Origin of the sequence: Cohnella sp. SGD-V74 (assembly GCF_003001675.1) — a bacterium.
Classification (GTDB): domain Bacteria; phylum Bacillota; class Bacilli; order Paenibacillales; family Paenibacillaceae; genus Cohnella.
The window spans coordinates 1-115343 of record NZ_PVYW01000014.1; the positions used below are offsets into that span (position 1 = coordinate 1).

General features: G+C 59.5%; 97 protein-coding genes (1 of these 97 running past the window's edge). 26 read left to right on the forward strand and 71 right to left on the reverse strand.

The features are described from left to right. Positions 1-261: 261 nt before the first annotated feature. Genes B0G52_RS20535 through B0G52_RS20545 form a run of 3 tightly spaced genes read right to left on the reverse strand, consistent with a single transcriptional unit; the run spans position 262 to position 4044 of the window. The gene (locus B0G52_RS20535; protein ID WP_094047262.1) at positions 262-1854 is read right to left on the reverse strand and encodes a UDP-glucose--hexose-1-phosphate uridylyltransferase; all 1593 of its coding nucleotides are present in this window, start codon (positions 1852-1854) and stop codon (positions 262-264) included. Between the two features lie 18 nt (positions 1855-1872). Beyond that, positions 1873-2859, reverse strand: a complete 987-nt coding sequence (galE, locus tag B0G52_RS20540) for a UDP-glucose 4-epimerase GalE (protein WP_094047263.1) — start codon at positions 2857-2859, stop codon at positions 1873-1875. 3 nt (positions 2860-2862) lie between these two features. Then, entirely contained in the window at positions 2863-4044 is a 1182-nt protein-coding gene (locus B0G52_RS20545) for a galactokinase (protein ID WP_094047264.1), read from the reverse strand. A 268-nt stretch (positions 4045-4312) separates the two neighbouring features. Here B0G52_RS20545 and B0G52_RS20550 point away from each other — a divergent pair, with 268 nt between their 5' ends. Continuing rightward, positions 4313-5182 carry an AraC family transcriptional regulator gene (locus tag B0G52_RS20550; protein ID WP_094047265.1) on the forward strand — a complete coding sequence of 290 codons (870 nt, stop codon included), beginning with the start codon at positions 4313-4315 and terminating at the stop codon, positions 5180-5182. Between the two features lie 78 nt (positions 5183-5260). Here the strand turns inward: B0G52_RS20550 and B0G52_RS20555 are convergent, their stop codons facing one another. From B0G52_RS20555 to B0G52_RS20565, 3 genes are all read right to left on the reverse strand, one after another. Further along, positions 5261-6280 (reverse strand): asparaginase, encoded by a 1020-nt coding sequence (locus B0G52_RS20555; protein ID WP_094047266.1) that lies wholly within the window; start codon positions 6278-6280, stop codon positions 5261-5263. A 120-nt stretch (positions 6281-6400) separates the two neighbouring features. Next, positions 6401-7387: a glycosyltransferase family 2 protein gene (locus B0G52_RS20560; protein ID WP_094047267.1), complete on the reverse strand. Its 987-nt coding sequence runs from the start codon at positions 7385-7387 to the stop codon at positions 6401-6403. Between the two features lie 39 nt (positions 7388-7426). Continuing rightward, positions 7427-9223: a phospholipid carrier-dependent glycosyltransferase gene (locus B0G52_RS20565; RefSeq protein ID WP_094047268.1), complete on the reverse strand. Its 1797-nt coding sequence runs from the start codon at positions 9221-9223 to the stop codon at positions 7427-7429. 150 nt (positions 9224-9373) lie between these two features. On the opposite strand from B0G52_RS20565, the gene B0G52_RS20570 reads away from it, so the two are divergent. After that, a complete protein-coding gene (locus B0G52_RS20570) occupies positions 9374-9796 on the forward strand; it encodes a YtxH domain-containing protein (RefSeq protein ID WP_094047269.1) in 423 nt (140 codons plus the stop codon). 155 nt (positions 9797-9951) lie between these two features. On the opposite strand, the gene B0G52_RS20575 is transcribed toward B0G52_RS20570, so the two are convergent. The 4 genes from B0G52_RS20575 to B0G52_RS20590 all read right to left on the reverse strand — a co-directional run bounded on the left by B0G52_RS20575 (position 9952) and on the right by B0G52_RS20590 (position 11958). Next, a complete protein-coding gene (locus tag B0G52_RS20575) occupies positions 9952-10293 on the reverse strand; it encodes a hypothetical protein (RefSeq protein WP_094047270.1) in 342 nt (113 codons plus the stop codon). 104 nt (positions 10294-10397) lie between these two features. After that, positions 10398-11162 carry a sigma-70 family RNA polymerase sigma factor gene (locus tag B0G52_RS20580; RefSeq protein ID WP_094047271.1) on the reverse strand — a complete coding sequence of 255 codons (765 nt, stop codon included), beginning with the start codon at positions 11160-11162 and terminating at the stop codon, positions 10398-10400. Continuing rightward, positions 11159-11599, reverse strand: a complete 441-nt coding sequence (rsbW, locus tag B0G52_RS20585) for an anti-sigma B factor RsbW (RefSeq protein ID WP_094047272.1) — start codon at positions 11597-11599, stop codon at positions 11159-11161. The genes B0G52_RS20580 and rsbW overlap by 4 nt, the downstream gene beginning before the upstream one ends. A gap of 29 nt (positions 11600-11628) precedes the next feature. After that, positions 11629-11958, reverse strand: a complete 330-nt coding sequence (locus B0G52_RS20590) for an STAS domain-containing protein (protein WP_094047273.1) — start codon at positions 11956-11958, stop codon at positions 11629-11631. 131 nt (positions 11959-12089) lie between these two features. On the opposite strand from B0G52_RS20590, the gene B0G52_RS20595 reads away from it, so the two are divergent. Then, a complete protein-coding gene (locus B0G52_RS20595) occupies positions 12090-13310 on the forward strand; it encodes an NAD(P)/FAD-dependent oxidoreductase (protein WP_094047274.1) in 1221 nt (406 codons plus the stop codon). Positions 13311-13482: 172 nt separating this feature from the next. Here the strand turns inward: B0G52_RS20595 and B0G52_RS20600 are convergent, their stop codons facing one another. The 7 genes from B0G52_RS20600 to B0G52_RS20630 form a co-directional block, all read right to left on the reverse strand. Further along, a complete protein-coding gene (locus B0G52_RS20600) occupies positions 13483-13959 on the reverse strand; it encodes a hypothetical protein (protein WP_094047275.1) in 477 nt (158 codons plus the stop codon). Positions 13960-14038: 79 nt separating this feature from the next. Further along, positions 14039-14896 carry a CheR family methyltransferase gene (locus B0G52_RS20605; RefSeq protein ID WP_094047276.1) on the reverse strand — a complete coding sequence of 286 codons (858 nt, stop codon included), beginning with the start codon at positions 14894-14896 and terminating at the stop codon, positions 14039-14041. Beyond that, complete coding sequence (locus B0G52_RS20610; RefSeq protein WP_094047277.1) at positions 14893-18579, reverse strand: response regulator; 3687 nt, start codon at positions 18577-18579, stop codon at positions 14893-14895. The genes B0G52_RS20605 and B0G52_RS20610 overlap by 4 nt, the downstream gene beginning before the upstream one ends. Next, positions 18576-19769 (reverse strand): PP2C family protein-serine/threonine phosphatase, encoded by a 1194-nt coding sequence (locus B0G52_RS20615; RefSeq protein ID WP_233162878.1) that lies wholly within the window; start codon positions 19767-19769, stop codon positions 18576-18578. The genes B0G52_RS20610 and B0G52_RS20615 overlap by 4 nt, the downstream gene beginning before the upstream one ends. A gap of 90 nt (positions 19770-19859) precedes the next feature. Next, a complete protein-coding gene (locus tag B0G52_RS20620) occupies positions 19860-20183 on the reverse strand; it encodes a YflT domain-containing protein (protein ID WP_094047278.1) in 324 nt (107 codons plus the stop codon). Between the two features lie 89 nt (positions 20184-20272). After that, the gene (locus B0G52_RS20625) at positions 20273-20749 is read right to left on the reverse strand and encodes a hypothetical protein (RefSeq protein ID WP_094047279.1); all 477 of its coding nucleotides are present in this window, start codon (positions 20747-20749) and stop codon (positions 20273-20275) included. Beyond that, a complete protein-coding gene (locus B0G52_RS20630; RefSeq protein ID WP_158223802.1) occupies positions 20749-21231 on the reverse strand; it encodes a DUF948 domain-containing protein in 483 nt (160 codons plus the stop codon). The genes B0G52_RS20625 and B0G52_RS20630 overlap by 1 nt, the downstream gene beginning before the upstream one ends. A 177-nt stretch (positions 21232-21408) precedes the next feature. On the opposite strand from B0G52_RS20630, the gene B0G52_RS20635 reads away from it, so the two are divergent. The 4 genes from B0G52_RS20635 (at position 21409) to B0G52_RS20650 (ending at position 25381) form a co-directional block, all read left to right on the forward strand. After that, entirely contained in the window at positions 21409-21573 is a 165-nt protein-coding gene (locus B0G52_RS20635; protein WP_094047281.1) for a DUF1328 domain-containing protein, read from the forward strand. Between the two features lie 337 nt (positions 21574-21910). Further along, entirely contained in the window at positions 21911-22954 is a 1044-nt protein-coding gene (locus B0G52_RS20640) for a nucleotidyltransferase family protein (protein ID WP_094047282.1), read from the forward strand. After that, positions 22951-24132, forward strand: coding sequence for a glycosyltransferase family 4 protein (locus tag B0G52_RS20645; RefSeq protein ID WP_094047283.1), 1182 nt, complete (start codon positions 22951-22953; stop codon positions 24130-24132). The genes B0G52_RS20640 and B0G52_RS20645 overlap by 4 nt, the downstream gene beginning before the upstream one ends. Beyond that, complete coding sequence (locus B0G52_RS20650) at positions 24122-25381, forward strand: hypothetical protein (RefSeq protein ID WP_094047284.1); 1260 nt, start codon at positions 24122-24124, stop codon at positions 25379-25381. Before B0G52_RS20645 ends, B0G52_RS20650 begins: the two co-directional genes overlap by 11 nt. 604 nt (positions 25382-25985) lie before the next feature. Here the strand turns inward: B0G52_RS20650 and B0G52_RS36250 are convergent. Beyond that, positions 25986-27386 carry an RluA family pseudouridine synthase gene (locus B0G52_RS36250; RefSeq protein ID WP_233162880.1) on the reverse strand — a complete coding sequence of 467 codons (1401 nt, stop codon included), beginning with the start codon at positions 27384-27386 and terminating at the stop codon, positions 25986-25988. 260 nt (positions 27387-27646) lie between these two features. Here B0G52_RS36250 and B0G52_RS20660 point away from each other — a divergent pair, with 260 nt between their 5' ends. Both B0G52_RS20660 and B0G52_RS20665 read left to right on the forward strand, forming a co-directional pair. Continuing rightward, positions 27647-28114, forward strand: a complete 468-nt coding sequence (locus B0G52_RS20660) for a hypothetical protein (protein WP_094047285.1) — start codon at positions 27647-27649, stop codon at positions 28112-28114. Beyond that, a complete protein-coding gene (locus B0G52_RS20665; RefSeq protein WP_094047286.1) occupies positions 28111-28413 on the forward strand; it encodes a hypothetical protein in 303 nt (100 codons plus the stop codon). The genes B0G52_RS20660 and B0G52_RS20665 overlap by 4 nt, the downstream gene beginning before the upstream one ends. A gap of 69 nt (positions 28414-28482) precedes the next feature. Here the strand turns inward: B0G52_RS20665 and B0G52_RS20670 are convergent, their stop codons facing one another. From B0G52_RS20670 to B0G52_RS20680, 3 genes are read right to left on the reverse strand one after another with little or no spacing between them, the layout of a single operon-like run. Beyond that, entirely contained in the window at positions 28483-31533 is a 3051-nt protein-coding gene (locus B0G52_RS20670; RefSeq protein WP_094047287.1) for a cyclic nucleotide-binding domain-containing protein, read from the reverse strand. A 16-nt stretch (positions 31534-31549) separates the two neighbouring features. Next, on the reverse strand, positions 31550-32047 hold the full coding sequence (locus tag B0G52_RS20675; RefSeq protein ID WP_094047288.1) for a GNAT family N-acetyltransferase: 498 nt from the start codon (positions 32045-32047) through the stop codon (positions 31550-31552). Positions 32048-32068: 21 nt separating this feature from the next. Next, the gene (locus tag B0G52_RS20680; protein ID WP_094047289.1) at positions 32069-34816 is read right to left on the reverse strand and encodes an adenylate/guanylate cyclase domain-containing protein; all 2748 of its coding nucleotides are present in this window, start codon (positions 34814-34816) and stop codon (positions 32069-32071) included. Between the two features lie 196 nt (positions 34817-35012). Between B0G52_RS20680 and B0G52_RS20685 the strand changes: the two genes are divergently transcribed. From B0G52_RS20685 to B0G52_RS20695, 3 genes are all read left to right on the forward strand, one after another. Then, positions 35013-35399, forward strand: a complete 387-nt coding sequence (locus tag B0G52_RS20685) for a DUF4280 domain-containing protein (RefSeq protein ID WP_094047290.1) — start codon at positions 35013-35015, stop codon at positions 35397-35399. A 1-nt stretch (position 35400) separates the two neighbouring features. Next, positions 35401-37506, forward strand: coding sequence for an MORN repeat-containing protein (locus tag B0G52_RS20690; protein WP_094047291.1), 2106 nt, complete (start codon positions 35401-35403; stop codon positions 37504-37506). A gap of 599 nt (positions 37507-38105) precedes the next feature. Beyond that, complete coding sequence (locus B0G52_RS20695) at positions 38106-38468, forward strand: hypothetical protein (protein ID WP_094047292.1); 363 nt, start codon at positions 38106-38108, stop codon at positions 38466-38468. A gap of 94 nt (positions 38469-38562) precedes the next feature. Here B0G52_RS20695 and B0G52_RS20700 read toward each other — a convergent pair whose 3' ends face one another. The 28 genes from B0G52_RS20700 to B0G52_RS20845 form a co-directional block, all read right to left on the reverse strand. Next, entirely contained in the window at positions 38563-39234 is a 672-nt protein-coding gene (locus B0G52_RS20700) for a tetratricopeptide repeat protein (RefSeq protein WP_094047293.1), read from the reverse strand. Positions 39235-39302: 68 nt separating this feature from the next. Continuing rightward, positions 39303-40961 carry a hypothetical protein gene (locus B0G52_RS20705; protein WP_094047294.1) on the reverse strand — a complete coding sequence of 553 codons (1659 nt, stop codon included), beginning with the start codon at positions 40959-40961 and terminating at the stop codon, positions 39303-39305. Between the two features lie 25 nt (positions 40962-40986). Continuing rightward, positions 40987-43098, reverse strand: coding sequence for a phage tail protein (locus tag B0G52_RS20710; RefSeq protein WP_094047295.1), 2112 nt, complete (start codon positions 43096-43098; stop codon positions 40987-40989). A 28-nt stretch (positions 43099-43126) separates the two neighbouring features. Continuing rightward, entirely contained in the window at positions 43127-45337 is a 2211-nt protein-coding gene (locus tag B0G52_RS20715; RefSeq protein ID WP_094047296.1) for a putative baseplate assembly protein, read from the reverse strand. 292 nt (positions 45338-45629) lie between these two features. Beyond that, complete coding sequence (locus tag B0G52_RS20720) at positions 45630-48728, reverse strand: baseplate J/gp47 family protein (RefSeq protein WP_094047297.1); 3099 nt, start codon at positions 48726-48728, stop codon at positions 45630-45632. A gap of 18 nt (positions 48729-48746) precedes the next feature. Then, positions 48747-49148, reverse strand: coding sequence for a GPW/gp25 family protein (locus tag B0G52_RS20725; protein WP_094047298.1), 402 nt, complete (start codon positions 49146-49148; stop codon positions 48747-48749). A 28-nt stretch (positions 49149-49176) separates the two neighbouring features. Further along, positions 49177-49911, reverse strand: a complete 735-nt coding sequence (locus tag B0G52_RS20730) for a phage baseplate assembly protein V (protein ID WP_233162882.1) — start codon at positions 49909-49911, stop codon at positions 49177-49179. Further along, entirely contained in the window at positions 49911-51011 is a 1101-nt protein-coding gene (locus tag B0G52_RS20735; protein WP_094047299.1) for a phage late control D family protein, read from the reverse strand. Before B0G52_RS20735 ends, B0G52_RS20730 begins: the two co-directional genes overlap by 1 nt. Positions 51012-51018: 7 nt before the next feature. Further along, entirely contained in the window at positions 51019-51645 is a 627-nt protein-coding gene (locus tag B0G52_RS20740) for a CIS tube protein (protein ID WP_094047300.1), read from the reverse strand. Between the two features lie 100 nt (positions 51646-51745). Beyond that, positions 51746-55303 carry a hypothetical protein gene (locus tag B0G52_RS35330; RefSeq protein WP_143762604.1) on the reverse strand — a complete coding sequence of 1186 codons (3558 nt, stop codon included), beginning with the start codon at positions 55301-55303 and terminating at the stop codon, positions 51746-51748. A 35-nt stretch (positions 55304-55338) separates the two neighbouring features. Continuing rightward, positions 55339-55785 carry a phage tail protein gene (locus B0G52_RS20760; protein ID WP_233162884.1) on the reverse strand — a complete coding sequence of 149 codons (447 nt, stop codon included), beginning with the start codon at positions 55783-55785 and terminating at the stop codon, positions 55339-55341. A gap of 9 nt (positions 55786-55794) precedes the next feature. Further along, entirely contained in the window at positions 55795-56055 is a 261-nt protein-coding gene (locus tag B0G52_RS36670) for a DUF6760 family protein (protein WP_369827106.1), read from the reverse strand. After that, positions 55986-56366 carry a hypothetical protein gene (locus tag B0G52_RS20770; protein ID WP_094047305.1) on the reverse strand — a complete coding sequence of 127 codons (381 nt, stop codon included), beginning with the start codon at positions 56364-56366 and terminating at the stop codon, positions 55986-55988. The genes B0G52_RS36670 and B0G52_RS20770 overlap by 70 nt, the downstream gene beginning before the upstream one ends. A 251-nt stretch (positions 56367-56617) precedes the next feature. Continuing rightward, positions 56618-57052 (reverse strand): phage tail protein, encoded by a 435-nt coding sequence (locus tag B0G52_RS20775; RefSeq protein ID WP_094047306.1) that lies wholly within the window; start codon positions 57050-57052, stop codon positions 56618-56620. Positions 57053-57127: 75 nt separating this feature from the next. Continuing rightward, positions 57128-58840, reverse strand: coding sequence for a phage tail sheath family protein (locus B0G52_RS20780; protein ID WP_094047307.1), 1713 nt, complete (start codon positions 58838-58840; stop codon positions 57128-57130). 156 nt (positions 58841-58996) lie between these two features. Continuing rightward, positions 58997-59803 carry a hypothetical protein gene (locus B0G52_RS20785; protein ID WP_094047308.1) on the reverse strand — a complete coding sequence of 269 codons (807 nt, stop codon included), beginning with the start codon at positions 59801-59803 and terminating at the stop codon, positions 58997-58999. A 5-nt stretch (positions 59804-59808) separates the two neighbouring features. After that, positions 59809-60408, reverse strand: a complete 600-nt coding sequence (locus B0G52_RS20790; RefSeq protein ID WP_233162886.1) for a Pvc16 family protein — start codon at positions 60406-60408, stop codon at positions 59809-59811. Positions 60409-60473: 65 nt separating this feature from the next. Next, on the reverse strand, positions 60474-62699 hold the full coding sequence (locus B0G52_RS20795; protein ID WP_094047309.1) for an ATP-binding protein: 2226 nt from the start codon (positions 62697-62699) through the stop codon (positions 60474-60476). A 148-nt stretch (positions 62700-62847) separates the two neighbouring features. After that, the gene (locus tag B0G52_RS20800) at positions 62848-64209 is read right to left on the reverse strand and encodes a PP2C family protein-serine/threonine phosphatase (protein WP_094047310.1); all 1362 of its coding nucleotides are present in this window, start codon (positions 64207-64209) and stop codon (positions 62848-62850) included. A 40-nt stretch (positions 64210-64249) separates the two neighbouring features. Beyond that, complete coding sequence (locus tag B0G52_RS20805; RefSeq protein WP_094047311.1) at positions 64250-64588, reverse strand: STAS domain-containing protein; 339 nt, start codon at positions 64586-64588, stop codon at positions 64250-64252. 65 nt (positions 64589-64653) lie between these two features. Then, positions 64654-65088 (reverse strand): ATP-binding protein, encoded by a 435-nt coding sequence (locus B0G52_RS20810; RefSeq protein WP_158223803.1) that lies wholly within the window; start codon positions 65086-65088, stop codon positions 64654-64656. A gap of 236 nt (positions 65089-65324) precedes the next feature. Continuing rightward, positions 65325-67829 (reverse strand): ATP-dependent helicase HrpB, encoded by a 2505-nt coding sequence (hrpB, locus tag B0G52_RS20815; RefSeq protein WP_094047443.1) that lies wholly within the window; start codon positions 67827-67829, stop codon positions 65325-65327. 312 nt (positions 67830-68141) lie between these two features. Beyond that, the gene (locus B0G52_RS20820) at positions 68142-68525 is read right to left on the reverse strand and encodes a DUF4183 domain-containing protein (RefSeq protein ID WP_094047313.1); all 384 of its coding nucleotides are present in this window, start codon (positions 68523-68525) and stop codon (positions 68142-68144) included. Positions 68526-68646: 121 nt separating this feature from the next. After that, positions 68647-69120, reverse strand: coding sequence for a DUF4183 domain-containing protein (locus B0G52_RS20825; RefSeq protein ID WP_158223804.1), 474 nt, complete (start codon positions 69118-69120; stop codon positions 68647-68649). A gap of 188 nt (positions 69121-69308) precedes the next feature. Next, positions 69309-70232 carry an ABC transporter ATP-binding protein gene (locus B0G52_RS20830; protein ID WP_094047315.1) on the reverse strand — a complete coding sequence of 308 codons (924 nt, stop codon included), beginning with the start codon at positions 70230-70232 and terminating at the stop codon, positions 69309-69311. A gap of 3 nt (positions 70233-70235) precedes the next feature. Next, positions 70236-73109, reverse strand: coding sequence for an ABC transporter permease (locus B0G52_RS20835; protein WP_094047316.1), 2874 nt, complete (start codon positions 73107-73109; stop codon positions 70236-70238). A gap of 36 nt (positions 73110-73145) precedes the next feature. Then, complete coding sequence (locus B0G52_RS20840) at positions 73146-74168, reverse strand: efflux RND transporter periplasmic adaptor subunit (protein WP_158223805.1); 1023 nt, start codon at positions 74166-74168, stop codon at positions 73146-73148. Continuing rightward, complete coding sequence (locus tag B0G52_RS20845) at positions 74152-74853, reverse strand: ABC transporter ATP-binding protein (RefSeq protein WP_094047318.1); 702 nt, start codon at positions 74851-74853, stop codon at positions 74152-74154. Before B0G52_RS20845 ends, B0G52_RS20840 begins: the two co-directional genes overlap by 17 nt. 403 nt (positions 74854-75256) lie before the next feature. Between B0G52_RS20845 and B0G52_RS20850 the strand changes: the two genes are divergently transcribed. From B0G52_RS20850 to B0G52_RS20875, 6 genes are all read left to right on the forward strand, one after another. Beyond that, positions 75257-76126: a MurR/RpiR family transcriptional regulator gene (locus B0G52_RS20850; RefSeq protein WP_094047319.1), complete on the forward strand. Its 870-nt coding sequence runs from the start codon at positions 75257-75259 to the stop codon at positions 76124-76126. After that, a complete protein-coding gene (gene nagB, locus B0G52_RS20855) occupies positions 76123-76851 on the forward strand; it encodes a glucosamine-6-phosphate deaminase (protein ID WP_094047320.1) in 729 nt (242 codons plus the stop codon). The genes B0G52_RS20850 and nagB overlap by 4 nt, the downstream gene beginning before the upstream one ends. After that, the gene (gene nagA / locus B0G52_RS20860; RefSeq protein WP_094047321.1) at positions 76848-78026 is read left to right on the forward strand and encodes an N-acetylglucosamine-6-phosphate deacetylase; all 1179 of its coding nucleotides are present in this window, start codon (positions 76848-76850) and stop codon (positions 78024-78026) included. The genes nagB and nagA overlap by 4 nt, the downstream gene beginning before the upstream one ends. A 630-nt stretch (positions 78027-78656) precedes the next feature. Next, complete coding sequence (locus B0G52_RS20865; protein ID WP_094047322.1) at positions 78657-80273, forward strand: extracellular solute-binding protein; 1617 nt, start codon at positions 78657-78659, stop codon at positions 80271-80273. A gap of 151 nt (positions 80274-80424) precedes the next feature. Continuing rightward, complete coding sequence (locus B0G52_RS20870) at positions 80425-81384, forward strand: ABC transporter permease (protein WP_094047323.1); 960 nt, start codon at positions 80425-80427, stop codon at positions 81382-81384. Between the two features lie 21 nt (positions 81385-81405). Then, entirely contained in the window at positions 81406-82278 is an 873-nt protein-coding gene (locus tag B0G52_RS20875; RefSeq protein WP_094047324.1) for a carbohydrate ABC transporter permease, read from the forward strand. A 5-nt stretch (positions 82279-82283) separates the two neighbouring features. Here the strand turns inward: B0G52_RS20875 and B0G52_RS20880 are convergent, their stop codons facing one another. Then, positions 82284-83153 carry a MurR/RpiR family transcriptional regulator gene (locus tag B0G52_RS20880; RefSeq protein ID WP_094047325.1) on the reverse strand — a complete coding sequence of 290 codons (870 nt, stop codon included), beginning with the start codon at positions 83151-83153 and terminating at the stop codon, positions 82284-82286. A 112-nt stretch (positions 83154-83265) separates the two neighbouring features. Between B0G52_RS20880 and murQ the strand changes: the two genes are divergently transcribed. The 3 genes from murQ to B0G52_RS20895 are packed head-to-tail and all read left to right on the forward strand — an operon-like array spanning position 83266 to position 86266. Further along, positions 83266-84183: an N-acetylmuramic acid 6-phosphate etherase gene (gene murQ, locus B0G52_RS20885; RefSeq protein ID WP_094047326.1), complete on the forward strand. Its 918-nt coding sequence runs from the start codon at positions 83266-83268 to the stop codon at positions 84181-84183. Between the two features lie 15 nt (positions 84184-84198). Beyond that, the gene (nagZ, locus tag B0G52_RS20890; RefSeq protein WP_094047327.1) at positions 84199-85761 is read left to right on the forward strand and encodes a beta-N-acetylhexosaminidase; all 1563 of its coding nucleotides are present in this window, start codon (positions 84199-84201) and stop codon (positions 85759-85761) included. 19 nt (positions 85762-85780) lie between these two features. Continuing rightward, positions 85781-86266: a GNAT family N-acetyltransferase gene (locus B0G52_RS20895; RefSeq protein ID WP_094047328.1), complete on the forward strand. Its 486-nt coding sequence runs from the start codon at positions 85781-85783 to the stop codon at positions 86264-86266. Positions 86267-86346: 80 nt separating this feature from the next. Here the strand turns inward: B0G52_RS20895 and B0G52_RS20900 are convergent, their stop codons facing one another. Then, positions 86347-87441: a ParM/StbA family protein gene (locus B0G52_RS20900; protein ID WP_094047329.1), complete on the reverse strand. Its 1095-nt coding sequence runs from the start codon at positions 87439-87441 to the stop codon at positions 86347-86349. Positions 87442-87639: 198 nt separating this feature from the next. Between B0G52_RS20900 and B0G52_RS20905 the strand changes: the two genes are divergently transcribed. From B0G52_RS20905 to B0G52_RS20915, 3 genes are all read left to right on the forward strand, one after another. Continuing rightward, the gene (locus B0G52_RS20905; protein ID WP_094047330.1) at positions 87640-88644 is read left to right on the forward strand and encodes a M23 family metallopeptidase; all 1005 of its coding nucleotides are present in this window, start codon (positions 87640-87642) and stop codon (positions 88642-88644) included. 2 nt (positions 88645-88646) lie between these two features. Continuing rightward, positions 88647-89111 carry a bactofilin family protein gene (locus tag B0G52_RS20910; RefSeq protein ID WP_094047331.1) on the forward strand — a complete coding sequence of 155 codons (465 nt, stop codon included), beginning with the start codon at positions 88647-88649 and terminating at the stop codon, positions 89109-89111. Positions 89112-89179: 68 nt separating this feature from the next. After that, on the forward strand, positions 89180-90040 hold the full coding sequence (locus tag B0G52_RS20915; RefSeq protein WP_094047332.1) for a hypothetical protein: 861 nt from the start codon (positions 89180-89182) through the stop codon (positions 90038-90040). A 96-nt stretch (positions 90041-90136) separates the two neighbouring features. Here B0G52_RS20915 and B0G52_RS20920 read toward each other — a convergent pair whose 3' ends face one another. The 7 genes from B0G52_RS20920 to B0G52_RS20950 form a co-directional block, all read right to left on the reverse strand. Then, on the reverse strand, positions 90137-90397 hold the full coding sequence (locus B0G52_RS20920; protein ID WP_094047333.1) for a DUF1294 domain-containing protein: 261 nt from the start codon (positions 90395-90397) through the stop codon (positions 90137-90139). A 118-nt stretch (positions 90398-90515) separates the two neighbouring features. Then, entirely contained in the window at positions 90516-92606 is a 2091-nt protein-coding gene (locus B0G52_RS20925; RefSeq protein ID WP_094047334.1) for an Ig-like domain-containing protein, read from the reverse strand. Between the two features lie 1069 nt (positions 92607-93675). Beyond that, positions 93676-94617 carry a metallophosphoesterase family protein gene (locus B0G52_RS20930; protein WP_094047335.1) on the reverse strand — a complete coding sequence of 314 codons (942 nt, stop codon included), beginning with the start codon at positions 94615-94617 and terminating at the stop codon, positions 93676-93678. A 22-nt stretch (positions 94618-94639) separates the two neighbouring features. Next, on the reverse strand, positions 94640-95128 hold the full coding sequence (locus B0G52_RS20935) for a DUF1904 family protein (protein WP_094047336.1): 489 nt from the start codon (positions 95126-95128) through the stop codon (positions 94640-94642). Positions 95129-95172: 44 nt separating this feature from the next. Continuing rightward, positions 95173-96489, reverse strand: coding sequence for a D-arabinono-1,4-lactone oxidase (locus B0G52_RS20940; RefSeq protein ID WP_369827107.1), 1317 nt, complete (start codon positions 96487-96489; stop codon positions 95173-95175). Beyond that, entirely contained in the window at positions 96486-97634 is a 1149-nt protein-coding gene (locus B0G52_RS20945; RefSeq protein ID WP_094047337.1) for an amino acid deaminase/aldolase, read from the reverse strand. Before B0G52_RS20945 ends, B0G52_RS20940 begins: the two co-directional genes overlap by 4 nt. A gap of 69 nt (positions 97635-97703) precedes the next feature. After that, positions 97704-99080 carry an aldehyde dehydrogenase gene (locus tag B0G52_RS20950; protein ID WP_094047445.1) on the reverse strand — a complete coding sequence of 459 codons (1377 nt, stop codon included), beginning with the start codon at positions 99078-99080 and terminating at the stop codon, positions 97704-97706. A gap of 390 nt (positions 99081-99470) precedes the next feature. Here B0G52_RS20950 and B0G52_RS20955 point away from each other — a divergent pair, with 390 nt between their 5' ends. Then, positions 99471-99710 carry a hypothetical protein gene (locus tag B0G52_RS20955; protein ID WP_094047338.1) on the forward strand — a complete coding sequence of 80 codons (240 nt, stop codon included), beginning with the start codon at positions 99471-99473 and terminating at the stop codon, positions 99708-99710. Positions 99711-99738: 28 nt separating this feature from the next. Here B0G52_RS20955 and B0G52_RS20960 read toward each other — a convergent pair whose 3' ends face one another. The 13 genes from B0G52_RS20960 to B0G52_RS21020 all read right to left on the reverse strand — a co-directional run bounded on the left by B0G52_RS20960 (position 99739) and on the right by B0G52_RS21020 (position 113435). Continuing rightward, a complete protein-coding gene (locus B0G52_RS20960) occupies positions 99739-100539 on the reverse strand; it encodes an ABC transporter permease (RefSeq protein ID WP_094047339.1) in 801 nt (266 codons plus the stop codon). After that, positions 100520-101299 (reverse strand): ABC transporter ATP-binding protein, encoded by a 780-nt coding sequence (locus B0G52_RS20965; RefSeq protein WP_094047340.1) that lies wholly within the window; start codon positions 101297-101299, stop codon positions 100520-100522. Before B0G52_RS20965 ends, B0G52_RS20960 begins: the two co-directional genes overlap by 20 nt. Positions 101300-101306: 7 nt before the next feature. After that, on the reverse strand, positions 101307-102323 hold the full coding sequence (locus B0G52_RS20970; RefSeq protein WP_094047341.1) for an ABC transporter substrate-binding protein: 1017 nt from the start codon (positions 102321-102323) through the stop codon (positions 101307-101309). 79 nt (positions 102324-102402) lie between these two features. Beyond that, positions 102403-103068 (reverse strand): pentapeptide repeat-containing protein, encoded by a 666-nt coding sequence (locus B0G52_RS20975; RefSeq protein ID WP_094047342.1) that lies wholly within the window; start codon positions 103066-103068, stop codon positions 102403-102405. 195 nt (positions 103069-103263) lie between these two features. Continuing rightward, the gene (locus tag B0G52_RS20980) at positions 103264-103812 is read right to left on the reverse strand and encodes an RNA polymerase sigma factor (RefSeq protein ID WP_158223806.1); all 549 of its coding nucleotides are present in this window, start codon (positions 103810-103812) and stop codon (positions 103264-103266) included. Further along, a complete protein-coding gene (locus B0G52_RS20985) occupies positions 103793-104731 on the reverse strand; it encodes an ABC transporter ATP-binding protein (protein ID WP_094047344.1) in 939 nt (312 codons plus the stop codon). Before B0G52_RS20985 ends, B0G52_RS20980 begins: the two co-directional genes overlap by 20 nt. Before the next feature lie 32 nt (positions 104732-104763). Beyond that, positions 104764-107550: an FtsX-like permease family protein gene (locus B0G52_RS20990; protein WP_094047345.1), complete on the reverse strand. Its 2787-nt coding sequence runs from the start codon at positions 107548-107550 to the stop codon at positions 104764-104766. After that, a complete protein-coding gene (locus B0G52_RS20995; RefSeq protein ID WP_094047346.1) occupies positions 107550-108608 on the reverse strand; it encodes an efflux RND transporter periplasmic adaptor subunit in 1059 nt (352 codons plus the stop codon). Before B0G52_RS20995 ends, B0G52_RS20990 begins: the two co-directional genes overlap by 1 nt. After that, entirely contained in the window at positions 108565-109272 is a 708-nt protein-coding gene (locus B0G52_RS21000; RefSeq protein ID WP_233162889.1) for an ABC transporter ATP-binding protein, read from the reverse strand. The genes B0G52_RS20995 and B0G52_RS21000 overlap by 44 nt, the downstream gene beginning before the upstream one ends. A gap of 19 nt (positions 109273-109291) precedes the next feature. Next, a complete protein-coding gene (locus tag B0G52_RS21005; RefSeq protein WP_094047348.1) occupies positions 109292-110755 on the reverse strand; it encodes an ABC transporter substrate-binding protein in 1464 nt (487 codons plus the stop codon). Between the two features lie 227 nt (positions 110756-110982). Then, a complete protein-coding gene (locus B0G52_RS36460) occupies positions 110983-111105 on the reverse strand; it encodes a hypothetical protein (protein WP_255407502.1) in 123 nt (40 codons plus the stop codon). A 363-nt stretch (positions 111106-111468) separates the two neighbouring features. Then, positions 111469-112758 (reverse strand): sensor histidine kinase, encoded by a 1290-nt coding sequence (locus B0G52_RS21015; RefSeq protein WP_158223807.1) that lies wholly within the window; start codon positions 112756-112758, stop codon positions 111469-111471. Then, positions 112758-113435 carry a response regulator transcription factor gene (locus tag B0G52_RS21020; RefSeq protein ID WP_094047351.1) on the reverse strand — a complete coding sequence of 226 codons (678 nt, stop codon included), beginning with the start codon at positions 113433-113435 and terminating at the stop codon, positions 112758-112760. The genes B0G52_RS21015 and B0G52_RS21020 overlap by 1 nt, the downstream gene beginning before the upstream one ends. Before the next feature lie 186 nt (positions 113436-113621). On the opposite strand from B0G52_RS21020, the gene B0G52_RS21025 reads away from it, so the two are divergent. Continuing rightward, positions 113622-115343, forward strand: the 5' portion of a protein-coding gene (locus B0G52_RS21025; protein ID WP_094047352.1) for a winged helix-turn-helix domain-containing protein. The gene runs 885 nt beyond the window's last position; 1722 of the gene's 2607 nt are visible here — the first part of the coding sequence; it begins with the start codon at positions 113622-113624; its stop codon lies beyond the right edge, outside the window.

The window sequence follows — 115343 nt, forward strand, 5'->3', positions numbered from 1 at the left end:
TATTACGAGTACCGGTTCCGAAGCAACTACTCTCATCATTTTATCGAGACGCTTTCCAGCCTGATGCTTGCCTCCTGCACGACGATTTACACGTTAAACGAATACGGCATGCTTCGCGAGCGTAAGGTCCGGGCAGCAGCGGCATAAACAAAAACGGCCGGACCGGGATTTCCCCCAGTCCAACCGTTGTAAGTTTTGTTTTTTTCAATCTCGCTATCTTTGTTTGGCATCTCGCAGCGGCTTATTCAGAATTAGCGTGAATTACGCCTTTACGAATCTTGCCAGGAATCTTTCGAAGGCGGCCCGGCCCTCTTCGTCCGACTTGTACACGCCCGCGTCTTGAAGCACCGAGTAAAATATGTCACCGACGTCGGCTTGAAGGAGAAGGCTCACTGCTTGTTCGGAGCCGTCCGTTCCGTACCGGTCGACCAGCGTCGAAATCCAATCGGCATGTTTGTTCAAAGGGTGGTCGGCATCGGCAATCGCAGCCTCGTCGTAAGGCATTTTTCCCGTCAAAATATCAGAGATTCGGCTCAATTCGTCTTGCAAGCGGCCCGGAAGCACTGCCAACCCCATGACCTCGATGAGGCCGATGTTTTCTTTTTTAATGTGATGCAGCTCTTTATGCGGATGGAAAATGCCGTCCGGATGTTCGTCGCTTGTACGGTTGTTGCGAAGCACGAGGTCGAGCTCGTACGCGCCGTTGTCCTTAAACCGCGCGATCGGAGTGATCGTGTTATGCTCGACGCGCGCGCCGTCTTTCTCGCTGAAAGAGAATATATCCGCGGCGGGGTCGCTGTAACCGCGCCAATCCGCGAGAATTGCGGATGCGGCGTCCAACATCGCCTGGCGATTGCTGGACCGCAAGCGGAGAACGGACATCGGCCATTGCACGATTCCGAGAGAAACTTCGGGATGCTTGCCATATTCGCGCCATTCCGTCACAGGAGCCGTCTCCATAGGGAAGACGTGACGGCCTGCCTGGAAATGGTCGTGATTCAAAATCGAGCCGCCTACGATCGGCAAGTCGGCATTGGAGCCGATAAAGTAGTGCGGGAACTGCTCGACGAAATCCAGCAAACGGCTGAAAGTCGCCGGCGAGATTTTCATCGGGATGTGCTCGCCGCAGAAGACGATGCTGTGTTCGTTGTAGTACACGTATGGCGAGTACTGGAAGAACCAATCTTCACCCTGCAGCGTTAATGGCAGAATGCGCAAATTTTGTCTGGCCGGATGGTCCGGCCGTCCCGCGTAACCGACGTTCTCTTTGCACAGCAAACATTTCGGATAGTGGGATTGCGGCAGAGACTTGAGCAACGCAATTTCCCGCGGATCCTTCTCGGGCTTCGAGAGGTTTACCGTAATTTCGAGCTCGCCGTCCGGAGTGCGATGCTTCCAATATCCGTTCTTCTTGATCCGGTCCATGCGAATGTAGTTGGAATCGATGTTCAGCTTGTAGAACCAGTCCGTCGCGCGGGCGACGCCGCCCTCCGCCGTCAGCTCGCGGAAACGACGATTCGTTTCCGAAGGCCGCGGCATGAACAGCCCCATAATGCGGGCGTCGAATAGATCTCTATAGGTCAGCGTATCGTCGGGTACGAGTCCTTGTGCGGCAGCTGCATCAAGAAGCGGCTCGAGCAGAGGAACCGGGCTGTCCGGCAGCTCTTCCGCAGATGGCAGTTCTCCTTCCGCCGGCTCCTTCACGCCGTACAAATCGAGCAGACGATTGCGAGCGTCGTCCACGTCGAGCGAGTCGATCAGTCCTTGATGAAGAGCGAACGCCGTCAGCTTCTGAATCGCTCCCGCCAATTCACGCTCTTCCGCCGGTTCAGGGGTCGTTGTCGATCCGTTCATGCGATAATCCTCCCCTTGTTACTTTTTGTAGCCGTTCGGGTTCACGCGGTGCCACTCCCAAGCGCTCTTGACGATGGCTTCGAGCTTGTCGCGTTTCGGCGACCAGCCCAGCTCTTGACGCGCGCGATTCGAAGACGCGATCAGCACCGCCGGGTCTCCGGCTCTGCGAGCTTCGATCTTCGCCGGAATCGGATGGCCCGTCACTTCGCGCGATACGTCGATGACTTGCTTAACCGAGTAGCCGTTGCCGCTGCCCAAGTTGTAGATCGCGCTCTCTCCGCCTTGCCGAAGCCGTTCCAGCGCTAAAATATGAGCGTCCGCAAGGTCGCTGACGTGGATATAGTCGCGAATGCAGGTGCCGTCTTCGGTCGCATAGTCGTCGCCGAACACCGAGATGAACTCGCGCTGTCCCAGCGCGACTTGGAGCACGAGCGGCACGAGATGCGATTCCGGATTGTGGTCTTCGCCGATTTTGCCCGACTCGTGCGCACCCGCCGCGTTGAAGTAGCGCAGCGATACGAACTTGATGCCGTGGGCAACGTCGAACCAGCGGATCATTTTCTCCATCGACAGCTTGGTCTCCCCGTATGCGTTCGTCGGCACGGTCCGGTCGTACTCGTCGATCGGCACGCGTTCCGGCTCTCCGTAAGTGGCCGCAGTAGAAGAGAACACGATGCGGGATACGCCCGCTTTCTGCATCTGCTCGAGCAGGCACAGCGTTCCGTACACGTTGTTGTGATAGTACTTGCCCGGGTCCTTCATGCTCTCGCCGACGAGGGAATTCGCCGCGAAATGGATAACGCCGTCAATGTCGTTCTCTTGAAACACCTTCGCCAGGAATTCGCTGTCGCGCAGGTCCCCTTCATAGAACTTGCCGCCCAGCACCGCGTCCCTATGGCCTTGATACAGATTGTCGACGACGACGACCTGTTCTCCCTTTTCCAACAATGCCGCAACCGCATGCGAGCCGATGTAGCCCGCGCCTCCCGTAACCAATACCGCCATCGCTTACGCCTCCCCTTTCAGTTCTCCGACTCCGTCACCGATATCGCACACGTAGAACGCCGGCTTAAGACCGGTAGCGGCTTCGTATTTCTCGCCCACTTCGGAAATAAAGCGTTCCACGGAATCCTGGTGTACGAGCGATACTGTGCATCCGCCGAACCCGGCTCCCGTCATGCGCGAACCGAGCACGCCGGGCACCGAACGGGCCGCATCGACCATCGCGTCGAGTTCCTCTCCCGTCACTTCGTACAGATCGCGCAGCGAATCGTGCGAAGCGTTCATCAATTGGCCGAAAGCGGCCAAGTCATCCTTGTTCAGCACTTCGATGGAACGACCGACGCGGTCGATCTCTTCCACGACGTGGCGCGCCCGACGGCGAACCGTTTCGTCCGCGATCAGATGAGCGTTGTCCTCGAATTGCTGCAGAGTCAGCTGACCGAGCAGCGTCAGCTCCGGGAAAGCGGCGCGAAGATCCACAACCGCTTGCTCGCACTGCGAGCGACGCTCGTTGTACTTGGAATCGACCAGCCCGCGGCGTTTGTTCGTATTGCCGATGACCAGCTTATAATCGCCGGAGCGGAAGGGCACCAGTTCGTATTTAAGCGTGTCGCAATCGAGATGAATGGCATGGTCCTTGCGGCCGTTGGCCACCGCGAATTGATCCATGATGCCGCATTTGACGCCGATAAATTCGTTCTCCGCATGCTGCGACCAGAGCGCGATCTGCACCGTGTCCGTCGGCTTGCCTTCGAGAATCAGCAGGGCGTACGCCGTTACGACTTCGATGGAAGCGGAGGAGGATAGTCCCGATCCGTTCGGAATTTCGCCGTGATACAGAAAATTATATCCGCGGCTCAGTTCGATACCGCGCTGCTTCAGCTCCCACACGATGCCCTTCGGATAATTCGCCCAATCGTCTTCCTCGTTAAACGCGACTTCATCCAGAGAAACTTCCTTTTCCGCCGGGAAATTCGTCGACGCGAAACCAAGCCTGCGATCCTCGCGCGGAGCGATCAGCAGCGTCGTGCCGAACGTGAGCGCCGCCGGAAAAACGGCTCCTCCGTTGTAGTCGGTATGCTCGCCGATCAGATTAACCCGTCCAGGCGCCTGAAACGCCGTTATGATTGAAGCATCCCCGCCGAATTGCTCTACGAACCGCTTTTTCAACTCCGTAAGCTGTGCCATAAGGAATCCATCTCTCCTCCGATTAGTTCTTCGTTTGATCTTATTATAGCGATAATCCGGAGAAATCCGAAATGGCATGAAATGCTCATCATATGGAGAAATGTGACTTTCGGGAAAGGAAGATTAAAATTGTCATGGTATAATCAGATAAGATTGGGAAGAGTTACGGGGAAGTCACGAGGGGTTCGAGGCCTGAGGAAGAGAAGCCACAGGGAAATCACGAGGAGTTCGAGGCAAGAGAAGTCACGGGAAGAAAGGAAGCGTTACGATGGCCAAGCAAGCGACCTACCGCGTCGCGTCCAATCCCTTCGGATTTCGGAAGGGGGAGTTGACCGTTCTATTCGCCGGAGACAGCCAGACGAACACGCAGCACCGTATCGGGCCCAAGGTGGTCGATTATTATTTGCTTCATCACGTGCTGTCCGGTCGGGGGGTGTTTCGCATGGGAGACGTCGAGCTCGCGCTTGGGCCGGGGGACAGCTTCCTCATCTACCCGGGCAAATTGTTTCATTATGTATCGGATGAGATGAACCCGTGGAGGTATCGCTGGGTTGCTTTCTCCGGTTCGGGAGCGGAGGCGCTCGTAAGAGATGCGGGCTTCGATCCGGAACGGCCTTGGACGCATACGGGAGAAAATAAAACTCCGGGAGAGAGGTGCCGCGCGATCTTCGAAGCGTTCAGGGAACGAAGCGGTTCCGCGTCTCTCGCCGCATCGGGCCATCTGCATCTGCTGCTGGCCAGTCTTCGCGAAGCTTCCGGGGATTCCGCGCCGGCCCTTCCTCGCCCAGGCACGCATAGCGAAGAATTAGCCCGCCAAGTCATCGGCTACTTGTCCACGCAATACGCGGAACCGATCACCATCGAAGGGATGGCCGAGGCGCTGGGCTACAATCGCGCGTATTTGTCCCGCATGTTCAAGCAGCACGCCGGCGTTTCTCCGGCGACTTTCCTGACGAAGCTGCGCGTTGATCAGGGGAGGAGGCTGCTTCGCGAGCGACCGGAGCTCACGGTGGAGCAAATCGCTTCGTCGGTCGGCTTTCAGGATGCTCTGTACTTCTCCAAGCAATTCCGACGCTGGTACGCGCAATCGCCGACGGAGTACAGATCTGCCGTCGGCGATGCGTTGAAGAAGAAATAAAGCGAGCGAAGGGCGGTACAGATAAGTCGGCATGGGACAAGTGAGTCCGCGAGGGGACCGAGTCAATGAGCCGGGAAGTTACCAGGCGAATACAGGCTCCCATCTTCCCGCGACTTCCTTCGCATCGTTGAGGAACTCGTCGGGGAACGTCCGATCCAGCTTAAGCAACGTTTCGTCCGAAGCGCCGCCAATCCGCTTGAGCACAGCTTTGACGATGTGCGGCCAGGCCACCTCCGTACCGTCGGTTACCGCCAAGGCTACACCGATCCGCTCGCGCCGAAGCCCAAACGCGAATACGCCGTGCGCACCGCTCTTAGCGACGATGTTCGGATCTTCTAGCAGCAGGCTGGCCAGCCGGTAACGACCTTCGACGAGCTCGGGATAAGCGTTCATCGCCGCAGCCATCCGTCCCGCCGCTTCGGCCGCGCCGCGATTCGCGGCAAGCTCGGGAGAAGCGAGCCGTCCGTAAGCCAGGGCAAGCGAGCGCAGCGGCAGCGCGGCGACGGGAAAGCCGCAGCCGTCTTTGCCGATCGTCTCCTGCTCGCTTTCCACTTCCGCCCATAGCTTGATGCGGCGAATGATTTCCTGTTGCGCCGGATGACCCGGGCGGATGTAGCCTTCAAGCGGCCACCCCTTCAGCTTGCTCCAAGCCAACACGCCCAGATGCTTGCCTGCGCACGTATGAAACAGCTTGCGGGGTTTGCCTCCGGCAGCGACATATTCGTCTCTCGACCGCCGCCCTACCGGCAACGTAGGCTGGATGGCAAGCAATTCCTCGTCCAGCCCCGTTCGCGCAACGATCTCCTCCAGCACTTCCATCTGCTCGCGGCTTCCCCGGTGCGATGCCGCGAGCAGCGCCAAATGGCGCTCCTCGAAGCCGTAGGTTTGGGCCGTTCCGTCAAGCAGCGACGCGATCGCCTGAATCGGCTTGGCTGTCGAACGAACATAGACGGACTCTTCCGCGTCTCCGCACGCTTGCAGCATCTTACCGTCCTTCGCCGATACGACTGCTATCCTTCCTCTATGAACGTTTTCCGGCTTGCCGCCTCTATTCATAATCAACAGCGCAACGTCCGCCGGTATCAAATTCGTACTCATGACGACTGTTCATCCTTTCGATGTCTATGCCTGGCGCAGACAAAAAACCAGACGTCGCCGTCTGGATTTCGGTCGTCCCTATTTATAAGTATGCCCTCTCCGGTCGAATTTGGCGCTCGCTTAACGAATCGTTCCAGCGGCCTCCCTCTCCCGAGAAATTTCCGTTTCTTCCCCGAAATTCACCGCCTCGGCTACCAGATACAGCGGACGCCCTTTCGATTCCTCGTAGGTCCGGCCGATATATTCTCCCAGCACGCCAAGCAGCGATAGCGTAATGCCGTGAAACAGAAGGCTGATCGCGATCATCGAAGTCCAGCCCTGCGTCGTCGTGTCGGTGAACAAGCGCTGGTACAGCACGACGAACAGATAAACGAAACCTACGGCCGACAGCACGAAGCCGAGCACGCTGGCGATCTTGAGCGGCCTCGTGGAGAACGAGGTCATCGCGTCCAGCGACAGCCGGATCATTTTGCGCAGCGGATACTTCGTCTCTCCCGCGAACCGCTCGTCCCGTACGTAGTCTACCGAAGTCTGCTTAAATCCCGCCCAGCTGACAAGACCGCGAATGAAGCGGCTGCGCTCGCGCATCGAAGTCAACGCATCGCTTACCTTGCGGTCCATCAGGCGGAAGTCGCCCGTGTCCACGGGAATGTTCACGGAAGTCATCGAACGCAGCAGCCTATAGAAAGCCGCCGCCGTCAATTTCTTGAACCACGACTCCCCTTTCCTCTCAATCCGCTTGCCGTAGACGACATCGTAGCCTTCGCGCCACTTGGCGACCATGTCGGCGATCAGCTCGGGAGGGTCCTGCAAGTCGGCGTCGATCAGCACGACCGTTCTGCCGGACGCATGATCCATCCCGGCCGTCACTGCGATCTGATGGCCGAAGTTGCGCGAGAATTCCACCAGCTTGACGCGGCGGTCTTCGGCGCACAAGGAGCGTACGATGTCCGCCGTCCGATCGCGGCTTCCGTCGTTCACGAACACGATCTCGTACGTCTCCCCCAGTTTGTCCAGCACCGTCTTCAGACGGCGGTACGTAACCTCGATCACTTCTTCCTCGTTGTACATCGGAACGACAACGGAAAGAAAACAGCCTTTCTGCACGATTTAATCTCCCTTCAATCTTCGTGATCAAAAGCGGATTTAGAAGCCCCAGCTTGGAAGCCAGCGGATCATCACGTTCATCCATTCCCGGCTGATCGTTATTCCGGTATAGACCGGGTAGAACCAGACGAACAGCCCCGCCGCCGCGATTCCGAACGCAAGCGTCACTCTGCGCCCGTTGTAGCTGCGTTCCTCGAACCAACGGAGCATCCAGACGATGGACAAAATCAACAGCGGCACCATCGGGAAGTAATGATACAGGAACGTAATGCTTCGAGGCGCGATCATCCACGGGACGTAAAAGCTTAAGTAAGCGACCGTCAGCGTCAGCACGATACGATCTCTTCGCCTGAAGCCGAGCCACCATGACGCAAGCAGCGCCGCCAGTCCCCCCCACCAGATGAGCGGATTGCCAATCGCCGCGATGCTCTGGGCCTCGCCTTTGTCGAGATCCTTGCCGCCGTAGTACCAGACCGGTCGGAGCATGAGCGGCCAAGTATACCATTTCGAAGCGTAAGGATGATCTTCCTTGACGCCTTTGTGATAGTCGTACATATTTTTCTGGAACTGCCACAAGTCCTTGTAGCTGTCGTCCGCCTTCGTCGCCTTGATGAACGGCGCGTACGTCGCCGAATAGACTCCAACCGGAACCGCCACGTAGAAAATGACGCAAGCCATCAGCGTCAGCACGATGCGCCGCGCGGTATCGAAGTCGCCGGCCATCCGTCCTTCCCGCCAGCGGCGGACGAGCGCGAACGCCAGCAAAATCGCCAGTCCCGCTCCCCCGTACAGATAGTTCCACTTGACCGCCGCGGCCGCGCCGAAGAACAACCCGCTAAGCGCGAGATAGCCGAGCGCCCGCTTAAAGCCGCCGTTCTGCCACTTCGTCTCTCCGAACCGGTGCATGCCGTAAAACATCAGAATCGTAAACGTCACGCCCGAAATGTCCACGTTGGCCGAACGGGAATGCACGAGATGGAAACCTTCGAGCACAAGCAGCAGAGCCGCCAGCGCCGCGTATCTCGTCCGTCCGAACATTCCTTTGGCAACGGCGTAGAAGAGCGGCACCATCAGCGTGCCGACGATGCCGGCCATGAAACGCCAGCCGTAAGGAGTCATATCGAACATGCGAACGCCGACTTCGAGAATGATTTTGCCCAGCGGCGGGTGCGTGTTCTCGTACGGCTCCATCACCTCGATGAATTCGTAAGCCGTGCGACCGTGGTAAATTTCGTCGAAATACATGCTGTTGCGATAATCGTACCGATAAGGCGCCCATTGCTGCTCGTCGAACACCTCTTGGCCGCCGCCTTCCGAGCCCGCCGAATTGCCGCTTCCGGACTCGATGTTCATGACCGGAATCGGAATGGATTCGACGCCCTTCGTGAAGAATGCCGCTTCGTACAGACGATAGCCGGTACGAACGGTCGTAAACTTCATATAACGCGCCTCGACCGACTTGTCTTCCGACTTCCACGTAAATACGCGATTCGTCTTATGCTCGACTTTCGCATAGGATTCCCATTTTTGCCCGTCCAACGACCATTCGATATTCGTCTCGCCTTTGGCCCCGGGTCCCTCGTACAGGTTAAGCCTGTCGACCTTCCTAGCTTCGCCGAAATCGACGGTGAAATAATCCCCCGCCTTGCCCGGCATCCAGAACGTCTGGGGCGCGGTGCGGTTACCCAGATCGGTAAAAGTCATAATCGCTGAAATCGCGGTAAGAAGCACGACCAATATAAGGTCTAACGGCGTCCACCGCCGATCCTCGCGGTGATGGGAGGATGCCCTGCCCCATTGCACCGGAGCGGATCGGGCAGTCTCATGATAGTCCATTTCCGTCCTCGCTTTCGATTTTTACGACAGTTTTTTCCTGTCCCTATTGTAGACGAACCGTCGCTCTCTGGAAAGAGCGCGATTCATTTTGTCCAAATCGGGTAATTCAAATCAGGCACCGTATCATCCCTAATCAAGGAGGAATACGCTATGGCGGAAACGAAACAAGCGATTAAAGGAGTCGTGATCGGGGGCATGATCGGGGCGGCGGCCGCGCTGCTGCTCGCTCCCAAATCCGGCAAGGAGCTGCGCAAGGATATCCGGGACCGTTACTCGTCCGTGCAGGACCGAACGAAGCAGTTTGTCGCCGACGCCGGCGGCAAAACGCTGGAGCTGGCCCAGCAGGTCGGACGGAAAACGGCCGATATCGCGGACAAAACCCGTTCCATCTTGACCGAGGTCAAGGAAGAGATTCAAGAACAGGGCGCCAAAACGGTCGACAGCGTCCGCAACGGATCCATGGTCCAGGACTTCAAGGACATGCAGAAAATGGGCAAGGAAATGAAGCAAATGAAAACCGAAAGCGAGCTCGAAGAGGACGGACTCGTGAACGACCCTATCCAGAACCGATAAAATGAAGGAATGGCGGCGTAAGGGAAACGAATCCCTTCGCCGTCATTTTTCGTTGCCAAGCCACTTTTGAGATTGAAAATAAAAGAGCTGCCCCATACTGGATGGGACAACTCCTGCAGATTGCTTTGATTGCTCATGCGATGAAATCAAGAACGTCAGCCGCTTGCCTCATGCGGGACTTTGTCGGCCTCGAGCGCGGCCCGCAACGTATCGACGGTCGTATCGTCCTCCAGCAGCGCCGGGACGAACAACGGTTCGCAGTCTTCCTTCAAAAAGCTGGAGCCTTTCAAGTGATAGCCGTATTGCCGGGTCAGCTCGTACAGCTTGCAGAACTTCTCCGCCGCGTCCACGGCCTCCCCGAACTTGGAGTATACCGCCAGCTGATTGCCGAAGCCGAGCGGATTCACGCGGGAACAGATCGTCAGGTGGAACTCTCCGCCCTTCTCCAGTACGAACACGTCGCTCTCGGAAAATGCGATTTGATATTTGACAGTCATGTTCACCCTCTCCTTCTACGGAAGGATTAAAGCTTCCGTTACGGCTAATTACACCGTTCGGGAGAGGATGAAACGGGCCCCGCAGCTCCTTTTTCGCCCCTGCTTTACTCCAGCTTCCGGACGAACGGCTTCAGCTTGTCGATGGCCCGCTTCTGAATTCGGGAGATGCTCATCTGCGATACGCCGAGCTTGTCCGCGATCGTTCGCTGGGACAGTCCGGCTTCGAATACGAGGTCCAGCACCGTCCGCTCCTCCGGCTGAAGATGCTCCATCGCCTCCCGGAGATCGAGCTTCCGCTCCAGCGCTTCATAGTCGTCGGAGGGGGACCCGATCAGATCCCCAAGGACGGCCGCGTTGTCGTCGTCCGTCGTCGGCGTGTCGAGCGATACGTAATGGTATAAGTCCCTCCCGGCCAAAATCTCCAGCGTCTCTTCGACTCCGATGCCGAGCCGCTCCGCGATCTCCTCTACGTTCGGAGACCGCTCCAGCTCGGTCGTCATCTCGTCGATCGTATTTTGAACGACCAAGCTCATCTCCTTGATCCTTCTCGGCACTTGGATGTACCAGGATTTGTCCCGCAGGTAGTTTTTCATATGGCCGATCATGCTCTTCATCGCGTAAGGCTCGAACGGCATGCCGAGGTTCGGATCGAACTGCTTCAGCAGCCGGAACAGGGACATCTGGCCGACCTGAAACAGATCGTCGAACAGATCCGGCCGATTCCGCGACATCTTGTTCGCCGCCACTTTGACCATCGGCTCGTAATGCCTGATCAGCTTCTCGGCCAATTCGGCGCATAACGTTCGCTGATACTCCAGCAGTATCGCAATCGCGTCGTCGGGCAGACGCTCGGAATGGGATACGCTCATGCAGTCTCTTCGGAGGCCAGCCTTTTCTTAGATAACGTAACCGCGGTTCCGCCGTCCTGCTTGACTTCCACGCGGTCCATCAGCGCCTGCATCAGATATAGCCCCAATCCGCCCGACTGGATCTCGTCGATTTCTTTGCCGTGCATTACAGGCGCTTCCTTGCTCTCGTCGACGACGAAGCTTTTGCCGAAGTCCTTGACCGTAATGACCAACTCTTCGCCTAACGTCTGGAACGTCACTTCGATGTTCCCGCTCAGGTCCCCGTATGCATGCAGAACCGCATTGTTGCACGCCTCGGATACCGCAACCTTCATGTCTTCGATTTCCTCGAACGTGAACTTGAGCTTGGTCGCGATTCCGTACAGGGTCAGACGAACCAGGTCCACGTACTCGGGCAGCGCGGGAATGCTTAACGTAACGACTCTTTCGTTTACCATGGAATCTATCCTCATTCCTCTCTTCGTACTCATATCGACGATTCCGGCTTCATCAGAAATGGAGTTATTCCCGTCATATCGAACAGCTTGCGGATATGGGAAGGAATATGTACGACGTCGAACGATACGTTGCGCGCGTGAAGCGCCTTGGCCAGGGAAATCAAAATCCCGATGCCGGTGCTGTCGATGTATTTCAACTGTTGGATATCCAGGGTAATCCTTCTGTCCGCTTGCTCGATCAACGAGTTCAGAGCCGCGCGCATGCGGCTTGCGGCCTCCAGGTCGAATTCGCCCCCGATGTGTACGATCGTCCGGTCTTCCGTATGCTCCGTTCGGAGCGAAAGTTTCTCCATTGGCATGTACAATTTCCCCTCGCTTCTCGTAAAAATAACTCTCCAATCCTGTTATAACCCGTATTCGCCAAGATTGAAACAGGCCGAATAACGGTTAACGGATGCGGAAACCTAATCTGGATCGGAGGAGAATCGTTATGTCCTTGTATTTCGGGTCTTTGTACTGGCCGAATTCGTTGGCCCAACCTGTCAGCTATCCCGAATTGCGCGGCGACATCAACGCAAGGGTCGTCGTCATCGGCGGCGGAATGTCCGGGGTGCTCTGCGGTTACGTCCTGGCCGCCGGCGGCATCGAGACGGCGCTGATCGAGCAGCAGCGCATCGCTTCCGGAAGCACGTCCGCCAATACCGGCCTGCTTCAGTATTCCAACGATACGATGCTGAGCGAGTTTGCGCGGACGCTGGGAGAAGCGGACGCCGTGCGGTTCTATCGGGCCTGCAAGCATGCCGCGGAGAAAATCGCCGATATCGCGGAGAAGCTGCCCCGAGACGTCGGGTTCAAACGGCGCAGCAGTCTCTATTATGCGTCCAAGGACGGCGATGCGGACGCCCTTCGCGAGGAATACGAGACGTTGTCCCGGAATGGCTTCGATGCCGAGTGGTGGGACGAAGAGCGGATCGCGGCGCACTTTCCGTTCCGTAAAGCGGCAGCGATCGTCACTCGCGGCGACGCGGAGCTTAATCCGTACCTCTTCGTGCACGCGCTGGCCGAAGAAGCGGTCAAACAAGGCTTGCGGCCGTATGAGCATACGAAAATGCTCGATGTTCGGCCGGCGGAGCGCGGCTATGTCGTGCGGACCGACAACGGCTCGATCGAAGCGGAGCATGTTGTGTACGCCGTCGGGTATGCGCCGGAAACGGCCGGCGGACGCTGGGTGAAAGCCAGGCTCAAACGCTCTTACGCGATCGTGACGAACCCGCTTCCGTCTCTGGCGGAATGGAACGAGCGGATGTTGATCTGGGAGACGGACAGACCTTATTTGTATGCCAGAACGACGGGGGACAACCGGATCATTATCGGAGGATTGGACGAAAACGTTCGCCAGCCCCTGCTCTCGGAGCAAGAGCTGCGCGCGCACTCGATGCGATTGCTGTCCGAGCTTCGTCAGTTGTTTCCCGGCTATTCTCCGGAAATTCGCTGGGAGTGGAATGCGACGTTCGGGGAATCGGCGGACGGACTGCCCTGGCTCGGCGAAGATCCCGAACGCCCCGGTCAGCATTATTGCCTGGGATACGGAGGAAACGGGACGATCTACAGCTGCATGGGAGCGGAAATCATACGCGACCGTATTCTCGGCTTGCCGAACCCGATCGGGCGCATCGTCCGTCCGGATCGCGCCGTCGCCGCCTCCGTGTGATCCGGCTCTTCGCCAAGCAGCCCCTTGGCGCTCCGCGTATCGCGGTAAATCGCCAAGGGGCTGCCAGGCCGTCTATGTCTGTTCGTGATCCGAGTCTATTCGTCGTCCAGTCCGTCCGTGTATCGTCAACGCTTGTGCGCAAGTCTCTCGTCGCTATCTACGCGACGACCCGTCAGTCCGGCGTTGTCGCGCCCGCCTGATCGAGAATGCGGCGCGCACCGATCTCTCGCGAATCGTCAACGACGAGCAAATATCCGCCGCTGTCGATCGCTTCGGCGCATGATCCGCAATAACGCTCCGGAATTCCGATTGCCGCCAGCACGTCCTCGGTTCCGTCGTTGCCGCCGACGTCGCTCGCCGCTACCACGACTCCGGGGGCCGCGTTTCCTACCGTCAAGTTGCCCGCGGGATAGGCGGATAGCGGAGCGACGCCGGCCACCCACTCTTCGTCGTAATCGCGGCGCCGGGTCGCCTGGATTTCGTACAGTTCCTCCAGGTTCACGTCGGGACTGGACGCAAGCAGCGGGGCGTTCTCCCGGTTGCCGACGACGACGCGGACGTCCGCCGGCTCGGCTCCGGCCTCCCGAAGCATCCGAATCCCTTCCAGCACCCGATCCTCCTGACCGAATATTCCTACGTTAACCGTCATAAGTATCCCTCCGTTCAAGTCGGATTTTGACTTCATCATTGGTATACCCTGAGCGGCGCGCTTTGAACCGGCGAACGGCTCACAGCAGCTTGCGGTAGATCCGATGCGTATCGTTCCACGTCTCGTAACGTTCCGCCATCGGCGTAAACGCGAGCGACTCCTTGCCTCCCAGCACGAGAAATCCTCCGGGGGCCAAGCTCTCGTAAAACAATCCATGCACCTGATTCGTCAGCTGCGGATTGAAGTAAATCATGACGTTGCGGCAGAAGACGACATGAAACTCGTTAAAGGAGCTGTCCGTCACCAGATTGTGGCGGGCGAATACGATTTTCTCCCGTAGAAAAGGCTTGAGCATTACGATGCCGTGATTGGAGGCGTAATAAGCGGAAAAATCCCGCTTCCCTCCGGCCGCTTGGTAATTTCTCGTATACTGCTTCATCCGGTCGATCGGAATCATGCCGTCCCGCGCTCTCTGCAAAGCGTCCTCGTTAATGTCCGTCGCGTAGATTCGCGTCTTGTCGAGCAGCCCTTCCTCGTGCAGCAAGACGGCCAAAGAGTATACTTCTTCTCCGGTCGAGCAGCCCGCATGCCAGATACGGACGAACGGAAGCCGCCGCAGCACCGGGGCGACGTCTCTGCGAAAGGCCAGAAACATCTCCGGATCCCGGAACAGCTCCGTCACGGGAATGACAAGATCGCTCAGCAGCCGACGGAAGGCGTCCGGGTCGCGCAGAACGCTGCCAAGCAGCGAGGAGATGTCGGGCAGCCCTTCCAGCTTGAGCCGATGCCGGATGCGACGGTAGATGGACGGATGCGCATAATTGCGAAAATCGTAGCCGTACCTCTGATAGATGCCTTCCAGCAGCAGGGCGGTCTCTATTCTCTCCAGCTCGTCGTCCTGGCCGTTCCGGTCGTTCCGATTATCCCGTTCCGTCATCGGTGCAGCCACACTCTCATCAAGGATAGCAACTGGTCCGTGTTCACCGGCTTCGTGATGTAGTCGGACGCTCCCGCTTCGATGCATTTGTTGCGGTCGTCCTTCATCGCCTTGGCCGTGAGCGCGATGACGGGCAGATTGCTCCACTCCGGATTTTGGCGGATGCGTCTCATCGTCTCGTACCCGTCCATCTCGGGCATCATAATGTCCGTGAGCACCAGGTCGATGGCCGGCTCCGTCTCCAGCTTGCCCAGTGCTTCGATTCCATTCTCCGCGGTCAGCACCTTCATGCCGCGATGCTCCAGCACCCCGGACAGGGCGAACACGTTGCGCACGTCGTCGTCGACCAGCAAAATCGTCTTGCCCTCGAACGCATCCTCGCCCCGGTTCAGCTTGCCGAGCAGCTTGCGCTTGTCCTCCGGCAAGTCGGCTTCGACCCGATGCAGGAACAGCGCCGTCTCCTCCAGCAGACGCTCCGGAGATCTGACGTTCTTCAGCACGATCGAATCGGCGAAATACCTCATTTTCCTCAGTGTCCGTTCATCGTCTTCACTGTCCGAATGAACGATCACCGGAATTTTCAGCAGCTCGGCGGATTGCTGCATCTTCCTCAGCAGCTCGACGCCCGTTCCGTCTGGAAGACCGGAATCCATCACGATGCAGTCGAACGTCTCTTCCTGGAGCCTCTCCCAAGCGTCATCCGCATCGCCTACGGCGGTAACGGCTACGTCGTCGTGAACGATGAGCTCGGTCAGGCTACGTCGCGTCTCCTCGTCCCGCTCGATCAGCAGCAGGCGCTTGGGCATCCGGTCGAGCACCTCGCGGATGCTCACGAACACTTTCTCCAACTGCTCCCTCGTAGCGGGCTTCCGGAGATGGTCGATCGCGCCCATGCGCAATCCGTGCGTGGACTGCTCGGTCACGGAGATGACGTGCACCGGAATGTGGCGCGTCGCCGGATCGTTCTTCAGCGCGCTCAGGACGGACCAGCCGTCCGTCACCGGAAGCTGGATGTCGAGCAGAATCGCGTCGGGCTTGATCGCCTTCGCCGCTTCCAGCCCTTCGTCCCCCTGCAGCTCGACGATCGCCTTGAAGCCTCGCGAGCGTGCCATCTCAAGCAGCACCTTGGCGAAGTTGACGTCATCCTCGACGATCAGCAGCACTTTGTCTTCCGGCTCCAGGGACCCCCGGTCGTCCTCGGGCCTGCCCGCCGGTTCGGGGCCGTCCGGCTGCTCCGCCGCGACCGCCGTTAATTCGGCCGCGGCGTCAGCCGGATGCGAAGCGGCGTATTCAGCGCCGCCGTTCGCCGATTGGGCTGCGCCCGTCGGCCCCGAATAGGTTTCGGGAACGACGAGCGTGAACGAGCTGCCCTTGCCGGGTTCGCTCTCCAGATGAATCCAGCCTCCGAGCAGATGGGCGAGCTCCCGGCTGATCGTCAGTCCCAGTCCCGTGCCTCCGTATTTGCGGCTCGTCGTCCCGTCCGCTTGGCGGAACGCCTCGAAGATCAACTCGCTCTTGTCCTCCGCTATTCCGATGCCCGTGTCCGCTACCGACAGCGCAACGTATGCCGCCCCCTCGTCCATTCTGGCCGGGTCCAGCTCGCGCGGATGAGGTCTGCGCAGCGTTAGCGACACCGACCCCGCTTCCGTGAATTTGATCGCATTGGACAGCAGGTTGCGCATAATCTGCTTCAGCCTGTAGCCGTCCGTCCGGATCGACTCCGGAACTTCGCCCTCGCGGGCAAAACCGAACGACAGCCGCTTGGCGTCGGCGAGCGGCCGGTGCTGGTGCTCCAGGAATGCCCACAGATCGTCCAGAACCATCCATTCCGGCTGAACCTCCATCTTGCCCGCGTCCATCTTCGACAAGTCCAAAATTTCGTCGATCATCTTCAGTAGGTCGGTGCCCGACAGATGAATCGTCTTCATGTACTCCTGCTGCTTCTCCGTCAAGTTGCCTTCACGGTTTTCCGTCAGGAACTCCGACAGAATGAGCAGGCTGTTCAGCGGGGTTCTCAGCTCGTGCGACATGTTCGCCAGAAACTCCGACCTGTATTTCGTCGTCAGCGCAAGCTGCAGAGCTTGGCGTTCCAGCTCGGCGTTCGCCTGCGCGATCTGCTTGTTCTGCAGCTCCATGCGCTCTACATGCTGCTCCAGCGCAACCGTCTTGAGCGTCAGCTCCCGGTTGGCGTGCTCCAGCTCTTCCTGCTGCTGCTGCAGCCGCTGCTCCGATTTCTTCAAGTCGCTCTGGCGCTTCTCCAGCTTGTCGTTCGTCTCCCGCAATTCCTCCTGCTGGCATACCAGCTCCTCGGATTGAACCTGCAGCTCTTCGGTCATCGCCTGCGATTCCCTCAGCAGTTCCTCCACGCGGCGACGGGAACGGATATTGTTCAGAATCGTGCCCAGCTTCTCGCACAGCGCTTCCAGAAGCTCACGGCTCTCGGGAGTGAAGGACGTGAAGGATGCCAGCTCGACGACTCCGATGACCGCATCGTCGTATACGACCGGATACACGATCAGGCTTCCCGGCTCGATCTCCCCGAGTCCGGAACCGATCTTGAAATAACCGCTCGGCACCTGATCGACCGCGATCGGCCTGGCGTCCCGGAAGCATTGCCCGGCCAGCCCTTCTCCGGAGCGTATCGCCGTCGGAACGGCGGCGCCTTCCCCGCCGTCTCCCGTCGCCGTCGCGTAAGTTCCCGCCAGCTCCAGACGAGAGTCGTCCGCGGAAGACTCGGACAAGTAGATCAAGCCGTGGGAGGCGCCGAGCACAGGGGCGAATTCGGCGACGAAGGACTGGGCGACGCTCTTCGCATCGGAGCCCTCCTGCAGCAGCTCCGTCACCCGGGCCAGTTGGGCGTTGATTCTGGCCTGCCTCTTCTGAACTTCCGCCAACCGGGCCTCGCGCTCGTTCTTCTCCTGCAAATCCAAGGCGATTCGCTTGAACAGAAAAGCCAGCTCGCCCAGCTCGTCCTTGCTCTGGACTTCGATGCGGGCGAAGCTGCGCAGCCGCCCTCTGGAGAACCGATCCGCCATTCGTCCGAGCAGGTTCAGTCCCCGGTTAATGCTCGGAAACACCCACATTACGATAGCCAGTCCCAGCAGCAGTCCGATCGCCGTCAACGCGGCGACCATCCGTACCGACCAATCGTACGTCGTCTTGGAATCCGCCATTTCCTCCCGCAAGGAAATTTCCTGAACGGACACGAGCTCGTCCATCAGATCGATGACGTCGCGCTGTTCGCCGCGCAGCTTGTCGGCATACAGCTGCTTCGCTTCTTCGATCCTGCCCTCGTTGACGTAGGCGATAAACTGCCTGACCGAGACCCCGTACTGTTCGGTGAGCTGCTCGATCTTGCCGATCAAGTCGAGTTCTCCCGCTCCGAGCTGCATGTTTTCCAGGATGCGGTATTGCCGCTCGGCGTCCCCGAGCCTTCTGGCGATGTCCGCCACCCCTTGGGACGGGTCCTGGTCGCCGATCATCATATCGTTCATAATGCGGCCGGAGGCGTTCACTTCGCCGCGCACCGCCAGCGCGATTTTGACTTTCTCGAATCGGTTGTCGTAAAAAAGCTCCAGCGAGCTGTTCATCCGGGTAAGCTGCGAATACCCGAATAAGGTGATTCCGGCAAACAACAGCAGAAGCAATGTGTAACCGATGCCTAATTTCGTTTTGATTTTCATGAATGGACTCTCCTCGGACTCAGTTCAATCTTGACGAGGCAGCGATCGTCGGACCTCTCGTCGAGCGATTCGCGCCGAACGAGCCGCTCAAGCTCCGCCTCGCCTTCGAAGCGGCGCAGGAAAGCGGCCAACTGTCCGAGCCGATCCTCGTCCTCTCCTTCGAACGAACCGAGGATGCCGTCGGTGAACAAATACACGGCGTCTCCGGGTGACAGCGCCAGCGTTCTGGGCGTCAGATCCAGCTTGTCGAACAGGCCCAGCGGGGGACAGCTTACGGGAAGCTTGTCCGGATGCCCGCCTCCGGAACGATACACGAACCCGGGCGGATGCCCCGCGTTGATGTAATTCAGCTTGCCGACTTCCAGATCGATCGTCGCGTAGATGCCTGTGCAATAGTAATGGACGAGTTCGTTCTCCCACTGCAGACCCATCAGCCGCCGGTTAAGCTCCTTGAATACGCGCTCCGGCGACCATAACGTCCTCATCGACTCCTTCAAAATCGAAGCGATGAACATGCTGACCAGCGAAGAGGAAATGCCGTGCCCCATCGCGTCGATGACCGCGACTCCCCAGCGGCTGTCGTCGATCCGATGCCAGGCGTACAGATCCCCGGCAAGCTCCTCTGAAGCCTGATAATAGGCCCGGATACGGATACGGGAATCTTCCACCTCGTCCGGCAGCACAGACTCCTGCACTTGGCGGGCGAGCTGCAGCTCCTGCCGAAGCCGGTAGTCGCGCTCCTTGTGCCAGTCCAATTCCCGCTTCAGCTTCAGCGCCGAGCGAATTCTGGCGAACAGCTCGATCTTGTTGATCGGCTTCGTAACGAAATCGCTCGCGCCGGCGTCGAGCGCCTCCGCCAGCTTCACGGAGTCGCCGACTGCCGTCACCATAATAACCGGGATGTCCTTGTACCGGGCGTCCGCCTGCAAGCGGCGGCAAGCCTCGATCCCGTCCATCTCCGGCATCATCAGATCGAGCAGAATCAGGTCAACTTGCGGCATTCCCGGCAAGCTTCCGTCCTCTTCTCCCGCGAGCAAGCGGAACATCTCCGCCGCCGAGTGGGCGGTGCGAAGCCGCTTGTACCCTTCCCGTTTGAGCATTTCCTCGATGACGAGCACGTTCATGGCATTGTCGTCTACGATTAACACGGTCATTTTCCCCGTCATCTTCTCCGCTCCTTGGTAACCCATTCGATTTGGAACCTTCCCCAAACAACAAACGCGAATAAGGAATGAGCGGCGGAATTCCGCCCTCATTCCTTATTCCCGCTTGCTCCCGGGTTATTGGCGAGCCATTACCAGCACCTTGCCTTTATCCAATTCGGATTCGTACATGCTCGCTTCGAACGAGTTGAATCCCATCGATTCGATCTTGCTGCGAAGGGCATCGCCTCGGTTGCGAAATAAATTCGCCATCGTATCGAACATTCCTTCTTCCGCGATGCCGACCGTATTGGCGGAGGCCGCGTCGGCCAGACGATTCGTGCGGCCGCTGTCGTGGGTGAGCACGTAGATGTCCTCTTCCTCGTATCCTTGACGATGCAGATCGTTCACCACTTCGAACGCTTCCAGCCCGTTGTTTACAAGTTTAGCATAGGCTTTCATTTTGCTCTCCTCCTTTTTTCTTCCACCGTGGTCTACTCTTGATATAAACCGCTGTCTATCTATTGAAACAAACAGTTTGTTAACGATTGTCAGCATTCCGCGCCGAACAGATCCAGCGATACGAGCTCGCCCCGGTCGTCGACGAACACTTTGATCGCCTCGTCGCCGTTCAAGACTCCCCAGCCGTCCTCCGCTTCGAACTCGGGTTGGCCCAGAGCTTGGCGCAGATCGGCGTCTTCCAGAAGCAGCTCCCGCCCGTTCAAGTTCGCGCGTCCGGCGTTCGCGGTCACCTGAACGAACGACACCGCGCCCTCGCACAGCCCGACATTCCTGCCGTCGTCGTAGCTCCAGATCGCGCACTCCCGATGCCATTCGTCTTCCCCGATCGCTCCCGGCCGGCCCCACGCGGCCGCGACCTTCCATTCGTCATCTCCCAGCGCGACGCCGTCCAGCTCCCACCGGGGGACGACGGGCTGAGGATGAACGACCGCCGCGGGGGCCGCGGAGGAGGGCGCCGGCCCTCCATTCAGAAGAGAAGACAGCAGCAACAGCCATGAGATCCACATCAGAGCCCCTCCTTCGCTTGCGAATAAGGCCTTTTGACGCCGAACTCCTTGTCCTTCCTTAGACGGGTGACGATTCGGGAGCCGATGGCCGCCCACCGCAGCCAATTCGGAACCGTCCCCGCCTCATCTTCGGACGTCGCGGCTTGTTTGCGGACGGCGTTCGACAGGCTTCGAGTCGCCTCGCGAGCCGTCCCGGTCAGCTCGCCCAGCATCGCCCCGACGTCCTGGACCGCCCGGAAGAGAGGATCGGTCGACCGCAGCTTGAGCTTGACGTCCGAAGCCACGTCGTTGACGCTGACCGCCAGCCTGCTCACCTCGTCTTGCAACTCCTCCACCGTTTCCTTCACTTCCTTAAAAGCCGACTGGGCGGTAATGAGAGACTCCCTCGCCGTTCTGAGCAGCGAGATCAGAAAGCCGCACAGAACGATGAACGCCAGCGCCGCGAGCGCCGCGCTCCACGCCAATATATCGTTGCTGTCCATATCCGATTCCTCCTTCATCTGCAGCAGGTGCTACCGTTCGTTAACCCGCTCGCCGGCTATCCGAAACAACAAGCCCCGGATTCAGCCCCGTCCCGGCGGGGTAACCAAGCATTAACGCCAAGCGCGGAGCGGCGTCTCCAGCAAGCTGCAGCCGCGCGAACAAAGGAGGAATTCCCTATGCTGTATTGGACATTTGTTTTCTTGATGGTCGCGATCGTGGCCGCCGTTTTCGGTTTCGGAGGAATCGTCAGCGCGGCGGCGGGAATCGCCAAAATCCTGTTTTTTATCTTCCTGATCCTGTTCATCGTCTCCTTGTTCACCGGCCGGCGCGGAAGAATCTAGACGCGTTCGGCGCCGCCTCGGTCGGACAAGCAATCTGGATAATAGTTGCAGGAAGTGCCTTTTTCAGGTAAAGTAGGCTGTAGCACTAGGTCAACTCCCTTCATTCCATCCGTCCGGCCGACGGGGTGAATCTTTCTTTCTAATGCGGCAACTTTACTTTCTCTAATCACGATAATCGTCTTTCCAACGGATATGGACGCCTCCCTGCGCTTGATGCGAATCGGGGGCGTCTTTCTATTTTCTCAGGGAGGTGATTGAGGACGCGGCGATTGCGTTAATAGGTTGACAGTTGACCCTGCGGGGGGAACTCATCAATTCAACGGAGGTTGATCCTATCATGAAAGCTTTACTTCTCGCCGGAGGTTTGGGAACCAGGCTTCGCCCCTTGACGGAACATCTTCCGAAGCCTATGGCACTTGTCGGAAACCGGCCATGGCTCGAGCATCTTCTCCTGCACTACAAAGAGCAGGGCGTGAATGAATTCGTAATCGCCGTAAAGCATTACCGGGAGCTCATCGAGAGCTATTTGGGAGACGGCTCCAAATACGGGGTCCGCATCGATTATTCGGTGGAAAAAGAGCTGTTGGGAACGGCCGGTGCGATTAAAAACGCGGAGCGTCTGCTGAGCGACCGTTTTGTCGTCGTTAACGCGGACATTATTCATCAGGTCAATCTGACGGCGGCTTTACGCTACCATGAGGAGCACGGAGGAGCGGTGACGATCTGTCTGACCGAGGTGGAGGATCCTTCCCACTACGGCGTCGTCGAACAGACGGACGGCGGGCGGATCGTCCGGTTTACCGAAAAACCGAAAAAAGAAGAAGCACCGTCAAATCGGATTAATGCCGGCATATACATTATGGAGCGGAGAGCGCTCGACTTCGTGCCCGCGGGCAAAGTCGTATCGATAGAGAAAGAAACGTTCCCCCTGTTGATCGACAACGGCAGCGGGGTATACGGCCATCCCATCGGAGGGTACTGGATGGACATGGGTACCAAGGAGCGCTATCGCCAGCTCCATTGGGACCTGCTCGACCGCCGCTTCCCGCTGCGCATCGACGGCAAAGAAATGGAGGATAAGAGCATCTGGCTCGGAGACAATGTCCGCGTCGGCCAAGGCGTCCTGTTCATCCCCCCCGTCATGATCGGGGACGACGTCACGATCGGCGACCGGGCGATTATCGGGCCATACGCGGTCGTAGGCAAGGGAAGCCGTATCGGCAAACAAGTCCGGCTGGCCAATTCCATCCTGTGGGATCGCTGCAAAATCCGCGCCGGCGCCCAGCTCAACGAATGCATTTTCGGGACGGCCATGCAGGCCGGTCCGCACATTTTGCACGAAGCGGTATGCAATCGCAATTTGGAGGTGCAACGCCGATGAACCCACGTCCGCCCCAGATCGCCTACGTCAGCACTTACGTTCCCAAAAAATGCGGCCTGGCCACTTACACCCACCATCTGAGAGAAGCCATTTTCCATGCCAAAGGTTCCCGTTCACCGGACCCCGTCCTCACGATGTGCAATCCGGACGAACAGGACGATTACCGCGAAACGTGGATGCTTCCGATCATCAAGCAGGAGGTCGACGATTACGTCAGGGCCGCGGAGTTGATCAATCAAAGCTCCGTGGACATCGTCTCCTTGCAGCACGAGTTCGGCATTTTCGGAGGGGAGGCCGGCTCCCATCTGCTGGAGTTTCTGCGCCGGCTGAAGAAGCCTGTCGTCACGACTTTCCATACCGTATTCGAGCAGCCCGTCGAGCCCTATGCTCCAGTGCAACGGGAGATCGCCCGCTGGAGCGATCATCTGCTCGTCATGAACCGCAAAGGACTCGGCTATCTGCAGGACAACTTCGGCATTCCTCTCGACAAAATGACGTTCATCCCGCACGGAACCCCGGTTCCGAACAATGCCGACCGCGCGAAGGTGCGCAGGGAAGCCGGCTGGGATAATCGCAAGGTGCTGTTTACGTTCGGCCTGCTCGGCCGCGGCAAAGGCATCGAACTGATTCTCCGCTCCATGGCGACAGCCGTGCAAGCCGTTCCCGAGCTGCTCTACGTAATCGCCGGGCAGACGCATCCGGAGGTGCGCAAACACGAGGGGGAGGCTTACCGCGAAGAGCTGAAGACGCTGATCCGGCATCTCGGATTGGAGCATCACGTCCAATGGATCGACCGCTACTTGCCGGAAGACGAACTTGTGTCGCTCATCTCCGCTTGCGATCTGTACGTTACGCCCTATCCCGGCATGAGCCAGATTACGAGCGGCACGCTCGCTTACGCGGCCGGGCTGGGCCGGCCGATCCTGTCGACGCCTTACGTCTACGCCCGCGATCTGGTGCAGGGCCGGGAGGAGATGCTGCTTCCTTTCGGGGACGCGGACGCTTGGAGCGCCAAGCTGATCGAAGTATTTACTTATCCGGGCATGCTGGCGAACTGGGAGCGCCAGATCTCGGAAATCGGGCGAAGCATGCATTGGCCGCATGTGGGGGCGCAGCATTTGCGGCTATTCCAGCGCATCATGACGGAGCAGAGGGACAAAATCGCCGATGTCGTCTAGTTCGACGAGCCAAAGGGCGTTCGCGTTCCGCCAGGCGCCGCTTCCTTCCTTCGCCCACCTGCGCCGCCTGACGGACGACACCGGACTGCTCGAACACGCCCTGGGCCGCGTTCCCCGGAGGCGGGAAGGCTACACGACCGACGACAACGCGAGAGCGCTGTGGACGGCGACGGAATGGCTGTCGTTCGGGGAAAAGACGATCGGGGAGGAAAACGCGCGGGAATTGGAACGGCTGGCCGACGTCTATCTGGCGTTCATGCTGTGGGCGCAAGAGGACAACGGCTGGTTCCTGAACAACTTCGCCTATGACCGGACGCTGGAGCCGGAGGAAACTTCCCACGATTGCCAGGGACGCTCGATCTGGGCTTGCGCCGACGCCTGGATCCGGCTGTCCGGCCCCCGCCGGGAGACGGCCCGGACGATCTTCGAGCGCACGCTGCCCACGTTCGGCGGGATCGACTCCCTGCGCGGGCAGGCGTTCGCGATGGCGTCGTGCGCCCATGTGCTCCAGGCGTCGCAGGAAGGCGCGATCGACCTGCCGCTCGACGTCAAGAGCGAGCTCCAGCACCATCTGACGCGGCTGGAGGCGGTGCTGTGCCGGGCGTACCGCGACTTCTCCGTCGCCTCCTGGCGCTGGTTCGAGCCGGCGATGACCTACAGCAACGGCGTGCTGCCGTGGGCGATGCTCCGCACGTACCGGTTCACGCGGCGGCCGGAGACGTACCGGGTCGGCACGGAAAGCCTCCTGTTTCTCGTCGAGGCGATGACCGCCGAGGAAGGCTGGCTGCGGCCGATCGGCAACGAGGGCTGGTGCACCAACGATTCGGACGCGGTCAGCCGCTGGGACCAGCAGCCGCTCGAGATGTTCAAGCTGGCGCTGGCGCTGCGGGAAGCGACGGTGGCGGATCGCCTGGCCGAGCATGAGAACAGCCGGCTCGTCGGCAGCGCGCGCGGCCACGGAGCCGGCGATTCGCCAGCGGACCGCGGCGGGATCCGGCCCGCGGTGTTGGGCCGTTCCGCGCTGGAGGAGGGCTTCGCTCTCGGAGGGCGACAGCGCTGCAGCTACGCCGCGCTGCGCGACCTGTGCCGGGACTGGTTCTACGGCGCCAACGACCTGCGCGTTCCCGTCGCCGATCCCGAGGACGGAAGCTGCTGCGACGGCCTTACCCCGTACGGCCCGAACATCAATTGCGGCGCGGAAGCCGCTCTGTCGTATTTGATGACGGAGGCTCTCTGCCTCCGGAAGTAAAAAAACAAGCATCGCGATTCGCCGTTTCCGGCGGGTTGCGATGCTTGTTTCTTTGCAGCTGGCCGGTTGGCCGGGCAGCATTGGGATGACGTTGCTCGATTTTTTCGAACATTGCCCCCCGTTTGAGCGCCATTTGGGAGTCGTTACTCGATTTTTTCGAACATTGCCCCCCGTTTGAGCGCCATTTGGGAGTCGTTACTCGATTTTTTCGAACATTGCCCTCCGTTTGAGCGCCATTTGGGAGTCGTTACTCGATTTTTTCGAACATTGCCCTCCGTTTGAGCACCATTTGGGAGTCGTTACTCGATTTTTTCGAGCATTGCCCTCCGTTTCGCCGCCATTGGGGAGACGTTACTCGATTTTTTCGAGCATTGCCCTCCGTTTTGGCGCTATTGGGGAGGAGTTAGTCGATTCTTTCGAACAATGCCATCCATTTGGGTGCCGTTGGAGAGTCGTTACTCGATTTTTTCGAACATTGCCCCCCGTTTAGGCGCCGTCGGGGAGTCGTTACTCGATTTTTTCGAACAACCGGTTCCTGTGAAAATCCTCACCGGACTTATGTTCATCTACGTAAATGGGTTATCCGCATCTTTTTGAGAGAGGCTTATCGTTTCGCGCCTCGGAGCTTGTCCAACGCTTCCCGGAAGTCGTCCGGAAGCGGAGCGCTCACCTGCTGCTTATCACCCGTCCACGGATGCTGCCAGATGAGCCGCTCGCCGTGCAGCGCCTGTCGGGAAATAACGGTCCGCTTGCCGCCGTACAGTCCGTCACCGGCCAGCGGATGGTTGATCGACGACAGATGGACGCGAATCTGATGCGTGCGCCCCGTCTCCAGATGCAGACGCACGAGCGTATGATCCACGAATCGCTCGACGACCTCGTAGTGGGTCACCGCAGGATCGCCCGTCTCGCTGACACGACGGCGCGTGGAGTGGTGGCGGTCCTGGCCGATCGGCTTGTCGATCTTGCCTTTGTTCCCTTCCACTCCTCCTTCGGCTAGCGCCACATAGACGCGCCCGATCGTTTTCTCGCGCATCCCTTTATCATACTGATACTGGGCGAATTCGTTTTTGGCGTACAGCACCGGCCCCGTCGTATCCTTGTCGATGCGGTGCACGTGGCGTACGCGCAAATCCTGCCCCGTCATCTCGTAATACGCGGCGACCGCATGGGCGAGCGTCTTACGCTGCCCTTTCTCGCTCGGATGTACCTCGAGGCCCGCCGGCTTGTTGACGACAAGTGTGAACTCGTCCTCGTACAGGATGTTGAGCTCCATCCAATCCGACGGATAATCCCGCTGTTCACGCGGAAACAGATGCAGCCGCAGGTTGGTTCCCTGCAGCAGACAGCCCCGGTTCTGCACCAGCTTGGAGAACAACTTGGGCGGCAGCGGCAAATGCTTCGCGACGACCGCGAGCGGCGCGCCCGCCAAAGCGTCCGGCAGCCGAATGTCCATCCACTCGCCTTTGATACGTCCCATGCCGAGCAAAGCCTGCTGCCCACCGCCGCGCACGGCGGCTCCCGGTGCGGCAGCCGCTCCTGTGCGCCTTGCGCCGGAATTGCGCTCAGCCGTACGTGCTGCCCGATCGCCAACTCCGATGCCCGCCCCCGTCTCCGCCCTCAGGTTGCGGCCGGACCTGCTCCCCTGACTTACGGCCTTCGACACACGCTCATCACGCCCTGGACTTGCCGCTCTGGCCGCGCGATCCCCGCGACCATAGCCTTCGCCCCTCGCTGCTGGCTCGCCTCGTCCGTAGCTCCCGGCCTGCGGCGCCCGTTCGCCTCTGCGTCCTTCACCGTCCGTCCGCTTTGACACTCCACCGCCTCGGCCTCCAACGTCCGTCCGCTTGAGCGGCGCTCCGCCGCTTCGGCCGACCGTCCCCGCTCGCCCCGCCCCGCTGCCCCGTCCGGCTCCCGAAGCTCCGCGCTCCCGCCGTCCGTGTTTTTCCTGGCCGCCGGCCGGCTTCTGCCCGCCGCGCGTCCGATTTCTTCCCGCTCCGCTCATCCTGTCTTTCCTCCGATTTCTCATACGCGCCCGCTAAGCGTTGCCGGGCTTTGCCGACCAATATACGGGAACGGCCAGGCGATGTCAACCCGGCCTCTATTCCGGCAGCTGTATCTAAATTGAAATAGAAATGTCACTCGTAGAGTAGCTTTCACGATCGTCAATTTAGGATTTTCAGTGTAAAATGGTGTTGTCTGTAAGTAATGGATACTATCCCAATGCCTGGTGGTTACAATGGGGGAAGGAGTCTGACATAAAAGATGAGCAAATTTGTTAGGAATTCAAATGGAACATGGGTTAGAATAGATGGACAACCCATCGCTGATATTGATATTCCAGAGCTTATCGAACTTGGCTTGAAGGCTGCTTTACAACGCGAAAAACAAAGTACAAACCCCAAGTACCATAGAACACCCGTCGAGCAAAAGTTGGCATTTGAATTTTCACAAATGTTTAAAGAGCAGGTCAGCGATTATAACAATGCAATCTATGACGAAGTGAACCTTGTTCGACAACTCGTTTCGTCAGAAGATAAAATACTACAATGTCGCAAAGCTATCAATATCTATAAAGAAGCACAAACCTTTTGTTACAGTAAGGGTCAAGGCGGACAAATTTATTTTGATGACATGTGGGAGCATTGTCACAACTCTAAAAATGATTGTTTTAGCTTCATCCAGAAGACTCGAGACCTTTTAACCAAACTTGAGAAGGGGAAATCCAAATGACCGATCGCGAACTGCTGGAATCAATTCTGTTGAAACTCAATCATGTAGAATCCCAAATTGAAAATGCTCGTCAAGATGCCAGTCGCGTTGAAAGCAAATTAGACTCTTTTCGTGAAGAACAGGACTTGAATAACAAGCTGCTGATCGGAGATACATCTGGAATTAAACATCACATTCGTGACCTATCAAAGGATTCCCGCGAATTCCGTCGGGAAGTCCGCGAATGGCAGCATTCCACCAATCGGCGCATTGATAATTTGGAAGAGAAGCTGTCCGACATGCGCGAAGCATTGAAGTAATATTATAACGGTCTCGATAAGAGAAGTCGCTTGGAACAAGCACAATCCATGCATGCTCGTCGGACAGGCTCAAGAATCAATCTTCATCATCATCTCTTCCAGCAGCCGGATTCTCGCCAGCGAAGCCCGCAGCAGCCCGATTCCGATCTCCGGATACAGGCGAACAAGCCGCGTCACATCCTCACGCTGAAGCACCAGCACGCGAACATCGCCGAAAAACGCCTGCCCCGTCACCGACGAAGGCGACTCGTCAAGAGCCGACGTCGCGCCGCATACCTCTCCGGCCCCGAGCACGCCGAGCGTGCCTTCCCAGCCTGCGGCGGATACGCTCGTCAACTCGACGTTGCCTTCGATGACGACGTACATCGCCGAGTTCTTTTCTCCCCTATGCAGCAAATAACTGCCGTCCGCGAACGTCATCTCCGTCGCCGCGCCCGCGATCAGGCCCAGTTCCTCCAGCGACAGGTCGGCGAAGAACGGGACCTTCTTCAGGAATACGACCTTGTTTAATCTGCCAAGCGCGCCCTGCTCTTCCTTCATCGCCGTTCCTTCCTCCCCTCGCCGCCATTCTCCGGCCATCTCCCGCCACCAGTCGTCGGACGACTCCGCCGACAGCTCGACCGCCGCAGCTGCCGCTTCCGCGGTCATACTGGCCGAACGTTCCGCGTCTGCCTGCCAGCTCGCCGCCAACCTCTGCGACAGCTTGCGCACGCCGCCGATTCCTTCGGCGAGCACCTCCAAGCCTCCGCTGCGAATTTCCTCATCCTCGTCCGCCAAAGCCTTCTTCACGGCGGCGACAACCTGCTCATCCGTCAGCCGCTCCAGAATGGCCCAGACGCCTTCGTGAATCGTCCGCTCCAAATCTCGCTGCCTGAGCGCAGCCAGCTCCGCCAAATCCGCTCGTCCCAGCACGGCGTATGCCTCGGACAACAGCGCCGACTGCGCATGGTCGGCCAACTTGTCCGCGCCCTGCTCGGCCAGCCAGCCGCGAACCTCCTCGTCCGGCAGCAGCTTTGCCAGAGCCGTGATGCAGGCGCTCCAACTTTTCGGCGCGGCGTCCGGCAGCGCTCCCTTCAGCGTATCGACAATGCCGTCGCCCATCTCGATCAACGCCTGCACCGTAACGCGGTACAGCTCCTGATCCGCAGCCGGCAGCTTCGTGAGCAGGCCGTCAACGACCTCCGTCCGTTTCAAAACGCCAAGGCAAGCCACAGCCGCCACCCTGACCGCGGGATGCGGATCCTCCAGCAGCTCCTTTACTTCCTCTGCGAAGCGGTCCAGACGCAGCTCCGCCACAACCCGGCAGACATGGATCGAAGACTCCCCGCCTTCCTTCAGGATTCGCTCGATCACTTCGTAGCAGGCTTCGTAGCTTTGCGCGCTCTCTAACAAGTACATCGCCTTGACCGCTTCGGCCACGACCATCGGCGACCGATCAAGCAGCTTCATCCGCAAGAAGAAAAATGCCTGAGAAGGCATATGCTTCATCAGCGCCAGCTTGCGCACGACTTCCAGACGGACGTCCGGTTCCGGGTCCTCCAGCAGCGAAGCAACCTTGGCCATCTCTTCCAAGCCCGCACCGGACAGGTCGAGCGCCTTCAGCGCGGCGATTTTCACCCGCGGGCTCTCGTCATCGATTCGGGCGAGAATTTCCGGCATGTACCGGGAATCCTTGCTCCGCCCGAGCAGGTTCAGCGCGACCTCTCTCGCTTCTTCGCCGCCGTTCCCGAGCATCGCCAGCACGGCGCCCATCGTGCGCGAGTTGCGGAAAAACTCCTTGTAGCTCTCCGCCAGCTCCTTGTCCTCCGAGAAGCTCGCCGTCTGCAAGCTGCGGACCAGTTCCTTCATATAGAGCTGTCGAACGATCCAGGCCAGGACGAACATCGCTCCGGCCCCGGCCAAGCCGAGCGCCGCCAGCTCCGCGAACCCCCAGCCGAAGCCCGTATGCAGAAACTGCAGCCCCGCTCCGAGCAAAATGCCAGCGAACGTAGCGACGCCCTGCGCCACGTAGCGGAAGCCGTCACGCTGCTGCAAAGGCAGCATTTTGTAGAACAGCTGATAGGAAGGCTCGGCCGAATAGTAGATCAGCAAATACGTCAGCATGTAGCCCCCGGACACCGCGAGCATCGCCGCGGGAGAGCCGATCAGACTCCAGGCGGCCGCGAACGCCAGCACGTAGACGGCCGAAATGCCCGCCAGCATGCCGCTCGCTCCGAGCCACGCCATCAACCGTCCCGACACGAGCTGCAGCAGAAACGCCAGCGCGAACAGCACTGTCGTGACGACGCCGAACATTTTGCCGAAGTCGGCCTCGTTCGGATAGGCGGCGTGGGCCGTATTCAGAAACACGAACTCCATCAGAAAATACAGCGCCGGCATAATCGTCATCATGCCGAGAACGCTGAGCAGAAACGGAGACTTCAACGTTCGCTTGAAGTAGTCCATCGACGACAGCGTCATCTGCTGGCTGTCAAGACCTCCCGCCGATCGGAGCGCCAGCGGCACGAGATAATCCGCGATCGCTTTGCGATAGTTGTACAAAGCGGCCAACAGGAACAGCGGCCCCAGCACATAGACGATGTCCGGACCGAGCAGCGGGCTCGCCACCTGCGTGATCACCCCGGCGACGACGCCGCCCAGCGTAGCCGCCGCCACGAAGAACGGCATCAGCCGTTTCGCCTGCTGAGTCGGGCACAAATCGACGGCAAGACTCCACAGCAAGATCGTCTGCTGCCGAACGACGAAGTTGGACGTCAGAAACAGAAACGGGTAGTAAAACCGGAAATCGATGCCGGCCGCTCTCAGTCCCAGCAGCACGATCGCGTTAAACGCCACGATGCCGATCATCAGCGAGAACATCGTCCGCATCAATCCCGGCTTCGTCATTCTGCCGGCAAGCCAGGTCATGAACCACGCTTCGAGCGGCAGAACGACCGCTTCCGCGACATAGATATAAGGAAGATACACGCTGCCGAAGCGTTGATTGAACAGCGTCATGAACCCGTTGTAGTTCAGCATCTCGGCAATGCCGCACAGCAGGAAGACCGGCACCATCAGCGCGAGCTTGTGCCGGTCCTCCGTCATAATCCCCAATCGGCGAATCCATTGTTGTGCAATCATACGATACTCAACTCTCTTATGTAATCCGAAGCCAGTAGATGAGCCGGTCTTCCCCGTCGAAGTAGTAGTCCGGACACTGGCCGATCAACGTAAACCCGTTCCTCTCGAACAGTCTGCGAATCGTCTTGTACTCCGGAAGGCTGCACGTATATGTCATCAAATAACGGGCTGACGCCCGGCGCAAAAATTCGAGCATTCGTTCCAGCAGCGCTCCCGCGATTCCCCATCCGCGGTATTCGCGGTGCACGACGACGTAATCCCAGCTGTAGCCGCCCGTCTTCTGATCGTTCTCGGCCACGCAGCTGACGCCGATAATTTCGTCCCGTTCATTGGTCGCATACCAGACGACAGCCTGCCCGGCAAGCGCCCGGTAAGGCAAAGTTTTGAGCTGCTCCTCCTCGCCGGGCGTGTATCTCGTATCGTCGAACGAAAACTCGGAGAAAAAGAACTCCACGACGCTTCGGGCCCGCGCCGCCGAATCCAGCAGATGTATTTCGTATGTCCGTGTAATCATTCCCGCCGCCCCCTCTCCGCGCTAGACTGCCAGCGTTCCGTTCCAGCCGGAAGAAGTGCCCTTCTGGAAGTACTCGTCGCAGAGATAGAAATACAGCTTGGCCGCCTTGTCCATCCGGTTCTGCTTGATGACCTCGACGAACGTCTCACGGGCATCGTAGAATCGGCCTTCCTGGCACAGCATGAGCCCGCGCTCGAACAGCGCCTTCGTACGTTCCTTCGCCAATCTGACCGGCTCCGAATCTCCCTCGAACACGTCGATCAGCTCGATCGCCTGGTCCTGTCCTTCAGGCGTAATGCGTCCAAGCGAGCGATGGCGGAACCGTTCCGGCTCGCGCAGCTGCTCGAACAAATCCCGGGTCACGAGCACGGAAGCGCCCAGTTCCTCGGACATTTTCTCCAGCGTGGCGGTCAAATGCACGTCGTCCGAGATGACGTTGCCTTCCCAGCGTCTCTCTTCGCCGATAATGCCCATCATGAGCGGCCCGCGATGAATCGCGATGCCGATGTCGATCGGCGCGTAGCCGGATTGGCGCCTGCTGGCGTTGTAATCGTCCAGCTCCTGGCGAATCGCGATCGCCGCTCTGAGCGCCTCCTCCGCGTAGCCCGGGAACAGCGCCATGAAGCCCGCTCCGAGATATTTGCTGACAAGCCCGTCCTCCCGCCGCACGAGCGGCCCGAAGCGGCGCAGGAACGCGTTCATGAAGTTGAAGTTTTCCTTCGGCGTCAGCGTCTGCGACAGCTTGCGGAAATCGCGAAGGTTGGCGACCATCACCGACATTTCCTGCTGCACCTGATCGCCCAGGCGAATATCGAGAATGCCTTTCTTGCCGAGCGACTTGAAAATCTGCTGCGGAACGAACCGGTAGGACACTTCGGAGAAGCTCGTAATGTCCGAAATATACTGCCGGATGTATCTGGCCATGCGGTTGAACTGCTCGCCGAGATCGCCGACCTCGTCGCGGCTCTTGACGTTCACTTCGACGTCCCAGTTGCCGTCGGCCATCGCCATGACGCTTTTGCGCAGCTTGCGCACCGTCGACAGCATGAAGAACGTTCCCGCCAAAATGATGACCAGCAGCACGCCGGTAATAATCGCGATATTTTGCAAAATGTTTTGATAGATTTTCTGATTGGCTTGATAGAGAACGCTCAGATCGCGTCCGGTCTCGTAGATGCCGACGACCTCCTGATTGCTGTTGTACACGGGACCGATCGCGTACAGCCACTTGCCGTTCGCGTCTTCCCACTGCCCGGTGCGGATGATGCCTTCGAGGCGGACGGATTCATTCTCTTCGTTCATCTCGAACGGCTTGAACATGTTCACTCCGTCGTCGTCGTCCATGATGATGTACAGCTGGCCTTCGTCGTACTTGTACAGCGTGCTGTACAGCCCCTGCCGCTCGATGTCCTGCTCGCCCGCGAAGAGGAAGTCCATTTTCTCCCGGATGAATTCGTATTCGCCGTTGCGGTAATCCGCCGGGGAGCGCAGCTTCTCCAGACGGTCGCCGTCGATCAACTGCTGCCCGTTGCGGGCGAGAAGCGACAGCTCGCGCTGCATCTCCTCTTCCATTCGGGAAGAGAAGCCGTTATAGATGGAATTCGACAGCAGCACCATGCCGACAACGATAATCGGAACGATAACGACCCCTTGCTTGAGAAAAAGGGATACCCGGCGATTCATCAGATGGACATAGACGAGCCACAGCGAGAGAATCAGCAGCGCGATGCCGGCCGCCGCAGCTCCCCACCGTATCCATCCCGAGGCGAGCACCCCGCCGGAGTAGCCGGCTTTCGTCAACACTTCCGCCAGCCGATTCTGCTTGTCGTACAGCAAAATGCGATCGTTGAGCACGACGGCGTACCCGCCGTCGGTTTTCGGAACGACGTCCATGATCTCGTGGCTTTCCGCATCAGGAACCGACTGCACGATCGACGGCCCGTCGAGCAGCACCTTCAAATCGGCTCCGCCCGAAGGCATGACCGTCACGGCGTTCAGCAGGCGGTCGACGAACATCAGACTGCCGTCCGGCGCGATCGACAGCCTTTCGGGGAAATTTTTGCGGGTGCGATCCATGCTTGCGAGCGGATACAGAATGTTGCTCGACCCGTCCGCCGCCACGCGGAAGATGCTGCCGCGCTTCGTCGTATAGTAAATTCGACCCGGTTCCGTTCCTTCGATCTCGGACAAGAACCTGTCTTTGGGCAGAGTAAACGAAAATCGTTCCTGAGGCTGTCCTCCCCCTAACGGGAGCTGCATCAGAGACACCTTCTCCGGTGCGGACAGGAAGAAATACAGGCTGTCTCCCTTCACCTGCAAGCCTTGAATTTGGCCGACGCGCTTGCTCGTGCCGTTGCCCTTCCATTCATAGAGCGTTTCCGGGGAATTGCCCTTCGCGTCGTAACGGACGATTCGCTCGCTCTGAACGATGAGCCCGTAGGAATCCAGCACCGTATCGAGCACGATCGGCCGGCCCTCTCCGTCGACCGTCGCCTCCGTAAAGTCCTGACGGGAATCTCTGCCGATGCCCTCGTGCTTCGCGGACGTCTCCAGCTTGCCTTCCGGGGACAGACGCACGATCTCCTGCTTCGACTGTCCGATGACGACGAGCGAATCCCCGGTCGCCTCCGCGGCCCTCGATAGATTTTCCAGCGGATATTGCCGAGACCAAGGTCCCTTCTGCAGTCCGCCTTCCTGCTGAATCCGATAGACGGACAGTCCCGTCAACGTCAATGCGACGACAAGCGACAATAACGCAAGTTTTCTCATATCGTTATACCGTCTCTTTCCTTGGTTGGCATGCGCTCGATGCCTTGTCCCGTCACCTAGCCTATTATTTCCATCGTACTATAAACAACGACAATTTACATCCTTTTTCCTATATAAAATGACATTTTTCAAGTAATATTGTAGTATGGAAATTGATAGAAAAGATTGGCGTTAACCGCCGATGGAGGATGGTTCAATGGGTCAGCTCGTATGCGGGGGGGCCGTTCTGCAATGTTCGTTCGGTCTGGCGCCGGGCATGCTGAACGTGCTTCCGGTCAACCGAACGACGACGGCGATGCCGATCGCCAACATTATGGACAATAAGCCTTTCGTCAACATAGCGCCTTTCGGCATGTGCAACTCGATGGCCAATCCCGCCGTCGCGTCCGCAACGGCCGCGGCTCTGGGCGTTCTGACACCCATGCCGTGCACGCCCGCCGTCGCCGCTCCCTGGGCCCCCGGCTCCCCTACGGTGCTCGTCGCCAACATGCCCGCCTTGAACAATTCCTCCAAATGCATGTGCAACTTCGGCGGAGTCATTCAGATCGTCAATCCCGGACAAGTAACGATACAGGTGCCTTAATATGATAGAGATGATATTAAAGCCGTTCATCCAGCCGATCAAACGCAAGATCATCATGCCGCTCAAGCGCGCAGGCAGGCTCCCCAAGCTGATCGTCCGCTGGCTCGTCAAGTGGATGCGGAGCATTATGGGCGGCAAGCTCCGTTCGCTGGAGAACTATTGGAAAGTCGGAACTTTCTACATAGCCAAGAAGCTGTTCGTCATTATCATCCTGCTCTCTTTGGTCATCGTCTATTTCGGCTTCATCAAGCCGCCGAAGTTTGTCGACAAGTGGTTCGCCAGAACGCCGAAGATCGAAGCGTCGTCCGCGATGGCGCAAGGCTTTACCGGTCTTGCCAAAATCGTCGACGAGAACGGCAACCTGGTGTACCAGGGCCCTCTCGACAACGGACAATTTTCGGGCGCGGGCAAGCTGTTCGCTCCGGACGGAACGCTGCTTTATATCGGAGACTTCAGCCAAGGGCTGAAGTCAGGCAAAGGGGAGCTGTACGACGCAAGCGGCGCGCTCCTCTACCGCGGCCAATTCGCGGCCGATCTGTACGAAGGCAAGGGAACGCTGTTCAAGACGGACGGCTCGATCCTGTACGACGGCGGCTTCGCGGCGGGCAAATACGAAGGCAAAGGAACGCTGTACTCCGCGCCGGACCAGCCGCTGTATGCAGGCGCTTTCGCGGGCGGCGAGTACCAGGGCGCCGGCAAACTCTACGACGAGAGCGGCAAGCTCGTCTACGAAGGCGCGTTTAACGCCGGCAAGTACGAGGGCGCGGGCAAGCTGTATCGCCCCGACGGCTCCTTGCACTACGAGGGACAATTCCTCGCGGGCGTCCTGTCCGGCGCCGGCAAGGAGTATTTCCCTTCCGGCGTTGCCAAGTACGAGGGCGCGTTCCTGCTCGGCAAGTACCACGGCACGGGCAAGCTGATGAACGAGCAGGGCATCGTCCTGTACGACGGCGGCTTCGTCGGCGGCCTGCGCGACGGGGACGGCAAAGCGTTCGGACCGGACGGCATCGCGCAGTACGCCGGCAAGTTCAAGGGCGACCAGTACGAGGGCGTCGGCACACTGCTCGACGCGGACGGAGCGGCCGTCTACACCGGCTACTTCAAGGGCGGGGAGATTCACGTCCAAGGCTTCCTCGGCCTCTCGCTTCCGAAGCTTCAGGAGTTGTTGGGTGCGCCCGACGCTCCTGCTGCGGGCGAGATTGTGCCCGAGGAGCTCGAGCCGTTCGTTGAGGAGGAGCCTCCGATCGACTCCCCTGCGGAGGAGAGCGATGGCGGTGGCGACAATGGCGGCGGATCGACCGGGGATGGCTCGGGTACAGGCGACGCGGGCGGATCGGGCGCGGGTGAAGCCCCTGCCGCTAGCGGCGGAGCAGGCTCGGATGCCGCCGCGGGCGGTTCGACGACGGGCTCTGACGGCTCAAGCTCCGCGGGAGGGACGACGACAGGCTCCGATGGTGGAAGCACCTCTGGAGAGGGCAGCAATGGCAATAGCGGAGGCGATACGAGCAGCGGAGACGGCGCGGGTTCGAATGCTAACGGCGGTGGAGATGCGAACGGTGACAGTGGTGCTGGTTCGAATTCGAACGGCAGCGACTCAAGCGGTGGCGGTGCGGATTCGAACGCCGGTGGAAACACTGGCGCCGGCACGGGTTCGAACGCTAAGGGCGGCAATTCAGTCGCGAATGTCTCCAGTTCGATCGCCGGAGGAACAAGCAACCGTTCCTCGTCCCCTATCGTCTTGGCAGCGGCAAAGACGAGAATCGTTAAAGTGCTGCCTCCGTCCCCGGCTGAATCGGAAGCGGAGATTCTGCCGGACCTTCCTCCGGAGCCGCTTGATTTCAGTTACGCCGCCCACCAGTTCTCATTTAAGCTGAAGGCGGACGAAGACAATCCGGAAGCCTACGCCGTCACCGAAATCAACACTTGGAACAAGACGGTGCTGGAGCGGCTTGCAAAAGTGATGGAAGACGAGAAGCTTAAAGGCATCAAGCAGTCGCTCGGCGGCAGCAAGTACGAAATGACCTACCTCTGGAACGACGCTCTTTATATCTTCACGTATAATAAAGACGTTCCGGTGCGGCTCAGCGTGCATCAGTTGCAGCAGTGATCCTAGACAATTTGTCTATGTTAGGAAGGGGTCTGTCCCATAAGTAAGGACGTACAAAATTATCGATGAAAAAAGTGGGTATCTATCTCCTGGAGACTGCCTCATACGGTCCTGAAATCACCTCTTAACGGGTTTACCGTTCCCATTTCAGGATCGTATAGCAGCGGAAGGAGATAGATGCCCATAAACAACCATTCATCGGTAATTGTTCGGTACGTCTCTTTTTACTTATGGGACAACCCCCTTTCATTTAACGGACCACCAGAACGCCAATCCCCGCCATCCACCCGACCTAGGTCTCATGATTTATATCAATCTGATTTTTTCCATCGTCATAAGAGGGTTAACGTCGTTATTTTGCGAAGCCGGAGAAATTCGTCATGAAAGGCGCGATTTTAAACGCACCTATCCGCCACGTTTCCCATTCGACTTCCATAGGAACATCTGACGTTATTCGGCGGATCGGCTCGACTGCTCCCGCTTTCGAGGAATCCGGTCATTAACCAACAAAATAACACCGTTGCCACTTTTTTACTTTCGATATAACGTGGATTGTAGGGGATTGTCCCCCACATTACGGAGTCCGGGAGGTAGTATCGATGGATGCAGAAGAAGTAGTAGCGGTAGAAGGACAGGAAGCGGAAGTTGAAGCGGTTGCAGAGGAAGTCGCCGAAGAGGCGGTTGCCGAAGAAGCCGTAGCCGAGGCTGTCGAGGAAGCGGAAGCAAGCGCCGAGCAGGAAGAAGCGGTTGCCGAAGCGTCTGAGGAAGCGGCCGAAGAAGCATCCGAGGAAGTTTCCGCGGAAGCGGAAGAAGAAGCGGTAGTCGCCGAAGCGGAAGAAGCGGTCGCGGAGGAAGCTTCCGAAGACCAAGCCGTTGCGGAAGCCGAAGCGGACGAGCCCGCGCTGGCCCAAGTCGCCGCGCACGAGAGCGAAGCTTCCGAATCGGAAGCGGAAGCCGAGTAATCATCCATTCCTGATCGGACAACGATCTAAGGGGCTTATCTGCGCGGGGATTCGATCCGCTTGCGCCGGCAAGCCCCTTGTCATGTTCTGAGCGTCACGAACGGCTGCGCAAAGAGGCGCGAAGAGCCCACTTGCGTTCGTGCCGCTTCATATACTTGGGCAGGGTTCGGTACAGTTGGCGGCACTCCTTGAACGCTTCGGCGGCTTCTGCCGACTTGCCCAGGCCGTCGTAAATCGTTCCCAGCCGGTAATAAGCCTCGCACGAAGAAGAATTGACGTCCTTGAATTGCTGCAAATAAGCGATCGCCCGATCGGGATCGGACTTGGCCAGCGCCTCAGCCAGCCTCAGATACGGCTGTCCGTACTTGACCTTCGGGCTGATGGCCAGCGCCCGCTTCATCGCCTGCTCGCCTTCCTCCACTCGCCCCAGCGCAAGCTCGCAAGTTCCGAGATCGCTCCAATACTCGGCCGAATGCTCCATCTGCTCCCCGATGCCCTGCAGAATGTCCCTGGCCTGCGCGTGTTTCCCGCTCTCGATCAGCAATCTGGCCAGCTCGGATTTGGCCGACACGTCGTGCGGACTCATCTCCAGCTGCCTTCTCCATTTGGAGATCGAGCCGCGCCTGCGCAGCGGCTTGACCAGGCTGGGAGACAAGCCGATAAACCGCCTCTCCAACACATAGATGACGATCAACAGCACGATAATCGCAACGAACGGATTGCCGAACAGCCAAGTCAAACCAAGGAAAAGCAAAATTTTGCTCATAATCAAGCCTCCTATCCCACTCGCCCTTACGGTCCAATCGCGATGGCGGCTGACTTGATGCGAATTCTTTAGACGCTGTCGATTCCCGCAGCCGCTTCATCGACCGCCTTGCGCAGATCGGCGGCCGGATATCCCGAGCCTTCCGGCAGCTTCTTGAACGCCCACCAACGGATACGCAGCGATGTGCCAGTGGCGGCGCCGGCCAGCTTCATGCCGATCCGGAAACTGCCTTTGTCCGGGTAAATCAGCGTGCCGAAGCTGATGTTCGGAAGTTCCGCTTCGTACTCCGTATCTTTAAATACGTCCGTCGCGCCGAAATAGACCTTCGAACCTCCCGATCCGACCGGAGCCTGCGAATCCGGAATTTCCTCAAGCCCGACGACGACCGTCACTTGGCCTTCTCCCAGACCGTGCACGATTTCGTCGGTCACGTAATTCCGCTTGCCGCGCGAGAAAAATCTCGGTCCCTGCCTAGCTTGCGAATCGAGAGGCACCTCCACGAGTCCGGTAGCCATTTCGTCCTGGATCGTCTGAGGCTGAGGGATACCCAGTTTGAAATCGAACGCGTTCCGCTCGGGATGGTACACGACGTCCAGCTCCGGCTTGCTGCCGTATTCCAGATCGTATGCGCGCGCCTCTGCGTAGAAGCGATGCAGAGTCGAAGCTCTTCCGCTGCGGGAAAGCCGATTGGCAAGAGATGCGTTAGGAATATATTCGCCGAAGGGTACCCGTTCCACCTGCTCGATCATATAAGTCGGCCCAAGCTGCAGCAGCCCGATCTTGGCCAGGCACACATCTTGGTCGGCGTAGCCCTCCACCGCTTGATCCAGGGAACGTTCGTACCATACTTTCAAAATGCGCTCTTCGACGGGTTGGTCGATGATGTCGACCGAATGACGGACGGTATGATCGATAGGCACGCGATTGTCTCCGAGCAGCAGTTCGACGGAACCTGCGTTCAGCGTCAGGCTGCCGGTCGTTCCCGCGCGATCCTGGACCTTCACGCTGTAGTTTAGACGATATTCCGTATCCTGCTTGTCGCCCGGCTCAAGAAACTTGACGATGTTGCCGTCTTTGCCGAGAGCGTCGAAGCCGTCCGCTTCGTAGGCCAAGGAGAGGGAGACGCGCGGGGCTTGCAGCGTTTTTTCCACGACGAGAGTAACGTCGACGACTTCGCCCGGATTGGCGAACTTCGGCATTCTCTGGGTTACGCGGACGTCCTTGTCCTGATAGATCGTCACGATGTCTTCCAGCAGGCCGTCATGCTCGAAAGAATGAGGCGACGGCGCTTCTTCCTTCACGTACAGCCGATAGCTTTCCAGGAACCGGTTGTACTCGCTCATCTCCTCGCCGCGAACCGAGGAGTTGCCGACCGAGTGGACGGGCTCCCGGCCTTTTTCGTCGTAAGCGACGTAGAGATAGACATTCTTCTTGTACTCGTTGTTGGTGAAGCCGTCGATCATCGACAGCTTCAGAGTCACGGGGGCGGATACGACGATCTCGCGGCCAAGGTAGTCGAGCGCGACGCCCATCTCCACGGTAATCGTCTTGTCGTCCACCGGAACGACCTGCATGCCGGCCACGACGCCGCTGCCGAAGAGAAGCCGGTTAAGCAATCTTCTCTTGTCGTTGAAGTATTTCTGCTCCGATTCGAAATCCCGCACGGTCAGCAGCTTTCCGTAAAAATACCGGTTCCTCTCAAATGGAAACATCCTCGCCTTTTTCACCGGAACTCCCCCTTAAAATGAGTCGTCATTCCAACTCCGAATCCATTCCCAGCCTCGTGTGCGCGTCCATCCTGCCGTCCATATGCTGATCTACGATAAGCGTATCGTTCGGCATGCTTCTGTCCGGTCCGAGCGTGAACAGCGAAGGCTCGGCCAGTACCGTATTCACGCCGAGATACGTATGCAGATCGAGATACATCCAGGGCTCCAGCCAGACCATCCGCACTTCCGTGTAAGCCGGCTTATGCTCCTCGATGAGGCCGCGGAGCAGCACGCGCTCCTTCTCCGACGGGGCTTGCGCCTGATCCAGCAGCACCGTGAACGTGTACGGATTGTCCCCGTAAAGCCCGTCCAGCAGCCGCCTCAGATCGGCGTTATCCCTCATCGCCTTGTATTGGAACGGCTCGACGATGACTGGCGGACGGCCGGTGAACGTCTCGACGAGCTTCGCGGTGCCCCGCCTCGTCCCTCTGTAGCGATACAACTCCGGCGCGGCGCGAATGAGCGCGCGCACTTTGTCGTCGCGCCAATGCTCGTCGCTGTCCAGCCCGAGCCAGGATGCGAGCCAGCGAAGCTGCCCTCCCTGCGCCCGTTCGCTGTCGAAGTAGGCGGCCATGCCGTCGATCTTCTCCTCCACGCTGTCGTACAGCGTGCCAAGCAGCGACAGGTACCGCTCCAGGAAGTCCCGGCTGCTCTCCTCTTCCTGATACACCGCAGGCAAGTAGGACAGCAGCGTCTCCCGAGGAAAATATACGCGAAGGCGGCGCAGCAGCGGCGTCTGCCGATCGCTCCCGATCCACTCGATCTTCAGCCACAGGTATCTGCCCTGGGCGCCGAAGAACAGAGCGTCGGACGGGTTGACGATCGGAGCGGACCAGTGAGGGGCCATTCCCGCAAGCTTGTCGCGGAACGAATGCTCCTCGTCGGCGATCCAATCGTCCACCTTCCAGACGGTGCCCTGAATCGGCAGAAACTCCGAATCCGAGCTGTAGTACGATACCCGGATTTGCGTGCCGTCGGGAATGTCGGCGTCGATCGCGAACTTGTGCCACACCGTCTCCGCTTCGGCGCTGTCGAACGCCTTGGACAGCCACATCGCTTCCGGAATCGAACTGCCTTCCCAGCCCATCGTCTGCGGCTGCAGCTCGAGCACCGTTACCGTGCTCTCTTCCCCGTTCCATACGTACATCCGGTCGCGGCCGTCGATGACGATGGCTCCGGCTTTGCCCCGGAATCCGGAGATTCGGTCCTGATGCTCCCCGTTGCCGCTGAAGCGCACGATAAAACGGTCGTCCTCCCCGTCTTCCCCGATCTCACGCGAATCCCCGATGTAGATCATGTTGCGGGAATCGACGCTCAGTCCGGCAAAATATTGCGGAGGCATCAGGAAGCGCTCCAGCCTGCGTTCTCCCCCCGAGCTCGAGAGAATATACAGAGCGCAGGTCAACGTCTCCAGAACGAAGGCGTCCCCTTGCGGCGTCACGGAAATAAACTGCGTTCCGCGCCAGCGATCCGTCTCCGCCGGGAGTCTCGCCGTAAACTTCTCGTTCGCGTAGACGTCCGTCACCACACCCGACATCGTCATCCTGATCAGCGCGAGCTGCCTGAACCCGAGCGCGTCGGTCGCATTCGGATCGTCGACGGGCAGACGCGTCGTCAGGACGTACAAACCATGCTCGTCCGAGGCCAGCGCCAGCGGGTGGAACGGAATGCCGTCCAGCTCGCGCCCCGATCTGCGGAAGCGAAGCTGGCCGTTGGCCATGTCGAACGCCGAGATCGACGGCTCGCCCGCCGCATCTGCGACGAACAGCGTGTCTCCCGTAATCGCCAAGTTGGCCGATGCCGTAAACAGATGATGCCCGGGCACGAACAGGCGCTCATGATGCCGGCTGCCCCTGTCGTACGTCCATAAGTCTCCCTCGGCGTTCAGGAACACCAATCGGCCCTGGGAGTGAACGGCGAAGGCGGTCACGTCGCCGACGCCTTCAAGCTGAGACAGATGCACTGTCTCGAGAACCCCGTATTTCTCCCCTCGCTTGATAGCGACCTCTTCGTCCAGCTCCAGATTGCGTCCGACTCCGCGGCGGGCCCAATGCTCCGGCCGATTCAGCGAGAAGTACGTCGTCCCGCCCTGCATGTCCGTCCCTCCTTCGTCTTCCCGATTGTCATAGCTGCGAGCTGCTGATCAGTTCGATGCGGTGCTCTCCCGAGTACGCGATCGCGGTTTCCGGCAGCTCCAGATCTCCGCCCGCGCTTTTCCGAACGGCTTTCCCTTCCGCGTCCAGCCACAGGTCCTGCACGTACGCGACGCCCTTGACCCGGCTGATCGCGCCGTAGATGTCGCCCTTGTGCACCGTCCTGCCGAACGGCCAGCCCTGAACGCCGCCCGGTTTGTCGTGCGGCGCCAGCAACCGGTTAAGGGCGGCGACGATCCGGTGACCCTCTTCCATAAAATGAGGCTCCACGACGACGACCGCATGCACCGTCACCTTCACATAATCCGGAGCCACGACGTGGACTTCCGTCGTGATCAGCCTTCTGTCGTCCAGATGCTTCGCCACCGTCGCCAGGAAACCCGCGCTCGGCATCGGGGTATCGCCGATCCCCTGAGGCACGACGACTACGGTGACCGCTCCGTCGGCCTGTTGGCCCCTTCCGGGTGCGTAGTTGGGAATGACGTGCACCCTCGACAGCTTCAGTCCCGGCGTGCTCATCGCGATCATCGTGTAATCCTCGCTCGTTACGGCGCAATAAGGAACTTGCCATTGCGCTCTGGCGCGCTCCACGCACTCCTCCAGCGTCTCGGCCTCCGCTCCGCCGAAGCCGTAGCCAAGATTGTCCGCCGTCAGCAGCAGCTCGTCCTGCTCCTCCAGCAGCCAGCGGTTCAGCAGCCCCGGCTTGATGTTGCCGCGCTCTCCGCCGCCAAATTCGCATACCGTAACGCACAGGTTTGGATCGGCTGCATAGGCCGGAATCGCCCCGTGCTCGTCGTTGCCGAACGCCAGCTCTCCCGTAGACGGATCGAACGTATAGTGCCGGTCGAGCGGACCTGAGCGATCGAAGCTGTCCACCGGCTCCCAATCTTCCCAGACGAGCCGTCCGTCCTTGCCCTCCGGCACGCCGACCTGGATGCGAAGTCCGTCCTGGCGCTTCACGGGCAAGTCGTACAGCCGTAGCTTCTGATGCGGCAGGCCGTTGCTCCGCCCGATCCAGCGCAGCTCGGCGAAATCTTCCGAGCAGTGAATGCGACGGATGTTGCCGACGCCCTGGCCGGGAATCGCTCCGCGCTCCCCGTCTCCGAATCGGACCATCGAACCTCCTCCGGCCGTTCGCTCGACGACGTACACTTCGCTCTCTGCGCCGGCCTCTTCGAAGTTCGGCACCTCCCGCCATTCCTTCCAGCGGCCGTCGGTCTGCCGCACCTGCACTCTCAGCTTGCCGTACCGCGCGAGCAGACTGTCCGCTTCGATCGCCTGATTCGGGAGCCCTCTGCCGTCGAACGCCATCTGCTCGCTCTTCGTATCCCGCTGTCGCAGCCGGGCCGTATTCAGCAGCACTTGGTCGATTCGCGGCGGCAGCTCGTAGCCGTCCTCCTCCAGTACGCAACAAATCCAGTAGCGCGGACGGTCCGCAGCCGGGTGGACGATGACAGGCCGCATCGGCGAGGCGACGCGGAAGGCAATCCGCCCGCTGCTCGTCAGATGAAGCGTGCCGTCCTCCACCAGCTCCAGCGGCAGCCAGGAATTGCCGTGCTCCTCGCTCCAGCCGTACGACTTCCAGGCGACGCGGGCGGACGGGACGATTCCGTCCGCCTTCGTCTCCTCGCCGTCCGCCAGCTTGACGTACAGCGAGAGCGACTCTCCCGCTTCAAGCTCGCGGTCGAACGCGATGTACAGCCGGCTCCCCGCCTCGGCTTCGCGGCCGAACGCGTAGAAGGCGACGTTGCCTCTCTCGTTGGAGGCGGATCTGTCGCTCGCTTCCTTCTCCGTGCGGGTGACGATGCGCTCGATGGATAGAGGCAGCAGCTTGACGGGTTCCATCGTCTCGAAAACCTGATCCTCGGCCTGCAGCTTCGTGCCGACGGGAAGCACGACCGGCTCGCGCACGTTGCCGAACGTAACGTCCGCTTGCGCTTGCTCGGCCTCCCTCGGAGCGACGCCGAGCAAGTCCAGAAACTTGCGGACGTTGCGCTCCGGCACGCGGCTCAAGTAGTACTGCTGCATTTCGCTGAGCCATGCGAACAGCTCCAGGAACGTGATGCCGGGATCGTGCGCGTTCTCGTCCGTCCACTCCGGCAGCCGCCGCGGAATGCTGCGGCGGGCTTCCTGCACGATGTTCTCGAATGCGCGGTCGTCGAGCGGGATTCTTGGAAGCATCGGCTTCCCTCCTTTCGGCTGTTAGAGGTCGTTCAAAAAGTCCGATTTTGATCACGAAGTATCCCATTGAAGCATACTCGACGTCGAATCTTGAATTCAGCCGGACCTTCCGGTACTCATGTAGGTTCTCCTACACTCCGTTCCTCACTTCCTAAGCTTCTTTCAACCTTCTTGGTGCTGAAAACCGAACTTTTTGAACTTTCATTTTAACCGGTCGTTCAAAAAGTCCGATTTTGATCACGAAGTATCCCATTGAAGCATACTCGACGTCGAATCTTGAACTCAGCCGGTTCTACTTCACAGTCATGATAAGCCGGTGGCCGCCGCCGCAGGAGATAATGCCATGCGGCACGCGGCGAATGTCGTCCGGCAGCATTTCCGTCGATTTGCCGTTCTCCGTGCGCACGACGCCGAGGTAGAGCTGCTCCACCCTCTGCACGCCTTTGACCGATTGCAGCAAGCCGTAGAAAGCGGAGGCGTGAATCGGCTCGCCGATGTCCCAGCCCTTCCCGTCCGCCTGTCCGGTCAACGGATCGAGGAACCGGTTCAGCGCCTCCAGACAGGCCGTCTCGACCGGCACGAGAATGTCCGGCGCGTCGGCAACGATCGTCGCGAACACCGAAATCTCAATGAAAGCCGGAGCGATAACGGTTAGTTTGCCGGCTTCCCCGACCAGATTCGCGGTTCTCCGGCGCAGCTCCGTCTCCAGCTTGCGCTTCGTCTCGGCAAAATTGTCCCTGCCGACCGCTCCACCGGAAGGAAGAGCGACGACGACGAACGAACCCGGGCTGTTCTCCAGTCTCGCGTTGCGGTTCGGCAAGCACTTCACCTTCGTGATGCCGGGCTCGATCTCTCTGACGAGCCATTCCGCATCGGAAGGGGAGATCGCCCGTCCGCGGTGCTTGAGCTGCTGCGGTCCTCTGCACAGCGCGCCCTCGAGCGGCTCCGCGTCTCCTCCGCCGGTTGCGGGCTGAGGATTGGACACGCCTTGCACGAAAGCGATCGACTGCATCAGCCCCGTCACTTGCGCCGGCCCGACATTGCCGCGCGCCCCGCTCGTTACCCGATACGTAACGCGAATCTTGTCCCCGCCTCTCAGCGGAGGCTCCATGCCGCGCGTTCCGTCGCCGAAGCGAAGCACGCCGGTCGCCGACTGAATCGTATAATGCCGATCGTGCGGAGCAGAACCGTTAAGCGAGCGAACCTCGTCCCAGCGCACCCACAGCCTCTGCACGCTGCCTTCGCTGTCGCGAAACACCTCGTACTTGTCCGGATCGGCTTCGCTCAACCGCGCCAGCTCATGCTCTCCGATCGTGCCCGTCTCGTCGACCCATACTTCCTGGCCGACGACCGGAGTCTGCGACAGCACGAAGCCTCCCTTGCCGGGCTCGGGATATTCTCCTGCGATCGTGCGCAGCTGCACCGCTTTCGCGGAGTTGCGATGGATCGCTTTGACGCTCGGCAGATCAGCCTCATCCTCGCCGTATTTGCCGTCGCGGTTCACCGCCCTCAGCCAAGCCCTCGTCTTGCCGAACATCGAAGCCGGAGCAAGCGACGCCGGCCCGACGAACTGCAGCAAGCCCGATTGCGTGAAGCTCTGCGTATCGTCCACCGTTTTCAGCGCTTCCCAACCCCATTCCCCGCCTTTGCGAACGTAAGCTTCCCATTCGATCCAAGGAAGCCGCTCGTCCGCCTCGGGCTTGCTGCCCAGCGCGAATTGCATGCGGATCGGTCCCCGCACGGGGGGAACGTCAAAGCCGAAATAGACGGCGGGCGCCGGGCACGGAATCGGCAGGAACGCCTTGAAGACGTCGCCTCCCTGTCTCGTCGTGGCCGTAACATCCGTCAGCACGGCGTTGTTCAGCGTGTAAGCCCAATCCGGGCTTAGCTCGGCAGTGGAAGGATAGGCGTAGGAGAAAGCCAGCGCCTCCAGACGAGGGCTCATATACTCGACGATCGGAGCGGTCGGCGTATCGGTCGCCGCCACCCTCGCGCGAATCCAGAGGTCCTCCCGTCCGTTGACGAGCGTCTCGGCCATGTCCTCCGGACATGGGAACTCGAGCGTGAAATCCTTCTGCTCTTCCTCCGGCAGACTGGCGAACATCTCCTCGAACGGACCGCTTTCCGGCAGCCTCATCCAGTTGTCGCCGTTCCAATACTCCCACAGCACTCTGCGAATATAGAGACGCGGAGGAGGCTTCGTCTCGAAATCCGCCGTTCTCATCACCATCTTCCAGCGAATTTCCGGGTCCGGGCCGACGCGGAGCTCGTTCGGAACGTTGCGCGCGCGGAACGTCATCCGCAGCTTGCTGCCCCTTTTGCTGAACGCCTCCCCGCAGGAGGCATAAAACACCGAATACGGAATCGAATGCTCCCCGAACGGATAGAAGCCGGCTTTATCCAATTCCACGTCGTTAAAATACAGCTCCCCTGCCGGAATCGCCTCGGGGTCCTCCGTCAGATCGTGCGACGCCCTCAGCGTCAGCCTGTCCATATCCGGCAGAACGCGCAATATCGGCGGCCCGTCGGAACCGTCCGCAAGCGGCTTGATGCGACAGCGAATCCAGCGTCCCGTCACTCCGCCGATTTCCGCTTCAATCACGGGGCCTCTCGTTTTTTTCCGCAGCGTCACTTCTCTGCCTTCCGCCGACGCCTCCTCGAACGGAATCCATTCTTCGCCGCTCGAATAGCTCCATTCCAGCCAATCCGTCCTCGCGAACAGGGACGCCAGCTCCTCCTCGACATATCTGCGCTCGGCGTTATGCCACTTGAGCGTGAGCCTGGCGGGATGATCGAGCCGCAGCAGCTCGTCGTGCCGAACGTAGAAAACGTGGTCCTGAAGATTGTCTCCCGAGGTCGAAAACAGAGAAAATTCCGCGGCCGTACCCGCTTCCGTCCGGTCGCTGTAATCGTCCCCCGCCAGCACGATGCGATCCCGCCCCGGATGAACGTTGTACAGTTCCATCAGCTTGGCCGGGCTGACCAGCAGCGCGCTCTCGGTCTCGAACGGAAGCTCTTCCCCTTCATCTTCCGCAGCCGCCGTCAGCAGCGTTCCGCCCGGAACGTAAACCGACTCCCTGACTCCCTCGTTCAGCGAAAATACGACGTTCGCGCGCGCGGGCCGAGCCGGCTGGAGCTGCACCTGCAGCAAGTCCAGAAAAGCGATGAAGTTGTTCAGCGGAACGCGATTCAGCCGTTTGATATTCTCTCCCAGCATCTCCGCGGCCAGATAGAACAGCGCAGTACCCGCATCGGGATCTTCCGGCGAGAAGCGCCATTCCGGCGTATAATGGGGAACCATCGCCTTCATTCGCTCGACGAGAGCGTTCAAATCCCTTCCGTCGATCGCAGGGGCGCGGGCTTGCCCGTTTTGCCACAGCTCTGATTTCATCCGATTCGTCGCTCCCGTTTATTTCGTGCCTTCTTCGAGATAGAAGGGATATACCTGGTTAAAAAGATTGTTCGTGGATCGAACGACGTACGAGATGCCGATCGACAGCTTGCCGGGATGGGACGGATCGAGCTTGGCCGTCACTTCCACGTCCGTCACCCGCGGCTCCCATACCGTAATCGCCTGCGTAATGTCGGTCTCCAGCAGCCGCAGCGTCGTCTCGTCGGTCGTGCCGAACGCGAAGTCGCGAAGCCCGCAGCCGAAGTCGGGACGCATGACGCGCTCTCCCCTGGAGGTCATCAGGATGATGCGAATCGCCTCCGCGATATCGTCCTCCCCTTCCGCCAGCAGAAACCGTCCCGTCGTGGCGTCCACCTCGATCGGGAACTTCCAGCCTCTCCCGAGAAAAGATGCGCTCATCGCTTGTCCCCCTTCGCATTCGTCCGAATCAGTTGATTTTCACCATCGCGCCTTTGATCGTGACGATCCCGTCGGACATCAGGTCGAGCTTGCCTCCCGCCTTTATCGTCATCGCGGCGGTTGCCTGCAGGTTGATCTGCGTGCTCTTGACCGTGATCTCCTTGGTCGACTCGACTTTGATGTCTCCCTTGTTGTCGATGGTGATTTTGTTCGTGCCGTTTTTCACCGTTATCGTACCGGCGGAGCTGCCTTCGAGGATGACGGTCTGGGCGGCGTTCTTCGTCGCAAGCGTCACCTTGTCGGCGCCTTCATCGATTTCGAGCTTCAGCCCCTGCTTCGTCTTGAGCGTAATCTTCCCCTTCGACTCCGTATCGTCGAAAATGAGCTCGTGCCCGTCTCTCGAATGGATTTTGCGCAGATTGTTTTTCTCGTCCTTGGCCGGCGGCTTATTCGACGTATTCCACAGCGATCCGATGACGAACGGCTGGTTCAGATTGCCGAGATGGAAGGCGACGAGCACCTCATCCCCAACCTCGGGAACGAACAGCGTTCCTTTACCGCTCCCCGACATCAGCGAGGCGAGAGGGGCCCAATCGGTCTCGTGGGAATTTTCCCGCAGCGGGAACTTCAGCTTGACGCGGTTGAGGCCGTCCGGGTCCTGGTTGTTCGTCACGGTAGCGACCATGACCCCGTGAACGAAGTTGGCGCTTCCGCCTCCGTCCGCATCGGACCGGCCAGAAAAAAAATCGTCCATGGGAGCCATCAAAATGCATTCCCTTCCGTTCTGAATTGGGTCATGTAGCCCCGGTTGCTGATAACGTGGGTGACAGACGAGAGCAGCAGCGTCTGGTTGAATTTGGGACCTAGCCCTTCCAGCTTGATGTTGCGGCCCGCGCGCATTTCCGGAAGGCCGATGCACTCTCCTTCGCCGTTCACGAGATGCATCGCCCTTTCGTTCAGCAGCGCGTTGGCCAATGTCTGCGCCTCCGCCTGGGCGGTCGCGTCGCTGTAGACGATTTCCACGGACTGGCTCGACAGAGCGGACATGATGTCCTTGCCGGTTCTTCCGTTCGTGCCGTATTTGTTCACCGATTGGGACGTCGCCTGGAAAGGCTCGCGCGTCTTCGGATCGGAACCTCGCACGATGAACTGGCCGACCTGATCGGAGATGTCCACGTTGGCGGAATAGCTTCTCAGGTTTTTGCCGTACATCAGCGTAACGACGGGGCTCGCGGAGGGCGAAGGCTTCTTGAAGTAAAGCTTCTGTTCGATAACGAAGAAAAAGTGGTTGATCTCGGAGGCCAACTTTTTCAGAAAATGAAAATCGCTCGTCTTGAACTGCTCGATCGTCGGCTTCGGAGTCATCGTATCGTCCACTTGAAGCTGGAAGCTGTATTTTCCGCCGATCTCCTTGACAACGTCGCTGATTTTTTTGTTCAGCCACAGATTGGACTTGGCGCTGCGCATCATGAAGAAGGAACGGTCCATGCCCTGAACGACGATGGAGGGCTGTCCCTCCGAGGGGTAATCTACCGATATCCCCGTAATGATGCCGTCGAACACCGTCTCCAGCTTGTCGGTGTAGCCCATCTCGATCGTAATCGTCTTGCCCACGTCGATGAGCGAACCGATCCACTTGAACTGGCGTGCCACGGCATCATAGGCGTTCTCGATGCGGAACTGGAAGCTGTCCGACTTGGCGGCGATCGACGTCTCCACCTTCAGCATGGATACGGCGATCTGCTTCAGCGTGAAGCTCTGCCCGTCCACCTGAATATCGAATGCGGGAGCGAAAAAATTGCGATATTTTCGTTCCAGATCGGCCAACTCGTAGGTCGTGCTGTCGAATTTGATTTTCGCCACGGCGCTTTCACTCCAGCCTAGGTATAATCAGCTTCCGTCCGTACGGCAGCCTGCGCGGATTGTCAATGCCGTTCGCCTCCGCGATCGCCCGCCAATGGCTCGGGTCCTCGTACTCTTCGGCCGCCAGCATCCAGAGCTGCTCGTCCTGCTTCAGCATTTTCTGCTTCGTGCGGTCCGCGCTCTGACGGGGAACGTTCTGGTACTGCTCGGTCATCGACTGCACGGCGCGGAACGTCACGTTCAGCGTCGCCCGCACCGGAACGCCCGAGTCGAGAAACATCGTAAACCGCTGCTGCACCTTCTCCGCCACGCCCTTGAAATCTAGCGAGCCCCAGACGAACCGGCAATGCGGCGGCGCGTGCAGGTCGCGGTCGACGTTCAGGAGGCCGGAGATTTTGGCCGTGTGCGTACGGACGTCGACACCCTTCTCATACGTGTCGAAGAACAGATCCATCGTCAACGTCGTCGCTTCCCCGCTGACGAACTGGGCAATCGGGGACTGCAGCCCCGGAATCGTCTGCCACGCGAACTGGTTGCCCGACTGCAGCACATACTCGTTCGGGTTAAACAACACGTCGACCGACTCCTGGCCGTTGCTCTTGATGATAATGATCTTCGCCTTGCTGAGCGCCATCTTGTGATCGGCTCCCTTCTACGTCTTCGTCTCTTGCTCGGCACTGGGCCGCGGCTTGCGGCCGGGCCGGTAAGCCCGCCGGGCGCGCTTATTCGCGGGGCTAAAATCCGTGAAGACGCTGCTCCATTTTCATCCGCTTCATCAGCGATTTGTACACCTGATCCGCAAGCTGATCCGGATGAAGCTGCGGCAATGCGCTGATCGCCTTCTGCAGCGCTTCCTCGCTAATCTCCGCGGCCGGTTCGGGCGCGGCATTCCGAGCCTGGTTCGCCGCCGCGGTTACCGTCGCATTGCGGCGAAATTCCAAAGGTGTGTCCGGTTCGTGCGTATGGACGGAGGAATCTGCAGCGTTGCCCGGGACAGCCGCATCGCGTCTTTCCCTGGCCCCCGGCAGCGCGGCGTGCGCTAACGACAGACGAGGAGCGTCGCTCCGATCTAGCTGCGCGGACGAATCTTGTTGGTTCGGCAGCAACGGTTCCCGAAGCGATTGTCGCATCGGATGCGTCGCCGGCGTTTTCGGCAACGTCGCCCGGGCCATCCTGCCGGTCGACATCACGGTACTGAGCGGGACCCGCCTTCCTCTTTGAACCATCGGCGAGCGGTCTCTCTGCCATCCGGCAGAAACCTCTCCGTTAGCGCCCTGCGATCGGATACTCTCCGAAATGGGCCGCATAGCGTCTGCCCCCATCTCCCCCCTCCGAACCGCTGGCAATCGCGGATTCGCAAACACATTCGGACCGTTCTCTGGCGGGGGACCGCGTCTCAACTGAATGGAGGTTCTTGCCTCTATTTGCGATTCGGCTTGCGCTGCCGGAGACAACGGCCTGCCGGACTGCCGATTCACGGCAAGTCTGTCGGGGCCGTCTGTCGGAATCAGGAGATTGCGCTGCTGTCCCGGCATGCCGCTTGATTCAAGCGTACCGGAACGATTCAATGCGGATCTCCGGCCTTCCGCGCCTCCTTCTTTCATCCTGTCTCTGCGAGCAAGTAAAACGAGTTTTCCTTGGTCGCTCCTGCCTCGCGCTCCCGACAGTCCCGCATTAACGAGACCTGGATTTCTCAAGCCGGCTTTATCGCTTATACGACTCGATACTCTCGTTCCGCGGATGTTAGCATGAACCGGAGTCGCTCGAAGGCCGGCTTGGTACCCGCCCTCGTTAGATCGGACTCCATCACCGGAGCCTTGTCCCCTGTCGCCCGCTCGATCAGCAGTTCCCGAAACCTGAGCATTCGCGTGAACAGTAGGCGCTCTAGTCCCGTCTCCGGAGCCTTGTCCCCTATCGCCCACTCGATCAGACGCTCCCGAAACCTGAGCTTTCGCGTGAACAGTAGGCGCTCTAGCCCCGTCTCCAGAGCCTTGTCCCCTATCGCCCACTCGATCAGACGCCCCGGAAACCCGAGCTTTCGCGTGAATCTTAGGCGTTCGGGCTCCATCGCCGGCGCCTTGTCCCCTGTCGTCAGCTCGATCAGACGTTCCCGAAACACGAGCATTCGCATGGACCGTAGGCGTTCGGGTTCCATCACCGGAGACGCGTCCACCCTCTCCAGCCAAGCCGGTCTCTCCCGAAACACGAGCATTCGCGTGGATCGTCGGAGTTTGGAAGTTGCCTGCGGAATCGCGCCCCGGTTTGCCTGTAAGGTCACCCGAGACTTGCGGTCCGCGATCGGCAGCGAGACTCGCCCCCGTTGTACCGGCGCCATTCGCTCTGGACAAGCCCTGTTGCCCCACCTCGCCCGACGCGGATGAAGCGTTCCGACCGGCTGCGCCGCCGGTCGAACTCCGGGTTAATCGATGCGCCAGCTTCAGAGAACCTGTCGCCAGTCCCAGCTTGGTCTCCGCCTGCGGCAGCCGGCGACTTTCTCGAACCGATTCGCTTGCCGCTGAACCTGCGCTTGCCGCTTGAGTTGCTGCGGTTTTCATGCCCAAGCCGATCGTTCTCTTCGCCGCAATCGGCCGTTCCCGTTCGGTCATACTCCGATAAACGAGAGGCAGCGGAGAATCTGCCCCCGGTCTGCGCAGCGACCACGATCGCACGCCAAGCGCAACTTTCGGCTGAGCCAATCTCTCTCCCAGCTCAGCTTGCGAATCGTCCATTCGCCCTAGCGAGCTTGCCTCCTTGGCAACACCCGACGATGAAGATTCCTCAAAGCGAGTTGTGCCCGGCCTCAGCGCGTGAGAAAGACGTAACGCACGACGGCTCCAAGATCTCGCATGCTCCTGCTCCTCATCGGAAACAACGCCGCCGTCAGCGCTGGTCGAACTCCCTTCAACCGATAGGCTGGAAGGAGTATCGTCGACTTGCGAAGTCTGCTCCTGCCGAGCTTGCCGCCGAGCAGCTTTATCCGACCGTCGCTTCCCAGCGTCACGAGAAGCGCCAACCGCATCCTCGCCTACTCTCTCACCGCTCTCCAACCGCCCCCCGGCATCCCGGGTTTCGGTCAAACGCGGCACATCCGCCGACAGCTCCCGACGAGAAGACGCCGAGCCGCCGAATCGTTCGCTCTCCCGCTGCGCTTCGGTCTGACGCGCCGAACTCGGCTCCGCATTCCCGTGCGCCGCCGCGCTGCCGCTTGGACGTTCCGTCTGCGGCGCCGCTTCTCCCGGCGACGGCGTCTCCCTCCGGCTCGCGCGAACGTCCGCTCCAGAAGGATTCGCTCCTCCATCGCCAGAACGTTTCCCGCCGTCGACACGCAGCTTGGGATTCAAGAACAGAAGCTGAGCATATACCGCTTGAGGCTTCTTTACTTGCGAACTCCCGGCCGACTCCTTCGCCTTCCCACGATCGGCAGCTTTCTTCCGTTTGCCCGGGGCGCTGGATGCTTTCGCCCGAAGCGGAATTTTAGCCGCAGGCGCCTGGTCGCGATCCCTTCGAAAGGCCGCGTTCGCCTTCGCGCTCATAGGCCATGAAGTGCGCTGCGCCAGCGTCTCGGCCAAGGAAGTTCTCGCTGCGGGGGACGCCTCGCGCCGGGGAGCTTCGGACAACTCATTCCCGAAGCTGCCTCCGTCTTCATCGTCGATCCCGAGAGTACGAGCTTCTTCTTCGGCAGAAGCAGCTTGCTTGTTCTCGGGCATACGCTTGTTACTCTTGCGAGACTTATTCGCGCCCCTGACCGAAGCGCTCGACTCCCGCACAGCCTCGGCCGCCTCCTCCGAACGTCCGTTCAAGTCCGTCGAAAGGGCCGTTTCCCTGATCCGCCGCTGCTCCACGACGACGCGTACCGCTTCCCGAACGACGACCGTGCTGCGCTCCACGATTTTCTCGCGTTCCACCACTTTTTCGCGTTCGACCAGCTTCTGCCGCTCGACCACCTTTTCCCGCTCGATGACGCGATCTTTCCCTGCCGGACCGGGCCGGTCCCGAACGATGTCGCGGTACCGAATCTCCGGCTTTTCCCTTGCGGGAGTTACCGGCCCGGCAACGCTGGAGCGCTCGGGAGGGCGGAACGGCGTCCGCTCCCGGCCCTTGCCTGCAGATTTGCCCTTCTCCTGCGAAGAGACCCGAAAAACGAGAGGTTGTCCGCTTCGGACGCCGGGGCGAATCGGACCGTACTTGCCCGCGATCTCGCCGGCGAACCGTGCGTGCGCGGGCCCGGCTCCTGCCAGCGCTGCCTTTGCAGGCACCGTTCCCGCATTTCGCCGACTTGCGCCGATCCTCATGCTGCCCCCTCCTCTCTACGCGTCTCCCGCAGCCTTTATGCTCTGAATATCGCTTTTACTCCGTTATGTACCAGTTCGATCGTCTCGATCGCCACCTCGCTGGAGGAAGCAATCAGACCGGGACCGCTCCATTTGACCGGATACGCGTCGAAAAAATTCCACCGGCAAAGCTCGGCCCCGTCCTGCTTGTATAAAATGATAGAGCCGCTTTTGCGGGTTACCGTCCCTTGCGACGCCTGCGCGTACCAATTCCACAGCTCCTGCGAGGAAGACAATCCCCGCTTGAGCATAATCGTCGAATTCCGCACGCCCTTGGGCAGCCGGTGAACGTACCCGTTAACGCCGCCCTCTCGGATTTCCTCATATTCAATTTGCGATTCCAAGCCGTGCGCTTCGGAAAAACCGGCGACGAGCATTCCGTCCAACTCGACGGCGAAGCGAAACGCCCCGTTCACCTTATGATGCATTGCAGCCGCGGACACGTTCCGTCGTCACCTCTTTCCGAATACGTCGAACACGTTTTGCTTATCGGTCTCGTCGTTGAGCTTGCGGTTGATTTTCGAGATTTCGTCGCACCATCTGCGGCGTTCCCTATGCTCCATGTTCATGATCTCATCGTGGGGCCAGTGAAAATAATAGGCGATGAAGCCGACTTCCTCGTAGATTCTTTCAGGAGAATAAGCTACGAGAGGCCCTCCGTTACGGATAAAAAATCGACTTCCACCTCGTACTCGTGATCGCATTTCGGGCATGCGGTGTGCAGCTTCGGCGATTCCAAATCGTTGATCTGCCTGTACAGGTTTTGCAGGTAGGCCAGATCGGCGGTAAACAGCTTCTCTATCGTTTTCGTATCGACGTGCTTCACGTCCCCGAGCCGGGTAATGACGCGAGCCAGCAAAATAATCGTCAGGTAGCTCTGGTTCTGCTGCACGCGAGGATCTCTCATCGGCAAAATTTCGTCCGCCGCGGTCGCAAGCCGCATGACTCCCCGCTTGTGCAAGGTGCCGCTGTCGTCCACATAGCCGCGCGGGAGCTCGAACTCGTATTCCGTCTGAAACGCCATCGTCGCTTTCACTCCTTGCTTCGTCTATCGGTCCCTTAAAAAAGCAAAACAAGAGAGAGGGCCTCCCTTGTCGGTAAACGCTATTCCGTTCGTTATTGCCGCAACGGGGTTCCCGACCGGACTGCCCGTCCGCGCGGCGGCCCGATCCGGGACCGCCGCGCGCCGCGGGACTCTCATTTTACGAAACGTTCCGCTCCCGGCTCTCCTCCCATGCGAAGGAAAGCCGCCTCTCTCGCCTTATTTCCACACTATTAAGCGGTACGAGTCATACCCTCGTGAGCGAGCTCGAGCAGCTCGATCGCCACTTCCGCGCCCGATCCGTTAAAGGAAGGAGCCGTGTAGCGAACCGGCCAAGCTTCGATGACCTGCCACGTGGCGACGTCGCCGCCTTCTTCGTCGATGGCGATAATCGTCACCGTCTTGCGCTCCACCGTGCCGTTGATGCACTCCTGAATCCATTCGTAGAGCTCCATCGACTCGGTAGCGCCCCATCTCAGCGAAATGTTGCCGTAGCGGGCAAGGCCCGGCAGCTTGCGGGGCGTAATGACCTCGTTCCCCTCGCGGTATTGCACGACGTCGAAAGAAGCGTCGAACCCGGCGACTTCGCTGAAACCGGCTTGCTCCAATCCTTCGATCTCCACACGGAATCTAAAATTGCGGTACGGATCATTGCGTTCTCCTGGCATGGATATCCTCTATCCCCTTCCGTTCATATTGGGTGATTCCTCAATTTATCGTTCTTTCCGGACTAGGCCGGCGGCTTACTCGGAGCCGGTTTTCTGCGTAATGCGGAAGACGACGAACTCGGCAGGCTTCACCGGAGCGACGCCGATCACGCAGATCAGCCGTCCGTTGTCGATGTCGTCCTGCGTCATCGTGCTGCGGCCGATATCGATGTAGAACGCTTCGGAAGCGCTGCTGCCCATCAATGCGCCGTCGCGCCAGATCCGCGTCAGGAACGCGTCGATCGTCCGCTGAACGCGAGCCCACAGCTGCTCGTTGTTCGGCTCGAACACGACCCAGTTGGTGCCGCCCTTGATCGATTCCTCGAGGAAAATGAACAGACGACGAACGTTGACGTATTTCCACAGCGTATTGGAGGATGCCGTGCGGGCGCCCCATACGCGGATGCCTTGGCCCGTAAAGGAACGGATCAGGTTCACGCCGGCAGGGTTGAGGATATCCTGCTCGCCTTTGTTGTATTGCACGTCCAGGCCGACTACGCCGCGCAGCACTTCGTTCGCCGGAGCCTTCTGCACACCGCGCGTCGTGTCGGAACGGGAGTAGATGCCCGCGATCGTGCCGGACGGAGGAACGAAGATGTTCCGTTTGTCGAGCGGATCGAATACCGACAGCCACGGATTGTAAAGCGCGCAGTAGCTGGAGTCGAACAGGTTGCGGTGCGTCATGACGTCCGCTACCTTCGTTTTCTCGCGCGGAATGTCGAGAATCGCGAAGCGGCTGCCCAGGTTTTCGCAGTGTGCGACGAGGGACAGCTGCACGTTGGCGTCGGTTACGCCCGGAATCGCCATGATGCTGACGACGTCGTTGTCGATGAACGCTTGGATGCCCGTACGGCGTCCAGGACCGCGGTCTTCTCCGATGAAGTCGGCGGCGGAGATGCCGTCAACCGAGCCGTCGCTTCCGCCGGCCAGCACGAATTCGACCTTGCCCGTCGCGCCCGCGCCGGATACCGTCTCGAACGGAGGCGTCGCGTCGGTCGACAGAGCCAATGCCCGTACGTTTACGAGATTCGAACGTCCGGCAACTTTCTCGACGAACGTCGGAGCTTCCGGATTGAGGCTGACTTTCTCGAAACTTTCCACTTCGTCGTTATAGATGACGTGCAGCGAAAACTCGCAAGTCGATAAAATTTTCGTAGGCAGCAAAGCGTCGTCCACAACGTCGCCGGACAGCTCGTCGGCCAATTCGATCACGTTGCCTTGCACGCTTACGACGCGGTTGTACTGCGTCTCGCCGCCTGCATTGTAGGCGACGACGTCGCCTGCGTAAAATCCGCCGGCGTTCTTGACGCGGTAGCGCCGATCCGTCACTTCATAGATTTGCGTCTTCGCTTTGCTGGCGTCCGTAATGACGACTTTCACCAGGTTGCCCCAGGCTCCCGGGTTTTTCGTCGTGATGCTCAGCTTCTCCGAGACGGAACCTGTGTTCGTCGCAACCTGAGCGTCAGAAGGCGCTACGCGCATAACGTAACAACGGGAACCTCCGTTGGTGAAAAACTGATCTACCGCATAAGCCAAATAGCGATAGCTTCCGAATGCGCTTTCGGACAAGTAAGAACCGAAATTGCGCTGAAAATCGGCCGGACTCGCAATGAGCAGCGGCAATCCTTCGACCGCTCCCCGCTGCGCGAGGCCAATGAAACCGGCGGTGCTCGTGCTTACGCCGTCGAGCGGCTTGGAGCCGCTCTCGAATTCCTCCACGTATACCCCAGGCGACAAATACTCTGCCATGATCCCCGGTTTCTCCCCGCTACGTATGTATGTAAGTCTGAAATCTAGCTGCTCGTAAGGGGAAAACCAGTTCCTCCTCTCTCAAAATGGGTTTATCTTATCGTCAACCGGAAACGTCTTGCCTGGCGGCACTTCGTCCAATCAACGCCACGCCCTTCAATTAGAGCCGACGGTAAACGCGGGCAGGCGCGATACTTTGCCGCCTTCCGCTTGCCATACCGTCTGCCATCTCTTGCCGTCCGCCGCGATCTCGGCATGAATCCGGCATGCGGCCGGCAGCAGCCCCCGAAACGGGAGAATCGCCGTACCGGCGTCGTCGCTCGTTGCGCGAACGGCCGGCAACAGCCGGGTTCCCCGACTCCACGCGCCCCTTATGGGCCGCTCCAACAGGATGACGGCGGGGTGGTCCGTCCAATCGACCATCCGGTTCCATTCCAGCTCCGAACCGTCCCTGTCCCTCAGCACGAACGCGTCCCCGGGCGCCAACCGCCCGTGTCCGGGCGCGATTTTCAGCCGAAGTCCGTCGCCTCCGCTCCGTTCTTCCGCCAAGCGGCCGCGAACGGCCGTTTCGTCGTCTATGTAGGCCAAAATCTCTGCGCCCGCAATCGGCTGGCCGTTCGCGTCGCGAAGTTCCGCGATCGCTCCGGTGCCGGCGGCGGGAGGCACATAAGCGCGCCCGGGATGAAGGCTCACCGTTACAATCGGAGGAGTTCCTCCGTTCGCCGGCAAGACGACCTCTTCCCGCACTTCCCGGTAAGCGGCCGACGCGATCCGCAGCGTGCAGCGCTCGCCCGGCACGTCCAGAAATACGTAACTTCCGTCCGAACTCCGAATCGGCTTGCGGTCGATCCCTTCCAGCGATACGATCAGCGAGGAAGGAGACGGCGTCGTTCCGGTCCAAATATCGAACGGCTTCACCGCCAGCGAGCAGCGGGTAACGAACGTTCTCTCGGCTCTGTCCAACTGCGTCAGCCTCCCTTGTCGCGCAGCGTGATGCGGCGCTCCAGAACGCGGGAGCCCGGCTTGACGCGGTTCGATTCGAGCAGCACGGGTCCGACGCGGTACGCGAGCGAGAGCTTGTACGGATTGTCCCCGAACTGCCAGAGCTGCGTCAGTTGATCCGTGCTCAAGTTTTCGGGCGTGATCCGCAGCTCTTCCCCGTTCTCCAGCAGCGTCCCTTCCAGATACGGGCTGCGCAGCACCGAATTGTCGTACAGCACCTGCATCGCTTTGCCGAGTATCCGATGCTCGTCCAGAATCCGCGTATGCAGATCGGCGGCGGAATGGGCCGTCAGCATGTAGTGCAAGTCGACCGCAAGCGGGGGATAACGAAGCACGCCTCCTTGCGGCAGCATCTCGTTGCGCCTGGCTTCTCCGTTCTCCCTGATGCTGCACAGGTAGAGCGTCAACGCCAAGTCTCCCTTATCGACGGGGGAAGCCATTCCGATCAGGTCGGGCCGAGGGACAGGGTCCGGAGACAATTGTTCGCGCAGCAGCTTGAGCAAGCTTAAGCCGACGTCGGCGACAACAGTATAACCTCCGATACAGGCTCCTCCTTCCCCGCACAAAATCTGAAAAATTTCTAAAAAATTCTACATTTCGACTTTATTATAGCGGTAAAACGACGGGGTGACTATCCAAATGTTACGTTTTCTTCGTCTAAATACGGGGAGAAACTTTCTTTCACGAGAATTTTCCCCATTTTCTGCAGTTCCTGCCTCGCCGCGCGGATGAAATGCTCCATTCCGATCGGCTTTCCGGAGCCCGCCGCAAGGAATGCGGCAGCCAGCGCGATGTTCTTGATATAGCCCCCGGACACCTCCAGCCGCGCGGCCAGAAACGCCAGATCGACATCGGGCGACACCGGGGCCGCGGACGGAAGATGAACGCGGAAAATGCGCTCCCGCTCGGCTGCGTCGGGAAAAGGAAACTTCACGACGAAGCTCATCCTCCGGATCAGCGCCTCGTCCATGTTCTGAAGCAGGTTGGTCGCCAGAATCGACACTCCGTCGTACGCTTCGATCCGCTGCAGCAAATAGGCCGCTTCCAGGTTGGCGTATTTGTCGTGCGCGTCCTTGACCTCCGTCCGTTTGCCGAACAGGGCGTCCCCCTCGTCGAAGAACAAAATCGCTCCGCTGTTCTCCGCCTCCGCGAACAGCTCGCTGAGCCGCTGCTCCGTCTCGCCGATATATTTGCTGACGATTCTCGACAGGTCGATCCGGTACAGCTCCAGGCCCAGCTCTCCGGCGATGATTTCGGCGGCCATCGTCTTTCCGGTGCCGGGCGGGCCGGCGAACAGCAGGCTGAGTCCTTTGCCGTACGGCAGCTTGCGCCCGAATCCCCACCGCTCGTACACGGTCTCGCGATGCAGGAAGCGGTCGCAGGCTTCGCGGATGAGCGAGTACGGCTCGTCCGCGAGCACGAGGTCTTCCCACGATCTCGCCGGCGCGATCCGGTCGGCGAGCTGCGCCAGCCGATGCCGGAACTGCCCGCGGCAAGCCGCCTCGATCTCGTCCCGTTCCGGCAGCCCGGCTCCGCGGCTTGCGGCGAGCGCCAACGCCTGCCGCCAGGCGCTGCCGATCTGGCCGGGAGTGAACCGGTACTTGTCCGCCAGCTCCCGCCACGTCGAAGGGACGTAGCCGCCGATGGCGTCCATCGCCTCCGCCTGCCAGAACGCCTCCCGGACGGAAGCCGGCGGAATGCCGGCTTCGCCGTAAATCCAGCCCGCCTCCTCCGGAACCGGCAGCTCCGAAGGCTGGCGACGAATATGCGACGTCCAGCCGATCAGAGGCATCGCCGCATAGCGAACATAGCGGTTCAAAGCCGCTGCCAGCGCTTCGAGATGCGCAACCGCCGTTCCGGCGATCGCGTGCTCCTCCCGGAAGACGATTCCCGCTCCGGTCAGCACCGCTTCGCGGACGATTCTCGCCATGGCCGCTTCCGCCCGGTCGGCCTCCTCCGGCAAACTGCGAAGACGTACGACGAGCAGTCGCTGCCCTCGCGCCGCAGCCAGATGAACGAAGCGCAGGCGCTTGCCTCCGCCGGACGGACCGGACAGATGCACGAACGGCGCCTGGCCCCTCGCCGACGCGCCTCCGTCCGCCAGACCTTGCAGCGAACGCATGACCGGATCGTCTGGAAGCAGCGCGGGGAGCTCTTCGAGCGCCCGCGGCTCGTACGCTTCGACGATGCCTCTCAGGCGGCCGTCGAGCGTCTCCGAGCGCAGCAAATAGCTGATTGTCCGCTCGTCCAGGCGCAGCGCCGTCTTCAGCTTCGGCCGAACCTGTCCGCCCCCGCCTCCGTACGGCTCTTCCGGTTCGAGCAGCAGGTCCCGCACCCTTCCGCCGCCTCTTAGCAGCGCCCTGGCCTCGGAAACCTCATCTTCCGAATCGCAAAGAAAACGATACGCGAAATCCGGCGTCGGCGCCTTGCACGTAATGTCATCGTTGAAGTACGCATACCATTTCTCGTATTTCCGGCTCGTTTCCGCGGCAAGGCAGAGCACGACGAGGCGTCGCTCCCACACGGTAAGGCGAAGCCTTGCGCACAGCAGCGACAGCGGCAGCTCCACGCCGGCGCGTAGGGAAGCCTCGGCGGCAAGCGCGATCTCCCTCTCGTGCGCCCGGCGATCGTGAACGTAACGCAGCCACGCTTCCGGCGGCGCTTCCGTTTCGCCCGGCTCCGGCTCCATCAGTTCCTCCGCGGTGACGACGAGCCCCCTCGGGCCGATCAGCGGCTGCGCGAACGGATTGCCCCCGCCCAGCTCCAGCAGCATCAGCAGCCCCGCGTCCAGCCATGCCAGCTCGGCGGCCAAATGATCTTGCGCATTCAGAAACGGTTCAACTTGTGCCACTTCCACCTAGTTCCTCCCTCGCCATCACACTCACCCTTGGGCGCGGCACATTAAGCTCGCCCCACGCGCTTATCCGCCGGCCACCAGCCCCGCGCACCACTTTAAGCTCGTCCGGCACGCCTATCCGCCCTTCATCACATCATCGTCCCGCCGCCTAACGACGCATCAAAGTCAGCACCGCAATGTCGTCCGACTGCGGCGCCCCGTCCGCGAACATGAAAACATGCATAAGCAGCGCGTCGATCGTCTCGGCGCTGGACATGCCCGGCGTCATCTCGAGAAACTCCCGCAGCCGCTCGGACGAATACTGCTCCTGCGCCGCGTTCTCTGCCTCCGTAATGCCGTCGGTGTACAGCAGCAGCCGGTCTCCCGGCTCCAGCGACAGGCGCCCGTCGTGGTAGACGGCGTCCTCCATCGCGGCGAGCGGCAGACTCTTTCTCAGCTTCACCGGCTCGATCGCGCCGCTGGCGCGCACGACGTACGGCGTACAGTGGCCGCCTTCGCTCATGACCAGTTCGCCAGTGGAGCACGTATACACGCCGCAGACGATCGTCGCGAATACGAGCGGATTGTCGCGCGCCAGCTCGTCGTTGACCATCGTCAGCAGCTCGCCGGGCGACAGGCCCGGGCCCATTTTCCCCTTCAGCAGCGTCAGCGTGACCGCCATGAACAGCGCAGCCGGAATGCCCTTGTCCGAAACGTCGCCAAGCGCGAAGAACAGATGGTCGTCGTCGATCTTGAAGAAATTATAGAAGTCTCCCCCGACTTCCTTGGCCGACTTGAGCAGCGCGCAGACGTCGTAAGGCTCGTACGCCGAAGGCATCGTCCGGGGCAGGAAGCTCATCTGGATCGTGCCCGCCACCTGCAGCTCGCTCTCCAGCCGCTCCTTGATCGCCGTCGTCGACTGCAGCTCCGCGAGCGACTCCTCGACCTTGGCGTACAGCCTCGCGTTCTCCAAGGAGACCGCCATCGGACGGGCTACCTGTTCGAGCAGCAGCCGGTCGCGGGTCGTGAACTTGCCGCCCTTCTTATTGATGACCTGCAGCACGCCCTCGACCTTGTCGCGGTTGACGATCGGCACCGTCAGCAAATTGCGGGTTTCGAACCCGGTTCGCTCCGCGACCCGATTGGACCAGCGCGGATCGTTCTTCGTATCGTTGACGACAAGGCTCTGCCCGCTCTGCGCCACGCGCCCGGCAATGCCTTCGCCGGGCTTCAGCCGGATCTCGCGAACCTCCGCGCCCTTCTCTCCCTGGGCGAGCTCGAAAAACAGCTCGTCCGTCTCGGGGTCGACGAGCAGCACCGAAGCCGCTTCCACCGGAAGCACCTGCTTGGCCGTATTCATAATGAGTTCCATCTGTTCCCTGCGCTTCAGCGTCGAATTGAGCTGCATGCTGATCTCCAGCAGCGCTTTCATTCGGCGAAAACGCATCCGCAGCACCGCATACAGCGCTCCCGCTCCGGCCGCCGCCCCGACAAGCGCACCGGCTCCCGCGGCTACCCATTGTCCATCCATGCGTTCCCCTACTTTCGCCGGTTCGCGGCAAGCGCGCGGCTTAAGCTTTTAATCGTTCAAGCGCCTCTTCCGTCGAATCCGCCGTTTCCAGAATGCTCAGGAAGCCCGACATCTCGAACACGTCGCGCACTTGTTCATTCATGCTGGCGCAGATGAGCTTACCTTGCATGCTTCTGACCTTTTTCGCCGCCACGAGCACGACGCGCAGCCCCGCGCTGCTTATGTATTGCATGGCCGAGAAATCAAATACGAAACGGGTGTTGCCCTCCGCGGTCAAAGCGAGGAAAGAAGCTTCCGCCGTCTGCGCGTGCTGGCCGTCCAACCGACCCTCTATGCTCATAATGGCCGCGCCTTCGCGCTGCGTCGTTACGATAATCATGGATAATCTCCTCCCGAATGCGTTGAACCGAACCGTTCTCCTGTGGCGAAAGCCGGTCCGCGATGTCAGATCGTTTTGCGAAGAATGACTAGATTGCCCGTATCCGTGCGCTCGTAGATGAACTCGTTCATCAGCCTTTTCGCGAAGAAAATGCCCAGTCCCCCGACCGTCCGCTCTTCCAGGTCCAGCGACAGGTCCGGTTCCTTGAACTCCAGCGGGTTAAAAGGCACTCCCTCGTCCTCCAGCCTGATCTCGACGACGGCCGGAAGCGATTGCACGGACAGCGTAATGACATGCCGCCCGCCTTGCGGGAATCCGTAATTGATCGTGTTGGTCAGCAGTTCCTCGCAGCTGAGCGTCATGTCGAATTTCAAGCGGTCGGGCCAATTCGAGCGCACGCCAATCTCCTCGAAAAACGCATGCAAGCGCTCCAGCTCGTCCAACCGGTTGTCCAGCCGAATGACCGCCTCTTCCGTACGGTCTTCTTCCTTGTCCGTCATTACGCCACCCCCGCTCCCGTTCGCCAGCGTTCGAGTTTTTTCCGCTTTATCCATCATATCATATCGACATGGCATTTTAATGCAGTTTTTGATGAAACATGAGCCGAGACGGAAGAAAAACTGACGCGGAGAAAAAGAGAGAGCAGCGATCGGCGTGCGGCCTTCGCTGCTCTCTTCGCGTTGAACGCGGAGTTACGTTGGACGAAAAACGGAAACGTTCGAGGAAGCCCCATTCGCTACTGCCGGGGCCGGACGCGCCGGGTCGCTTCCGCTTCGAGCGGGTTGTCCGGCCAGTAGTGCTTCGGGTAGCGCCCCTTCAAGTCTTTACGCACCTCGAAATAAGCGTTGCTCCAGAAGCTCGCCAAATCCCGCGTCACCTGGACGGGCCGCTGCGCCGGCGACAGCAGATGAAGCGTCAGCGGCACGCGTCCGCCCGCGATGCGCGGCGTCTCCGGCAGACCGAACAGTTCCTGCAGCCGCACCGCCACGAACGGCGCGTCGGGATCGCCGTAGTCGATCGGAATGCGCGAGCCGCTTGGCACCGTCCAATGCGTCGGCGCTTCCTCGTCCAGGCGGCGCCGACGCTCCCACGGCAGCATCGCCTCCAACAGCTCCTTCACGTTCAGCCGCTGCAGATCGCTCCGGCTTTTCATCCCTTCGGCGTAGCCCGCCAGCCAATCCTCCAGCGTCGCCAGCAGCGCCTCGTCGGACAGATCCGGCCATGAATCGTCGTGACGGCGCGCGAACGACGCCCGCTCCTGGAACTGGCGAGCCGCCTTCGTCCACGGCAGCATCTCCAGCCCTTCAGAGCGTATCCCCTCCAACAGCGCTTGCAGCCGTTTCTCCTCCGACAGCTTGCCGATCGGCTTCTCTTCCAGCACGATCGCGCCCAGCTTCCGGCGTTCACGCCCGCGAACCGCCTTGGCCTCGGCGTCCCAGAAGACGTCCGATTCGACGGCGAACGCCTCCGGCGCGTTCGCGGCGAGGCGATCCGCCGACACCGGAGCGGCAAGCCGGATGCGACTGTCCGCCCCCGCGTCGTCGACGTCGGCGACGACGATCCACGGCTCCAGCGCCAGCGCTTGCCCCGGAGCGAACTGCGCGCCGCGTCCGCCGCTGAGCAGGTACTTGCCGCTGTCCCTCCGGCGACCGATGCGGTCGGGGTACGCAAAGGCGAGCAGCAGACCGCAATCGTCCGCCCGCTCTGCGCCTTCATCAGACGCCCCTGCTCCCAGCTCCCGCCGCAATCTCCGAGCCTCCTCCGCCAGCCGTCTCCGCGCTCCCTCGTCCGCGGCGTACGCTCCGTAGCCGCGCAGCGCCTCGATTCTGGCCCGCAAATCCGCCGTCGGCGCTTGTCCGCCGGAATACCGCAGCAGATCGCGCTCTCCGAGCACGACGGCCATTTCGCACGCCAGCCCGCCCAGTCCAAGCGGCTGCGCGCGAAGCAGCATGTGGGCGATTCGGGGATGCTTGCCCAGCTCGGCCATTTTGCGGCCGTGCACCGTAACCTTCCCGCCGTCCGCCTCCAACGCCCCCAATTGGACCAACAGCTCGCGGGCTTGCTGTACGGCCGGCGCGGGAGGCGCGTCCAGCCAGCTTAGCTCCCCCGGGTCGCCGACTCCCCATACGCCCAGCTCCAGCAGCAGCGGCGCCAGATCCGCCTCCGCAATTTCAGGCAAGCTGCGGGGCGGCAAGGCCGACTGCTGCTCGGCGCTCCACAACCGGTAGCACGTCCCCGGGCGAAGTCTCCCCGCGCGCCCCCTGCGTTGGTCCGCGGATGCCGCGGACACCGTAACGGTGTCCAGCCTCGACATGCCCGTGCGCGGCGAAAATCGGGACACGCGCATCAGCCCGCTGTCGATAACGACCGTTACGCCCTCCACCGTCAAGCTTGTCTCCGCCACGGAAGTCGCCAGCACGATTTTCCGCTCCCCCTCGGGAAGCGGAGCAAGCGCCCTGTCCTGCTCCTCCGGCGACAGGCTTCCGTGCAGAGGCAGCACGCGAGCGCCCAGCGCCGAGCCGCGCAGCCTCTCCCTCAGCAGCGCTTCCGCCGTCCGGATTTCCCCGACGCCCGGCAGAAACGCCAGCACGTCCCCTTCGTGCGCGCGCAGCGCATCGAGCGCCGCCCGGGCGACCGCTTCTTCCGCTTTCTCTCCGGCCGGCCTCGGCCGGTACACGGTGTCCACCGGGAAGCTCCGTCCGGCGCTGCGCACGATCGGCGCATCTCCGAGCAGCTCCGACACCGGCTCCGCTTCGAGCGTCGCGCTCATGACGAGCAGCTTCAGGTCTTCCCGCAGCAGCGCCTGCGATTGCAGGCTGAGCGCCAGGCCCAAGTCCGCCTGCAGGCTTCTCTCGTGATACTCGTCGAAAATAACGAGCCCTACGCCTTCCAGCGCAGGGTCCGACTGAAGCATCCGGGTCAGCACGCCTTCCGTCACGACTTCAATCCGCGTGCCCTCGCCGACCTTCGTGTCCATTTTCACCCGATAGCCGACCGTCCCGCCGACTGGCTCCCCCAGCGCCCGCGCCATATAGGCGGCCGAGCTTCTGGCCGCGAGCCTGCGAGGCTCCAGCATGACGATTTTGCGGCCTTGCAGCCAGCTTTCTCCGAGCAGGGCGAGCGGCACCCGCGTCGTCTTCCCCGCTCCCGGTTCGGCGATCAGCACAGCATTGTTCCGTTCGGCGAGCGCCCGCTGTAGTTCCGGCAGCGCATCATCTATAGGTAAAGGCGAATAAGACATCACGCCCGATTGCTCCTTCCGCTCCATGGCAAGCTCGAATCTCTTATCGTTGACAGCTTACCACTTTCGGAAGCGATGCGAAACGGGGCTGTCCCATAAGAAAGCAAGGTCATACGAAGTGATTATCGATGGATGGTGCTGTACGTGCATCTATCTCCTTCCGATGCTATACGATCCTAAAATTTGAAATGGTAAACCCGTAACAGGGTAATTTTAGGACCGTATGAGGCAGTCTCCAGGAGATAGATGCACTTTGCACTTCATCGATAATCTTGTACGACCCCACTTGTGGGGACAGCCCCGTCTGGCGAATTACGTCGTGATCGTCACCGTCGTCTCCGGATCGAGGTTGACGATTTCCAGCACGATCGGCGTATTCTCGTCCAAATCGATCGACTCTCCGTCTTCCGGAGTCAACGTCAACGTCGACGTCGAAAGAGTGATCAAGCCGTCCATTTGCGGCACGCCGTTAATGTACACCGTTCTGTAGCCGTTGTCCGCGGCGACCGCCTCGAAAGCGGTGGCTGCTACCCCCGCGTCCGTAAAGAAGCTTGTGGCCGCCAGCGCGAGCGGAGCCGCGTTCGTGACCGTAACGGGAGCAGGCACAACATAGAAGTATTTCGAAACTGCGGGATTGGCCGTCGTCTCCGCTTCGGCTTCGACCGTGATCGCGATATTGAATATCGTAAGAGGCATGGCATTCTCCCCCTTTCCCCGGCTGGGTCGGACTGGACTTCCCGGTTCGTACCGGAAGTCCTTATAGCTTATGTCCGAAACCTGCCGTTGCAAGGGCTAATCCTGCCGACATCCCCCCATTTCACCCTGCCTCCGCGCGAAATCTCACCGTCTCCAGCACGATCGCCGTTCCCGCCTTCAACGTCTGCCCCGTCGCGACGATCGAGACGGCGCCCGGAACCACGCGGTACAGCTTGCCCTGCTGCATAACGCCGTTGACGTACAGGTTGTAGTACCCCTGCTCTCCGGCAATCGGCAGCTCGGTCGACGGAGCTCCGTCGTCGTTCACGAAAGCGGTCGCCGGAATCGCAACCTCTGCGCGGAAGTCCAAATCCGCGGGCAATACGTGAAAATGCCGCGTAACGGCCGGAAACACGCTTACGGGTCGGACGCGAACCTCGGCCGCGCCCCGCCTGCGGTTTCGCGAACGGCGGCCGGCGCGCGTTCCTCCGCGCTTCGTTCTGTTCGCCGATCGGCGGCGCTTGACGCAGCGGCAGCACTTGCAGCATCGCTTTCGCCGTCTGACGCACCTGGACAGCTTCCCTCGCTTGCGCACGAGTCCGAACCCTCCCTTCCGAGTCCTTCTCTCGTTCAACTTATGCGAAGGGCGGAGCAGGGAGCCGGGCCATCGGCTACGCGACGCTCGATTCTCCCGATCCGGGCGCTAGGACGTGTATGCAAACCCGCTCAGGGGCATCTCCCCTGCTGCGTCACTTTTGCTTGACGTACCCCCGGGCGGCTTGGTTATCCGCGATTTCCTTCCGGCTCGTCCTCCGGTTTGGCGGCGGGCGCTTCCGGCGAGGTCAGCATAATTTTGCCGTCGGCCAGCTCCAGCTTGATTTTGTTCGAATCCTTGACTCCGATCGATTCCAGGTAGGCGGCCGGCACCTGAAGGCGGCCCGCCTTGTCCAGAATCGCGTACTCGACGTGGGAGTCCTCCTCCGACTGGGCGATGCCCAGCTCAAGCTCGGCCAGCTCTTCCGCGTAGGATTTGCGCCGAAGCATTTCCGAGGAAATTTTGCCGTCGCGGATCGCGACGACCCGGTCGACCTTCCTCGCGAGCAGCGGGTCGTGCGTGACGATGACGACGGTAATGCCGATCGTCCGGTTGAGCTCGCGGAACAGATCGAGAATCTGGTCGGCCATCTTCGAATCGACCGAGCCGGTCGGCTCGTCGGCGAGCAGCAGCTTCGGATGGTTGGCCAGCGCGATGGCGATCGCCACCCGCTGCTGCTCCCCCCCGGACAGCTGATGCAGCTTGTTGTTCTTGCGGTGGGTCAGCCCGACCGCCTCGAGCAGCTCCAGCGCGCGGAGCCGCTTGCGCCTGCCCTTGAGCAGAATCGGAAGCTCCACGTTCTCCAGCGCGGTCAAGTACGGAATCAGATTGCGGGCGTTGTTCTGCCAGACGAAGCCGACGCTTTCCCGCTTGTAGCGCACGAGATCCCGCTCGCTCATCTTCAGCATGTTCTTGCCGTCGATCTCCAGCTTGCCGGCCGTCGGCCGGTCCAGTCCGCCGAGCATATTCATCAGCGTCGACTTGCCGCTGCCGCTGTTGCCGATAATCGCCATCAGCTCGCCGGCTTCAATCTGCAAGTCCAAGCCTTGCAGGGCGAACACTTCGAGATCGGCGGCTTTGTAGATTTTGACCAAACCTTCGCAAGTAATCATCGGTCAGTCCTCCCCCAGCTTGAGCGCTTGATGGACCCGGATACGGGAGAGCATGTAAGACAGAATGCCGAGCCCGATCGCCAGCATGGCGCCTACGACGGAATACAGCCTCATGAAGTCGATCGATTCGAAAATCACCTTGAACGGCGGCACGAGGCTTCCCGGATTGAACGCAATTTGGAAGTTCGGCACGTACAGCGTGCTGGCCAAGTTCCCGATCAGAATGCCGATCAGCACCGCCGCGCCCGACGTCAGCAGCTGCTCCAGAGCCAGCATTCCGATAAGCTGACGCAGCGACACGCCGATCGCGCGCATGATTCCGTTTTGCAGCGTCCGGCCTTTGAGCGACAGGATCCAATACAGCAGAAACCCGACGAAGCTGATCATAATGGAAATGATGAAGCCCAGCGTCAAAATCCCGTTCAAGGCCAGCAGGAACGGATCGTTCTTCGCCTTGATCAGCTCTTCCTTCGTATTGACGATGCTCGTCAGCGGTATTTTCTGCTCCGCGATGCTCTCGTACAGCTCGTTCGTCGACACGTCCGGCTTCAGCTTCAGCCACACCCGGTAAGGCTCCAGCGCGAGCAGGAATTGGATGCGGTTCAAATTGCCGACGACGAGCATCGGGGCGGAATTAAGCCCGCTTTTGTCGGCAGACGTAACGGTCCCCAGAGGCGGATTCGGATTAAACGTCGGAAAATAATCGACGATGCCGAAGACGATGAACGGCTGGTAGTTGACGTTCTCCCACCCGATATTGATCGTATCGCCCTTTTTCAGTCCCCGTTGGTCCGCCATCGTTTTGGAAATGAGCACGCCCCGAGGGTCCGACGCGATCAAATTCAAATATTCGTAGAGCGGATAATCGAGCAGATGGTCGGGAAACCAAGCCGTTCGCCCGAAGTCGTCGGTGTCGATGCCGATCAGCCGGACTCTCCCCGTCTGGTCTCCGGCCGAGAAGGCCGCGTCCTCTTTTACGAACACCTTGGCCGCTTCTTCGACGCCGTCCAGCTTCCGGAACGGATCGAACGAGGGCTCCAAATAATGAACGGGCTTGTTCGTCACGGCCGGCTCCGCCGCCGGAGGGCCTCCCGGAGCCGCCGGGGGCGGTTTGTCGTTGGGCCACTGGGACTGCAGGACGATGTCCGCCCCGTTGGCGTATCGAATGCGCTCTTCCGTATTGATATTGATCGTGCGGGCCGCTCCCGCGCTGAACACTCCGATCGCGATCGTCATGATCAGGAAAATCATCAGAAACTGGTACTGGCTGCTCGACCTCCCGACCTGAATGAGCGTAGCGTACAGGGACGGAGGCCACCACTTGCGCCCGGCCCAGTAAATGAACTTCAGCATAAGCGGGTACAGCCTTAGCAGCAGCAGCCCCGCGCCGACGACGAACAGGGCCGGCATGACGAACTGCAAGGGGTCGAGATTCAGATCGTCCGCGCCGAGGCCGAGGCTCTGCAAGTCCTTCAGCCGGTTGCGGAACGTGTACAGTCCGTAGAAAGCGGCCGCGAGCGCCAGCACGTCCAGAAACGCCTTGTGCCAGAACGGCGTCTTCTGCATTCTCGCCAGCTGCTGCTTGTGGCCGACGATCGAGACCCGCGTGGCGAGCAGTACGGGCACGAGCATCATCAGGAACGCAGCCGCGGCGGCGATGCCTCCGTACAGGAACGCCTGCTCGTTCAAGCGAACCGTCATTCGGGACCGCTGCACGAATTCCAGGAATCCGTTGGACGCGCCCAGCACCTTCGTCAGCCATAAGCCGATGAACGGACCGATCAGCCAAGCCGCGCCGCAGAGCAGCGCCCCTTCGATCGCGAACGACGCGACCACCTGCCATCTGGCCGCCCCCCGGCTTCGCAGGACGGCGATCTCGTTCTTCTGGCGATCGATGATCAGATTGGACACCATGAACATATAGAAGCCGAGCATGATCAGCACCGGCACGTTCAGGGACCACATCAGCTTGCCGAGCTGCTTCGAGCGCTCGAAATATTTCTCGATCGTGGGAATCGTCGGAGCGGAGAACTCGGACTGGAACGCGGCCGATCTCGATTGCGCTTCGGCTCGGATCGCCTTGTCCGTCGCGATGAAGTCGTTCACGTTGCGAAGCTCCATCTTCGTGTAATCCAGCACGAAATACCAGCCGCTGGCGCTGACCGGCACTCTGCCCGCACGAATAAACTCGTTCTCGAACAGCTCGGCGTCGGCGACGAACGCGGCCCCCAGATCGCTCAGGCTCGTATTCCGGAAGTACGGATCGTCATACTCCAGCTTCGTGAACATGCCGACGGGCTTGATCTTGATCGTGCCCTGGATGCTGTTGTCTCTCAGCAGCATTTCCTGATCGAGCACGAGCCCGAACCGGATCAGCGCCTGCTCTGTGAGCATCACTTCGTAAACGCCGTCCACTGGCTGCTTGGCGGGCAGCCGGCCGTCCACGACTTTGATGTGCTTCTCGAAGTCGCTGTAGGCGCGGATCGTCGTCGTAGGCGCGTTTTTCTTATCCGGCTCCTGCACCGGAACGAGCTGCACCGACTTGCTTCGCCGCTCCTTCACCAGCTCCTTCACCGGAATGCCGAAGGCCGGGCCGGCGGTCTGCTCCATGTACCGGTCCAACGTTTCGATTACCGACTGCCGTCTCTCCTGATCTTCGTTGTAGAATCCGACCAGCGACCAGTGCTGTCCGGGATAGGTTCCCCTCTCGGTCTGAAACGTCTCCAGATCCTTGACGAGCATGCGGCTCAAAATCGCTTCGGAATAGATCGGCATCGTGCCGACAAGCGCCACGGTCATGAGAATGCCGAAAAACAAGCTCGATACGAGCCATTTGTTGTTGATCATTTTACGGATGATCATGATGAACAAAGCCAAAAGCGCAACCTCCCTCGCGACCCGAATGCGAACCTGTTATTGCAGCACGACGATCTGGCCTTCTTCGAGCCCCTTGACGATCTCCACTTCCGTGGAGCCGACCAGGCCGGGCTCGACGTCGACCTCGCGCAGCCGTTCGCCATCCTCCAGCACGCGCACGAAGTTGCGTCCCAAGTACGAGCGCAGGCCGCTTCGCGGAATTTTCACGATGCCCTCCCGCTGCTGCGTGATGATCTTCACGTCCGCGATCGAGCCGATTTTGGCTTCCTTCGGCAAGCTCGGCAATTCGATGTATAACGTTCTGGCGTATTTCTCGGCCAGCTGCTGATTCGTCGTCTCCGGGGCTGACGAAGGCGTCTGCGTCACCGTGCCGACGATCTTCTCGCCCTTCAGGGTAACTTCCGCGGGCACGCCGACCTGCACTTCTCGCAAGTCGTTCGCGTTGTCGACGCGCAGCGAGAGGCGCAGGCTCGACGGATCGGCGATCGTGACGAGCGTCTGATACGCTTCGACGTAGTCGCCTTCGACGAGCGATTCGGCGAACACGACCTGGCCGTCGATCTCGGCGGACAGCTGCTTGGAGTTGAACTGCTTGGCCAGCCGGTCGTACTTCAACTGCTCGATCTCGACCTGCAAGCCGGCGATCTTGAACGCCTGCTCGTCGGAGTCGCGCGCTTGCCGGAACCCGTACTTCGCTTTCTCCAGCGCCAGCTGCTGCTCCTTGAGCTGGATGTCAAGCCCGTCCACGATCAATTGCACGAGCAGATCGCCCTTCTTCACCTGATCGCCGGACTTGACCAGGATTTCGTCGATTCTGCCCCCTTGTCCCGCGAACTGAGCGATGCTTGTCGAGACGGATTCGAATGTGCCGCTGCCGGAGATCGCCTTGACGATCGTGCCTTTCTCCGCGGTAACCGTCGAATAGTTTTCCTGCCGCGGCTTGACGAGGGGCGGCTTAAGCTCCTCTTCCTCCCGGGGCAGCAGCGAGCAGCCGGACAGGGCGCCGACGATCGCGAAAGCGATTCCAAAAGCAATCATTTTTTTAAGAGTGCGAGACAATTTGTCCATCCTCCAGTTCGTATACTTGGTCTACGATTTCCATGATGGCCGGATCGTGCGTCGTCAAGGCGATCGTCACACCGCTATGCTCCACGAGATCCCTGAATACTTTGATAATTTGCAAGCCGGTCCGGCTGTCCAGCTCCGCCGTAGGCTCGTCCGCCAAAATCAGCTTCGGCTTGTGCGCGATGGCGCGGGCGATCGCCGTTCTCTGCTGCTCTCCTCCCGACAGCTCGAACGGACGATGGTGCATCCGCTGCTTCAGTCCGACGCGCTCGAGCGCCTGGACGGCGGCCTGCTTGCGTTCCTGCGCCGGATAACCGGCGACGCGCAGCACGAACTCTACGTTCTCGTAAGCCGACATTAACGGAATCAGAGCGAACGATTGGAAAATCAGCCCCATCTCCTTGCGCCTGACCTCGTCCCGTTCCTTGCCCGACATCGACGTCAGCATCCGTCCGTCGAACGTGATTTTGCCTTCCGTCGGCTGATCCAACGCGCTCAGCAGGTTGATCAGCGTCGTTTTCCCCGAGCCGGATCTTCCCTTGAGAGCGACCAGCCTTCCCGGCGACAGCCGGATATCCACGTCCTTCAGCACCGTGACCGCTCCCGAGCCTCTGCCGAACACGCGCTTAATGCCCTCGGCGCGGATGATATCTCCGTCAGCCGTCTCCTCGCTTGCCATCGATTGTTCTCTCCCCTCGTTGCGGAACGCCCCGAATGCTTTTCCATTATTTTCAATGCTAAACCCACTATATCACAGACCTAATCGGAGTCAATTTCTCTACTTAATATAGTTCGAAATGATCGGCAAATGTAAGATTCTCTCTTAAAAGAATAAGATTACCCACGAAAAAAGTAATTTTAACCCCTATCCACGAGTTTCGACCGAAGGGACCAATAGCCGATTGCGCGAACTCGGGTTATGAAGTAGAATAATCATGAAAATGGTTTTCTTGATATTATCGTTTTATAAGAAATTTATTTCTATGTAGTTGAATCTATGCGCTTCGGGCAAAACCGTCCTGTCGGAAATCCAATGGACTCTCCGTTCGCTGGTTCGACTTATATAGTCGGAAGGAACCGCCATGAGCATACTACATGCGATTCAAGAAAGATGGGACAGCCTGCATCAGAAAGAACGGGCGTTGGCCGACTTCCTGCTCCAGCATCCCCACGAAGCCGTCCAGATGACGATTACGGAGCTGGCGGCGCGTTCGGGAAGCAGCCCTTCGACGATTTCGCGGTTTTGCAAAACGTTCCATTCGCACAACTTTCCGGACTTCAAGCAGCGGCTGGCGACCGAGCTCGTCCAGATGACGTCCACCTCGACCCGATACCAGGATATCGTGGCGGGCAATCCGCTTCCGGAGATCGTATCGGCCATTACGGCGAACCATCTGAGGTCGATTACCGATACGACCCAGGTGCTCGATCTGGGACAGCTGCGGCTGGCGATCGAAGCGCTGCACAGCGCGGCGCGCATCGATCTGTACGGCTCGGCGACTTCGGGCATCGTAGCTCAGGATTTCTATCATAAGCTGATCCAGATCGGCAAGGCCGCAGCCGCCTTCTCCGATCCCCATCTTCAGCTCACGTCCGCCTCATCCCTGACGGCTGGCGACGTCGCCATCGGCATCTCGTATTCGGGAGAGACGCCGGAGACGATTCATTCGCTCCGATGCGCCGCCGAGCGGGGGGCTACGACGCTGTCCATTACCCGATTTGGCGCGAATACGCTGGCGGAGCAAGCCCGCATCAAGCTGTTCACTTCCTCCGCGGAAGTCGGCATGCGCCGCGGGGACATGGCATCGCGCATGGCGACGCTGCACGTCATCGACGTGCTGTTCACGGGGCTGGTCAGCGAGCACTTCGAGCTGTACGTCCCCAGGCTGAGACAGTCTTATCTGACGGTAGAACACTACTTAACGGGCAAAGAGGAGAGAAAATCGAAATGAACATCATTACTTTCGACAGCGACGCGAAGCTTAACGAGGCGGCGGCCAACATTATCGTCGGACAAATCCAGACAATTCCGAGAGCGGTGCTCGGTCTGGCGACCGGCGGAACTCCGGTCGGGATCTACAAGGAGATCGTGCGGGATTACGAGAGAGGGATGGTCAGCTTCCGCAACGTGACCACGTTTAATCTGGACGAATACGTCAACCTGCCGATCGATCATCCGGAGAGCTATCATTCGTATATGAACGCGAATCTGTTCTCGCATATTGACTTGCCGGAATCGCAGCGCCACATTCCGGACGGCAACGCCGCCGATCTGGAAGCCGAATGCCGCCGCTACGACGAAGCGATCGAGCTCTCCGGCCAGATCGACCTGCAGCTGCTCGGCCTTGGCCATAACGGCCATATCGGCTTTAACGAGCCTGCTCATGCCTTGATTAAAGGCACGCATATCGTGGAGCTGGCCGAGAAGACGCGCGAAGCGAACGCCCGCTTCTTCGACTCGATCGACGACGTGCCGAAGCAGGCGCTGACGATGGGCGTCGGCACGATTCTGAAGGCGAAGAAAATTTTGCTCGTCGTCAAGGGAGCGGACAAAGCCGATATTATCCGCGAAGCGCTGCAAGGACCGATTACGACGGACGTTCCGGCCTCTCTGCTGCAAACCCATCCGAATCTTATCGTGCTGCTCGATTCCGCAGCCGCAGGTAAACTGGCATGAGCGGGCCGAGCCGGGAATTCGTCGTCGTCAACGCCCGGGTCGCAGCCCCGGCGGGAACGATCGAGCGCGGATACGTTCATATTAAAGAGGACAAGATCGCGGCGATCGGCAGCGTCGCCGACTTGGCCGGACAAGCCGAAGGCGTCGAACGGATCGATGCGGGGGGAGCATGGCTCATTCCCGGCTTCGTCGACGTTCACGTGCACGGAGGAGCGAATCACGACTTCATGGATGCCGACGAAGAAGGCATTCGCGAAATTACGAAGTTCCACGCGTCCAACGGAACGACGAGCATGCTGGCGACGACGCTGACGGCTCCGCGGGAAGAATTGACCGCCGTCATCGCGCTGGCGGCCGATTACATGTCCAAGCCGATGCCGTACGCCAAGCTGGTCGGCGTGCATCTGGAAGGTCCGTTCGTCAACGTCAAATGGAAAGGCGCGCAGAACCCCGCCTACATTCTTCCTCCGCAGCCGGAGTGGCTGGAGGAATGGGTCGCCCGCTTCCCCGGCGTCGTTAAGCTGCAGACGCTTGCGCCGGAGATCGAGGGCTCGCTCGATTATATCGAGAAGCTGGCCGCCAACGGTATTGTCCCCAGCTGCGGCCATACCGATGCGACCTACGACCAGATCATCGCCGCGGCCGACCGCGGTCTGCGCCACGCCGTCCACACGTTTAACGCGATGACGCCGCTGCATCACCGCAATCCGGGCACCGTCGGCGCGGTGCTGACGGACGACCGCATTACCGCCGAAGTCATCGCCGACGGTCATCACGTTCACCCGGCCGGCGTCAAGCTTATTACGCGCGCCAAGGGCGTGCATAACGTCATTCTCGTCACCGACGCGATGGCCGCCGCGGGCATGCCGGACGGCGATTACGATCTCGGCGGGCTTCCCGTCCACATGAAATGCGGCGTCGCCCGGCTGAAGGAGAACGACAGCCTGGCCGGAAGCACGCTGACGATGATTTCCGCCGTGCGCTTCCTCGTTCGGGAAATCGGCGTCTCTCTGGAAGAAGCCAGCCTGATGGCCAGCGCCAATCCGGCCCGCCAGCTCGGCCTGGCCGATTCGATCGGCACGCTCGAAGCCGGCAAGCAGGCGGACTTCCTGCTGCTGAACGACGATCTGGACATTCAATCGACCTGGATCGACGGCAAGAAGCTGTTTGCTTAAATGTGAATAAAGGTTCCCCCTGTCCTCATCGAGGAAGGCGGGAACCTTTTTGGTGTGAGGTTTGCCAACAACCTGTGGCGACGGGTCTGGGCCTGGCCCGGACCCGAGGGAGCACGCCGGGCGGGCTTATAGGCCTGAGCTCTGTTTCTCCCCTCTCAACCACCCGTTATACGATTCTTTCGAGTAACGTCCTCCATTTCACCGCGCTCAACCACCCGTTATACGATTCTTTCGAGTAACGTCCTCCATTTCACCGCGCTCAACCACCCGTTGTACGATTCTTTCGAGTAATGCCGCCCTTTCCCACTCTCGTATCGTCGCCCCGAAATTTGCACAGAATTAAGCAATAAAAAGTTTCAGCATGGGAAATGCTGAAGTTCGCGGAAATACTTTATTTTACCATGGTGAACGTCGCGATCCGGGTATTTCCGACAACGAAATTCGTTCCGGGCGCGCCCCGTCGTTATTACAATTCGACAACGTCCGCCCCCAATCGGAAAGCCCTTTCATTTTTTGAAATAAAGTTTCCAAATAAACCGTTGACCATTGAAATAAAAGTATGTTACTATTCGCTCAAGCGCTTCACCATCACTTGTCAGTTCATTCAAAAAACCGGGAGGTCATGCAAGTATGTTCAAGAAAAAAAGCGCTCTCCTCATTCTCGCCTTCAGTTTGGCAGCGTCTTCATTAGCCGCGTGCAGCTCCAAAAAAGAGAACGCGCAGCCTTCGGCTTCGTCTCCGCCGGCCAGCGCGAGCCAAAGCCCGGACGCGTCGACGCCGGCCCAGTCGGAAGACCCGATCAAGTTCTCAGTCTTCTACTCGGACAACGCGACGCTGCCGTTCAAGGAAGACTGGCTGACGGTTCAGGAAGTACAGAAACGCTTCAACGCCGACATCAAATTCGAAGTCATCCCTATCGCGGATTATCAGACGAAAGTATCTCTGGCCCTGAACACCGGCAACAACGCGCCGGACGTCATCCTGTACCAGTCCACGAAGGGCGAGAACGCCTCTCTGGCGCTGAACGGCGCGCTCGTTCCGATCAGCGATTACTCCGACTGGACGCCTAACTTCAACGAACGCGTCAAGTCGTTCGGCCTGGAAGACCAAGTCGCGAGCCTGAACCTGAAAGACGGCAAACGCTACTATCTGCCTTCGCTGTACGACAAGCCGTTCTACGACGGCGGCCTTATCCTGAGAGAGGACTTGCTGGAGAAATATTCGCTGCAAGCTCCGAAAACGTTCGACGACCTGTACACGGTGCTCAAGAAGTTCAAAGAAGAAAATCCGGATTCCTACCCGCTGACGATTCTCGCCGGCCCTCGCGTTCTGTACCGCATGACGATGCCTTCCTTCGGCGTCAGCGTCGGCAAGAACGGCGCATCCGGCACGAACACGCTGAGCTGGGATTACGCGAATCAGACGTACTTCCCGGGCGCGATCAGCGACCAATACAAAGAGTACATGGCGTTCTTCTCCAAATTGTACGCGGAAGGCTTGCTCGATCCGGAGATGGCGGAGCCGATCGACGGCGACAAATGGTCGCAGAAGATGGCCACCGGCAAATCGTTCGCAACCTACGCTTATTACGATCAGATCGGCGGCGTCGCAAGCGCGGCTACCGAAGCCGGCTTCAAGCTGCAAATGTTCCCTCCTCTTGCCGGACCGGCAGGAGCGCATCACCAGCCGAAGAGCAGCACGGGCTCGGGTATTCTCTTCCCGAAAAAGACGGCGGACCGTCCGGACTTCGAGCGTCTCGTCAGAACGATCGACGAAATGTTCTTCTCCGAGGAAGGCGCGAAAATCTGGGGTCTCGGCGCGGAAGGCACGACGTACACGATGGATGGCGACAAAATCAAATACGCCGACGATATCGTCAACTCGCCTAACGGCATCTACAAAGAAATGCAGTTGAAATACGGCGCAGGCTCCGACGTGACGCAGCTCGTATGGATCAACGCTCAGGAAATGACCAAGTACGACGAGAACTACGGCCAGATCAACGCCGTCGTCGCCGCAATGCCGGACGCGATCCAAGCGATCCCTCCGACGCCGCTGTTCGACGACATGGTGGCCGAGGAAGCCGCATCCCTGCAGACGCCGCTGGCCGACACCTTCGAGATTTGGGCAGACGCGTTCCTGACGGGCAAGAAGAGCTTGGACAAAGACTGGGATCAGTACGTCAAGGAAATGAAAGGTCTTCAGATCGAACGCTTCGCCCAGCTGTACAACGACAACTTGAAATAAGGCAAAGATTCCGATATTTCTGAAGCGCCACTTGAATAAAGACCTGCCAGGAAAAAGGGAGTCACGGGTTGACCGACATTTCCGCGGCAGGTCTTTGCTCTTACGAACATACGCCGCTAACGTCCCTCATCCATGCGAAGAAGGTGAAGAAATGACAGATACGACAATTCTCTCGAAAACTCCGAGCGGAACTTACGTCTCCCCTAATCCGAAGTGGCGTCACTTCCGCCGTTATTGGCAGCTCTACGTCATGATGTTGCTGCCCTTATGCCATTTCCTGCTCTTCAAATATGCGCCGCTGATCGGCAACGTGCTCGCTTTCCGGCGCTATCGGCCGGGCATGGGGCCTTACGGCACCGAATGGGTCGGATTCGCCTACTTCGAGCGCTTCCTGCAAGACCCGTCCTTCTGGCGCGCGTTCAACAACACGCTTATTTTGTCGTTCGGGAACATTCTGATCAATTTCCCGATCCCGATCATCTTCGCCTTGCTGCTGTACGAGGTCCGCTCGAAGCGGTTCCGCAAATTCGTGCAGACCGTGAGCTACATGCCGAGATTCATCTCCACCGTCGTCGTCATCGCGATTTTGGGAGAGCTGCTGTCCCCGAGCTCCGGTCTGCTTAACCGGGTATTGGGCAGCCTGTTCGGCATGGACCCGATCTATTTCGTCAACGAGCCGCAATTTTTCCGGCCGCTCTATATTTTTACGGAAACGTGGCAATTCACGGGCTGGACCGCCATCATCTATCTGGCCGCCATTACCGGCGTCAACCGGGAGCTGTTCGAGGCGGCGGACATCGACGGAGCGACGCGGTTCCAGAAAGTCATCTACGTGACGATTCCATCCATCATGTCCACGATTATGGTCATGCTCATTCTGAACGTAGGTTCGCTGCTCAGCCTCGGCTTCGAGAAGGTGCTGCTCATGTACACGCCTTCCAACGCCATGGTCAGCGATATTATCGATACGCTCGTCTACCGTACCGGCCTGACCAACCAGAACTATTCGTACGCGACGGCGATCGGGCTGTTCAGCGGAATTATCGGCGTCATTCTCGTGTCGACCACGAACTGGTTCAGTAAAAAAATGTCCGGCGAAAGCATCTACTAATCCGGGAAGGAGCGGCAACTTATGCATACACAGCGCAAATTTCGTCCTTTGACTTTCGCCGACGTGCTCATCTACGCGTTCATGATCGTCGTCGTCTTGATCTGCTTCATTCCGTTCGTCTACATGCTGGCCCTGTCCTTGTCCAGCCCGGAAGCGATCATCAACAATAAAGTATCGTTGTTTCCCGTCGGCCTGAATTTCGCGGCTTACGAGCAGATTTTCACGTATCCGAACTTCTTCAAGGCTTACGGCAACACCATTTTCTATACCGCCGCGGGCACGTTGATCTCGCTGTTCATGAGCGCCTTGTTCGCGTACGCGATGTCCAAGCGGTTTCTGTTCGGGCACAAGCTCGTCATGATGCTGATCGTGTTCTCGATGTTTTTCTCGGGCGGGCTCATCCCGACCTACCTGCTGATCTCCAATCTTCATCTGACCGGCACGGTATGGGCGATGCTGCTCCCGTTCGCGCTCAACCAGTTCAACTTGATCATCCTGATCAACTTCTTCCGGGCGATCCCTTCGGAAATAGAAGAAGCCGCCATTATCGACGGCTTGAGCTACTTCGGCATTTTGCGGCGGGTCATCCTGCCTCTGTCCACGCCGGCGCTCGCCACGATCGGGCTGTACACCGCCGTCTTCTTCTGGAACGACTGGTTTAACGGCTTGATCTATCTGAATACCGATCAGTACCCGGTCATGCTGTTCCTGCGCAACATCGTCAACGGAACGACGATGGTCGGAGACGGCGCCGGAGCGGCGGACAAGAGCACGATCGCCATGTCGATCAAATCGGCGGTCATCATTACGTCGACGCTGCCGATCATCATTCTCTATCCGATGCTGCAGCGCTTCTTCGTCGCCGGCTTGACGGTCGGATCGGTCAAAGGCTGATCCGGCTAGATTTTACGGTACGACCGGCACGATTCGGAGCTCAGGATGAGACTGTGAATGACGTTGTCGTAGTTGCGGTTCGCCAGCGCGGTGAACAGCACGTCGATGACGATGAGCTGGGAGATGCGGCTGCTCATCGCGCCGCTCCGGTGGTTGATCTCCGGAGACGACGTGTAGAGCTCGTAATCGGCGCGGGAAGCCAGCGGATTTTTGCCCAGCTTGGTCAGGGACACCATCGTGGCTCCGGCGGTTTTGGAGGCGATGTCGAACGCTTCGTTCACTTCCTTCGTCATGCCGGAGTGGCTGATGAAGAAGCAGACGTCCCCTTCCCGGGTATTGGCCGCGTAAGTGAGCTGAATGTGCCCGTCATGGCTGAAGCAGACGTTGCTGCCGATGCGCAGCAGCTTGTTGTAGAAATCCTCTGCGACAAGCGCGGAAGCGCCTACGCCGAACAGCTTGACGGAGCGCGCTTCGATCAGCCGCTGCACGACCGCTTCCACCACGTCGGCGTTAAGCAGATTGACGGTGTCCTCGATCGATTGCACGCTGCTGTTCTTGATCGCCATGAACACGTCGGACAGTCCGGAATAGTCTTTAATATCGGTGAAAATGTAGCGGCTCTTCTCTTCGTCGTCGCCACCGCCGCTGTTAAGCTCGCTGAACAGACTTCTCTTCATGCCCTTCAGGCCGTCGAAGCCGAGCGCCTTGGCCAGGCGGACCCAGGCGACCTGGCTGACGCCGGCGCTTTCCGCCAGTTGGGCGATCGGTTGATGAAAAATTCTTTCGACGTCGGCAAGAAAATAATCCGCCGCTTTCTTCTCCGAATTGCTTAAGTCGTTGTAAATGTTGCGCACGCGGATCTCTATATTGGTCACAGCTTGCACCCGCTTCCTAAAATTAAATAAACATGAAAATTATTCTTAAATTATACGCAGAGCGTTCGACAGAATCAAACCTCTATCGCGTCCAGAAAAGGATGGATGACTTATGACTTCATACTTCTCTCAATTGACAACGGAAATGAACAATCCGGCTACCGCTTCGATAGACGAGGCCAGCACCCGTGATATGCTGCTCCTGATGAACGACGAGGACCAGCGCGTCCCCTTGTCGGTGCGCCAGGAAGTCGACACGATCGCCGACGCGGTGGATATGATCGTTAAATCGTTGAAGAGCGGAGGAAGGATGTTCTACGTCGGAGCCGGCTCCTCCGGAAGGCTCGGCGTGCTGGACGCCAGCGAATGCCCGCCTACGTACGGAACCGATCCCGCCATGGTTCAAGCCTACATCGCCGGCGGCGACATCGCCCTGAGAACGGCCGTGGAAGGCTGCGAGGACGATGCGGAGAGCGGCGCCCAGCTGATCGTGGACAAGGGTATCGGAGCGGGCGACGTCTTGATCGGCATCACCGCCAGCGGCTCCACCCCCTACGTGCTCGGAGCCGTTCGCAAGGCGCGCGAAGCCGGAGCGGCAACGATCGGCATCGTGACCAACGACAACTCCCGGCTGAGCGAGCTGTGCGACATCTGCATCGCCCCGGTCGTCGGACCGGAGGTCATCTCCGGCTCCACCCGGCTGAAGAGCGGCACCGCGCAGAAGCTGGTGCTGAACATGCTGACGACCGGCACGATGATCAAGCTCGGCAAAGTGTACAACAATCTGATGGTCGATCTGAAAGCCAGCAACAGCAAGCTGTACGACCGCTCCATTCGCATCGTCCGGCAAGTAACCGGCGTCTCCGAAGCGGAAGCCGAAGAGACGTTGAAGAAAGCGGATCTGCACGTCAAGACCGCCATTCTGATGCTTGAAGCCGGCGTCGACGCCGAGGAGGCGACCAGCCTTCTGGAGCGGCACGACGGCAGGCTCAAGGCAGCGATCCGCGGCGGACGAAGCAGAACGACATAACTGGAGGAACTCGACATGGATGCGAACTCATCTCTCGCCTATCAGGTCGGCCAGCGGATGATGGCCGGATTCGACGGCCCCAAGCTGGACGATAAATTCATAGAGCTCGTGAAGAAGTGGAAAATAGGCAACGTCGTCTTGTTCAAGTGGAATATTACGGATAAGGAGCAGCTGCGGGAGCTGTGCGACGATATTCAGCGGCTGGTCTTGCAGGAAACGGGCAAACCCGCGTTCATCGCGATCGACCAGGAAGGCGGAGCCGTCTCCCGACTGTCCGACGACGCCACCCGGGTTCCGGGAGCGATGGCGATCGCCGCCACCGGCGACCCGGCCAACGCCTACAACGCGGGCAAAATGACCGGACTGGAGCTGAGAGCGCTCGGCGTCAACTTCAACCTCGCTCCTGTGCTGGACGTGAACTCCAACGACGCCAACCCGGTCATCGGCGTTCGCAGCTACGGAGAGCAGCCGGAGACGGTCATCCGCTACGCGCTGCCGATGATGCGCGGGCTGGACGACAGCGGCACGCTCAGCTGCGGCAAACACTTCCCGGGACACGGAGACACGAGCGTGGACTCCCATCTGGCGCTTCCCGTCGTCGACAAGACGATGGACGAGCTGCGCAGCGTCGAGCTCGCTCCTTTCCAGGCCGCTGTCGAGGCGGGCATTCCCGCGATCATGACCTCCCACATCGTGTTCCCGCAAGTGGACCCCGGCAAGCCGGCGACGCTGTCGCGCAAAATATTGACCGGACTGCTCCGCGAGGCAATGGGTTTCCAGGGCTTGATCATGACCGATTGCCTGGAGATGAAAGCGATCCAGCATACCGTCGGCACGGTTAAAGGAACGGTGGAGGCGATCAAAGCCGGATCGGACCTCGTGCTGGTCTCCCACACGGCCGATCTGGCTTCGGCCTCCGCCGAGGCCATCGGGCAGGCGCTGGAGGCGGGAGAGATCGACCGCGAGGAATGGGAGCGGTCTCTGCAGCGAATTGCGGCGCTCAAGGACGATTACTTGAACCGTCCTGCTCCGGACATGTCCATCGTCGGCAGCGAAGCCCATCGCCGCGAAAATCTCGACTTGCTGGAGCGCACGCTGACGCCGATCCGGGTTCCCGGAGGCCGCTTCCCCGCTCTCGGCGACCGTCCTTATTTCCTGGGCTGCCCGGTCTTCCGCGCGACGCAGGTGTCCAACCTTGCCGACGATCCGTTGATCTTCCCCCTCTATATGGCGGAGAAGCTCGGAGGTCGGGGCGAGGCGACGCCTTCGAACCCGACGGAGGACGAAATCAAGGCGATCGTAGAGCGCGCCGGAGAAGCGAGCTGCATCGTCGTCGGCACGTACAACGGTCATCTGTACCAGGGTCAACTGGAGCTGGTCAATCGGCTCGCGGCGCTGAACGCGCCCGTCGTCGCAGTGGCGTTGCGCAACCCTTACGATCTGCAGTCGCTGAGTCCGAACGTCTGGTCTCTGGCCGCTTACGAATATACCGATCAAGCGTTCGACGCCGTCGCCGGCGTGCTTCAAGGCAAGACCGAAGCGTTCGGCAAGCCGACCGTAACCGTGCTGACGAATTGATACGAAGGAGTGATCGACTATGGCAGACATGCTCGTCAACCTGCTGAACCTGCCTCCCCATGAGGAGCTGCTCGCTCGCCTGGAGCAGGAAGAAGGCATTCGCATCCACCGCGCCCTGGCCCCGGACAAGCATCGCGTCGTCGAGTGGATAGCCAAGCATTCCACCGTCAGCGCTTCCGGAGAAGCCGACGTGTGCTTCGCCCGGCTGCCCGTTACTTGTTACCTGGCAACGCGCGGCGCGGACATTCTCGGCTTCGCCTGCTACGAAGCGACGGCGCCGAACTTCTTCGGCCCGACCCGCGTGCTCGACTCGGAGCAAGGCAAGGGCATCGGCAAGGCGCTGCTGCTCAAGAGCCTCCACAGCATGCGGGAGGCCGGCTACGTCTACGCGATCATAGGCGGCGTAGGGCCGGCGGAATTTTACGAGAAGGCGGTCGGCGCGTTCCTGATCCCGGACTCGACTCCGGGCATTTACCGGGATTTCCTCGGCAGAAGAAACCGATAGTCCGGATATTAGCAATAAAGGGGCAGTCGCGGCGGTAGATTCGCCTACCCGCGACTGCCCCTTTGCGTTCCGTCGTTGCGTTAGATGGCTTCCTGCTGCGACGTCTTGTTCTTCGCCAGCTTCAGGTAGCCGTATACGTTCTGCAGCTCGCTGTTGTCCACGAAGCGCAGGCGCATGTTCTCGGCCGCGTCCAGAATGTACGGACGCAGCGCGGCGGCGCCGCCGCCGAGCACGTAGAAGCATTGAATGTCCGGATACTTCTTCCACCGCTTGCGGATCAGATCGACGATCTTCTGGGCGGCGCGGCTGAAATAGTTGTCGACGATCGGGCGGATGTCCGCCTGCCCTTCGCCTACCCGTTGAATCAGGAATTCATGCTTGCGAATGCGCTGGATCAGCTTCGTGCGGCTCGGGAACCGGTAGCCGTACTGGTCTTCCACGTCGCGAATGATCGAATCCAAATAGGAAGCAAGCCCTAGCTGCTCGCCGGTGCTGAACTGGTTGTCGATGCTCATCCGCTTGACGACCGGGAAATCCGTCGTCAGCGCGCCCATCTCGCATATGCCGATGCAGCCGTAGTACAGCTCTTCGTCTCTGACCTGCAGGTTCTCGTGCGTCGCCATATGGAACAGGGCCGCCGCTCCCTCGATCGACACGATGGCTCTGCGGATGTTGACCCTCACCGTGCGGCCTCTCAGCTTCGGCGTGGACAGGAACGTCACTTCGTGCTCCCCTACCAGCCGCTCTTCGAAAGTCTGGTGGAAGCGCGCGTATGTACGTACAGGCAATCCCGTTCCGATGACGTATTCGACCTGGTCGATCGTCTGGCCGGGGATAAGCGAATGCGCCACGTTCGTTACGCTGGCGTAGGCAAGCGCGGTCAGAGCGACGATCAGCGACTGATCGCTCGTCGCCTTATTGTCAGTCTCCTCCAGTTCGGCGTTGTCCTGGTCTTCGGAAGCGAGCAAGCCGACGAAGTAGCGCTGCCCCTTCTTTTTCAGCTTGGGACTGTAGACCATGACGTCAAGCGCCTTGAGCGGAGAATCCTCTTCCTGAAGAATATGTCTCTCATAACCGGGCGATACGATATTCGGTATGACGACAGGATCGTTAGAATCGCTCACAACAAGCTTGACGCTGTCATTGCCAATATCTATTCCTGCTAGCTTAATCATTATAGTCCTCCCAGTCCTGAAACTCGTCGATACGAACTTTTTTAAAGTATAAGATTCGCCTTGTTGCGACAAATTCCTCCTTTTCCACTATTGATTCCGATCATTTTTTTAAGTAAAAAAGGATTATACGACAAATGGGTCGAATTACCTTCAGACAATGGTGGAAAAGCTGACGTTTAAAAAAGCAGGAGGAAAGTCATGAAATGGAGGAATAGGAAATTCACCTTCATGGTGATTCCGGATGCGAACAGCACGGTGAAACGGTTCCATCTCTCTGCGGCGGCGCTCGCGGCGGCGACGGGGTTCGTCTTGGCCCTTATCGTCTTCTGCGTTACCGCGTTTTTGCTTTATCGGAACAATGTCGACCAGATCGGGCAGCTTAAGCAGGAATTGGCCGTGGCGACGGAAGATTACGAGAAGACGCTGGAAAACAAGAACGTACATATCAGCGAGCTCCAGACCGATCTGGCCGATCTGTCCGAGCAAGCGAAGTCGATGGTCACGCGGATGAAGGACATCGACGATCTGGAGTCCCAATTAAAAGAAATGGTGGGCATCGACGCAGGCCCCTCCTCCCAATCCCGCAAGGCGTCCGGCGCCGAGGACGACGCCGAACAGTTCGCCATGGACGGGGGAACGGGCGGCGAAGAGCTGCCGGTCAGCGAGTCCGAGATGGCGCGTCTCGTCGACCAGACCCGCGAGAACTTCGAATCTCTCGACGAGCAGATCGAGACGATGGTGCCTCAGCTCGAACTGACGAAGGAGGCGGTAGTCAAGCAGCTGCAGCTGTTGGCCGTCACGCCTACGATTTGGCCGACCGATTCGAGGCGGGTCACGTCGACGTTCGGCATCCGCAAAGATCCGTTCACGCGCAGGGCGACCTACCATGCAGGCATCGACATCGGGGGCACCACCGGAGACCCGATCTACTCGGCCGCGGACGGTACCGTAGTCGAAGCCGGACGGAGCAGCTCGCACGGCCTCAACGTGCTGATCAACCATTCCAACGGCGTTCAGACGCACTATTCCCATATGAGCAAAATTATCGCAAGCGTCGGTTCCAAAGTCCGCAAAGGCGATATTATTGGGGAGCTCGGCTCCACGGGACGAAGCACCGGTCCGCATCTTCATTACGAGGTAATCGTAAAAGGCGAGCACGTCGATCCCGAGCCTTATCTTAAAGCAACGAGAAGGAGCCAATGACCATGTTTAAAAGCAAAAAATCGAAGATCGATCCAAATATGACCGACACGCTGATCGGAGAAGGCACATCCTTCGAAGGCAAGATCAAGTCGGAAGCCGGCCTGCGCGTCGAAGGACGGATGGAGGGGGACATCGAATGCGCCGGAGACGTCACGATCGGCGAGAACGGCGTCTCCCAGTCCAATATCAAGGCGCGCAACGTCGTCATCGCCGGCCAAGTGATCGGCAACGTATCCGCCGGCGCCAAGTTGACGATCAAATCTACCGGGAAGCTCCACGGGAATCTGTCGGCTTTGGAGCTCTCCATCGAGTCCGGCGGCATTTTCCACGGTACGAGCAAGATGGACGCCAGCGTCGGAGCGGACGTCGCCGCTCCCGCCGAAGACAAAGCTCCCGCCAAGGAGCAGGAAGTCAAACCCGCTTCCGCCTCAGAAGGCGAAGCGGTGGCCGTCTTGAAAACGTGGTAAGTTTGCGCGAGCTTCCGCTCTTCGTGTATCATTCTTAAGTAGGCAGGCAGAACGCAAGGCGGACTGGAGTGACCGAATTGGACGAACAAATGAAGAAGGCTTACGAATTGCTCGGGCTTCCGGAAGACGCAACGCGCGAGCAGGTGGAAAATCGTTATTTTATTTTATTGAAACGCGCGCGGGCCGAGAAAACCCGTTCGGAAGCCGGAGAAGACGACGGAGAGACGTTGAAGTTGGCCGAGATCAACCAAGCGTACAATCTCATCATCGGCATCGAGTCCGAGAAATCCGTCACTGTAGAGAAACAAACCAAAGTCGGCCATTTTTTCTACTATTACAAAGTTCATGTCATCATCGGCCTTCTTATCGTGCTGGTCGGGGGTTATATGATCAAGGAAGGCATCGACAAGAGAAGGGAAGCCGCCAACACGCCTCCCGCCAATCTGTCGGTAAGCGTATTCGGCAATTTCTATTTTGCGGACGCCGAGCTGCTGGAGCAGAACTTGCTGAAGCTTGTTCCCGAGTGGCAGCGGATCAAGACTTCTCTCGTGTACAATCCTCCGGAAATCCAGAGCCAGCAGGACATGGCGCTGCAGCAGAAAAGCGTGCTCATGCTCATTACCGAGAAAGACGAAGTGTACGTGACCGACGAGAAAAACTTCGAAAGTCTGGCCATGCAGGGCTTATTCGTCAAGCTCGACGAGTTCGCCGCCAAGACCGGCCTGAAGATTCCGGATAATCTTATTCGCCAATCCCGAACCGAAGACGATACGTCCGACTACGCCTATGGCATCGATCTTACCGGGCATCGCGTGTTCGACGGCATTGAGATGACCCAGGAACGTCAAATTATCGGCATACGGGCTCCGGAAGAAAGATGGGACGACGTCGCCACGCTGCTCGGGAAACTTCTCCAGACGATGCGTTAAGCGCCTTCGGCGTTCTCGTGAATAAAGGGCTGGTCTCCAGATCGTCATCAGACGACGATCGGAGATCAGCCCTTCGTTTCGTTGCGGATGGAATCGTCAGTTCAAATACCAATAAGCGAGAACGAGCTGCACGATCAAAATGACCGGCATGCCGATCGTGAACGAAGCGTGCTTCGTCTTATGCCGCCACGTCCTCATCCCCGCAATCGCGCCTATGGAACCGCCGATGGCGGCCCACAGAAACAGCGTTTGCTCCGGTACTCTCCGCCCGCCCTTCTTGGCGCGGCCTTTGTCGTGCCCCATTAAACCGAATGCGATCAGATTAACGACGATCAAGTATCCGATTGCTGCGTACATTCCCTGTCCCTCCGTGCCATTGTTGCCCCTCGGAGCCTATGATCGCGGCTCCAGGCTGCTCGCTCGACTACTTGACCATTGTAACTCCGCCGGCCGGGTTTGGGTATACGCAACCTCGTCAAGTATTGAACCGCACCGCGAATTCCTTGTCGCCTTCCTTCGTCTTCCACCCGTTCCAGCCGGCCGCGTCCGTAACCGAATTCGCCCGGAAAATCAGCTCGTATCGACGGTTGGCCCGCAGCTCGTCATCCAGCTTCAGCACCGCTTCCGTCACGATCTTGCCCGGATCTCCCTGATCGACGTAATCGATATCGATGTCTCTCCCCCGCCCGTCTATCTCGCGAATGTGGAATGCGGAGGCTTTCACGTTTTTGACCGGCTCGCTGAACACCACTTTAACCGTGTTGCGGTCCAGTGCGGTCGCCTGCGCGACGAACGGAATCGCGTTGTCGACGACCGTGCCGGCGAATACGGCCGTGTCCGCTCCGCCTGCCGCATTCAGCCCGGCTATGCCCGACACGCGGGCGGTGTAGACGTGCCCGGAGCGGAACAGGTCGGGATTGCCGGAGGACTTCGTCCGGTACTGGATCGTAACCGCCCTGTCGCTGCCCGGCTTCCGCTGCACGAACGCGCTCCAGTCGGTCATGGACATCGCCGCCCCGTTGTCCGTCATGCTTCCGAGCTTGACGCCGCCGGCGTCCGCGTCGGACAGCGGGCGGTTGAACGTCAGCTCCACCGTATTTTTGTTGATCGCGACCGCGCTTTGCAGGCTCGCTTGCTCGACCGGATTGGCCACGCCGCCGAACCTCCAGTTCGTCGACGTATCCATCACGTTGCCCGCCAGATCGGGAATGCCGCTCACCGTCAGCGTATAGTACGTGGCGTCCCGCTGCGGCGTCGTCTTCAGGATAACGGTCCTTCCGTCTCCGTCCAGCGTCGCCTGAATGACGTTCAGCCCTTTGTCTATCGAATAGTGCTGCGTCAGCGCCGCGTGCCGCGGATCGATTTTCTCGCTGAATTTCACTAAGATGAGCGCCGTCGTAACGTCGATTTTCACTTCCGCCACTTTCGGCTTTGTGCTGTCGTTGCTTCCTGTCAGGTACAGATCGCTGCGTGTATCCATCACGTTGCCCGCAAGGTCTCTAACGTTGCTTACCGTCAACTGATAGTTGCGTCCGTCCGTCTGCTCCGAAGTCGTGAACGTGACTTTGCGCTTGTCGTCGGACAGCTTGACGCCCGTGATGCGAAGTCCTCCGTTCAGCCGATAGTTGGCCGCATTCGTCGCCGAGTTTTGCTCCACCGGTTCGGAGAATGTCAGCTCATACGTCCTGTGAGCCGTTTTGACCGGCTGCGTCACAAGCTGCGGCTTCGTTGTGTCCTCCTGCGCGGACATATAGCTCCATGTCGCGCCGTCGATCGTGACCGTATGCAGCACGCCTCCGAGCTGCCGGTCCGTCCACAGCACGATGGACATCCCATCCTGAGCGACCGACGTCTGCAGCACGTTGCGCGTATTGCCGTATACGTCCTTGACGACGAATCTGCCGCGGTCGATCGATTGGTCGTTCGGGTCCGCCCATTGGAACAGCTGGATTTTGATCGATTGATTCGTCAATTGCTCGACGGAGCGCACGTACAGCGGTTTGACGTGCATCTCCTCGTAGATCTCGTAGGCCGCTTCCACGAGCAACCCCCGCGTCGCGTCCACCGTGTAGTCGCTGAGCTGCGGAATCAGCTTGCGGTCCAGCGCCAGGCTGACCGCTCCTCTCGCCCAAGCGGAGACGCGTCCGGCAATCGGAGTCGATCCCGATCCGCTCAAGCCGTAGCTCCTGACCAGAATGGCGGCCAACTGCTCGACCGTCACGTTGCTGGTCGGCGAGAACGTTCTGGCCTTCGTTCCGTTCATCAGACCCGCCCGCGTGACCGCCTCGATCTCCTGGAACGACCAGCGCGTCTTCCAGACGTCGTTGTAGCTCGGCGTCGAGCGCCCGGCCGGCAGCTCCAGCAGGCGGTACAGCACCGCGGCCAGCTGCTCCCGCGACATCGGATCGTACAGCCGCGAGCTTCCGTCGGCAAAACCGGTAAAGATGTTCTTCTGCCTAAGCTCATCGAACTTCTGCTCCGTCGACAGGTTCGGGGCTCCCCAAGCGGCCAATGGAACGCCGAACGCCATCAGCAGCGCGATCAATCCCGCTACGATTTTTCTCATCCCGCTACCTCCTCTTATCCACCGCCCGCTTAGCTAAGGACGATCAGGTTGCGGCGGTATAGGATATAACGCAGATGAGATACATTTTGTTTCTTTTATGAGAAAAAATTTAGGATTTTAGATACGGAAGGTAACAACTTGTCCGTCGGTTGGCGCTCCCATCTCCCCTCCAGCAGCCTGGCTAAACGTCGTTAATCGATTCTGTCGAGCATCCGGCGAGAATTCGGGGGCTAGCGGGGCGCGTTAATCGATTCTGTCGATCATCGGGCGAGGAATCGGCGGTTGGCGGGGCGCGTTAATCGATTCTTTCGAGTATCGGGCGGGAAATCGGGGCCTAGCGAGGCGCGTTAATCGATTCTTTCGAGTATCGGGTGGCGATTCGAGGGCTAGCGGGGCGCGTTAATCGATTCTTTCGAGTATCGGGCGAGAATTCGGGGGCTAGCGGGGCGCGTTAATCGATTCTTTCGAGTATCGGGTGAGAATTCGGGGGCTAGCGGGGCGCGTTAATCGATTCTGTCGAGCATCGGGCGAGAATTCGGGGGCTAGCGAGGCGAGTTAATCGATTCTGTCGAGTATCGGGCGAGAAATCGGCGGTTGGCGGGGCGCGTTAATCGATTCTTTCGAGTATCGGGTCAGGAATCGGCGGTTGGCGGGGCGCGTTAATCGATTCTGTCGATCATCGGGCGGGAAATCGGGGGTTAGCCGGGCACGTTAATCGATTCTTTCGAGTATCGGCGAGAATTCGGGGGCTAGCGGGGCGCGTTAATCGATTCTTTCGAGCATCGGGCGAGAATTCGGGGGTTAGCCGGGCGCGTTAATCGATTCTGTCGATCATCGGGCGAGGAATCGGCGGTTGGCGGGGCGCGTTAATCGATTCTTTCGAGCATCGGGTGAGAATTCGGGGGCTAGCGAGGCGAGTTAATCGATTCTTTCGAGTATCGGGTGGCGATTCGAGGGCTAGCGAGGCGCGTTAATCGATTCTTTCGAGTATCGGGTGGCGATTCGAGGGCTAGCGAGGCGCGTTAATCGATTCTTTCGAGTATCGGCGAGAATTCGGGGGCTAGCGGACTTACGCGCGTGAAAACCAATTCGGCCAATGGCGGCGAGGAGAAACGACTTTCCTGCCGTTCGCCAGCCGCAGCCATGTCTCGAAGCCCGGATCTCCGCTGCGAAGGCGGATGATTCGCGCGCCGCGACGGTAAAACCACCTGCCGTAGGTGTTGTAGCCTGTCGCTCTGCCGTAAACCAGCTTGATGCCGTGCAGTTCGCCGAGGTAGTCGTTGATATGGTCGTGTCCGCAAAATACGCCCGTCACCCCTCCCGTCTCGACCAGCGCGGCGAATAGCCCCGAGTTGATCCGCGGAGCGTGTACCTTTTCATAGCGATGGCCGAAGCAGATGCGCGAGTTCCATACGTCGCGATATTCCGGAAGCGGAATATGCTGGAACAACAACGACGGGACCGGCTCGCCCCCGTTCCCCTTCCGCAGCGCTTCCGACCGCTCCCGGTACCAAGCGATCTGATCCGCACGAATCCAGTCGTACCCGGCCACGCCCGGAAGCTCGGAGTAGGCTCCGCTATCGACAAAATAGAGCGCCGCTCCCGCGCGCCCCTCCGCATCCTCTATCGTCGCGGCAAAATTGCCGACTCCGGTAACGTCGTCCGGCCCCGGTTCCGCAATCGTGCCGTCCAATTCCAATTGCACGCGCATCAGCGTTTTCCGAGACACGTTCCCTTCGCAGTCATGGTTGCCGAAGATCGCTGCCCACGGAATTCCGCTTCGTTCGACGACGGACAGCGCGTCGCGATACGATCGAACCGGATCGGTGCAGCGCAGGCTGTCGATCACGTCCCCGGTCAGCACGACCAGATCCGGACGCTCTTCCTCCAGCACCCTCTCCATCAAGGAACGGGTAAGCGAATCCTTCTTGCCCCCGTCCGTCCAGTGCAGATCGGTGAACTGCACGATCGTGAACGTCCCGTCGGAGCGAAATTTCAGATTGGCAGCCATCTTCCAACCTCACTATCGCGGTCTACTCTCTTAACGCATCATAGAGCTTGCTTGACATGCTCGAGCCCGAGACGCCAGACTTCGACTGAATCGCTTTTCTCGCTTTGTGCAGTTCGTCCTTAAGCCGTTTGTTCTCCTCCAGCAGCGCTTCCGCGTCCCGCTTGGCCGGTTCCTCCGCCGGTTCGCCAAGCCTTTCCCCATTAGCGTAGTAGCTCTCCCGTTCGTAATTGCGGAAGGCGATCTCCAGCTCGGGCACCCCCTGCGAACGAACGTGACGGTCGATGCAAGCCGCGGCAAGGTCCCGCACTTCGGCTCCCCGGTCGAACCAGGCGACCTCGACGAACGGATAGGAAGGAACGATCTCCCCTCCGAACAAAGCCGTCGTATGCAAACACTCCAACATAATATAATCTTCGGGGCACCGGCACACGGAAGCCAGCTCCGCGACAAGCGGCGCGCTGATCGCGCGGACTTGCTCCGGCGTTACGCCCCGGAACAGCAGATGAGGCATGATCCGGACACTCCTTCTTGGAACTTTTTGAACACGCATTTCAACTATTTCTCGACTTCGATTCCGAACAAGTTCCGCAGATAAGGGGTCAAAAAGATGCCCTCCGGATCGCGCTCGCTTCGCTGCTTCAGAAACTTATCCCACATCGGATAGGCGTTCCGCAGCTCCGCGGCCTTCAAGGAATGCAGCTTGCCCCAGTGGGGTCGTCCGCCATACTTCAGGAAAATCCGCTCCATATCCGCAAAATAACGCTCGTGAGGCATCCCCCGATACATATGTACGGCGATATAGGCGGAATCCCTCGCGTAGGCAGGACTCAGCCAGATCTGATCTCCCTTGGCGAAGCGGCATTCGATCGGAAAGTGGACGCGATAGTTCGCGCGTTCCATCTGTTCCCTCATCTCCCGGATGACGGACTCCATCGCCTCGATCGGTAGATTGTACTCCATTTCGTTAAAACGGACAAGCCGCTTCGTCGCATAAACGCGATGGCTGTGCTCGACTTTGCTTCCGGTAGGCACGGCGGCGGCGCACACCCGGCTTACCGGCGCGCTCATGCGCGGCACCCAGCGGCACAGTCCCGACAGAGCGCCGAACACGACGTTTTCCAGCACGACATCGCTCAGGTATCCGGATATTTTGTCCGGAGTGGCCGGCTCCTCCGTCTCGTTCATCATTTTAAGCTGGCACGGCTCCGCGTACGGAAACCAGTAAAATTCGAAGTTCCGGTGCTCGCGGGCCAACTCGTCCAATCGCCCCAGGCAGTCGGACAGCGGCACGCGGGCGCTCTCGTATTTCAACCTGTACGAGGGCCGCAGCCGCAGCGTCACCTGGACGATCACGCCGAGAGCGCCGAGAGAAATCTGCAAAGCCTTGAACAGCTCGGGATGCGACTTCTCCGTCACGTCCAGCACTTCGCCGGTACCTGTCACGACCGTCAGGCCGACCACCTGCGTAGAAATGTTCCCGAACGCCAGCCCGGTTCCGTGCGTGCCGGTGCTGATCGCGCCCGCGATCGACTGGACGTCGATATCCCCGAGGTTCTCCTGCGCCAGTCCTTCCGAATGCAGCAGCTCTCCGAGCATGCGCAGCTTCGTGCCGGCCCATACCGTTGCCGTGCAGGCTTCCCTGTCCACATGCAGTATGCCCTGCATCCGGTCCAGCGAGACGAAGACGTCGTCCGACGCGGCGACCGCCGTGAACGAGTGTCCCGAGCCGAGCACGCGCAGCGTTCTCCCTTCGTCGCGGCACAGCTTGACGGCGTCCACGACTTCCTCGATATGCAGAGGATACAGAACCGTCCGCGGCGTCGCGCTTACGATTCCTGACCAATTCCTCCACTTGCGTCCGCTCTTCATCATAAGAAGTTTTCCCCCATGCCCCTGTAGGTCGCAAACCGGTCGACGACGGCTCCATCGGAGACGACGTACAAGGAATCGAATCTTTCGCACAGCTCCCCCGCCTTCGCATGACGGAAAAACACGGGATCGCCGAGCGCGAGCTCCGTCTCCGGGTTCCCCTTGCGAAGAAGCGGCGTCTGCACTTCCCCCGCTCCTTCCAGCGGCAGCAATTCCAGTCCTTCCGGCAAAAAAGGTCTCGGGAGCTTCGTCCTCTCCGCCGCCCCGGAAGCGACGTATCCTCCCCCCATGCAGGTGACGATGTCCGCGCGCGGCTTCCGGACGACCTCGACGGCGAATCCGGCGGCCGGAGCATAGCGGAAATCGCGGTAATAATCGAACAGCCCCGGCGAATAAAATCCCGAGCCCGCCGTCAGCTCCGTCACGACCTCTTCCTCGCGGGAGCTGGCCAAGCTCCCGGTGCCTCCCGCGTTCACGAGCGCGGGGGCCGCGTTCATCGCGCGAAGCTTCTCCACGATTTCCCTTCTGCGTTCCGCCACCTCGCGGATCGAGCGTTTTTTCATCAAGCGTATCAGGCCGTTCTTAAGCGCGGCGCCGGGAGCGCTGTCCCCGACTCCAGCGATCTGGGCCTCGTAACCCATAATGCCTTCGAGCCGCACCCATTCGGACCGGACGATCCGCTCCGCGACCGGGCGCACGTTATCCCATCCGCTCAGAGGGGAGCGCCATACGCCGAAGCGCAGTCCCGGATAATCGGACGACATGTCGATATCGAGGCACAGCGGCACGCGCACTCCGCGCGCCCGGGCAATCTGTTCGATTCGCTCGACATGTTCGAGACAATCCGTCATAAAGACGATTCGGCGCCCTTCGCCGATCAGATCAACCAAGCGTCCGATACCCGATGCCTCCCACGTCGGATAACCGAGCAGCAGATCGTCGAACCCTTTTCCCGCCAGAAAATAAGCTTCCGCCGCCGAGTAACACATCAAGCCTTGGAACCGGTCGTCCGATCCTAAAATGTAGCGAAGCGCCTCCACGGAACGAATCGACTTGCTGGCGATCCGGATCTTCTTGCTCCCGGCCGCGGCGGCGATATGGCGAATGTTGAGATCCAGCAAATCCCGGTCCAAATAAGCGAACGGCATCGGGACATTCGCGAACGCTTGCTTATACGTCGCATAATCGGGCGTCAGAAGGATCTTCCTCTCGTCGTATTATCGAAGCAGCTTGCGTATGATGTTTAATCCGTTTTTGGCTTTCGGATAACGGAATGGGAAGTCGAAGCGGCTTGTCTGCTTCAGCACGCTCTTGTAGTGGGAGAAAGTCCTGAAGCCGTGTTCGCCGTGATAGCTGCCGATGCCGCTCGTGCCTACGCCCCCGAAAGGCAAATACGGCGTGCCCAGATGCATGAGCGTATCGTTGACGCATCCTCCGCCGAACGGCACCTCGCGGATGATGTCCTGCTGGAACTGCTTATTTTCCGAAAATACGTACAGGGCCAGGGGCTTCGGATTTTGCCGCACGATCGAAAGCAGTTCCTCGGTAGACTCGTATTCGAGTATCGGAAGAATGGGACCGAAGATCTCCTCGCGCATCACTTTCGAATTCGGCGATACGTCTTCCAGCAGCGTCGGGGCGATTTTCAAGCTTGCGTCGTCGGTCTGGCCTCCGTAAGCAATTCGGCCGTCGGCCAAGTATCCGAGCAGCCTGCGGTAATGCCTCTCGTTCACGATTCGTCCGTAATCCGGATCGCGAATCGGATCTTGGCCGTAAAAGGTTTCGACGACGCTCTCGATCTCCTTAAGCAGCGCCGCCTTCGCCTCTCTGTGCACGAGCAAGTAGTCCGGCGCGACGCAAGTCTGCCCGGCATTGGTCAGCTTGCCGTATACGACCCGCTTGGCTGCGAGGGAGAGGCGGGCATCCTTGTGGACGATGCACGGGCTCTTGCCTCCGAGCTCCAGTGTGACGGGGATGAGCTGCTTCGCGGCGGCTTCCATGACGATGCGTCCGACCTGCGGGCTCCCGGTGAAAAAAATGTGATCGAACGGGCGCTTCAGCAGCTCCGTGCTGACGGACGCTTCTCCTTCGATCAGCGTGACGTATTCGGGACGGAACGTCTCGCGCACGAGCGCCGCCAACGCGCGGGAGGTGGCGGGCGCCATCTCCGACGGCTTCATGACGATCGTGTTGCCGGCGGCGATCGCCGATACGACCGGCACGAGCATCAAGTTTACCGGATAATTCCAAGGACCTATAATGAGCGTTGTCCCGTAAGGCTCCGGAACGATTCGGCTGCTCGCCCCGAAATGAGTCATTGGAGTGCGCGCTCTCTCCGGCTTCGACCAGCGCCGGACGTAACGCAGCGCAGTGCGGATTTCGGACAGCACGATGCCGATCTCGGTCGTGTACGCTTCCTGCTCGGACTTGTTCAAGTCCTCTTTCAGCGCGGCGAGCAGCTGCGGCTCGAATCTCAGCACCGCTTCCCGCAGCTTGATCAGCTGCTCCCTGCGGAAGGGGACGGATCTCGTCTCCCCTGTCCGGAAATATTGCTTCTGCCGCTCGATGACGGCGTCTATTTCATGCGATTCAATCGATGGGTTCGAAATTTGAGAATTCAATGCGTTCTCTCCTTCGTCGGCTCGCGGCCGCTCCGGTTTCAATTTGATTATCTAGGTAAATAGACCCTGATGTAAAGAGTTTTCTGACAACTCGGCAGTGTATGGCGCGCTTGCCTAGTAGAGCAGTCGCTGCTCCAACCCGACTCAGCACGGTTACAGCGACTCCACCTGCTCATTCGGCTGCTCCAACCCGACTCTGCGCGGTTACAGCGACTCTACTGGCTCATTCGCTGCTCCAACCCGACTCAGCACGGTTACAGCGACTCCACCTGCTCATTCGGCTGCTCCAACCCGACTACTAGTTGCGGTAGAGGTTGCCGATCCGTTATGATCATACTATGAACAAACAGGAGGAATGAAGCTATGAGCAAGTCGCAGATCAAGAAGCGCAAGCGCGAAGCCGAGCAGGCCGGGCGGATCGATCCCGAGCTTAACCGCATCCGCTGGCACAGGAAGCCGCAAACGCAAGTCGTCATGAACAAGAAAGCAGAACAGCGCCGCACGCAGTGCCGCCGTAAGGGCAGCCGCGAGGGCGCTGATTTTTTTGGACCGCTCCCGGTCCGGAAGGAGTCGACTGCTCTATGGATTGTCAACATCGCCTAGCCGAGAAGGAAGACCACGACGCCCCCGCTCATCCCTCATGGTGATAACGCCTGCGCGCGAGAAGCTCCAGGACGTTGACCGCGCCGTACAGAAGCGCGGAGAGCAGCGCCAGCATGGCGATGCTGACCATGACGAGCGTCATCTGGAACACCTGCCCGCCGTAGATGATCAGATAGCCGAGCCCCGCCTTCGAAGACAGAAACTCGCCCATGACGACGCCGACCAAAGTCAGCCCGACGTTGACCTTCAGCGTCGCGATGAAATACGGAATGCTGGCCGGAAGCAGCACCATCCGCAGCATCTGCCCGCGCGTTGCCCCGAACGATTCCATCAGCTTCAGCTTCGTCTTGCTGATCTCCCTAAACCCGCTCTCCACCATAATGATCGTCACGATGATCGAGATCGCCACCGCCATGCCGTAGATCGAATACCGGTCGCCCAGCCAGATGTAGAAGATCGGGCCGAGCGCCACCTTGGGCAGCGCGTTCAGCACGACGACGTAAGGCTCCAGCACCTTGGAGGCGAACGTCGACCACCAGAATCCGACGGCGATGCCCGTGCCGAGCGCCATCGAGATCACGATGCCGACGAGCGTCTCCCAGCCGGTTATCCAGGTGTGCCTCAGCAGATTGCCTTCGAATGCCAGCTCGCGAAAAGAAGATGCAAGCAAGGACGGCCGGCTCGTCAGCATCGGATCGATCCAGCCCCAGCGGGCCGCGAACTCCCATATGCCGAGGAACGCGACGAGCACCGCCAAGCGCGATAACAACACCAGCCGCTGCCGGCGCTTCTGGAGGCGCAGGTAGCGTTCATACAGCGGAGACGACATGCTCCTCCAGCTCCTTCCAGATCGCGTTAAACATGCCGTTGTATCCGCTCGCCTGCCTCTTCTGCCACGGCGACAAGCCTTCGCCTTCCTCGAAGCGGATCTCGTGCACCGCCGAGATCGTGCTCGGCCGCTTCGACATGACCATCACCCGGTCGGCCATGCTGATCGCCTCGGACAGGTCGTGCGTGACGAGCACGGCCGTCTTCCCCTGCTCCTTGATAATCCGATACACCTCGTCGGACAGCTTCAGTCGTGTCTGGTAGTCGAGCGCGGAGAACGGCTCGTCGAGCAGCAGAATGTCCGGCTCCGCCACGAGCGTGCGGATCAGCGCGACCCGCTGGCGCATTCCCCCGGAGAGCTGGCCCGGCCCATGCGAAGCAAAGCCTCCCAACCCGTAGCGCTCCAGAAGCTCCAGCGCCTTGCGCTTCGCCCGCTCCCGGTCCATCCGGCGGATTTCCGCGCCGACGAGCAAATTGTTCAGCACGTTCCGCCATTCGAACAGGTGGTCGTGCTGCAGCATGTATCCGACTTTGCGCGAAGGGCCGGACACCGCCTCCCCGTCGATGCGCACGTTCCCCTTCGTCGGCGCCAGCATGCCGGAGACGAGGGAGAGCAGCGTGCTCTTGCCGCAGCCGCTCGGCCCGACGATGCTGATGAACTCTCCCCGGCCGATCGACAGGTTGACATCGCGCAGCGCTTCGGTCTCCTGCTTCGGAGTAAAATAGCTCAGTCCGACGTCGTTCAGCTCGATGTGCGCCATAGCCTCATCATTCCGTTTTCCCGAGTTTGTGCACGAAGCTCATGTCGACGATATCGTTCATGTTCGCGACCCGCTCCGCGTCTTTAAGCACGCCGTTCTCCACCAGCACGTTCTGCAGCGTGTCGAATTGCTCCTGCGTCAGCTCCGGATGGGTCGGCCAAGTGCCTTGATCCTTATAACGGTTGACCGACTGCAAAATCAGCTCCTTGGACGTCCCTTCGAAAAACGGCGACAGCGCCTCTGCGATCTCGTCGTCCGAAGCCGTGTTCAGCCATTCCGCGCCCTTGGCGACCGCGTTGACGAAGCTCTGGATCACGTCCGGATTGTTCTTGATGTAGTCCGAGGTCGCGACGTAGGACGTCTCCGGGAAATCGCCGAACGCTTCGCCGAGCGAGGCGACGTAGTGCGCCTTCCCTTCCTGAACGAGCGTGGAGGCGACCGGCTCGAACAGCTGGATGAAATCCCCCTGGCCGCTCGTGAACGCCCCCGCCAGCGCCGGAGACGCGATATTCGTAATCACGTTGGCGCCCTCGGTCCCCTCTTGGATCAGCGTGGAGTTCATGACCATCTGCGGGGCGCTGCCCGGCCGCCAGCCGAGAATCGTTTTCCCGTTCAGGTCGCTCCACTTGAAGTCATCCAGCTTTTCCCGCGACAGCAGGAATGAACCGTCCTTGGCCGTCAGCTGGTGGAATACTTTCAGCGTCTTGTCGCCCTTCTGGTTGAAAATGTAGATCGTCGTCTCCGGTCCGACCAGGGAGATGTCCGCCGTGCCCGCGATCAACGCGGCCGCTCCCTTATCCGAGCCTTGCGCGGTGTTCATGTCGACGTTAAGCCCCTCGTCCTCGAAAAATCCCTGAGACATGGCTACATAGTGAGGCGCATAGAAAATGGAGCGAATGACCTCGGAAAACTTGACCGTCTTCGTTTCCGACTTCTTGCCGTCCTTGCCGCAGGCCGACACCGTCAGCGCGACCAGCGCCGCGGCCAGCAGCAATGCCGCAATTCTGCCCTTGTTCTTCATCATCGTTCTCTCCCTCATGAAAAAAAAGCTTTGAATAGGTATTATCCTATTCAAAGCCGAGGGTAGGCGTTCATCCGCCGCGTTAATCGTTCTTGATCACGATGCCGAGCAAGTGAGCCACGCCGGACAGCTGGTCGGTTCGCAATACGCAGCCCTGCAAATCCTCCAGCGTCGCCCCGATCGTCTGGAATTCGCAGCTGCTGAGGTCGATGCCGGACAGCTTGGCGCCGACGAACTGCGCCTGATCGAGATCGCAACGCGCGAATTCCGCCTTGCCCAGCTGCGCTTCGTAGAAGTCGGCCTTGTCGAAGTTGCCGTCCTGAAACGACACGTACTTCATGTCCGCGAATCGATAGACGGAATATTGTCCGTTGCATTCCTCGAACTTCACATTGCGCATCGTCGTCGTGCTCAGATCCAGACCGAGCATCTTGCAATGCTTGAACTCCACCCGGTGCAGCACGGCGTCCCGGAACACGACGTTGGACAAGTCGCAATGGTCGAAGACGACGTCGACGAATTCGGCCCTCTCCAATACGACGTTGTCGAAGACGACGTGATCGAAGACGACGCAGTCGAACAGCACCTTGTCCGCCGACTGGTTCGCGACCGTCCCGGGAACGAACCGGCACGTCTCGAACGGCATTTTGTCCTCCATCTCGTAATCCCGCACCGTCATGTCGATCATCCTGAACGGCTCGAGCAGCCGCGGCGCCTCCGGCGCATTTTTATCTTTTTTCGTTGCCATTTCATCCCTCCTCCGGTCGAATACTAGGGCGTGTATGCAACCTCCGAGGATAGCAGATGTTGCCGAATTTTCGTTCCATGCAAGGAACTTTTGTGAAGGCGTACCGGAGGTACGTCAAGCAAAAGTGACGCAGCAGGCGGTGATAGATGCCTCTGAGCGGGGTTTGCGTACACGCCCTAGAACACTCTCGTCCTATTATGGACGAAATCCGACCGATTGAGAAGTTTTATTTCGAACATTCGTTCGCCATGAATCCGTATCCTCGCGCAACCATTCGGACAATTGCTTTCTGCCCCGGCGAATATCCGACTTGACGGTGTTTTCCGGATAATCGAGCCGCTTGGAGATTTCTCCGCTGCCCGCGTGTTCGTATAAGCGCATGTATAAGGCCGTCCGTTTCCGGCGCTTGAACCTCAGGAGCAGCCTCTGCACGGCGCTCTCGAACTCCCGGTCGAGCGCCGCTTGCTCGGGAGCGATGAAATCCGCGCGCGACGCTGCCTCGAATCGCAGCCCGACGGTACGCTTACGGCGTCGCCATTGGTCCACGAACAGCCGGTATCCGGTTAAGGCCATCCATTCCTTCGCGTGTTCGGGCAGCCGTTCCTGCAAACACAATTTCACGAATACCTCCTGCACCAGATCGGCCGCTTCCTCCCGATTACGGGTCAGTCGCAGCATGAATTTATTCAGATACGGAGCATGCTGCGAATACAAATCGGCCACTTCAGCTCGTTTCCGTTCCATCCTTCCATCCTCCTCCGATCTGCCCGTCGACATCGGCTGACGAGCCTGGCGGACCGAGGATCACCCTCCTTCCGTCGAATTCCAGCACCGCTTTCCCTTCGACGCCCATTGCGTCTAGATAGCTCTTCGGAATTTGCAGCCGTCCGAGCCGGTCGACCACGACGAATTCCTCGTGGCGTTCCCCGAACGCGCGAGGATCTCCCGAGACTTCGTTCTCTTCGCTCCCCTCCGCCTGCTGCCCCTCCCGCTTCACCCACTCCGTGCTCGTCATGCCGTCCCGAATGGCCACGACGCGGTCGACCTTATCCGCGACGGACAGATCGTGGGTGACGATGACGATCGTGACCCCGAATTCCCGGTTAAGGTTCCGGAAGATCCCGAGCACCCTTTCGCCGGTGGCGCTGTCTACCGAGCCCGTCGGCTCGTCGGCCAACACGAGCGACGGCCGGTTGGCCAACGCGATCGCGATCGCGACCCGCTGCTGCTCCCCTCCGCTCAGCTGCGCAAGACGGCTGCCCATCCGATGCTCGAGTCCGACCGCGGCCAGCAATTGCTTGGCGTAGGCGCGATCGGCTTTGCCCCGGATCAGCATCGGCAGCTCGACGTTGCGTAAAGCCGAGAGATAGGGAACCAGGTTTCTCCCGTTGTTTTGCCAAATAAATCCGACGGTCCCGCGCTTGTATTCGATCAACTGCTCCGGCGTCATTTTCAGCAGATTCCACGGTCCTACGATGGCTTGGCCGGCCGAAGGACGGTCCAAGCCCCCCAGTATATTCAGCAAGGTGGACTTGCCGCTCCCGCTGTTGCCGATGATCGCCATCATCTCGCCGTCCTCGACGGTCAGATTCAAGCCTTGAAGCGCGACGACTTCGACGTCGTCGGTTTTATAAATTTTGACCAAACCTTCGCAATGGATCATCGCTCTGCCTCCTTTTTCGCGGCATCCTCACCTCACCTCTCCTCGCCCAGCTTGACGGCTTGCGCAATTCGCAATCTCCGCAGCTGCAGAACAAGCAAGCAGGCGCCTGCCGCCAGCATGATTCCGGTCGCCGCGTACAGCTTCATCGTATCGTCCGAATCGAAGACGATTCGAAACGGCGGCACTTGCCTCCCAGCCTCGCCTCCTTGGAGGAAGGGCAAGAACAGCCGGCTCGCAACCGTGCCGAGCCCTAGCCCGGCGGCAACGGACAAGCCTGTCGTGAACAACTGCTCAAGCAGCAGCATGCCGGTCAGTTGAACGCGCGACAGTCCCATCGCCCGCAAGATGCCAAGCTGTACCGCGCGTCTGGACAGAGCGAAAAACCAAAAGATCAGATAGCCCAGCAGCGAGACCAATAATGAGATGAGAAAACCCAGGCTTAGAATGCCGAATACGCCGCCCTGCGCGGGATGGTTGCGCCGATCGATCAGTTCCCCGCGCACGTCGTCGGCTTGCACGACCGCAATGCCCCGCTCGGCCAGCGTCTCGAGCGCCGGAGCGAGCTTTGCCCCGTCCTCCATGTTCAGCCAGACGTCGTAAGGCATTTTCTCGGTCTGCTGATAAATGTAATCCAGATTGGCCACCAGGAAGGGCGATTCGTCGGGATACAGACTCGGCCAATAAGGGACGATTGCGACGACGACCAAATCCAACGGTTTGTTGCCGTAACCGATGCCGACGCGAATCGGATCGCCCGGCTGCAAACCGTATCGCTCGGCGAAAGCCGTCGAGACAAGCGCCGCTTGCTCCGTCTGACCGAGCGCATCGAGATAGACATAAGGATGAATCGGAAGCAGATCGTCCCGGAACCAAGCCGTGCCGGCAAAATCCGCGTTGTCGATGCCGATGAGCCGGACGTTGCCGGCCGTCTTGCCGCCGACAGTGGCTTTGCCGGTCGCCGACAGAACCCGAGCGGCCGCCTCCACGCCCTCCAGATTTCGATAAGCCTGGAACGAGGGCTCGTTGTAATAGATTTTGTTCGCGTCGTTCTCGTCTTGAATTCCTTCCCACGCCGTCTTCAATACGACGTCGCTTCCGTATTGGTATAACGCCCGATCGTTCGCGTTAACGTCCATCGTCCTTGCCGCCGAAGCGTTGTATACGCCAAGGCCGATTGTCAGGATCATCAGGATCATCAGCGGGTAAAAGGCCGCCGCCGATCGCGACAGCTGCGTCAGCGTCAAGTACATCGTGACCGGCACCCGGTTATTCATTACGGCGTTCCAGACGCGCAGCATCAGCGGAAACAGCCTCAGGCACAGCAGCCCCGCCGCGAACAGGAACAACGCCGGCAGAACGAACAGAACCGGCTGAACACCCGCCTCGTCGCCCGCGCCGCCGGCAAGAGGAATCCGGCCAACGTCCAGCAAGTACCATCCGGCCGCGCAGATCGCCAGAAGCGCAACATCCGCGTACCATCGCTGCCAGAGCGGCGGGCGGTTCGAGCCCGCCCGGCTCCGGGCGTGCTCGACGACGGACGTGCCGGCGTACGCGCGAATCGGCAGCGCCGTGGCGACGACCGCGAGCAAAGTCGACGTACCGCCGAACAGCCACGCAGCTTCGTTCCAGCCGACCGGAATCGACTTGCGGCCTACGAACGAGAGAAACCCGCTGGAGGAGCCGATCGTCTTGGCCATGAACCAGGCGAGGACGAGACCGGCCAGGAGCGCGACGCAGCCGAGTATCGCGGCTTCGATCGCATAGAGAGCGACGTTCTGCCGCGGGCTGGCTCCCCGGCTTTGGAGCACCGAGATATCCCCCTTCTGCCGGTCCAAAGCTTGCTTCGCGTTCAGCGTGATGTAATAGAGCACCATCGCCAGCACCGGAGCCGCCAGCGCGAACAGCATCGCCTGCAGCAAGACGCTCTGCCGGTTGAACTCATGAAGCATGTCGATAAACGACAGGTTCACTTTCGTATTCTCGAGCATCCGGTGCAGCTCGATCTCCAATCGGCTCAATTGCCCGATTAATGAGGACAGATCGCCAATGCGGATCTCGCTGAGATCGAAGGCGTAGAACCAGCCCGCCGCATCGAGGGCGAGCCGCTGCTCATCGAGCAAAGCTCCCGTCATCGTCCCGCGGGTTACGAGCAGCGTCTCGGCCAGTTTCTCTTTGCCGTCGATGGCCCAGCCCAAGTCCGTCTCGTCCTTCAATTGATACGCCCCGGTAAGCCGAACAGACAGCCGCTTCGTCTTGCCGTCGGCGTCTTTGACATCGTAGGCCAGCGTATCGCCGACCTTCCAGCCGTAGCGGCTTAACGTCTCGTCCAGGACGAGCGCTTCGACGTGTCCGTCCGCCATGCCGTCCTGCGGCATGCGCCCTTCCTTGAGTTCGACTTTCTCCTCGATTCCGCTCTGCGCCGCCAGCTCCATTCGGGCAAGCTGGGCAGGGCTTGCTCCCGAGGCTTCCTGAACCTTCCGCACGGTGGAGGGCGGCAAGCCGATTCGGCTCGAGAAAGCCTCCGTCGGAAATCCGATGCGAACGGGCAGCTCCTCCCGGATCCACCGGTCCGCTTCGGCGAGCCCTTCCAGATCGGTCATCTTGGCGGCGCCGGACTGAAACTTCATATACAAGGAGCCGGCCGGCAGCCCTTTCGTCTTCTCCGCAAGCGACTTGGCGACCACCCGCTTCAACGTGCCGTCGGCATACATCGGAATGCTCATCGCGAACGCCGCGGCCACCGTAAGACCGAGCAGAGTGCTGATCGTGAACCAGCGATTCTGCCACATTTTCAGAAACAGGTAGACGAGAATCCGCATTATTTTCCCACGACCTTCTGGCCTTCCTCGAGCCCTTTGATGATTTCGACGGCCGTCGAGGTCTGCATGCCGATCTCCACGTCCACCTCGCCTTTGCTTCCGTCCGGGTTAGATACGAGCACGTAATTGCGGCTATTCTGTTTCCGCAGCGCCGCCGGGGGAATGTACAGCGCATTCTCCCTTCTCTCGACGGTCACGGCGACAGTCAGGGGATTGCCGTGCTGCGCTGCCGCAGGGAGCTTGCCGACATCGACCAACGCGTACGCATCCAGCGTATCTTCGTCCTTGGGATCCGTGCTCGCCGGCAGCCTCCGCACCGTTCCCTGCACATCCCCGGCCGCGTTCAGCGACACCTTCGCGTTCATGCCCGGAGCGATATTTTTAAGATCGCCGCTATTAAAACGCACAGCTACGACGAGAGAGCTCAGATCGGCGATTCGCCCGATTTTCTCGTAGGCTTTGGCGAAATCCCCCTTCTCCGCCGTAAAGCTGACGATCGTGCCGTCGTAAGGGGCGAGCAGCCGCGATTCGGCCATTTGCTCCCTTAACTTGGCCAGCTCGTGCTTCATCAGCTCGTATTCGAGCTGCCTCTTGCGCAGCAAGATATCCTGGTCGTCCGTCGACTCCCGAAGCGCGGCTTTCATGTCCAATTCCGCCTTCTCTATGTCAATCTCTTTGCGAACGATCTGGCTCTCGAGCTCCCCCGAATCCAGTTCGGCCAACACTTGGCCCTTCTTGACCCGATCTCCCGCTTTCACCCTAACGTCGATAATTCGGCGGTTGTCGACCGTGAACATCAGGTTCTCCTCGCGGTCCGACATCAGTTTGCCGCTTCCGCTCGCCGTCTGCTCCAGAACCCCGCGCTTGACCGGATATTCCGGCTTTTGCGAAATTTTCGGCGTGCGGATCTCGGGCAGCTTCTCCGGCTCCTCCTCCCGGGGGAGCAAGGAGCACCCGGCCAACAGTGCGATCATTGCCGTCCAGGCAAGCGATTGGACGACCGTACGTCCAGCTTTAGTCCGGAACAATCCGGCCGTCGACCATTTGATAGACAACATCCGCCGCCCCCCATAGTGTAGAATCGTGCGTCGTCATGCAGATCGCCATGCCTTCCCGATCCGCAATGTCGCGGAAGAGAGCGATGATGCGGGCGGCCATCACCGAATCGAGCTCCGCGGTCGGCTCGTCCGCCAACAGGACGCGCGGCTTATGAGCGATCGCTTTCGCGATCGCCGCACGCTGCTGCTCGCCTCCGGACAGCTCGGACGGACGATGGCCCGACCGCTTCGCGAGTCCGACGAGTTCAAGACATTCCGCCGCCCTTCCCGGCCATTCCGACCGCGGAAGCTTCGCCATTCGCATGCTCAGCTCCACGTTCTCCCTTACCGTCAACAGCGGCAATAACGCGAACGATTGAAAGATAAATCCGATCTCCTTGCGACGAACGACAGTCAGCTGCCTATCGCTCCAGCGGGACAAGGAACGCTCCCGGAACACGACTTCGCCTTCGGTCGGCCGGTCGAGACCGCCAAGCAGGTTCAACAACGTCGTTTTTCCGGAGCCGGAACGCCCCCGCAGCATCGTTAACTTGCCGCACTCCACCGACATCTCAATGCCTTTCAGCACCTCGACTTGCCGGCCGCCCGCAAGGAACGATTTGCGAACGTCCCGCGCTTCAAGGCAAGGCGCCGCGATCGGCTCCGGCTTCGAGGCTTCCGCCATCCCTGCGGCGCCGCCCCCGTCACTCCGCATCGGCTTGCGCTTTCGTCAGTTGGTCCTGTCCTTGCGTCTGCAGCGTCTGCAGCGCGTCGTCGAGCGATGCGGCTCCGTCGACGACCTTCTTGATCTGCTCCGCCGCGAGCTTCGAGAACGATTCCGCGAAACCGTTCGGCAGCGTTTGAAGCATGGAACGGGTATCGGCTTTCAGCGCATAGAAGGCATCCACGTTTTTCCCGTTTCCTTCTTTCTTGAACGCCGTTCTGGCCGAAAGCGCAGGGGACGATTTCATCCCGGTTTTGGCCAATTGCTCTCCGTTGACGTATTTCAGAAATTCCCACGCCGCGGGAATGTTCTCCGAAGACGCATTGATGGAGAAGACGCCGTCCAGCCCCATCCCTGCGGCGACGTCCGGCTGGGATGGATCGACCGGAATCGTCACGACGTCCCAGTCGATCTGCTGCGCCATACCGAAAGGCTTCATGCCGCCGGAATCCTCGCTCGTCCCCGACTGCTCCATTCGAACAGCGCCTGAAGACGCTACGTCCAACATGCTCATCATCATCGGTCCGTCGATCGTCATCGCCGCTTTGCCGGACAAGAAGCTGATCGAATCGCCGCCGAAGCTGACCGTCATTCTGCTGCCGCCGGTGCTTCTCATCGCGACCATTCCGCCGCTGCCGGGGCCGTCGGAAGGCATCGCGATGCTGCCGGATTTATACCCGTCGATCACCGCCTGGAAGATCATCTTCCACTCCGGAGAAGCGATCGATACCGTCCCGGATTCGGAGTCCGCGTAGAGAAGACCTTTGGCCTCGCCGATCGAGCGAATCAAGCCAAACGAGTCGCCGGCCGACATCGAAGGCGCCAACCCGGCCAACGCGTCGTCTCCTTCCTTCTTCGCGGGGAACCGCGCAGCCAACTGTATCAATTCGTCCCAGCTCATTCCGTCCGTCGGATATGGGATTCCATTCTGGTCGAACAACGTTTTGTTGTAGTAAAGCGCCTGGCTGACGAAGCTCGGACTCAGCCCGTAGAGCTTGCCGCCTCCGCGCGCTTTCAGCAGCTCGACAACGGAGGGCAGGAAGCCGTCCAGATCGAATTCGTCCTGCTTCACGACGGCGTCGAGATCGTACAACGCCCCTTTCCCCGCCAACGCCGCGTATTGCTCCTCAGACAAATACATCGCGTCGGGCTGCTGCTCAGCGAGAATCTTCTCCATCTCCGCGACCGGATCTTCCGCGTTAAATGCGGACTCCGTAGAGACGACCTCGAGCTCGATATTCGGGAACATCGCCTGAAAAGCGTTGCCGTACTGCATGAAGAACGCATCTTCGTTGAAATACGCCACCTTCAGCGTCCCTTTATCCTCCCTGTCCAGCTTGCCGACCGATCCTTTGCCGTCCGACGGCGCGCACGCCGATAACGTCACCATCAACGTCAGCGCCCCGATTGCTGCGCCGTTCCTTCCGTTCCATCGTCTCTTCATTTCTCTCACCCTTCATCGATTGATCGTTGCTAGGACGTGTATGCATACTCGGAGGATCGCAGATATGGCCGAATTTTCGTTCCATGCAAGAAACTTTTGTGAAGGCGTACCGGGGGTACGTCAAGCAAAAGTGACGCAGCAGGGAGTGAAAAAGCGGTGTTAGCTGCCTCTGAGCGGGTTTGCATACACGCCCTTGGCCAGTATGCTTTCGTTTTCTTAAAAATCGGTTAGAGCCGCTGGACGGTATCGGAACAGTCGATATCCCGAATCGCTTCGCGAAGGCCCGCCTCGTCAACCCCGGCTGCGAAGAAGCGAAAAAAATGGTGGCTGACCAACTGACTCATATCCACTCGCCAGGCTCTTTTGGAGTAAAGAATCTTTTTCGTCACTGCCTCACCTGTGTGCCAATGTGCGATTTTATAGAACATCTCCCTCCGTTTGAGCGCCAATCGGGAGACGTTAACCGATTTTTTAGAACATCTCCCTCCGTTCAAGCGCTATTTGGGAGACGTTAACCGATTCTTTAGAACATCCCCCTCCGTTCGAGCGCCGATCGGAAGACGTTAACCGATTCTTTAGAACATCGTCCTCCGTTCATCTTGCAAAAGCCTCTCCTGCGGGCGTTTCATTTGCTGGTGTATGCGAATAGGTCAGTTGCACAAAAAAGCCCTGCGCCATCTCGAAGCGCAAGGCTAGTTTCATAGATTAACCTCTTACAAAGGCAGCGTCACGCTCACGAGAGTGCCGACGGACAGCTTGCTGTCGACTTTGATTTTGCCCCCGTGCCGCTCCACGATCCAGCTCGCGATCGCCAGCCCCAGACCCGTGCCGCCTTCCCGCCTTGCCCGGGCTTTGTCGCCGCGGTAGAAGCGATCGAAAACATGGGGCAAATCCTCCGGCGAGATGCCGATGCCCGTATCTTCGATCTCGAGGCGAGCGGTATGCGTCATCCTTCGACAGACGACGCGCACGACGCCTCCTTCCGGCGTATACTTGATCGCGTTGTCCAGCAGCGTCGCGAGCAGCTGATGCAGACGCTCCTCGTCCGCGATCATCGGAATCGAGGCATCGATCTCGGCATTCAAAATAATATCCTTGATCTCCGCGAGCATCGTCATCTTGTTCACGCTCTCCTGGACGATCCGGTCCAGTTGAACCGGCTTGCGCTCCAGATCCAGTTGATCGGAATCCGACCGCGCGAGCGTCAGCAGACCTCCGACCAGCTTGCTCATGCGCCTGGACTCCTGCAGCACGGTCGACACATGCTTGCTGTCCTGCTCGATCGTATGATCGGGATGCCGCAGCAGAAGCTCCGCGTGGGCCTGGATGACGGACAACGGAGTCCTTAACTCGTGGGATGCATCGGAAACGAATTGCCTCTGCTTCTCCATCGACAGACGAATCGGAATAAGAGCGCGGTTCGCCAGATAGAACCCCGCCCCGACCGCGATCATGAGTCCTGCCGCGCCTCCGAGCAGCAGAATGAGCCGCAGCCGGCGCAACATGCCGATTTCGGCGGATACGTTGGTGAGCATCTGCTGCGTCGCAATCGTGTAGGCGGTGCCGTCGGTGCCGCTGGCTATCGCCAGGCTCAGATCGCCGATGTTCAGCACCCGGAAATATTGATTTCCCGCCTTCACCGTATAGGGCTCGTCATACTTCCCCGGCTTGAACCGTTCGAGCTGCTCCTCGGTAAATCCGTTCCTCCCCGCCAACGGCACGGGCTGGTTGTCGTCCGTCCAGAGCAATTGGATAACGGGCCTGTCCATCTGCGCGACCCGGAACGTGACCGATTTATCGATCGGTATCCCCATCGAGGTGGACAGCAGAGGCGACACCGAGGTTACGGTCATATTGGAGCTGACATTCTGGATCGCCCGATCGACTTGAGCGAACAGCATCTCTTTCATCACTATGTACACGGTAATATTCAAGCCGATCAAAATAACGGACAGCACGGCCGCATTCCGAATCGTCAGTTGGGTGCGGATTCGTTTGAACATCATCTCTTCTCCTTCAACAGATAGCCGACTCCGCGCACATTTTGGATATAGCGATCGAATCCGGACGGCGCCAGCTTCTTCCGCAAGTAGTGCACATAGACGTCTACGACGCCCAGCCCCGCGTCGGAGTCGATGCCCCACACCCGGTCGAGAAGCTGCTCCTTCGTCAAAATCTGCTCCCGGTTAAGCATGAAATATTCCATTAATTCGTACTCCTTCAACGTAAGCTTCAACGCTTGTCCTTGTGTATAGGCGTCCTTGGCCTGGCATTTCAGCGACAGCTGCCCGTAATGCAGCTCTCCGTCCGGAGCGCCCAGCGACAGCTGGCGCAGCAGCACCCGAATGCGGGCAAGCAGTTCAAGCGTCGCAAAAGGCTTAACCAAATAATCGTCGGCGCCGGAATCCAGCCCGCAGACGCGGTCCGCCACGCCGTCTCGCGCCGTCAGCAGCAGCACCGGAATCGCAATTCCCTGCGCTCTCAATTCGGAAAGCACCTCCAGCCCGCTCATGCCGGGAATCATAATATCAAGCACGATCAGATCATGGACGCGCTGCTGCGCCAAATACAAGCCGTCAGGCCCGTTATCCGCCTCGTCGACCTGGTACGACTCCTCTTTAAGCACCGTCGCCACAGCGTCGCGCAGCGGACGGTCGTCCTCCACCACGAGAATTCTCATCGGTTCGCCCCTCCGGTCGCAGGCATCGCTGCCTGTCGTCTCGCCAACCATTGTATAGCGAGAACCTTAATGAATGCTTAGAATGGACCGCAGGCCGATGCCAAGCAGTTATAGTCGATCTATCGATGGTAGAGAGGTTATAATAGAAAAAAACGATAGTGACTCGTCAGGAAGCGCGGGGATATCATGATACGATCGACGGAATCGGTGCTGCTCTATTCGAAAACCCATCTTCCGGTCGCCAGGAAAAGCCTGGTCGAACGAAGCAGACTCATAGAACGCCTGGAACAAGGTATTCACGGCAGGCTGACCTTGGTCAGCGCACCCGCCGGGTTCGGCAAAACGACGCTGCTCGGTCAGTGGCTCAGCTCGACCGGCCGCGACGCCTCCTGGGTATCGCTCGAAGAGACGGACAGCGATCCCGTCCGCTTCTGGAGGTATGCGGCGGAGGCGCTCTCTCCCCATGTCGCCCCTTCCGGCCGCCGGGAATACGAACAGCTCGTCCGTACGTTTCCGAGCGTATCGACGAGCACTTTTCTCGACGCGTTCATCAACCAGCTTCGCTTTTTAAGCCGGCCGACCGTGCTCGTTCTCGACGATTATCACGCGATTACGGAGCCGCGGGTTCACGAGAGCGTCGCCTATTTCATCGAACACAAGCCCTTCGGGCTCCATCTCGTGCTCTCCAGCCGCGCGGAACCGCCCTTCTCGATAGCCCGCTGGATCGCGCGGGACGAGCTTGCTCTGATCGACGCCTCACAACTGCTGTTCACGGCGGAAGAATCGGCCAACTTCTGCCTCGAAGCCTCTTCCGACCTGGAACCGCGCCATGTCCGCAAGCTGCACGAGCGAACGGAAGGCTGGATCACGGGGCTGCAGCTCGCCTCCATCTCCTTGCGGGAGGCTTCGGACAGGGAAACGTTCATCGAACGGTTCAAAGGGCATCATCGCCATGTGGCGGACTACTTGTTCCACGAAGTCGTCTCCGGGCTGCCGGCGGATATTCGGCATTTTCTGTATGCCACGTCTGTGCTGCGGAGGCTGGACGCCAAGTCATGCGACGCCGTCACCGGGCGCTCGGACGGCAAAAGCATGCTGGAACGGCTTAAGGCGCGGAATCTGTTCCTCGTCTCGCTGGACGACTACGACGTCTGGTTTCGTTACCACCACCTGTTCGCGGACTTTCTGCGCAATCGCGTCAAGGAGTCCGATCCCGCGCTATGGAGAAGCGCCAACCTTGCCGCCGGCAAAAGCTTCGCTTCCCGCGGCTTGCTGGACGAAGCGATCGACTGCGCTCTGGCGGCGGAAGATTACGGGCTCGCCGAAAGCTATCTGACCCGCCATGCGCCCAGCGTGCTCAAGCGCGGCGAATTCCCGACCTTGCTCAGGTGGTTCGACGGCTTTCCTCCGGAGACGGAGCTGTCTGTGGAAATGGCGCTGCTGCGCGCCTTCCTGTACGTCGTGACCGGCCAGCGCGAATCCGCCGTCCAGGGACTGGAGACGCTGGAGGCGCAAGCCCGTTCGATGGATGCCGGGGAAGCCCGTCAACAGCTGCAAAGCGGCTTGCTGTTCGTCAAATCGAACCTGCTGTTCATGTTCGGGGAGTTCGAGCAATGGTTCTCGTTCTCCGAAGGCATTCTGGACGAGTTTCTGCCGCACAATCCTTGGTTCTTCAACTTCAATTACAACCTGTCGGAGCCGTTCGCCCGGCGAACCGCTTTCGGCTTGAAGGGCGTGCTCTCCGGCCAGATGGAGCAGATCGGGCGATTGTTCGTCGGCGCGCTCGAGCGCCACGGCTGGGGAGATTCCCTGATCAGCCTGTACGTGCTGCAGGCATTGGCGGAGGGGTTCTACGAGTGGGACCGCTTCGAGGAAAGCGCGGAGCTGCTGCGCAGAATCGAACGGGCT

Coding starts and splice junctions, on each gene's coding strand:
- B0G52_RS20800 (WP_094047310.1), bottom strand. CDS start 64,209: ATGGATGGACAATGGGTAGCCGCGGGAGCCGGTGCGCTTGTCGGGGCG.
- B0G52_RS20550 (WP_094047265.1), top strand. CDS start 4,313: ATGGCCAAGCAAGCGACCTACCGCGTCGCGTCCAATCCCTTCGGATTT.
- B0G52_RS20810 (WP_158223803.1), bottom strand. CDS start 65,088: ATGACGGACAAGGAAGAAGACCGTACGGAAGAGGCGGTCATTCGGCTG.
- B0G52_RS20945 (WP_094047337.1), bottom strand. CDS start 97,634: ATGCCGTTCGCTTATTTGGACCGGGATTTGCTGGATCTCAACATTCGC.
- B0G52_RS21015 (WP_158223807.1), bottom strand. CDS start 112,758: ATGTTCAAACGAATCCGCACCCAACTGACGATTCGGAATGCGGCCGTG.
- B0G52_RS20600 (WP_094047275.1), bottom strand. CDS start 13,959: ATGACGGTTAACGTAGGAATATTCGGTCAGGAGGATCGGGTGCTGGAA.
- B0G52_RS20775 (WP_094047306.1), bottom strand. CDS start 57,052: ATGCCAGGAGAACGCAATGATCCGTACCGCAATTTTAGATTCCGTGTG.
- B0G52_RS20875 (WP_094047324.1), top strand. CDS start 81,406: ATGCATACACAGCGCAAATTTCGTCCTTTGACTTTCGCCGACGTGCTC.
- B0G52_RS20995 (WP_094047346.1), bottom strand. CDS start 108,608: ATGTTGTCTATCAAATGGTCGACGGCCGGATTGTTCCGGACTAAAGCT.
- B0G52_RS20730 (WP_233162882.1), bottom strand. CDS start 49,911: ATGGCTCCCATGGACGATTTTTTTTCTGGCCGGTCCGATGCGGACGGA.
- B0G52_RS20615 (WP_233162878.1), bottom strand. CDS start 19,769: ATGGGTTACCAAGGAGCGGAGAAGATGACGGGGAAAATGACCGTGTTA.
- B0G52_RS20605 (WP_094047276.1), bottom strand. CDS start 14,896: ATGACGGAACGGGATAATCGGAACGACCGGAACGGCCAGGACGACGAG.
- B0G52_RS20895 (WP_094047328.1), top strand. CDS start 85,781: ATGGCAGACATGCTCGTCAACCTGCTGAACCTGCCTCCCCATGAGGAG.
- nagA (WP_094047321.1), top strand. CDS start 76,848: ATGAGCGGGCCGAGCCGGGAATTCGTCGTCGTCAACGCCCGGGTCGCA.
- B0G52_RS20780 (WP_094047307.1), bottom strand. CDS start 58,840: ATGGCAGAGTATTTGTCGCCTGGGGTATACGTGGAGGAATTCGAGAGC.
- B0G52_RS36670 (WP_369827106.1), bottom strand. CDS start 56,055: ATGCCCGAAATGCGATCACGAGTACGAGGTGGAAGTCGATTTTTTATC.
- B0G52_RS35330 (WP_143762604.1), bottom strand. CDS start 55,303: ATGAGGATCGGCGCAAGTCGGCGAAATGCGGGAACGGTGCCTGCAAAG.
- B0G52_RS20690 (WP_094047291.1), top strand. CDS start 35,401: ATGATAGAGATGATATTAAAGCCGTTCATCCAGCCGATCAAACGCAAG.
- B0G52_RS20635 (WP_094047281.1), top strand. CDS start 21,409: ATGCTGTATTGGACATTTGTTTTCTTGATGGTCGCGATCGTGGCCGCC.
- B0G52_RS20820 (WP_094047313.1), bottom strand. CDS start 68,525: ATGCCTCTTACGATATTCAATATCGCGATCACGGTCGAAGCCGAAGCG.
- B0G52_RS20830 (WP_094047315.1), bottom strand. CDS start 70,232: ATGATTACTTGCGAAGGTTTGGTCAAAATCTACAAAGCCGCCGATCTC.
- B0G52_RS20960 (WP_094047339.1), bottom strand. CDS start 100,539: ATGTCGTCTCCGCTGTATGAACGCTACCTGCGCCTCCAGAAGCGCCGG.
- B0G52_RS20625 (WP_094047279.1), bottom strand. CDS start 20,749: ATGTGGATCTCATGGCTGTTGCTGCTGTCTTCTCTTCTGAATGGAGGG.
- B0G52_RS20920 (WP_094047333.1), bottom strand. CDS start 90,397: ATGTACGCAGCAATCGGATACTTGATCGTCGTTAATCTGATCGCATTC.
- B0G52_RS20665 (WP_094047286.1), top strand. CDS start 28,111: ATGACCGATCGCGAACTGCTGGAATCAATTCTGTTGAAACTCAATCAT.
- B0G52_RS20680 (WP_094047289.1), bottom strand. CDS start 34,816: ATGAGAAAACTTGCGTTATTGTCGCTTGTCGTCGCATTGACGTTGACG.
- B0G52_RS20660 (WP_094047285.1), top strand. CDS start 27,647: ATGAGCAAATTTGTTAGGAATTCAAATGGAACATGGGTTAGAATAGAT.
- B0G52_RS20905 (WP_094047330.1), top strand. CDS start 87,640: ATGAAATGGAGGAATAGGAAATTCACCTTCATGGTGATTCCGGATGCG.
- B0G52_RS20710 (WP_094047295.1), bottom strand. CDS start 43,098: ATGCAGGGCGGGACGACGTACTTCTCGCTGAATCGGCCGGAGCATTGG.
- B0G52_RS20965 (WP_094047340.1), bottom strand. CDS start 101,299: ATGGCGCACATCGAGCTGAACGACGTCGGACTGAGCTATTTTACTCCG.
- B0G52_RS20645 (WP_094047283.1), top strand. CDS start 22,951: ATGAACCCACGTCCGCCCCAGATCGCCTACGTCAGCACTTACGTTCCC.
- B0G52_RS20580 (WP_094047271.1), bottom strand. CDS start 11,162: ATGAGCGTATCCCATTCCGAGCGTCTGCCCGACGACGCGATTGCGATA.
- B0G52_RS20700 (WP_094047293.1), bottom strand. CDS start 39,234: ATGAGCAAAATTTTGCTTTTCCTTGGTTTGACTTGGCTGTTCGGCAAT.
- B0G52_RS20535 (WP_094047262.1), bottom strand. CDS start 1,854: ATGAACGGATCGACAACGACCCCTGAACCGGCGGAAGAGCGTGAATTG.
- B0G52_RS20870 (WP_094047323.1), top strand. CDS start 80,425: ATGACAGATACGACAATTCTCTCGAAAACTCCGAGCGGAACTTACGTC.
- B0G52_RS21005 (WP_094047348.1), bottom strand. CDS start 110,755: ATGAAGAGACGATGGAACGGAAGGAACGGCGCAGCAATCGGGGCGCTG.
- B0G52_RS20595 (WP_094047274.1), top strand. CDS start 12,090: ATGTCCTTGTATTTCGGGTCTTTGTACTGGCCGAATTCGTTGGCCCAA.
- B0G52_RS20715 (WP_094047296.1), bottom strand. CDS start 45,337: ATGCTTCCAAGAATCCCGCTCGACGACCGCGCATTCGAGAACATCGTG.
- B0G52_RS20975 (WP_094047342.1), bottom strand. CDS start 103,068: ATGGCAACGAAAAAAGATAAAAATGCGCCGGAGGCGCCGCGGCTGCTC.
- B0G52_RS21020 (WP_094047351.1), bottom strand. CDS start 113,435: ATGAGAATTCTCGTGGTGGAGGACGACCGTCCGCTGCGCGACGCTGTG.
- B0G52_RS20695 (WP_094047292.1), top strand. CDS start 38,106: ATGGATGCAGAAGAAGTAGTAGCGGTAGAAGGACAGGAAGCGGAAGTT.
- B0G52_RS20670 (WP_094047287.1), bottom strand. CDS start 31,533: ATGATTGCACAACAATGGATTCGCCGATTGGGGATTATGACGGAGGAC.
- B0G52_RS20610 (WP_094047277.1), bottom strand. CDS start 18,579: ATGAAAATCAAAACGAAATTAGGCATCGGTTACACATTGCTTCTGCTG.
- B0G52_RS20685 (WP_094047290.1), top strand. CDS start 35,013: ATGGGTCAGCTCGTATGCGGGGGGGCCGTTCTGCAATGTTCGTTCGGT.
- B0G52_RS20650 (WP_094047284.1), top strand. CDS start 24,122: ATGTCGTCTAGTTCGACGAGCCAAAGGGCGTTCGCGTTCCGCCAGGCG.
- B0G52_RS36250 (WP_233162880.1), bottom strand. CDS start 27,386: ATGAGCGGAGCGGGAAGAAATCGGACGCGCGGCGGGCAGAAGCCGGCC.
- galE (WP_094047263.1), bottom strand. CDS start 2,859: ATGGCGGTATTGGTTACGGGAGGCGCGGGCTACATCGGCTCGCATGCG.
- B0G52_RS20850 (WP_094047319.1), top strand. CDS start 75,257: ATGAGCATACTACATGCGATTCAAGAAAGATGGGACAGCCTGCATCAG.
- hrpB (WP_094047443.1), bottom strand. CDS start 67,829: ATGTCTTATTCGCCTTTACCTATAGATGATGCGCTGCCGGAACTACAG.
- murQ (WP_094047326.1), top strand. CDS start 83,266: ATGACTTCATACTTCTCTCAATTGACAACGGAAATGAACAATCCGGCT.
- B0G52_RS20720 (WP_094047297.1), bottom strand. CDS start 48,728: ATGAAATCAGAGCTGTGGCAAAACGGGCAAGCCCGCGCCCCTGCGATC.
- B0G52_RS20970 (WP_094047341.1), bottom strand. CDS start 102,323: ATGATGAAGAACAAGGGCAGAATTGCGGCATTGCTGCTGGCCGCGGCG.
- nagB (WP_094047320.1), top strand. CDS start 76,123: ATGAACATCATTACTTTCGACAGCGACGCGAAGCTTAACGAGGCGGCG.
- B0G52_RS20805 (WP_094047311.1), bottom strand. CDS start 64,588: ATGATTATCGTAACGACGCAGCGCGAAGGCGCGGCCATTATGAGCATA.
- B0G52_RS20770 (WP_094047305.1), bottom strand. CDS start 56,366: ATGGCGTTTCAGACGGAATACGAGTTCGAGCTCCCGCGCGGCTATGTG.
- B0G52_RS20555 (WP_094047266.1), bottom strand. CDS start 6,280: ATGAGTACGAATTTGATACCGGCGGACGTTGCGCTGTTGATTATGAAT.
- B0G52_RS20990 (WP_094047345.1), bottom strand. CDS start 107,550: ATGCGGATTCTCGTCTACCTGTTTCTGAAAATGTGGCAGAATCGCTGG.
- rsbW (WP_094047272.1), bottom strand. CDS start 11,599: ATGGTAAACGAAAGAGTCGTTACGTTAAGCATTCCCGCGCTGCCCGAG.
- B0G52_RS20940 (WP_369827107.1), bottom strand. CDS start 96,489: ATGATGAAGAGCGGACGCAAGTGGAGGAATTGGTCAGGAATCGTAAGC.
- B0G52_RS20845 (WP_094047318.1), bottom strand. CDS start 74,853: ATGGCAAGCGAGGAGACGGCTGACGGAGATATCATCCGCGCCGAGGGC.
- B0G52_RS20620 (WP_094047278.1), bottom strand. CDS start 20,183: ATGAAAGCCTATGCTAAACTTGTAAACAACGGGCTGGAAGCGTTCGAA.
- B0G52_RS20675 (WP_094047288.1), bottom strand. CDS start 32,047: ATGATTACACGGACATACGAAATACATCTGCTGGATTCGGCGGCGCGG.
- B0G52_RS20545 (WP_094047264.1), bottom strand. CDS start 4,044: ATGGCACAGCTTACGGAGTTGAAAAAGCGGTTCGTAGAGCAATTCGGC.
- B0G52_RS20900 (WP_094047329.1), bottom strand. CDS start 87,441: ATGATTAAGCTAGCAGGAATAGATATTGGCAATGACAGCGTCAAGCTT.
- B0G52_RS20640 (WP_094047282.1), top strand. CDS start 21,911: ATGAAAGCTTTACTTCTCGCCGGAGGTTTGGGAACCAGGCTTCGCCCC.
- nagZ (WP_094047327.1), top strand. CDS start 84,199: ATGGATGCGAACTCATCTCTCGCCTATCAGGTCGGCCAGCGGATGATG.
- B0G52_RS20740 (WP_094047300.1), bottom strand. CDS start 51,645: ATGGCGCTCAGCAAGGCGAAGATCATTATCATCAAGAGCAACGGCCAG.
- B0G52_RS20910 (WP_094047331.1), top strand. CDS start 88,647: ATGTTTAAAAGCAAAAAATCGAAGATCGATCCAAATATGACCGACACG.
- B0G52_RS20575 (WP_094047270.1), bottom strand. CDS start 10,293: ATGACTGTCAAATATCAAATCGCATTTTCCGAGAGCGACGTGTTCGTA.
- B0G52_RS20630 (WP_158223802.1), bottom strand. CDS start 21,231: ATGGACAGCAACGATATATTGGCGTGGAGCGCGGCGCTCGCGGCGCTG.
- B0G52_RS20570 (WP_094047269.1), top strand. CDS start 9,374: ATGGCGGAAACGAAACAAGCGATTAAAGGAGTCGTGATCGGGGGCATG.
- B0G52_RS20955 (WP_094047338.1), top strand. CDS start 99,471: ATGAGCAAGTCGCAGATCAAGAAGCGCAAGCGCGAAGCCGAGCAGGCC.
- B0G52_RS20985 (WP_094047344.1), bottom strand. CDS start 104,731: ATGATCCATTGCGAAGGTTTGGTCAAAATTTATAAAACCGACGACGTC.
- B0G52_RS20865 (WP_094047322.1), top strand. CDS start 78,657: ATGTTCAAGAAAAAAAGCGCTCTCCTCATTCTCGCCTTCAGTTTGGCA.
- B0G52_RS20725 (WP_094047298.1), bottom strand. CDS start 49,148: ATGAGCGCATCTTTTCTCGGGAGAGGCTGGAAGTTCCCGATCGAGGTG.
- B0G52_RS20565 (WP_094047268.1), bottom strand. CDS start 9,223: ATGGACTATCATGAGACTGCCCGATCCGCTCCGGTGCAATGGGGCAGG.
- B0G52_RS21000 (WP_233162889.1), bottom strand. CDS start 109,272: ATGGCGGAAGCCTCGAAGCCGGAGCCGATCGCGGCGCCTTGCCTTGAA.
- B0G52_RS20935 (WP_094047336.1), bottom strand. CDS start 95,128: ATGCCTCATCTGCTGTTCCGGGGCGTAACGCCGGAGCAAGTCCGCGCG.
- B0G52_RS20925 (WP_094047334.1), bottom strand. CDS start 92,606: ATGAGAAAAATCGTAGCGGGATTGATCGCGCTGCTGATGGCGTTCGGC.
- B0G52_RS20590 (WP_094047273.1), bottom strand. CDS start 11,958: ATGCCAATGGAGAAACTTTCGCTCCGAACGGAGCATACGGAAGACCGG.
- B0G52_RS20930 (WP_094047335.1), bottom strand. CDS start 94,617: ATGGCTGCCAATCTGAAATTTCGCTCCGACGGGACGTTCACGATCGTG.
- B0G52_RS20980 (WP_158223806.1), bottom strand. CDS start 103,812: ATGGAACGGAAACGAGCTGAAGTGGCCGATTTGTATTCGCAGCATGCT.